Source organism: Paenibacillus sp. J31R30, assembly GCF_059692115.1.
The window spans coordinates 57,672-156,037 of record NZ_JCAUAV010000013.1 but is presented as its reverse complement, the minus strand read 5'-3'; the positions used below and the strand labels follow the sequence as shown (position 1 = coordinate 156,037).

The 98,366-nt window shown below is 41.0% G+C and carries 86 protein-coding genes and 2 pseudogenes (1 of these 88 only partly in view); 12 read left to right on the top strand and 76 right to left on the bottom strand.

Annotated features, from left to right (window positions below; all coding sequences use genetic code 11):
- The 6 genes from AC58QO_RS28565 to AC58QO_RS28540 all read right to left on the bottom strand — a co-directional run.
- A partial coding sequence (locus tag AC58QO_RS28565) for a hypothetical protein (RefSeq protein WP_497271582.1) occupies window positions 1-602 on the bottom strand: 602 nt, incomplete at its 3' end.
- Window positions 603-1,071: 469 nt separating this feature from the next.
- Window positions 1,072-1,293 carry a hypothetical protein gene (locus tag AC58QO_RS28560; RefSeq protein WP_497271580.1) on the bottom strand — a complete coding sequence of 74 codons (222 nt, stop codon included), beginning with the start codon at window positions 1,291-1,293 and terminating at the stop codon, window positions 1,072-1,074.
- A 325-nt stretch (window positions 1,294-1,618) separates the two neighbouring features.
- Complete coding sequence (locus AC58QO_RS28555) at window positions 1,619-1,831, bottom strand: hypothetical protein (protein ID WP_497271578.1); 213 nt, start codon at window positions 1,829-1,831, stop codon at window positions 1,619-1,621.
- Between the two features lie 240 nt (window positions 1,832-2,071).
- Window positions 2,072-2,326 carry a hypothetical protein gene (locus AC58QO_RS28550; protein ID WP_497271576.1) on the bottom strand — a complete coding sequence of 85 codons (255 nt, stop codon included), beginning with the start codon at window positions 2,324-2,326 and terminating at the stop codon, window positions 2,072-2,074.
- 792 nt (window positions 2,327-3,118) lie between these two features.
- On the bottom strand, window positions 3,119-3,226 hold the full coding sequence (locus tag AC58QO_RS28545) for a YjcZ family sporulation protein (protein WP_497271575.1): 108 nt from the start codon (window positions 3,224-3,226) through the stop codon (window positions 3,119-3,121).
- A 214-nt stretch (window positions 3,227-3,440) separates the two neighbouring features.
- Window positions 3,441-3,539, bottom strand: coding sequence for a YjcZ family sporulation protein (locus AC58QO_RS28540; protein ID WP_497271574.1), 99 nt, complete (start codon window positions 3,537-3,539; stop codon window positions 3,441-3,443).
- Window positions 3,540-3,817: 278 nt separating this feature from the next.
- Here AC58QO_RS28540 and AC58QO_RS28535 point away from each other — a divergent pair, with 278 nt between their 5' ends.
- Entirely contained in the window at window positions 3,818-4,588 is a 771-nt protein-coding gene (locus AC58QO_RS28535; protein ID WP_497271588.1) for a TRADD-N-associated membrane domain-containing protein, read from the top strand.
- A 426-nt stretch (window positions 4,589-5,014) separates the two neighbouring features.
- Here AC58QO_RS28535 and AC58QO_RS28530 read toward each other — a convergent pair whose 3' ends face one another.
- The 23 genes from AC58QO_RS28530 to AC58QO_RS28420 all read right to left on the bottom strand — a co-directional run bounded on the left by AC58QO_RS28530 (window position 5,015) and on the right by AC58QO_RS28420 (window position 31,261).
- The gene (locus tag AC58QO_RS28530) at window positions 5,015-5,227 is read right to left on the bottom strand and encodes a hypothetical protein (RefSeq protein ID WP_497271572.1); all 213 of its coding nucleotides are present in this window, start codon (window positions 5,225-5,227) and stop codon (window positions 5,015-5,017) included.
- A gap of 136 nt (window positions 5,228-5,363) precedes the next feature.
- Complete coding sequence (locus tag AC58QO_RS28525) at window positions 5,364-5,834, bottom strand: DNA phosphorothioation-associated 4-like protein (RefSeq protein WP_497271570.1); 471 nt, start codon at window positions 5,832-5,834, stop codon at window positions 5,364-5,366.
- 20 nt (window positions 5,835-5,854) lie between these two features.
- Entirely contained in the window at window positions 5,855-7,894 is a 2,040-nt protein-coding gene (locus AC58QO_RS28520) for an ATP-binding protein (protein WP_497271568.1), read from the bottom strand.
- Window positions 7,891-8,070, bottom strand: a complete 180-nt coding sequence (locus AC58QO_RS28515; protein ID WP_497271566.1) for a hypothetical protein — start codon at window positions 8,068-8,070, stop codon at window positions 7,891-7,893. Before AC58QO_RS28515 ends, AC58QO_RS28520 begins: the two co-directional genes overlap by 4 nt.
- A complete protein-coding gene (locus tag AC58QO_RS28510; protein ID WP_497271564.1) occupies window positions 8,057-10,189 on the bottom strand; it encodes a DEAD/DEAH box helicase family protein in 2,133 nt (710 codons plus the stop codon). The genes AC58QO_RS28515 and AC58QO_RS28510 overlap by 14 nt, the downstream gene beginning before the upstream one ends.
- Window positions 10,190-10,195: 6 nt before the next feature.
- Entirely contained in the window at window positions 10,196-13,564 is a 3,369-nt protein-coding gene (locus AC58QO_RS28505; RefSeq protein WP_497271561.1) for a sigma factor-like helix-turn-helix DNA-binding protein, read from the bottom strand.
- A gap of 266 nt (window positions 13,565-13,830) precedes the next feature.
- Window positions 13,831-14,709, bottom strand: coding sequence for a gamma-glutamylcyclotransferase family protein (locus AC58QO_RS28500; RefSeq protein ID WP_497271560.1), 879 nt, complete (start codon window positions 14,707-14,709; stop codon window positions 13,831-13,833).
- On the bottom strand, window positions 14,696-15,250 hold the full coding sequence (locus AC58QO_RS28495) for a hypothetical protein (protein WP_497271559.1): 555 nt from the start codon (window positions 15,248-15,250) through the stop codon (window positions 14,696-14,698). The genes AC58QO_RS28500 and AC58QO_RS28495 overlap by 14 nt, the downstream gene beginning before the upstream one ends.
- Window positions 15,251-15,411: 161 nt before the next feature.
- On the bottom strand, window positions 15,412-16,425 hold the full coding sequence (locus AC58QO_RS28490) for a tetratricopeptide repeat protein (RefSeq protein WP_497271557.1): 1,014 nt from the start codon (window positions 16,423-16,425) through the stop codon (window positions 15,412-15,414).
- A gap of 265 nt (window positions 16,426-16,690) precedes the next feature.
- Window positions 16,691-18,295 carry a DNA/RNA helicase domain-containing protein gene (locus AC58QO_RS28485; RefSeq protein WP_497271555.1) on the bottom strand — a complete coding sequence of 535 codons (1,605 nt, stop codon included), beginning with the start codon at window positions 18,293-18,295 and terminating at the stop codon, window positions 16,691-16,693.
- Window positions 18,296-18,545: 250 nt separating this feature from the next.
- The gene (locus AC58QO_RS28480; protein WP_497271553.1) at window positions 18,546-18,962 is read right to left on the bottom strand and encodes a (deoxy)nucleoside triphosphate pyrophosphohydrolase; all 417 of its coding nucleotides are present in this window, start codon (window positions 18,960-18,962) and stop codon (window positions 18,546-18,548) included.
- A gap of 215 nt (window positions 18,963-19,177) precedes the next feature.
- Window positions 19,178-19,477 carry a hypothetical protein gene (locus tag AC58QO_RS28475; RefSeq protein ID WP_497271551.1) on the bottom strand — a complete coding sequence of 100 codons (300 nt, stop codon included), beginning with the start codon at window positions 19,475-19,477 and terminating at the stop codon, window positions 19,178-19,180.
- 43 nt (window positions 19,478-19,520) lie between these two features.
- Window positions 19,521-20,267, bottom strand: a complete 747-nt coding sequence (locus tag AC58QO_RS28470) for a hypothetical protein (protein ID WP_497271549.1) — start codon at window positions 20,265-20,267, stop codon at window positions 19,521-19,523.
- Window positions 20,264-20,878: a hypothetical protein gene (locus AC58QO_RS28465; protein ID WP_497271547.1), complete on the bottom strand. Its 615-nt coding sequence runs from the start codon at window positions 20,876-20,878 to the stop codon at window positions 20,264-20,266. Before AC58QO_RS28465 ends, AC58QO_RS28470 begins: the two co-directional genes overlap by 4 nt.
- Window positions 20,879-21,420: 542 nt before the next feature.
- The gene (locus AC58QO_RS28460) at window positions 21,421-22,452 is read right to left on the bottom strand and encodes a phospholipase D family protein (RefSeq protein WP_497271546.1); all 1,032 of its coding nucleotides are present in this window, start codon (window positions 22,450-22,452) and stop codon (window positions 21,421-21,423) included.
- Between the two features lie 81 nt (window positions 22,453-22,533).
- A complete protein-coding gene (locus AC58QO_RS28455; RefSeq protein ID WP_497271544.1) occupies window positions 22,534-23,040 on the bottom strand; it encodes a helix-turn-helix domain-containing protein in 507 nt (168 codons plus the stop codon).
- The gene (locus tag AC58QO_RS28450) at window positions 23,037-23,537 is read right to left on the bottom strand and encodes a helix-turn-helix domain-containing protein (RefSeq protein WP_497271542.1); all 501 of its coding nucleotides are present in this window, start codon (window positions 23,535-23,537) and stop codon (window positions 23,037-23,039) included. The genes AC58QO_RS28455 and AC58QO_RS28450 overlap by 4 nt, the downstream gene beginning before the upstream one ends.
- Window positions 23,538-23,917: 380 nt before the next feature.
- Window positions 23,918-25,198, bottom strand: a complete 1,281-nt coding sequence (locus tag AC58QO_RS28445; RefSeq protein WP_497271541.1) for a protein NO VEIN domain-containing protein — start codon at window positions 25,196-25,198, stop codon at window positions 23,918-23,920.
- A gap of 201 nt (window positions 25,199-25,399) precedes the next feature.
- On the bottom strand, window positions 25,400-25,711 hold the full coding sequence (locus tag AC58QO_RS28440; RefSeq protein ID WP_497271539.1) for a hypothetical protein: 312 nt from the start codon (window positions 25,709-25,711) through the stop codon (window positions 25,400-25,402).
- 144 nt (window positions 25,712-25,855) lie between these two features.
- Window positions 25,856-26,173 carry a pyrophosphohydrolase domain-containing protein gene (locus AC58QO_RS28435; protein WP_497271537.1) on the bottom strand — a complete coding sequence of 106 codons (318 nt, stop codon included), beginning with the start codon at window positions 26,171-26,173 and terminating at the stop codon, window positions 25,856-25,858.
- A gap of 16 nt (window positions 26,174-26,189) precedes the next feature.
- On the bottom strand, window positions 26,190-27,215 hold the full coding sequence (locus AC58QO_RS28430; RefSeq protein WP_497271536.1) for an HNH endonuclease family protein: 1,026 nt from the start codon (window positions 27,213-27,215) through the stop codon (window positions 26,190-26,192).
- Window positions 27,216-27,256: 41 nt separating this feature from the next.
- Window positions 27,257-28,561 (bottom strand): McrC family protein, encoded by a 1,305-nt coding sequence (locus AC58QO_RS28425; RefSeq protein ID WP_497271534.1) that lies wholly within the window; start codon window positions 28,559-28,561, stop codon window positions 27,257-27,259.
- A 15-nt stretch (window positions 28,562-28,576) separates the two neighbouring features.
- Window positions 28,577-31,261: a DUF8426 domain-containing protein gene (locus tag AC58QO_RS28420; RefSeq protein ID WP_497271532.1), complete on the bottom strand. Its 2,685-nt coding sequence runs from the start codon at window positions 31,259-31,261 to the stop codon at window positions 28,577-28,579.
- Window positions 31,262-31,399: 138 nt separating this feature from the next.
- Here AC58QO_RS28420 and AC58QO_RS28415 point away from each other — a divergent pair, with 138 nt between their 5' ends.
- The 4 genes from AC58QO_RS28415 to AC58QO_RS28400 all read left to right on the top strand — a co-directional run bounded on the left by AC58QO_RS28415 (window position 31,400) and on the right by AC58QO_RS28400 (window position 34,980).
- Entirely contained in the window at window positions 31,400-32,386 is a 987-nt protein-coding gene (locus tag AC58QO_RS28415) for a helix-turn-helix transcriptional regulator (RefSeq protein WP_497271530.1), read from the top strand.
- A gap of 106 nt (window positions 32,387-32,492) precedes the next feature.
- Window positions 32,493-33,206, top strand: a complete 714-nt coding sequence (locus tag AC58QO_RS28410; protein WP_497271528.1) for an NAD-dependent deacylase — start codon at window positions 32,493-32,495, stop codon at window positions 33,204-33,206.
- 236 nt (window positions 33,207-33,442) lie between these two features.
- Window positions 33,443-33,664: a hypothetical protein gene (locus tag AC58QO_RS28405; protein WP_497271527.1), complete on the top strand. Its 222-nt coding sequence runs from the start codon at window positions 33,443-33,445 to the stop codon at window positions 33,662-33,664.
- 2 nt (window positions 33,665-33,666) lie between these two features.
- Window positions 33,667-34,980, top strand: a complete 1,314-nt coding sequence (locus AC58QO_RS28400) for a hypothetical protein (RefSeq protein WP_497271525.1) — start codon at window positions 33,667-33,669, stop codon at window positions 34,978-34,980.
- Window positions 34,981-35,225: 245 nt separating this feature from the next.
- Here the strand turns inward: AC58QO_RS28400 and AC58QO_RS28395 are convergent, their stop codons facing one another.
- From AC58QO_RS28395 to AC58QO_RS28330, 14 genes are all read right to left on the bottom strand, one after another.
- Entirely contained in the window at window positions 35,226-35,978 is a 753-nt protein-coding gene (locus tag AC58QO_RS28395) for a hypothetical protein (protein ID WP_497271523.1), read from the bottom strand.
- Window positions 35,979-36,029: 51 nt separating this feature from the next.
- Complete coding sequence (locus tag AC58QO_RS28390) at window positions 36,030-36,650, bottom strand: HNH endonuclease (protein WP_497271521.1); 621 nt, start codon at window positions 36,648-36,650, stop codon at window positions 36,030-36,032.
- A 278-nt stretch (window positions 36,651-36,928) separates the two neighbouring features.
- Window positions 36,929-37,333 carry an LEM-3-like GIY-YIG domain-containing protein gene (locus AC58QO_RS28385; protein WP_497271519.1) on the bottom strand — a complete coding sequence of 135 codons (405 nt, stop codon included), beginning with the start codon at window positions 37,331-37,333 and terminating at the stop codon, window positions 36,929-36,931.
- A 123-nt stretch (window positions 37,334-37,456) separates the two neighbouring features.
- Window positions 37,457-37,999 (bottom strand): HD domain-containing protein, encoded by a 543-nt coding sequence (locus tag AC58QO_RS28380; protein WP_497271517.1) that lies wholly within the window; start codon window positions 37,997-37,999, stop codon window positions 37,457-37,459.
- Window positions 38,000-38,112: 113 nt separating this feature from the next.
- Window positions 38,113-39,354, bottom strand: a complete 1,242-nt coding sequence (locus AC58QO_RS28375; protein ID WP_497271515.1) for a hypothetical protein — start codon at window positions 39,352-39,354, stop codon at window positions 38,113-38,115.
- A 521-nt stretch (window positions 39,355-39,875) separates the two neighbouring features.
- Complete coding sequence (locus AC58QO_RS28370) at window positions 39,876-41,573, bottom strand: hypothetical protein (protein ID WP_497271513.1); 1,698 nt, start codon at window positions 41,571-41,573, stop codon at window positions 39,876-39,878.
- Between the two features lie 536 nt (window positions 41,574-42,109).
- Window positions 42,110-42,346 carry a hypothetical protein gene (locus AC58QO_RS28365; protein WP_497271512.1) on the bottom strand — a complete coding sequence of 79 codons (237 nt, stop codon included), beginning with the start codon at window positions 42,344-42,346 and terminating at the stop codon, window positions 42,110-42,112.
- Between the two features lie 97 nt (window positions 42,347-42,443).
- Window positions 42,444-43,109, bottom strand: coding sequence for an RloB domain-containing protein (locus AC58QO_RS28360; RefSeq protein ID WP_497271510.1), 666 nt, complete (start codon window positions 43,107-43,109; stop codon window positions 42,444-42,446).
- On the bottom strand, window positions 43,087-44,424 hold the full coding sequence (locus AC58QO_RS28355; protein ID WP_497271508.1) for an AAA family ATPase: 1,338 nt from the start codon (window positions 44,422-44,424) through the stop codon (window positions 43,087-43,089). The genes AC58QO_RS28360 and AC58QO_RS28355 overlap by 23 nt, the downstream gene beginning before the upstream one ends.
- 616 nt (window positions 44,425-45,040) lie before the next feature.
- Entirely contained in the window at window positions 45,041-46,291 is a 1,251-nt protein-coding gene (locus tag AC58QO_RS28350; protein WP_497271506.1) for a TIGR02679 family protein, read from the bottom strand.
- Between the two features lie 12 nt (window positions 46,292-46,303).
- On the bottom strand, window positions 46,304-50,356 hold the full coding sequence (locus AC58QO_RS28345) for an SbcC/MukB-like Walker B domain-containing protein (RefSeq protein ID WP_497271504.1): 4,053 nt from the start codon (window positions 50,354-50,356) through the stop codon (window positions 46,304-46,306).
- Window positions 50,337-51,482, bottom strand: coding sequence for a TIGR02678 family protein (locus tag AC58QO_RS28340; protein ID WP_497271502.1), 1,146 nt, complete (start codon window positions 51,480-51,482; stop codon window positions 50,337-50,339). The genes AC58QO_RS28345 and AC58QO_RS28340 overlap by 20 nt, the downstream gene beginning before the upstream one ends.
- The gene (locus AC58QO_RS28335; protein WP_497271500.1) at window positions 51,479-52,966 is read right to left on the bottom strand and encodes a TIGR02677 family protein; all 1,488 of its coding nucleotides are present in this window, start codon (window positions 52,964-52,966) and stop codon (window positions 51,479-51,481) included. Before AC58QO_RS28335 ends, AC58QO_RS28340 begins: the two co-directional genes overlap by 4 nt.
- Window positions 52,967-53,833: 867 nt before the next feature.
- A complete protein-coding gene (locus AC58QO_RS28330) occupies window positions 53,834-55,048 on the bottom strand; it encodes a PDDEXK-like family protein (protein WP_497271498.1) in 1,215 nt (404 codons plus the stop codon).
- A 215-nt stretch (window positions 55,049-55,263) separates the two neighbouring features.
- Between AC58QO_RS28330 and AC58QO_RS28325 the strand changes: the two genes are divergently transcribed.
- Window positions 55,264-55,971 carry a hypothetical protein gene (locus tag AC58QO_RS28325; RefSeq protein ID WP_497271496.1) on the top strand — a complete coding sequence of 236 codons (708 nt, stop codon included), beginning with the start codon at window positions 55,264-55,266 and terminating at the stop codon, window positions 55,969-55,971.
- 645 nt (window positions 55,972-56,616) lie between these two features.
- On the opposite strand, the gene AC58QO_RS28320 is transcribed toward AC58QO_RS28325, so the two are convergent.
- The 3 genes from AC58QO_RS28320 to AC58QO_RS28310 form a co-directional block, all read right to left on the bottom strand.
- On the bottom strand, window positions 56,617-57,411 hold the full coding sequence (locus tag AC58QO_RS28320) for a hypothetical protein (protein ID WP_497271494.1): 795 nt from the start codon (window positions 57,409-57,411) through the stop codon (window positions 56,617-56,619).
- On the bottom strand, window positions 57,408-58,433 hold the full coding sequence (locus AC58QO_RS28315) for an endonuclease/exonuclease/phosphatase family protein (protein WP_497271493.1): 1,026 nt from the start codon (window positions 58,431-58,433) through the stop codon (window positions 57,408-57,410). The genes AC58QO_RS28320 and AC58QO_RS28315 overlap by 4 nt, the downstream gene beginning before the upstream one ends.
- A gap of 336 nt (window positions 58,434-58,769) precedes the next feature.
- Entirely contained in the window at window positions 58,770-58,910 is a 141-nt protein-coding gene (locus AC58QO_RS28310) for a hypothetical protein (RefSeq protein ID WP_497271491.1), read from the bottom strand.
- Between the two features lie 179 nt (window positions 58,911-59,089).
- Between AC58QO_RS28310 and AC58QO_RS28305 the strand changes: the two genes are divergently transcribed.
- Window positions 59,090-59,257 (top strand): hypothetical protein, encoded by a 168-nt coding sequence (locus tag AC58QO_RS28305; protein WP_497271489.1) that lies wholly within the window; start codon window positions 59,090-59,092, stop codon window positions 59,255-59,257.
- Window positions 59,258-59,567: 310 nt separating this feature from the next.
- Here AC58QO_RS28305 and AC58QO_RS28300 read toward each other — a convergent pair whose 3' ends face one another.
- The 4 genes from AC58QO_RS28300 to AC58QO_RS28285 all read right to left on the bottom strand — a co-directional run bounded on the left by AC58QO_RS28300 (window position 59,568) and on the right by AC58QO_RS28285 (window position 61,782).
- Window positions 59,568-59,783: an alpha/beta-type small acid-soluble spore protein gene (locus AC58QO_RS28300; protein ID WP_497271488.1), complete on the bottom strand. Its 216-nt coding sequence runs from the start codon at window positions 59,781-59,783 to the stop codon at window positions 59,568-59,570.
- Window positions 59,784-59,838: 55 nt separating this feature from the next.
- Window positions 59,839-60,363 carry an RsfA family transcriptional regulator gene (locus AC58QO_RS28295; RefSeq protein ID WP_497271486.1) on the bottom strand — a complete coding sequence of 175 codons (525 nt, stop codon included), beginning with the start codon at window positions 60,361-60,363 and terminating at the stop codon, window positions 59,839-59,841.
- 165 nt (window positions 60,364-60,528) lie between these two features.
- Window positions 60,529-60,915, bottom strand: coding sequence for a hypothetical protein (locus AC58QO_RS28290; protein ID WP_497271484.1), 387 nt, complete (start codon window positions 60,913-60,915; stop codon window positions 60,529-60,531).
- A 354-nt stretch (window positions 60,916-61,269) separates the two neighbouring features.
- A complete protein-coding gene (locus AC58QO_RS28285; RefSeq protein WP_497271482.1) occupies window positions 61,270-61,782 on the bottom strand; it encodes a hypothetical protein in 513 nt (170 codons plus the stop codon).
- A 571-nt stretch (window positions 61,783-62,353) separates the two neighbouring features.
- Between AC58QO_RS28285 and AC58QO_RS28280 the strand changes: the two genes are divergently transcribed.
- Window positions 62,354-63,631 (top strand): IS110 family RNA-guided transposase, encoded by a 1,278-nt coding sequence (locus tag AC58QO_RS28280; RefSeq protein ID WP_497271480.1) that lies wholly within the window; start codon window positions 62,354-62,356, stop codon window positions 63,629-63,631.
- Between the two features lie 718 nt (window positions 63,632-64,349).
- On the opposite strand, the gene AC58QO_RS28275 is transcribed toward AC58QO_RS28280, so the two are convergent.
- Window positions 64,350-65,003, bottom strand: coding sequence for a response regulator (locus AC58QO_RS28275; RefSeq protein WP_497271478.1), 654 nt, complete (start codon window positions 65,001-65,003; stop codon window positions 64,350-64,352).
- Window positions 65,000-67,153, bottom strand: a complete 2,154-nt coding sequence (locus AC58QO_RS28270; RefSeq protein WP_497271476.1) for a sensor histidine kinase — start codon at window positions 67,151-67,153, stop codon at window positions 65,000-65,002. Before AC58QO_RS28270 ends, AC58QO_RS28275 begins: the two co-directional genes overlap by 4 nt.
- A gap of 202 nt (window positions 67,154-67,355) precedes the next feature.
- Between AC58QO_RS28270 and AC58QO_RS28265 the strand changes: the two genes are divergently transcribed.
- The 3 genes from AC58QO_RS28265 (at window position 67,356) to AC58QO_RS28255 (ending at window position 68,704) form a co-directional block, all read left to right on the top strand.
- Window positions 67,356-67,916, top strand: a complete 561-nt coding sequence (locus tag AC58QO_RS28265; RefSeq protein ID WP_497271474.1) for a hypothetical protein — start codon at window positions 67,356-67,358, stop codon at window positions 67,914-67,916.
- Between the two features lie 264 nt (window positions 67,917-68,180).
- Window positions 68,181-68,345: a hypothetical protein gene (locus AC58QO_RS28260; protein ID WP_497271472.1), complete on the top strand. Its 165-nt coding sequence runs from the start codon at window positions 68,181-68,183 to the stop codon at window positions 68,343-68,345.
- Window positions 68,342-68,704: a hypothetical protein gene (locus AC58QO_RS28255; protein WP_497271470.1), complete on the top strand. Its 363-nt coding sequence runs from the start codon at window positions 68,342-68,344 to the stop codon at window positions 68,702-68,704. The genes AC58QO_RS28260 and AC58QO_RS28255 overlap by 4 nt, the downstream gene beginning before the upstream one ends.
- A 419-nt stretch (window positions 68,705-69,123) precedes the next feature.
- On the opposite strand, the gene AC58QO_RS28250 is transcribed toward AC58QO_RS28255, so the two are convergent.
- The 13 genes and pseudogenes from AC58QO_RS28250 to AC58QO_RS28190 all read right to left on the bottom strand — a co-directional run bounded on the left by AC58QO_RS28250 (window position 69,124) and on the right by AC58QO_RS28190 (window position 83,350).
- Window positions 69,124-70,911, bottom strand: a complete 1,788-nt coding sequence (locus tag AC58QO_RS28250) for a copper amine oxidase N-terminal domain-containing protein (protein ID WP_497271469.1) — start codon at window positions 70,909-70,911, stop codon at window positions 69,124-69,126.
- A gap of 64 nt (window positions 70,912-70,975) precedes the next feature.
- Window positions 70,976-71,146 (bottom strand): hypothetical protein, encoded by a 171-nt coding sequence (locus AC58QO_RS28245; RefSeq protein WP_497271467.1) that lies wholly within the window; start codon window positions 71,144-71,146, stop codon window positions 70,976-70,978.
- Window positions 71,147-71,753: 607 nt separating this feature from the next.
- Window positions 71,754-72,283, bottom strand: a pseudogene (locus AC58QO_RS28240) (class I SAM-dependent methyltransferase).
- Between the two features lie 354 nt (window positions 72,284-72,637).
- Window positions 72,638-74,023, bottom strand: a complete 1,386-nt coding sequence (locus tag AC58QO_RS28235) for a hypothetical protein (protein ID WP_497271465.1) — start codon at window positions 74,021-74,023, stop codon at window positions 72,638-72,640.
- Window positions 74,024-74,080: 57 nt separating this feature from the next.
- Entirely contained in the window at window positions 74,081-75,448 is a 1,368-nt protein-coding gene (locus tag AC58QO_RS28230; protein WP_497271463.1) for a sensor histidine kinase, read from the bottom strand.
- 4 nt (window positions 75,449-75,452) lie between these two features.
- Entirely contained in the window at window positions 75,453-76,136 is a 684-nt protein-coding gene (locus tag AC58QO_RS28225; protein WP_497271461.1) for a response regulator transcription factor, read from the bottom strand.
- A gap of 317 nt (window positions 76,137-76,453) precedes the next feature.
- Entirely contained in the window at window positions 76,454-77,188 is a 735-nt protein-coding gene (locus AC58QO_RS28220; protein ID WP_497271460.1) for a multidrug resistance efflux transporter family protein, read from the bottom strand.
- Window positions 77,185-77,892: an ABC transporter ATP-binding protein gene (locus AC58QO_RS28215; protein ID WP_497271458.1), complete on the bottom strand. Its 708-nt coding sequence runs from the start codon at window positions 77,890-77,892 to the stop codon at window positions 77,185-77,187. Before AC58QO_RS28215 ends, AC58QO_RS28220 begins: the two co-directional genes overlap by 4 nt.
- Complete coding sequence (locus tag AC58QO_RS28210) at window positions 77,889-78,674, bottom strand: ABC transporter ATP-binding protein (protein ID WP_497271456.1); 786 nt, start codon at window positions 78,672-78,674, stop codon at window positions 77,889-77,891. Before AC58QO_RS28210 ends, AC58QO_RS28215 begins: the two co-directional genes overlap by 4 nt.
- A complete protein-coding gene (locus AC58QO_RS28205) occupies window positions 78,671-79,918 on the bottom strand; it encodes a branched-chain amino acid ABC transporter permease (protein WP_497271586.1) in 1,248 nt (415 codons plus the stop codon). The genes AC58QO_RS28210 and AC58QO_RS28205 overlap by 4 nt, the downstream gene beginning before the upstream one ends.
- 50 nt (window positions 79,919-79,968) lie before the next feature.
- Window positions 79,969-80,955: a branched-chain amino acid ABC transporter permease gene (locus tag AC58QO_RS28200; protein WP_497271454.1), complete on the bottom strand. Its 987-nt coding sequence runs from the start codon at window positions 80,953-80,955 to the stop codon at window positions 79,969-79,971.
- A 93-nt stretch (window positions 80,956-81,048) separates the two neighbouring features.
- A complete protein-coding gene (locus AC58QO_RS28195) occupies window positions 81,049-82,269 on the bottom strand; it encodes a branched-chain amino acid ABC transporter substrate-binding protein (RefSeq protein WP_497271452.1) in 1,221 nt (406 codons plus the stop codon).
- Between the two features lie 739 nt (window positions 82,270-83,008).
- Window positions 83,009-83,350, bottom strand: coding sequence for a hypothetical protein (locus tag AC58QO_RS28190; RefSeq protein WP_497271450.1), 342 nt, complete (start codon window positions 83,348-83,350; stop codon window positions 83,009-83,011).
- A 724-nt stretch (window positions 83,351-84,074) separates the two neighbouring features.
- Between AC58QO_RS28190 and AC58QO_RS28185 the strand changes: the two are divergent.
- A pseudogene (locus AC58QO_RS28185) lies at window positions 84,075-84,515 on the top strand (IS110 family RNA-guided transposase); the annotation flags it as partial.
- A 376-nt stretch (window positions 84,516-84,891) separates the two neighbouring features.
- On the opposite strand, the gene AC58QO_RS28180 reads toward AC58QO_RS28185, so the two are convergent.
- The 11 genes from AC58QO_RS28180 to AC58QO_RS28130 all read right to left on the bottom strand — a co-directional run.
- Window positions 84,892-85,677, bottom strand: coding sequence for an SDR family oxidoreductase (locus AC58QO_RS28180; protein WP_497271584.1), 786 nt, complete (start codon window positions 85,675-85,677; stop codon window positions 84,892-84,894).
- 477 nt (window positions 85,678-86,154) lie between these two features.
- Window positions 86,155-86,517: a YolD-like family protein gene (locus AC58QO_RS28175; protein WP_497271448.1), complete on the bottom strand. Its 363-nt coding sequence runs from the start codon at window positions 86,515-86,517 to the stop codon at window positions 86,155-86,157.
- Complete coding sequence (locus AC58QO_RS28170; protein ID WP_497271446.1) at window positions 86,514-87,785, bottom strand: DNA polymerase IV; 1,272 nt, start codon at window positions 87,783-87,785, stop codon at window positions 86,514-86,516. Before AC58QO_RS28170 ends, AC58QO_RS28175 begins: the two co-directional genes overlap by 4 nt.
- Complete coding sequence (locus AC58QO_RS28165) at window positions 87,786-88,154, bottom strand: YhjD family protein (protein WP_497271444.1); 369 nt, start codon at window positions 88,152-88,154, stop codon at window positions 87,786-87,788.
- A gap of 563 nt (window positions 88,155-88,717) precedes the next feature.
- On the bottom strand, window positions 88,718-90,610 hold the full coding sequence (locus tag AC58QO_RS28160; RefSeq protein WP_497271443.1) for a heparinase II/III domain-containing protein: 1,893 nt from the start codon (window positions 90,608-90,610) through the stop codon (window positions 88,718-88,720).
- Between the two features lie 12 nt (window positions 90,611-90,622).
- A complete protein-coding gene (locus AC58QO_RS28155; protein ID WP_497271441.1) occupies window positions 90,623-91,750 on the bottom strand; it encodes a glycoside hydrolase family 88 protein in 1,128 nt (375 codons plus the stop codon).
- Window positions 91,731-93,029 carry a Gfo/Idh/MocA family protein gene (locus AC58QO_RS28150; RefSeq protein ID WP_497271439.1) on the bottom strand — a complete coding sequence of 433 codons (1,299 nt, stop codon included), beginning with the start codon at window positions 93,027-93,029 and terminating at the stop codon, window positions 91,731-91,733. Before AC58QO_RS28150 ends, AC58QO_RS28155 begins: the two co-directional genes overlap by 20 nt.
- A 58-nt stretch (window positions 93,030-93,087) precedes the next feature.
- Entirely contained in the window at window positions 93,088-95,406 is a 2,319-nt protein-coding gene (locus AC58QO_RS28145) for a helix-turn-helix domain-containing protein (RefSeq protein ID WP_497271437.1), read from the bottom strand.
- A gap of 84 nt (window positions 95,407-95,490) precedes the next feature.
- Window positions 95,491-97,020, bottom strand: coding sequence for an extracellular solute-binding protein (locus tag AC58QO_RS28140; protein WP_497271436.1), 1,530 nt, complete (start codon window positions 97,018-97,020; stop codon window positions 95,491-95,493).
- An 80-nt stretch (window positions 97,021-97,100) separates the two neighbouring features.
- Window positions 97,101-97,982, bottom strand: coding sequence for a carbohydrate ABC transporter permease (locus AC58QO_RS28135; protein WP_497271435.1), 882 nt, complete (start codon window positions 97,980-97,982; stop codon window positions 97,101-97,103).
- 37 nt (window positions 97,983-98,019) lie between these two features.
- Window positions 98,020-98,366, bottom strand: partial view of an ABC transporter permease gene (locus AC58QO_RS28130; RefSeq protein ID WP_497271433.1) — the 3' portion only. 604 nt of this gene lie beyond the right edge of the window; the window shows 347 of its 951 coding nt (coding positions 605-951); the start codon falls outside the window, past its right edge; its stop codon occupies window positions 98,020-98,022.

Below are 98,366 nucleotides of genomic sequence, written 5' to 3'. Positions count from 1 at the left end.
TCTTTAAGTAGAGCAGTCTCTTTAAGCAATTTGTTTTTTAAGAAAGGTAGCTCCATATCATCTTGATCCTGCTGGATCTGATCAAGTTCTTGCAGCTTTTGCTCTTCTTCTGCTATCTTATGTTTTTTTGCTTCAATAGCTTTCCACTCTTCTTGATTTTTGAATTTCAAATGGATCTTATGAAGTTCGTCCTGTTTTTCCTTTTCTTCTTCTATAAGTTCTTTAATTTGATTTTTTTTAAGATCGATATGAGTCCGATATTCCTCACTCTGTTCATTATGAGTAAGATTTTGAACCTCTATAGTTAAAATCTTTATTTTATCTTTAAGTAGAGCAGTCTCTTTAAGAATTTTGTGTTTTAAGAAAGGCAGCTTCATATCATCTTCAACCTGCTTAAACCAATGGTCTAAATCTTCTTCACTTATCTGTTTGATTCGTGACCCGTGGGATTGAAATGGCAAATTCTCATTTTTTATGTCCTGTTGTAATTTAGCATACCAAAAATTCCAATTATCCTTATCCCCTCCAACCCTTTCGCTTAATTTTTTCCCTGCCTCAGCAACAGTTATAAAACCGGGAAGTGTCTGATATTCCCTTTGCATTGTATCCCCTCCTTTAATCCTTAATATCTTTATATGCTTCTATCTTTGGTCAAATTCGTAAAGAACCTAAAGAATTTAAAGAACAAAAATATATGAAATAAAATGTATAACCCAACGACGTTAAAGCCGCTTGAAAAATTTTTTTTAGCGGCTTGTGTAATCAACAAGAAATTAGAAGCCGCTAAAACAAGCAGGGTGTACGAGAAAAATGTAAAAGCGATTTAGAATTTATTCGTCATCCTCGTCTAATCTAAGTAAAACTTCGATTGATTTGCGCCATGATCGCCTGGATGTCGTCCGCTTCTTGTTACTTGCGGAAAAAGCAAAGATAAAACAACTGCCGTGCTTACGATGCAAGACCAAAAACCAAATTTCGATATGCGAGCTAAATACAATTTCTCGGAGTGGTTACCGGCCTTACTAAATTTGTGGGCATATATTTGCGCAAGCAATCGTTTTATATTGGATGTTAGATTATAGGAAATGCTTGGATAAGATGATCACGTAATCGGATAGCTTCTTTGTCCGTCATACTAATGATGTCGCATATAGGTTTGCCCTTGGCACTCATGCGTGGGAAATAAATATTAGTAATGCTTTCGGTTTCCCCAATCGTAGCCGCTACTAATTCCTCAAATTGATCAATCACCGTAGTCAAACGTGCCCTCTTCTGATCATTTTTAGGAATCATGCTTTCACCTCCATATTACTCTCCAACGTGTACTCATTGGATCCGACTATGAACCAAGGGGCAGTGTTTTGCGCCACTCGATACGCTTCGCCTACGTATTGGCATCATCTTCATTGTCGGTGTCAAATCTCTGCTTCTTCCCCTCATTAATTAAATGATCATTACCTTTAACTCCGGCAGGCTAGCAGCCAACTCCCGTATAACCCACAATGTCTTCGGTAAGCGGATGCCTTCTTTCAACAGCGGTCCCAAAAACGATTACTTCAACAATTCGGCCACACTCTGATCATTTTGTGAATCCATATCTAGTTTTGATCATAAGTAATCATACAATTGCCGTTTCGCCGGCAATATCTGGGTCGCGGTTTTCTTCTGGAATGATACGCGCCGCTTGCATTAAAAGGGATATTATCTCATCAATCAACCCATTTGTTACATGTTCATCTTGCGGAGATGCATCTTTGTGGGTACGTAAACGATTTACCGAACGTCTTAAGTCAATGGAAGTTTTACTAATTGGGTGTGTTTTAGGATTCAAGGTTAAAATCTCCTTTCATTTATCGAAATTGGGCGGAGACATGCTCCATATGCGACATGCACTAGAAGTGGTTTTTGTATGCATGCCGCAAAAAGATCCTCCTTGTGATTATTAATTAATAATTTCAAGGTTGGGTTATTATTATTCAATGTAGTAACATACCCGAAGAATTCGATCATCCAACTTCGCCTTCTTACCACTATTTGATGCCAAAACAATCAAGGTCCGTATGCGTCATTTCTATTGAATTTGCTTCGGCTTTTCAATGGATAGGAAAGTTTGCAAATCTTCATATGTTTCTCTCACCTTACCGTAGGACATATTAGCTTTAAGCAAAGGCAACGAGCGGCGTGAGCGATTACTAAATTCATGTGTTCTATACGTCTGTCTAATCTCATTAATTATATTGTTCTTATTGTTCCTATGAATTTGTGATGCTACTGCATACATCGCAACAACCACACCGCCTAACAGAACAGTACCGACTATCATCATTACCTAACACTCTCCTTCTTATAGACTTCCTTGCACCGTAAGTGGCAATCAATTTCATTTCCTGCACAGTGAGTTCACGATCAAACATCCTCTCCGACAATCTGCCCCTTACAGAAGCATAGCCGAATAACTTAAATTCAGTTTCAAGTCTCATGATTGTCAACCTATTTCACTCATCATTCAGCTTAATCCATTCCTCTTTCAGTGCTTGTCGTTCAATAACCATATCCAATCTGGTTAATCACCACCTCCATTTTCCAGGTAACTTCAAAATCTCTCTGGCAATTTACTTAGCATTTCCTCTCCTCTTTAAGTTGCTTTGTTTAATAATACGCTCATTAATAGTTGTCCTATTCGTAAGGAATTTAAAGAAAATAAAGAAATTAAAGAAAGCTTGTCCACATTATTAAAGCCAAAAAAAAGGTTTCTTCAGAAGAAATGGAACAAACATTCTCATATGCACTAGTCCGTCGTTTCCGTAACGCCATGACGTTTTCTTTCTTTAGCGCAACGATAACGTTGATTCCGACTGATAATGGAGAGTTATCAAAGTATCGAAGAAAGCGCTCTGGAACTGGCTAGAAGGTAAGTAAACACGGAAATAGGTATCGAAGTGGGGTTATAGACCTAGTGCGGAACCATCCACTTGACCATATATTGATATTGCCAACCACACACTTAACTCATTTGTCACCCTCGTTAAACAACGAGAAAAAACGGTCTGTATTCGCATCTATTTCGCGATAAGACCGTTTTTTTTCTCGATATTCTTTGTGATGTTGGTTTAAGGAATTACCATACAAAAGCTGATGTGATGATAACCAAAAGAATGAAAAGAACTAAAACAGCTGCTGCGCTGTTACCATAACCTGCACAACTTCCACCATAACCTAATCCCATGTTTACTCATTCCCCTCAAGTGAAATTTCATTACGGTATAATCATACGCTCGTTACAGGGTCCTTGATTGGACATACGTCAAGGGCTTACTTACTGGAAGGAATAAATAGGCAATGTCCTCATTTAAACAACGAGAAAAAAACGATCTGTATTCGCATCTATTTCGCGATAAGACCGTTTTTATTTTTCTTTGTGATGTTGGTTAGGAATTAAATTAGAATGCAAAAGTCATCAGGATAATAACCAAAAGAATAAAAAGAACCAAAATAGCTGCTGCATTGTTACCATAACCTGCACAACTTGCACCACTCATGTTAGTCAGTCCCCTCAAGTTAAATTTCATTACGGTATAAAATATGTTCGTTACATAGTTTTGATTGGACATAAGCCGTTTCTCTAAATTTATCCGGGGGCACTTGTCGCTGGTAAAACAGGGGTACGCTAAGGACGGTGTAACTATTTGGGCCCAATGGGCTGATCAAATTTAACGTTCGGGGCCCTCTACCCTAGCCCCAACAATCTCGGCAAACAGGATCCACGCCCATTCCTGAGCCTGGCAGATTATGGTAGTATGAAGCGGTTAGGTTGGTGATGAAAGGTGTGATTGATTTGGATTTTGACAGAACTTTTAAAATAATGAACTTTTGTATTGAATTGATGCGAGAAAAACCTATTGTTCGAAAAGCGCTTCTACTTGCCTCATCAATAATAAATATTTTACTTATTGTTATATTTTCGTATTTATATTTCTTTCGACAAACGCCTGTGAATCAAGTTGTAGGGTTTTTGCTAATATTTTTTGGTTTTATCTTTCTTTCCCTGTTGTCAATTTCTATTCTGTCATACACAGATATTAAATTTACAAATATTTTTGATCTTGAGCTAGAGAAAATCTTTCAAGAAAGGGATACTCTAGAGAAAAAGATCCAGGAAGCCCCCAAAGATGACGTGCTCAATACTATCCAACTAAGCTTAAACCACATTACAGAGTACTATACCATTAATAGAAGCCAAGCTAGGAAGAGCTTTGGCTTCAGTGTTTTCGCTATTATTGCAGGTTTGGTAACCATATTAGTTGGCATTTGGTTGTATTATTTCAACATAAATCCCCACATAGAAATTACCGTAATCACTTCTATTGCTGGGGTATTAATTGAATTTATTGGTGCGGCGTATTTCCACATGTACAATAAAAGTATCCAGCAACTGAATTTCTTTTATGAAAAGCTTGTCACGACTCAGGATACAATGCTTGCGATAAAGTTGACTGAGACTATTGATGATAAAAATAAACGCACTGAAGTAACCGAAAAAATCATTGAAGCGTTACTTTCTAAAAATAATAATGAACGGATACTATAGTTTCTCTAGATTCTTGCTCGGTGATTTATTGATTCGGGAGGCAGTATCTTATTGCACTCATACCCAGTGCGATTCGGTTAATTATAACCTTAACAAAAATACGTCTGTGTTCTCCCAACTGGACGCTTATTAAATGCTTCCATCCAATTTATCGACATTTGATTATCTCCTTCGTGTGTTTGTTTCCATTTTATCACAGCCCGTACCTTTAATATTTTGTTGGATATTGAAAAACGCACCAGGAATCAGCGCACTGTTCCTCAGTAGCATTGACAGACTCTGGAACAACCTACAAAGAAGGAATAAAATAAGAAACCCGCTCCAGGAAAGGTGCGGGTTTCTTATTGAGGTTGCTCACCTCTTTTTTAAATCACCATTTTTTTCTTCCGAATAATTTCTTGCCTAATGCAAACGCTCCGCCAACCCCTACAAGAATAGTGCAGCGGCTATTGCTGCAGCTCCCGCTACCGTGGCCGCGCCGACTGCTGTACCTGCAGCGGCGGTTGCTGCTCCTGCGACCGCTGTTCCGACTGCTGTTCCTGCCACAGCGGCTGCAGCGCCGGTTGCCGCCGTTGTTACAGCGGTTGCCGCACCAGCAACACCTACTCCAATAGCCGAACCTGCAACGGCACCTGTCACAGCGGTTGTTGCCGCAGTGACCGCTCCTGTAACTACTCCCGCTCCGGCTAACGGTTATGCATATTGTATAAGCCCCTAGTTCTTTGAACAGGGGCTTATATAACTTATTCGGAGGATTAACAAATACTATGTCGCATTAAAATGGATCTGAGCTGATTGCTTCCTCGTGGATAAATACGAGTAAATCCTTCTCAAAATCAAACGAACTGTTCTTGATATCCAACACTAGTCGTCCGTCCGCAGCGGTAACCAGATACGTGCTCAGAAATCGCTCGATAAAGACCTGCATACCGCCCTCAGCATACTCCTCTAGGATCGGTCGGAACTCTTCAATTTGCCCGAGTTTATCCAGCTGCATCCCGGCTTTTGAGAAGGCAATTGTCACGTAAGGAATCAGCTCCTCCTCCGTAAGCGTCACAAAACGAAAATCATTCGTTGGCCCTGAGACTGTCAAGCTGCGGTTGTATTTGTAGCCGAGACTGGCGCAGAACATAAACGTTTGAGCGTTCTGAGGGAAGATCCCTTTATCACGTAGCGTATGGTAAATGTCTTCGTACTTCTTGCTCCAATGTAAACGGGGGTCGCCCGTGTATGATATTGCTCGCATTATCCTGTCTCCTCCCCGTGTTATCGATCCGGCTGAAAGCCAAGTACGCTTTCACGGATCACTTTAGTTTTGCCCGCCTCCGGAATGAGCAGACGGGATACCTCACCCCATCGGCCGGTTTTGCGCAGCTCAGCGCATTCGACGCGCGTAAACTCAGTATCTGTAGCTAGCAGGATCCACTGTGGCGTCATGTCTGGGATCAGCCGGAGCAGGTTGTCTCGATTTTCCCCAGAAATCCGACCAAACGGTGTATCCATGAACAGCGGGATTTCAAGGGTTTTGTCGGTTCCACCAGAAATGCTGAGAAGCGAAATAATAAATGAAAGCGATAATATTTGGCGCTGGCCCGAAGACAGATTCGGTAGAAAGTTGGCGCCGTTCCATGCGAGCACTTGGAGTGAGAAATCTTTCTCGATTTTCACTTCGCGAAGGTTCTGCCGACTGTCCTCATCAATAAATTTGCGGAAGTTTGTGGTGGTCAGTTGCTCCACTTCGCGAGAGATTTCATCCACGAATTTAGTTTGTATCGACTTAAGCGCATCTTTGGTGGCACTTGCTATCTCTTTCATTTTGACCTTGATATCCTTCTGCGTTTCCTTCTTTTCCAACTCTTTGATGAGGAGGTCAATTTCGCGCTTTTCAGTCGCCATACGGTTAACCTCTTCACTGCCGCCGTTTATTTGCAGCCGAAGTTGCTGGATCCGCTGGGACAGGTTGTCGCGCGCAGTCTGCAGATTGCGGAAGTCGGTGTTAGGGCTTTGTCCGATGTCTTCACTGATATCGTCGATCGCTTTTTGCAGCTTCTTGATCTCTCTATTGATCTCGTTGTAGCCTTGCAGTAGCTCACCACTTCTGTCGTTTGATGTCTTGTTGCGTTCAATCATAGAGCGAATCTCTTCCTTAAGGTCGATGAGCTCCCGAGTGTGGTTTTCCTCCTGATGCTGATCAATGAGCATCTTGACGGCCTTATCCTGCTTGCTATCCGGGGTCACGTCGGAGTCGCAAATGGCGCATTTCCGATCCGTCAAAATCTTATGCAGCAATTCCTTGGCAATGTCGTACGGATTGCTGAGGTTGGAACGGATAAGCTCCAGGTCACTGTAAAATCGCGTATACTCATCCTTCATTAACAGGTTGAAGCTGTGTTTCGTGAACTCACGGATTTTGACAAGTTGCTCCGTTTTGCGTGCGGTCAGGTCCTTGTGCTGCCCAGTAAGGTGTTCACGACGGATAACTTTTTCGCTGATCTCTTGGAAACCTTTGAGTTGGCCATCGATCTGTGAGATCTGCATTTCTTTGAGCTCGAGCTCTGCACGCCAGCCATCTGTTTTTTCTTCAAGCTCTGTAATCGCCTGTTCTTTCGCCTGCTGCTCAGCTAGTTTTGTACGGTATTCACCACTAGCAGAGTTTTGGACTTCCTGGTGGTAATTGGTGTAAAGTTTGGATACGGCCTGCAGTGATTCGTCCAGCGCGTCGAGCTTGAGTAGGTTTTTGATTCCTTTTGCTACTTCTTTCTTCTGACTCTGTTCGTCCCTCATCAAGTGCTCGATACGCTCCCCGTCGAACAGGAAATAATCCTTCATTCGTCGGTCAAAAATTTGGTTTACGATCCTAGCAATATCCTCATCCCGATCGTAAGTATTGCTTCGCCCTTCCCGATCAATATGTTTGAGGCTGGCAGAAAGGAAATCCTCCTGAACCTGGTTGTCATCGAACAACTGGGAAACAAGGATCCGCTCCAACTCAAAATATTCCCCCTGATGAGAAAAAAACACTTTCACTCGTACCATGCCGGACCCATCCACTGACTCCCTCAACACATTGAGGTTACATATATAGTAGATGTCGCCTTTTTTACCTAAATCCTTGTCTTTTGCAAGTTCGGACACACCGAACAAAGATACCATCAAGGCACGGTAAATGGTTGTTTTGCCCTTGCCGTTCGCACCGTACACGACAGTGACATTTTGACTACTATCCGCAGGAAAACCCGCAAAATGTATCGTTTGCTCTCCGTAATACTGTTTGAAATTATAGAGTTCGAGCTTTTCGATTTTCACGCGTGGCCCTCCTCTTGCAAAATCTTACGCATTTTATTTTCCAGTTTTCGCAGCACTTCCTGCTGGTTCAGTCCTTGGGTGAAGCTCTGTAGTGCCTCGATGACCATCTCCTGTACTTCACTCGGGTACTTCTTTAGCTCATCCATAATTTTCGGATGTACATCAGTTGTATTCATGTTCTTCCAACTCCCCTGTTAGTGTCGCGTAAATCTCTTCCGGTTTCAAGCTGAGCAAGTACCCAAGAGAGTATCGCTCCAGCACCTCGAACGCTTGATTATGAATGGCTACATGGTTAGTTGCACAGAGGTAGAACTCCACAAAACGTGCAAATTCTCGCTTCAAGATTGTCTCCGGCGCGCTACTCTCGTCACCAACCGTGCTAGGTGGGATCATGATAAAGTCGTGGATGTATGCGCGTTTCTTAGTGAGTGTAGTACGCAAAATGCGCCCACGACGCTGGATAAATTGCCTCGGATTCGATGTACTAGCTAAAAAATATGCCCGCTTCGTCTCTGGTACATTGACCCCTTCGTCCAGGCATTTCATTGCAACAATCACCTGGATGTCTCCTCGGTCAAACGCCTGTAAAATCAATTTCCGCTCCGCATTGCCCGTTTCCGCCACTATTTCCTGCACGCGTAGACCGCAGTTGGCGATCCGCCGCAGGATCTCTCGGTGCTTGCCTTCGGGGCAATAGACGATTGTATGCTTAAAGTTTTCCAGGCCAATCTCGGCCACATGACGTTGAAGTACTGAAAAAAAGCTTTCTATTTTCGCCTCAGCCCGGTTTAGCAAGTTGGCCCTCTGTGCAGCGAGAATACTCGCAGCCTGGCGACGGGATGGGTCTTTTTTAGCAGCCTGCAAATGGTGCATAATGCGGAGCGATAGTCTTTTGTACTCGCGATAATCATCTTCCCCAATCTCTACATAGTGGGGGGTAAATTCGTAAGGGGTAAGGAAACCATTTTCAATTGCCTTTTCCAGCCCGAACGATATGACCTCACGCGAAAAATAATTGGTCACCACTTGAGTACCCCCCGGGTCACGCCACCGCTCTGGTGTGGCCGACAGGCCAATCCGCATTTGGATATCCGTGTGAAGGGAGTTACGTAGATAAGCTGCCCCGAGGTAATGAGCCTCATCACCGATGAACAAAATGCTATTTTTATCCCGAACCTTCGACACCAACTTAAGAAATTTATCCTCATCCGCATTGGATTGGTGGGTCACGATGAAGCATACCGCCTTTTCAAATCCGAGGTTATAATCGTCAATGAGCGAATTCGCTTCGAACAGCCAGTTGCGTGATGTGGACAGCACTGGTAAGAAACCAAAAGTCTGAACCTCATCATTCCACTGCTCTACCAAATGCTTGAACGGGACGGAGACGATGAGAGCAATTTTGCGACGTGCTTTGAAGATAACTGCTGCTGCGGCGAGTGAAGTGATCGTTTTGCCCGTGCCCGTCGCCATCGAAAAGAGCCCGCGGTGATTGTTTTTTTCCCATTCTTGGATCGCTTCTTTTTGATAGCCATGCAAGCGGATGTGCGAAGGAAGCCGAATTAGTAGTTCTTCTTCCTCTGGTTGGGATTGGGTTAACTTTACATCGTACGGCCGATTAGTATGCTCAGAGATCTGTACCAGCTTTTCACGGACCAGTCCCGGCATATCGTACATCCGGAAAAAATCATTCTCCCCCGCCCACATCCTGCAAAACCGATCCTCATGCTTTTCTACATATGGCGCCTGCCCCTCGATCCACGAACAATAGACCGAAAAACTTTCGCCATTATAGTTCGCATGTACCGAATCGTTGTAGCTGCCGTGAATCGCCACACTGTCGCCTGACTCATCTGTAAATACTGCAAATTTGTCGTGAAAGTCGCCTTTGTTGTTCCGGGGGATCGCGAACTTTACGTCCAATAGTCCATCTGCAACTAGCCAGGCGAGCAACGTCAACGTTTCGCGCGCATTCTTCGTGCCTTCCTGCTGTAGGCTATCCAACTCGTGTACGAGCGCCTTGTACAGCAGCTGGTCCTCTTTTGCCTCTTCGCCGCGCTGTATTGCTTCATAATCTTCCTTCGAAAGATGCGGAGAGGTGATGAGTTCCGCTTTTCCTTTTCGTTCTATGAGGCTTTGAATACCCCCCATGTTCAGCCGCAACCATCCCGACGTAAAATAGCCAACGCCCCGCCGATAAAGTACCGAATGGTCCAACAGGGGCAAAAACAGTTTATCCACGATACTGTTTTCTGAAGAGTCGTAGACATAATCAAGCTTAAGCTCACGCAACACCGCTTCTCACCCTTTCCTCTGCAGGCTATAAAGTTCCTGCGTCATGATCTCCAGTGATGGTGTCGTAACGTATGGCACGTCTTCGTCTGCCCCGTCGTTGTAGTACAGTTTGCTCAGGTATCGGGTAATGAGATTCAGCTCCTGCAGGCGCTTCTCCATTTTGCCTATGGAAGTGGCTCCACCGAACTCTTTGATCAGCACGTGGTTAATAAGGTCTAATTCGTTTGCTAGGACCGCCGGATTGTCTTCCCGAATGACGACCCGGCCTGTGATACCCAGGATTTCAAACCGTTCTTCCTCTTTCAAAAGCGAAATCATGAGCGCCGACGTCCAGGAAATGTCGTGGTCCAGCTTCGGAAGAAGCGACTCTATTCCGGCCACATGGATAAAAGCGTCCATATCGAACCACGACTGCCCTTGTCTGTGAAGCTCATCGAACGCATCGTCGATGAGTGCAATGAATATGGCCTGATTGTCCCCGTTCCAGCCGATCGTGTCCCGGTGCACGAAGGCGATTGCCATGTCATTTTTGAATTCATAGGTGATGAGGTTATCCGAGTTGTAGAGTAAATTGTTCCACCCGATGCTCTGAAAATAGCTTTCCAGCTCGCTCCGGTAAAACACCCGTTCTCCGCTCAGCATATGCGTTTCGAGCAGTGCCATTCGCGAACGTCTGTTTGACGATGCTTCTTCCTCTGTAGGATCGAACAGCCCAAGCTTAGGATAAATGTAAAAGCTGAACACATCCGGATACTCCCGGTCTAACAGGTAATATAGGATATGGTAAGAGTCGACACCTGCCAGCTTCATGACTGCGCGATTAATAATTTTGATCGACACGACGGATTCGACTGACTCTAGCTTACGGACGAGCCAGTTTTTGACGGCTTCTAGTCCTTTCTCATTCACCTTCAGGTTGTCGATATGGATATACTCCTCGTAGCCGGCCCGAATAATCTGGTCGCCCATCCGCTGCTCAATATGGTATGTCTGCCAACCCATCTGATCCTTAAATAGATCGAGCACCTCTCTACGGCCCACTTTTCGCTTCTGGGATTTTATGTACTCTTGGAACATTTGGGACAGGGGCTGTCTAGCCGCTTCCAATCCGCCTTTCAGGCAGAGGCGTGGCGCTTTGACGAAGTCGAAGTGTTCCTGCCCGTACAGCCGAAAGCATGTGTAGAGCGAGTATGCGTTTGTGATACCGATCTTCGCGAGTTCTTTTTGAAAATGCCATAGCGTGCGCGTGAGGCGGATCTGCGGAGCCTGGCTGTCTTTCAGCAACTGCACCGTCCAGGCCATCATGGGCTCGATGTCTTCGGATTTTACTCCAATGGAAGAATATGGGATGTAAAAGCCGTTGTCCCAGATGAGCACTTCCTCCTCATTTCGCAGCAAGCTCATATAAATGCTACGGTCGTCATTGCCGGCAAACTTGTCCGGATATATCTCTAGGACCTTGTCGGTGAACCGCTGCGAATCCTTGATGATGGCCAATCCATCAGGAAAAAATGCCTCAAATACTACCCACGTCAAGTCTTTTTTGGTTCCGTCTGTGACAAAATACATTGACTCGTACATAAAAAAACGGTTTGGAATGACCGTCTCCTCCACAAGTGCTGGGCTAAGATGAGAGGTCGGATTTTTTTTGAAATAATCATTGATTTTCTCTTGGAGTCTGATAGGATGGTACCACTGCCGCCGCTCACTGAACAACAAATAGGTGATGAATTCCTCTATCTCTTCTTGCAGTCGCGTCTGCTCTTCAGCCAAAAACGCATGATACTCCGTGCTGAATGTGATGCCCTTGATGTCGCATTTTTTAATTATGCTCGCCAGCACTGCTTCTTCCGCTTGGCTCAGCTCAACAGGGCTATCAACAATCTCCTTAATTGGCACTAAATTGTGCTTAGTTCTAACTGATTCGTAAAGCATAAACACCAAGGGCATGTGGCGGAACATAAGTAGTTGAAAGCCTTTAATCTCGATTTGGCGGATGCGCTCGCGTGTGACACCTTTTTCGTCCGCAATTTCCTGCAGAGTCATTTCTCTACCGAAGGGTCCTTTATTAACACGTTTATTGAGTACGTCCCATACGCTCGCATCCAGCATTTCAGGGTGGCAGTTACGGTTCTCGGCAATGGCGGATAGGTCGAAACAAAACCGTTCCCACAATACGGGTAGCGGTGTGTCGTTTTCTTGCCCATCCAGGTTTATTTCTAACACCTTGAACACTTGGAGCTGAAGGTTTATACGGGTGCTTTTTCTCCAGAGAATTTCGAGAAGTTCACTTTTTGTGAATCTGGTGAGCTCTCCCCATGTCCGGATGCCTTGTTGAAGGAGCCGTTTGGCGACTTCTGGGTACGATGTGTGCTTGGTGATGACGGTCACGAAGATATCGACAGGTTTGTCGAAAAGTAGTGCGGGCACGTAGATATGCTTCTCTTTTTGGACGGTGTTTGTCAGGTTATCGTTGGTCATCGCTTGTGGGCTGGTGTTGCTGTTCTCTTTTATATCCGTCAGCAGCTCTTGCATGAATTTTTCGATTTTGCCTATACCAATCTGGGGCAATGTGAGAAAATACTCTAGCCGTTCAGGTAGCTGTCCGTACGTCGTCACGCCGTCCGCAAGTAGGAAGTTGATGATGCGCAGTACAGAATTGGAAAATGCTTGATCCATTTTGCGAGATAGCATACTGCTAGGAATCGTGATCGACTTGTCTCCGAAGCAGACTGTTTTGGTAAGGACTTCAGTCTCAAGGGCTGATTTGACGGGTGAGACAGAGACCGTTTCGCTGTAAAAACCCGGTGTCTGAGGTTCTCTTGAATTGCTGGCTCCGGTGGATACCGGAACAGAGACAGTCACCGCACCATTCTCCTCTGTGATATCGCCGAACTTATTGAAAATACGAAAATGCTGCAATTGCAGCTCGTCAATTAATGACTCATACCAAGAAGAAAGGTTAAGCTTATCCATTTGATGCTCAAGCGTAGGAAGATGCAGGAAAGAAAAGTCCGCTGCAGTTCGCAGGCCGAAGCTGGTCAAAAACGATGAAAGATACTGTTCAGTTTTGTATGTTAATGCCACTTTCGTATCGTGTGGTTCTGTTCCGTAGTAAGTGAGAAACTGGCCTTGGTTGAGATTGCGCGTCGAATAAGGTTCCAATTTCCCTGTGTACTGAATGCCGAGAAAACCCAAGATTCGCACGACATTGTAAAACATCTCAGAATTTTCCCTATGGAGTAATCGTAGATTCTCCTCAGTTATTTGACCGAAGGTCATACAATCGTATTTTTTAATAAAGTAGCACAGGTCCGGGCTGGAGCTCCGAATGATGCGCTTCTCAAGCCAAGGATGGATGCTGATTGTGCTCATGGTACACCTCGTGTTTCGCAAACAAGTTAGATTCTAGTATGAAATTCGATATATAGTGACAAGAATCCTTTATTTTCTCCGACAGGAATTATTATCCATAAATTATCTGAAAGAAGCACACATACAAGAGGGCTCTTGACCCAAATCTATGCGTGCTTTTGCAATCGATACTGGACCTCCCATTTACCAGAGTATGCGAATACGAGGCCGTGCCCGAAATTGGCTCCTTTCGCCTTTAGCGGCTGTTTCTTTACTTAACATACTTGTTACATTTGAATCTTAGCGATAAATTTTTGTTCAATATCTTCTTCGAATTGTTTCTCATACTCTGCCGACCATACCGTCTTTCCACCGCGTCGAATTTCTTCAAGATATTTTTCTGGAGGAGCTACTTCCTTTTCCGCTTTATTAATGACAAGGAAAGTAAGTACATCTTTTAACATTTTGTTTGCCACACTAATATCGACAAAGGCCGGTCGATATATATTGTTATTTACTCCTTCTCTTTCAAGCAAATATTCTAGTGCCTCATTTCCGATGCGATATGTCTTTCCTTCAACGACTCCGCCGATTTCAACCATATCTGCTCTCCCACCGTCAGTCGCCTTTCGTGTGAATTTTAGAGAATATCCTTCAATAATCCCCCTTCCAATTACTTCTTGAAATAAGTGCCCTTTATTCCTTTGCTTGAACCTTTCATCGTCCATGCAAGATCCATAGGCAAAGTAGACACTATCCACATCGTGTTTTTGGAGTTGATGGAACTTCCAATCACCAAATTCAATGTACTTCAATTCATTGACTTTACTATCTGGATATACATAGACATAGGCTTCTTCATTACCATTGTCCGTATAAATTGTTTGAAGCACTCGTTCGTAGTGGTTGTTCCTGCCTTTTCCGTAAAAGCCTTCAAATGCATCGAGTCGATTTAATATAACGGAAGTTACTCGATACAGTTCTCCGCATACCCGCTCCCCGCGAGCTTGAATCATCGCGGGGAAACCATATCCTGTATCATAAAGTCGACCATCGGTAGAGCATTGTTTGCAGACGAGTTCAGAGGAAGCGAGAAGACGGTGATTTCCTTCATGAACTCTTAAGCTGCCGTAAACAAATACGAAAAATGTGTTAGTTTGTTGCATCGAAATCCCCCCCTCCTAGTTCACCCGTTTTATTGTTCGCGTTCATGGTGTTGGTCCAGACATTAAACTTGCGTGCATAGCCTGTTTTACATACTTCAACCTCCATACCGTATTTGAGAAGTATATTCAGTTGTTTCCAAATCGTAGACCCCTCAAATACGCTAATGATGGTTTTGTATCTATACGTCAAGCCCTGGCACAACGCATACAAACGTTCGCGGTTCACTAGATCGATATCATATACCTCGAAATAGGCATCCTTGTTCCAATTGAACAATTGTTTCGCCGCATCCTGAACCTCTTTGTCCTGCAGGACGTAAAGGGCAATCATCAATAACCCGTCTTCCAACATGTTTTCCATTGTAGGAATCCAAACTATTTTTTCGAGTTTTTCTTCTGGGTTGTGATTAAAGATATTATGCTGTACTAATATCCAAGCCGGACGACTATTCTCGGATAAGAATACGTAATGCGTCGGGTTGATCCCCCCATCGTACATATGACTATTACCCACCAAAATTTGTGCTGTCATCGTTGCCATTTACATCATTCCTCCTCATTTGATTTGCTTTTATTTTAGCAGGGGTATAATTACACCATATCATTGGAGCTTCTGCTGTTTTCTTGCGACACCCCTTGCTCATGAATCAATAATAAAAAAAACGCAATTACATGGTGTAATTGCGCTACATTCGTTATGTATTAATTATCGTTTCTTTTAAAAAGCCGAAACTCCCCGTTCCAATTCCACTGATATTTACTCCGTGTGTCCGTCACAATAGTTTCTAAAATTCGATCCATATACGGGGTATCCTCGACATGCGATATTTTAACACCAACTAATTCGGGGTTAAAACATAGCTCGAGACTTCGACGGACTTTCAGGACTCTAGCCGCGATTAGATTATAGTTATCTGAATCTTCAAATACATCCCTTAGAATGGCTTCTTGGCTAATAGCTCCTTCGTTTGTCAAAAGATACGCAACCAAATCTGCTTGTTTTGGACCTATGGTTATTCCTGTTATGGGACCTCGGAAAAATGGACTATTAATAAGATTTAAAATAACTACATCTTTTGGTAATGTGTTGCCGAAGCCTTCACATTCCTCCAATTCCTCATCCGTAAGGTATTGAGGATCACCATGACTTGATATCATCAGGTACGGCTTTTTAACAGTAGTTATAGCTGTCTCGAGATGCATTTCTAGAATCTCTAGCATATTGTCCTCATCTTGATTAGATGATAAGTGTTTTGCTTCTTCCAGAAATTTTAAAGCTTCCTTTGAAGAACCACTGGAATGTAAAGAGTTGGCCAGATAACATAACGTTTTGAATCGATAGTCACGTGGCAAAGCGGCAGAACGTATTGCTTTCTTAAAATGTTCAATCGCCTGGACATATTTTTTTTCAACTTTCATAGCAATAAATCCTTGATGATAATTCGCGTAAGTATTATCTGGTTGAAGCTCAAGTAGCTTCTCAAATAATTCCCGTGCTTTTTTGGGCTTCTTTTGTTCCATCTTGATATCTTTCGCTTGATCTAACAACAATTTGCAAAATGTAGCTTGATAACGTCGATTGCTAGGATCTTGTTTCATTAACTTTTCAAAAAGCTCCGAACCTTCTTCCCACCATATTATATTGGGTAATGTCCCTTCTTTATCCCACCATAATTCTTCTTCTTTTAATAGGATTTCCAAGCTTTGCTCCGACATATAAAACTCCTCCTGTTGAAATGTAGGTGATATAGCAAGGATCTCATAGCTCCAAAAAATTTAGATTATTTCAAATGTATGATACCGCGATGTGAAGGTTATCAAGCGAAGGATACTCTTTATGTGGATTACTAATGTGAATTGAAGATGAAACTGGGATAAAACCTTCTCCACGTGCAGTTAACTTATATTAGCTCGCTTTAATATTACTTGATATTTTTCGGTATTGTTCCATAGCTCTGTAAAGACCTAATCTTCATTTTTCTCAAATCTCATCTACACCGATTTTCAAAAACATTTCATACGTCTCATGCAACTCCGCTGGTACATACAGAACCATCCCCATCCTAGCCCTGGATAGTAGCACTCGATAAATATTTTTAAGAATTGTTGGGAAATCCTCAAATTTTGAAGTGTTCTTCCTATATACATTGTCTTCTACTTGCCATCTACCATTACGAATAAAATAGTCTCCCCCCATGCATACCAGCGGGAAGTCGAGCTCTAGGCCTTGGCACACGAATTCAGTGGCACCTTGTTGCCATGTTTTACTGTCACGCTGAAACCATTTCCCAGCATCAATATCTTTCATATAACTTCTGTAGGATGGAGTATTTGTGATCGATTGAACTTTTCTTTCATCAACTTTAGAAGAGACCAACATTCCGTACATCATATCTGGGTAGTCTGATCTTTTTTGTTCGATGAATTTTTTACAAGTTTCGTAGTCGCGTGAAATCCTGAGAATATATCCCTTCTCTTTCATCTTTAATAACTCTTGTGTTGCACCTTCAAGATTGACATCTAAAATAGACTCAATCCACTTACTCGTGTCAATAAAGTTGCTTCTAATACTTGTATTCAAGAACAATTCATTGAATTCTCGAACGTATAATCCTTTAAAAATATCTGTATATTTAGGTGGTACAAGGATCTGCCAAGATGGATGTTTTATAAGCGCTTGGTTCCAGAGTGGCATCCCCTTTTCTTCTCCTATATGGATGGCCTGCCCATCACCAATAAAGCATATAATCGTTACAGAGTCGTATTGTTTATATATTTTTTCTCCAACTTGGAGTAATCCTTCTGGTTCACTTGATGCCCCGCCCATTTTCTCTGTATCCCAAGCACGTTGAGCTTCGTCGAAAAAAATGCAATGAAACGGTGGAACACTGCTTGAGTTTAAGTAGGCTTTTTTGAAGGCATATACACCTCTAATATAGGTTCTGCCATCGGAATTATTTAACTCCACATCTTCAAGTTGAGTCTGTAATACATTCACAAGCGGACCATTGCCGGAGAGATAGATCGATGCCATTGGATTATTAAAACCCCTAAATTGATAGGAGTTATAATCATAAAGTGTTTTTAGTGCGACCAATGTTTTACCCGCTCCTGGTACACCAGAAACAAAGATAATTTGTTTCTTTTTTTCTTTGGTTTCATTTTTATAAATTCTATTCTTTATTAAATTAACCGTCTTACTAATCTCACCTTCTTCAATATTTTTGATATTGGGAAGAGTTCCATTCTTAAATAAGTCTAGAGTTGCCTTAATGATGGATGGTATAGGCTGATAGGATGATTGGGTCCATTCGGTTACTTCGTTATCATTTTGAAATAATTCGCCTTCCATATGTAAATCATCAAGGAAGCCATTTTTAACGAGTATGCTTAGCCCAAGAACTGGTTCTTGTTTAGTAGTTGCCTTTGTTAGTACTAAATAACTTTCTACATTTAAGTTCCGTGTGGATGTCTCATGGTGGAATTTAAGTATATCTTCTCGATAGCCTATTGCTTGTTCTACATCTTCAAGTAGAGCGCAGTCCTTTCCCTTAAATTCTAATATGATAACACGTTCCTTTAACATAAGTAGAACATCTGGTCTCCTACCTTTTTCAAGCGGGAGCATATATTCAAATACGATATACAGATCTCTAATTCTATCTAGATGCGGGAGGAATGTACTCTTTAAAAAAGTGTATGTATCCATCCATGAATACTTAAGTGAGGCATTTACAGTTAGATCGTACCTAACTAAAAAATCAGTTAAGCAAGTCACCAATGTTTCTTGGTTTAGATTACAAAAATCGGCAATACTCCCTTTCCAACCATAAGACTCATTCAGAGTTCTCACCTCTTCCAAACTCATTAGAACAAAGAATGTCTACTGTCGGAATGTCCGCAGGTGCCCAATGAAGAGATCTAATCTCGTCAAGTGCCATCCACACAATTTTCTCGTGTTCACTTGGCACCGGTTCTCCGGAAATGATTTTTGCAGTATATGTAATCAATTTAACATTAATATTTGGGTACTTATGTACTATATCAGTGATAAACTCACCAACTTCAATTTCACAAAGCAACTCTTCTTTGATTTCTCTTACTAATGCAGCTTTGTGATTTTCACCTGGCTCGATTTTCCCTCCCGGGAACTCCCAATAACCTGGAAGTGACATTTCTTTCGATCGTAGTGCACAAAGAATCTCCTCATTGTCATTAATAATTACTGCCCCTACAACGTTAACTTGCTTCATAGAACATTCCTTTCTGTTGCAATTAGAGTAAAGATAGCTACATGAGCTGTTAAACAAATTATATGCATTTTATGATGAGTTGTAATGTTCAGAACTACGCTATTTTCGATGCTATTTTACCGTAATCAATTGTAGCGGCTATTCCCCTTGGGATTTATAAATAATAGCTCCTGCATGAGCTGAACGTTCCACCTACTAACCCAAATTGATATCAATTAGTAGATAGGACCATCAACAAATACGGCTTTAAAATAAATATTAATGACCCCTTCTACATCTGTTTGCAACAGCCTCTTCTTTGTGTCAGAAAGCCATTTGTATACTTCTTTACCCCGCATTTTTTTATCAATTAAATTAATCTTTAGACGCTGATCACCAGTTGCGGGAAACTGCTCCAGCGAGATGGTAACAGAGTATGTATTCAAAGGATCAAAGTAACGTTTGAATGGTTTTGCTATCCAATCTAAATCTTTGTAATGTAGAGATGTCTTTATCTCAAATATTTCGTCTCTCATCCTTATCCTGCGAATTATTTGCGTGTTAATACCTATAGTTTTTCTAACTCAACATGTTATCGTTAGCTAGTTCTTTCGAAGATGAGAAAATAAGCATTTCAACAAATCTAACTAAAGTAACTCTTTCTTTCTGAGCTTCCATTTGTAATAGTGGAAGCAGATCCGATGTTCGAAGAAACTGATGTAGGGCTAAAATGTAAGCATGATAATGTCTGAAACTTTTCGTTTTCCCGCCAAAAAGTACAGTATGTATCTTCGCATCATAGATGGGAAACAATCCGGGGAAAGTAAAATGTAATAACTTTGTAGTGGTTGAGAGGGTGCTATTCCATGATTCATTCACATGTATTATTTTATCTGCAAATATAACAAAATCCTTAATAAATGCAGGGTTATACTCATTAGATGAAACAAACATGGACTCTTCATTATTTGCTGAATGTATATCTCCCTTAAGGGAATTTAACTCAACGCTTTCAAGCCGCGCATCTCCGAATTGCTTTTCTAATAAAGATAAGGCATTCATTGCATCTATATCAAAGCCTCCTGCGGGTATTGCGGCAACCCAAGAGAACACCCAAGAGATTCTTTCCGCCCAGCATTCCAGCAAGGGTGATTTTCTGCTTTCCTCATACCTCCTTATGATAACTGGATACGTCGTCTGATACCAACGATTCTTATCTTTATATTCTCTTTTCCCACTGATGGCAGTTCGCTTCTTCATATGAGCATACAGCTTCTTTTCATCCGGAAAAATATCGTTCAATCTAGCAACTGCTTTTGCGATCATGATTTCCTCCGAAGGCATATTTCAAATTGCTCATTAACGGTAAATTCCCGAATGTCGTGTCCTTCACCATCGTCCCACTCCATCCAATCACCTTCATTTTGATTCCACACACTTAATCCTAAGGCGTTTGGTGAACATAATGTTTCATGAATATATGTATCGACAACGATAACTGCAGTTAGGAGATCAGGAACAGGATAGCGAGTAAACACACGCTCATTACCAACTTTTTTAGTAAACCATACAACATATTTTGCTGGAGAGGCGGCCACTTCGGTATGCTCATCTGTATATACTTCAATGGCATGCCATGAGTTATAGAATTTTGTCCTCAGACCTTCCTTCTGATGGACAACAATGCTCCGTTTATCTCTTAACTCTGAGATCGGTACACAAGCAAAACTAGCATCCTTAAAATTATATCCTGCCACGAATTGCAAAACTTCTTTTCCCTTTCGACTTTCTTCATCGTTATCAAAAGCCACAATTTTGTAAACTTGATATGGAAGCGTTGAATCGTTATACGCTCCGTCAAACTCTAAGTGTCTCACTAGTATACGAACTTTTTTCTCGCCTTTTAAAAGCTTGAATGCTATACTTTGGCAAATCACTAGAATCTCGTGAGACTAGGTAACCTTGTTCGGTTAGCATTTCAGATACTAATCGCTCACATTGTTTCTGATCATATTTCACCATCTATTTTACACATCCCTATATTACTTTATATCCATATTGTACCATACACTCAAATATTGGTAAGCTAACATCATTAGATATATTGTCTACTTATCTATTACGGATAAGCAGATTTTTTCGTTTGAGTTTATTGGGATCAAGCATATGAAGATGAAATGTAAAATAAAGAAGAATACGTGGATCTAAGCGTTTATTAGCAACTATGCCACCTATAATTATTGAATCAAACCTCTCTCGGGATCATTAAGCGTCCACTTCCATAAAAAAAGCTGCCGATTTTCGCGGCAGCTGCAGAACCTCTGATTAATATATATCTTTATTTGCATAATACAAAAAGAACCATCTGTGCCCTATGGCTGTGAATTATCAGAACTTGGGATAGACATCGAATACCTCAGGCTAAACTATTCCTCTGGCATATTAAAATCACCATTGATAATTTTTTAAACAATTTTTATTATACGCTACTTTCTATTATGTCGATTACATGTTGAGCAAACTCATTTGTAAGTCGAATCTTATCCACTCCGCGTTGTAACGCTCCAAGAGTTCTACCTCCAACAAAAGTAATAGGCGAATTAAGATCAAACGAAGCTTGAATACTAGCGATTGTGTTCTGATGCTTAATCCACGACTCACTATATTTCGGACAAATATTTTTAGCCCTTATCTCCCAAGGCCATCTGCTGCTCTCATCCCAGATGTTGGGCTCACCTACAACTTCAAAATAACCCAGCAGTTTAGTAGTCCCTACGCCATAACAGATTAATATATCACCGATCCGTACCGGATTCGGTCTCTTAGCAAAGTGTAGTTTTTCTATATCAACTGATAATCTTCTTGTTTCTGAAAAATGTTGATCTGACCAACCAACAGGCTTAATGAAATATCGTATATCTATCTTGCTTTCAGGAATCTTATGCTTAATGAAGTTATTTACTTCAAGATCAATCTTAGTTTTTTTGGGTAAGCCAGCATTATTAGAAAAATTATCGATCTTGACTATAATGTTATGTAGTTCCTCTTGGGAGAGTGCATGGCTACTAACGCTGCTGATATCAGTAAGCACTTTCCTTAATTGAAGGGAGTCATCAATATGAATGCCCCACTCGTGATTGTGATTTAACCCTGCTTCAGTAAAGTTTGCCGAAGTAATAATACCACGTAATGGGTTACCACCTTTTGAAACAATATAGATCTTTCCATGAAGTTTATTATCTATGTGTATACGGAAGGCAACCTTATGGGTCAAACAATTCAAGTAAAATGAATAAAGAGAATTTGCCTTTTTGAATAAATCAGGGTCATTATCTTTTAAAGTTGTTGTAAGAACAATGCGTTTAATTCTAGACGGTGATATTGCCTCATCAAAGAAAACATCAAATGACTCCATAAGAAACGGACTGACAATATGTACCTCATCAGCATCATTTAGCAGATTTTTAATTTCATCGAAGTGACTTGAATCCATGTTATTTAAAACTCTCATACAAACCCCTCTTTCTTCAGTCGTTCTTCTGCACTTCTGAATGATTATTGATCTTTTATTATTATTTATGCAAAAATCACTCTATGACAAAGACTCTCCTGACCGATACTTTTGCACAACGGTAATAAGTTCATCTATCGCAGAATGGGCCAAGAAAAGTCTTTGGACGATACTGGAATCAATAGACTCAATAATCAGGTGAACTCCCTTACTATTGACATCATATCGGCATTCCGAATTAAAGATGGGTTTTGATACTAACTCTTTCTCATTTGCCACTGACTCCAAGTGAGGATACTTTTGGTAATGCTCACGAAGTGCATCCCGATGTTCATAATCAATAGTTTCTGCGTCAAGAATAAGCTCCACTCTACCGGGAATAAATTCGCTGCGCATCCAAGCATCAAGAATTATTTTATGAAATGATACATCACTATAGATCCTAGTGTAAGGAATTTTATCCTCTCTCACCAATTTACGAAGCATATACCTTGAAATACCAAGATATGCAGCGGCTTCTTTAGCATTCATGTGGCCGTTATACCACTTCTTCGCTTCCTCCTCACCCCTGATAACTGCACCAATCATTTTAATTCCCTTCGTTGTGCTTTAATATATTCTCGATCAATCTCATCTAGAGCAAGAATGAGAGCATGATATCTACGTTGTACGTACATTCTGCGTTTCTCCAAGTCTTCTGGGCGATCTTTATAAAACATGCTTTTTGTAGCACTTTCCTCGAATGCTTCGTCAAGATGTTTTTTGATATCTGCTTCCTGAATCTCCAAAACTGTCTGAATGAAACGGATGGTTTCACTTGTTAAATGCATCTCAAAACGTGTTCCCACTAGACCTTCATCAGAATCATTCTTATCAGATGGTAACGGAGTTAGCAATGGTCCCCGTGGTGTAACACTCGCCGCGCCCATCCATTCTCGTAGTACATCTTCGTGGAATATTACTCGACTTCCTACTCTTATGTAGGGAATCTGACTAGTTCTTACCATCTCATAAATCTTTCCGTTTGATATTCCTAGGATCTCAGATACTTCTTTCACAGTAAGCGTAACCTTCTTCTTGCTCAAAATATCAACCCCATCCTTATGAATACGAATAATTAATACCATTTGATTTCAAATATAAATCCCGTTCGACATATCCATCAAAACTCCTGCAATACGCATACTGTATAGCCTAATCACAAAAAAAAGAGAGTAAACAACTCACATTACGTGTTGTTTACTTCCCTTTTTTTTGAATATTACTCAGTTTCTGAGAATTAGTGAAACTCTGGATTCACATCTGAGCTAAAGAATTCATCAATCATTCTTTTATCATCTGCTCTTTTTTTGGAAATTGACGCAATATATCTATGCCGAACCATAAAAGACGGCTCAACTTCAACTTATTTACTTCCCAGTCATCAAGGACTTCTAAATTCCTAACGTATGGATTTTCTATTAAATTAACTACCTGTTTCTAACTGAATTGATGCGCGATATTGAACGGGCTGTATATTAAATCTTGAAAGGAACTCGCTACCTGAATATTTATGAATGGTTGGCTCGCTGTTTGCGTTAGTTACCACACAAAGCACAAAATTCTTATTTGTTTTGGCTTGCTCAAGTTCACCGTAAGTTAGGATAAAGTTACAACTTGAACCTGATATTCCTTTTACTTCTACTGCGTTACGCTCATGATTTCTTATGCATATTAGATCAAAACCACACCGATCAAGTTCGACTGATTGAACTTCCCAGCCATCCTGTTGATACATATTAGTTACCGCTTGAATGGCTGCTAGTTCTACGAGTTTGTTATTCTCATAATTTCCATAACCAGCACCTCTATCTATTTCAATGCTATTTTTGGACGAATCCTCATTAGTTTGATTCATGAAACTACTCCAGAGGTCCTCAAGCTTAACTGCTATCTCATGAGGGAGATTTATACCAGAGCCTTGAGTTCTCCATAAATGGGAAGGTAAGAGCTCTGATACTGGTAATATTGATTCAGAGTTGGGATCAATTAATGTATCGAATTTCACTCCGATATAAGAAATTAATTTATCTTGCTTTTCAGAATTGTAATGCTTTCCTTTAAATGATTCTTTCACGCAGATACCAGATGCAAAAATTCCCCGTGGTTCGCTTCCTTGTTTTATAAAGAAAACTCGGTCACCCAGAGTGACCTGTGTTGAGCGACAACTCCATTGTCTCTCCACTCGTATCCCTGAATTTACTTGTACACTCTGTTCAGCAAGATCTTTCCACATCCAAAGTTCTGGATTCCAAGTAAGTAAATACGTGCTAACAGCGTCGTGGACATCTGTCTGATCTAAATCTCCCTCATAATCCTCACCGATAAAAGTCCCAACACTACCGACGTCTAAATATGGCATCCAATTAAATGCTAGTGATGCATCAATTTGCTCTTTCCACCACTGGAAGTCGGAATCTCTGTTCTTTTTATAAACATCAAAATATCCTTTAGATGGCATATTGGACCCTATATCAACGATTAGTCCTGTAATAGCAGGTAACTTATTCTGTTCTATCCATTCGGCCAGTTCCCTGAGACCTTGTATTTCAAGACTGCGTCCGTATGTATCTGCTATATGCTTTAAACCGAGCCCTTGTAAAACTTCCTTATATCCTAAGTATGTTTCAGGATTACCTGCAATGATATTTCCTTCCTTGGCTTTCTCTACTAAATAGTAGAGCAGTTTTTGAGCATTATCTTTCATTTTCTATTCACTCCTTCTGCATTAAGGACGTACTCTGTAAAGACTTCACTAGCCAACCCGATAAGGAGGTATTCTAAAAATGTTAGAGAAGTTGGACCAAACTCCTTCCAAATACCAGTCCATTGATTCGACCATGGAGAAAACCAAAAATATGTTAATTGGTTTAGCTCAGGACTTTCTGTGTTGGAGAATTTAAAAAGCTTACTTGCCCACTTTTTGATATTTATATGCTTTCTTTGACTCTAAATGTCCGGGGCATACTACAGAACTTAACTCACCCATATGATAAGCATAGCTATATCCCCATCTGCTGAACTTACTACTCTCATCTTTAAGATTTACAGATAGATTCCCATCCTTTTTACCGTATTTCTCTGCTTTGCCGATGTAAAGTGGGATAACTTTCTGATGCTCTTTCCAGAACATTATATAGATTACTCCGTCATAGTACGATTCATTATTGTTGAAGTCGTTAATTACCTTTTGAACTTGAGAAGTTATAAGGGCTTCCATTCCTCGCTTCTCTTGAGTAACAGTCTTCCATCTTGACCAAAAGGAAACGTAGTAACAAGTCCATACTTCCCTTCAAACAAAGGAACACCATCATCATAGATCCGGTGTTCCTTGCAGAAATCATTCCATATATTTTTTTGTTATTCATTCCGTCGATATTAGCAGCAGCTTTTCTTTAAAGCCACCACGTTCTTCTCTCTTCTGCAATCTTACTTTTTCAAAGTCATTTATGGATACGCCTTTATTCTCGAGAACCGCGTATACCAGCTCCACCAAGTCAGCCAGCTCCTCTACCTGGCTCTCATCACTTGCAGCAAAATATTCATTAAGCTCTTCTTGAAGCTTCTCGTTTAGCTTCTCAACGTATTCTTGCTCGTTTAAATCGCGAATGGAATAAGTAACACCCTTCTTATCCATCACTTGTGGAATCTTATCGCGAATAAGCTTGTTATAAACTATCATAGTTATCTCTTCTCCTTTAGAATACTGGAGCCAACTCAAACATCGGCTGCCAACGGTGTATTAATGCGTTAATGGCGAGCTTGTCCATGTTTACCAAAAACGCATGTCTGTCTTTTTCAGTCTTGCCGGTTTGAAGAATTAAAGTCTCACGTAAAGGATGGTGACTTTCAATAAAGAAGTTATTTCGCTTATGAAGTCGTCCTAAGTATTTGATTCCGGGGACATTCGCAAATTTGCCCGCAGTCCCGCGGTTACAAGATTGACAGGCCAGAACAAGATTCCAGACACCATCAAGATTTAATAAAGTATTTTGCTTCAATGAATGTGCAAAAAAGTGATCAACGTCGGCTAAATTATCCGATGCAGGATCTACACTAATATCATTGAAGCAGTAAAAACACTTACCTTTCTGGTATCCGTTTAATGCATCCCTGGCAGATGTTATGTCTATTCTTTTGAATCTTTCTTCTTCAACGAAAAAACGTGCGTTGTCTTCATCATACTGTACAGCGAGCAATGATGTCTTTACTCCAAGTTTCCAGGCTGTCTCGACAAGATTCCATCTTGCCTCTACCTCAAATCCAAAATTAGTTTGCTGGTTTGATTCAAGCAGTTTGAACAGCTCGTCCGTTAGTACAATTCCTTTTTTTCTGCCCTCTGTTACCTTCTCAAAGAACTTAATCGGAAGTTCATTTCTATTCACAATATGGAATGCATCTAGGACATTCGTGTAGCCATATTTTACTGTTATGTCGATGAGTTCGTCTAAGGACATTTCGCCATTATTGTAGCTTTTGCAAGCATCTAAGAACTTACTTGAACTCAAGGTTATTTGCTTTTCATTGTGCTTAAGATGCTCCAGGATGTGCTTTGAGAACGATTCAGATAGCTCCTCCAAAGGTACGAATGTGTTCGCCTTTGGAGAAACCTCTAGAAGTGTTTTAGCTAGAGAAAACTTATATGATGCTACGTTCTGACCGAAGAGAATAACGGACCGCCAATATGATTCTAAAGAGGGATATTCTTCTGTAAATATGTTCACGTGATGTTGCCTCCCGCATCTTCTACGATAAGTAGCACTGTTTACTGATTCATAATAATTGTTAAGCTTTCAGAAATATGTTTTATTGAACTTGTTATATCTTGTAAATCGATAAAAATCACATCAACCTCAACTCCATCATTACTTGAAAATGATAAACCTAGAGGTTCTTGAGCGGAGATGCCGTCATGCCAAGGGTATAACAGATGAATTCTTCGAGCATTATACTTCTTTGAATAAGCATACATTTGATACATATCAGCTTGAGAAATTCCGTAATTCGGGTATACAGGACTAAGCAACTTCCATTTCGTATCCATTATCACTACGGACTCGACGCTTTGTAGAACTATATCTGGTTGTAGGTTAAATTGTTTTGGCTTATCGAATAAGTAATATTTTCTATCTTGAAGTGTAACTTTATGGCTAACTCCGAAGTGTTTACTTATTACATTTCCTACATAGGATTCAAAGACTTTGTCCATTGGAAACAGGAGAGCAAATGCCACATTCGAACCTGCAAATGTTGTAAAGCTCTTGTTCATTAAGAAGAGCTTGCACCAGGCGAGTGGTAACTCATAACCGTTCATACTTCTATCTGTCTTTATACTAGAAAAATCCTTTTCGTAATTAGAAGAAACGTCCACTACTTCGAAAGCATTAAGCAGTTGCTCAATATCTTTAATATTTCGAGAATCGTTTGATACCTTTAGAAGCTTTATTAGAGTCACTTTTATCAGTTTGTTCTCTGGCCTGTTTACATTAAATACATCATAAGCTACAAAGAACCGCTCCTTGTGAACAATATTTTTCTTAATGTGTTCACTAAAGAGTAATTTCCCTTTATAAAACTTTTCATTTTCTTCGTGTTCTATATAACTAGAGCGTAAACCCCTCTTTGTTAACTCACGTGTCTCGTCGATAAACATTTTGATGAAGATCTCATATAAAGTGTTTTTGGTTACTCCAAGACTCGAGTTATTAAAGGTTTTAAAAGGGAAATCTTTTAAAGACCTAAGCATCTTCAAGAAAATTTTACGTGTTTCAGTATCAGATTGCGTCTTATCTTTAAAATAAATCTTTGGAAGTATTTCAATTTGGGTACCATCATTCATTTGAATAAGTCCAACATAATTTTTGGCACTAATAACCTTACCAATACCTCTTTTACTTGAGATAGACATGAGCTCCAGGGCATCTGCCCTGGAGTCATCTTTTTGGGAAATAATAAAATTCTCGAGCTCATCGAACGCTTTTTCAGGAATTGGAATATAATTTGAAGAAAGCCCAGTCAGCATCCCTCTCACAAAGGAGTCGTATTCTTTGATAACATAGTAGTTTTTCAATGTGATCACCAATTCTTAAAAGTCATAGACTTGCCTATAAGCATCAATATTATAAAATGCACTTTGGTTGATCTGGAATATATCTTTGTCGTCTATTTCCGTATCCAAACTAGTACCAAAAAGGCTTGGATCAATTTGGATACTTCTAATGAACCTTAATTCATCTTTCTTATATACATCTCCAAGAACGAGCTGAATTTTTTTGTAGTCTTCATAAAAATATTCTTGTAGTAAGGGAATAATCGAATTTTTAAATATACTTGCAAGCCGTTCGATCGATGAATCCTCTTTTAGTTCAATAAAGTAGGCGTGCCCGATCATATGCTCTCTGTCGTAGAGTACTTCTATTCTCTTATTCATTGTTTCAAGTAGTTTGCTTATTTCAATATCTTGAACAAATACATCCTCAAGCACGAGACTCTGTGGCATCATTTCAATGAACTTAAACCGTCTTCGAAGTGCAGTATCTAATAATGCGATTGATCTGTCCGCGGTGTTCATCGTTCCAAGAATATAAACATTATCCGGAACACCGAATTTTTTCTTAGAGTAGGGTAGGATTGCTGTTAATTCTTCGTCCTTGCCTAGTCGCTTCGAGGTCTCAATCAGTGTGATTAGCTCACCAAAAATCTTCGAAATATTGCCCCTGTTGATTTCATCAATAATAAAAACATAGTTATTTAATTCCCTCTCCACACTGAAAGATGTTGAACGATTTTCTGTGTATAAATCACGCTCAGCACTGATGGAATTTGAACTATTGCCTGTATACTTGTCAAATATCTCTATGAGATCCGAAGAATTAATTCTGTTTAATTTATACAATGTTCTAAGAGTTAAGTTTTTATTTCCATTAAGAGCGTAGATATCTTCCCTTATATTGACCGCAAGCCATTTCACAGCTCTTTTTCTCTTGTACTCAACTAAACTTTGGTCATAGACGTAGTCCCCGGTAACAATTCCAATTGCATCAATAGTAGTCTGATTGAACAGCGAAAGTACAACATCCCCTATATTCATGGTATCTTGGAAGTCTATCAGTATATCTCGAACAGTACTAGAATCACATTTTGTATCGTATTCTATGTGCTTAGGCAGATGATCCCAACCAATTCTAATACAGTTGTCTCTGAAGCACTCTCTTTTCGTAGAAGTATCGCCTGCTCCTTCTAAGGAAATCTTCCAGACCGTAGGGTTACCAGATATCAAATTAGTATTATTGCTTGTCACAACTTTTAGTTTTGAAGCGGCTTCACAGAAAGCTTTAAACACACCAGGCTCCAAAGCGTATTTGATAGCACCAGTATTTTCATCGTCAATAACTGGCTTGATTCCTTCAATAAATTCCTCATATCCAAAGGATTGATGAAAAGTGGTAAATGCAATCTGACCCATTTCTTTGTACTCTTTATATCTCAAAAAGACTTGCTCATAACCTTCCACTTCAACTTCTTCTTCAATCTGCTCCAAACTTTTATTCTCAATAATAGCCAAAGCATACTTCACTGTATTATATGTTTTCCCTGTGCCTGGAGGCCCGTACAAAATTATATTCTTATCATGCATCACATTACCTCCAATTAAAGAAGCTCTATTAGGGTTCATTACTTGATCTTCCGTACCGTTTTCTACAGCCTTGTTATAGTAGGGCACTATCTCTTCAACGGCATCTTTAATTGCGCTTAATAAGTGGTCGCTACTCATATCTCGGACGTCATTGTAACTAAAACTCCTACCTATTTGTAGTTTGTGGTATTCTCTTTTCTTCGCTTTTTCTATAGTAGATATAATCTCATTTTTTTTAACTTCTTCGACATCTGATTTTCCTGTCACGGATACAAAATATTCAAAGTTTGTATTGGCTGGGTTTAGTATATCCATAAACTTATTATGTCTATTAAATGCTTCAATCTCACTGTTACTGTCTTTAATTTCAAGTGAAACTCTAAATCTAACTTGACTATTTTCTTTCTCAGCGAAGATGGAAATACTTGTTGAATATAATTTCTTCGTTGGATTCTTTAGCTCTATCCAAAAATAAGTGCGAATCCCATTCCCACTGCCATCTAACCACTTTGAAGCAGTCTTTTCATACATATATCCGTTAGAGCTAAAGTAACTTGCTACCTTTAAAAACTCTTTAACTTTTTCTCTACCAAGTTCTTTAAGTGCTATCATTTCTTGTTTTTGAACTTCATCTTCTATTTTATTCGAATCCTTATAGTACTTCCCGCCGTAATCTCGAAGAAAGTCTAGGATTTCTATAAATTTAATCTCAGGCTTCATATCTACAATTGATCCTTTCTTAATAAGTTCAGCATACTCTTTATTAACAAATTGAATCAGTTCGTATATGGTTATGGATCCATTGTCTGTTTGTACGACAACGTCATGATCTAATGTATCAGGTATTTCCTTTACTCCATTAAACTCATTCCCATACGTTAACCTTCTGAGTGGCCCTTGAGAACCCAAAAAGTTATATGTACTCTCTTCATGGTTAGCATTGTACCATTGGGATGTTCTTGCGTTCTGTACATCATTGTTACATATTTTTTTTGCTTCTTTTAGAATGTCAGGTTGTTTAAAATAAAAATTGGTGGCAGTTAACGATTTGCTACGGATGCCACGATAATACTCGTTATAAGCCATAGTTGCCGTTGCGGTCCATACCGCATCCGTAACATTTTCGAATTTCATTTTGAACCTCCGTTACATCACTTTTGTCTTAGCTTCATAGGGAATTTTACCTACTCTCTACTCCATATTAACTTGTCTTATGAAAAAGGAAAGCATTTCTTTTTGAAGAAGTATTTACTAAAGGTGGAGTGATGTTGGATGAAGGAAATTAGCAATGTAAAACGGACCATGAAGATCAGAGAAATCCTCCTTAACAATACAGATGATACCCATGAATTATCTCTAAAGGAGATTGTAGATCAGCTTAAATTACATTTCGGAAATGAATATCAAGTTTCGAAAAACACAGTGAAAAGCACAATTAATGAGTTGAAGGAATGTGGGTTTCATATTGAGGAAAATGTACGCGAAAATGAAACGGTATATTATAGCCACCAGTACAGAAAGTTTGAAATACATGAACTTAGAATGCTTATCGATGCAGTTTCCTCTGCCAGATTCATTACATCCAAGGAATCTAATAAATTAATTAAAAAAATAAAAACATTAACAAGTAACTTCTTAGCTAAAAAGCTCCATCATCAGATTTCGATTGATCCAACGGTTAAGGCTCAGAATCAAGAAGTGATATATCACATTGATAAAATCCATACTTCCATAAACGAACATAAAACAATCACTTTTCAATACGGTAATTACAATGTAAAAAAGGAATTTGTGCTTCGACATCATGGCCAGGAATATACAGTTGTTCCATTGGGGCTAGTTTGGAACCAAGACTACTACTATCTTGTGGCAAAGAAACCCCAAGATACAGAAGTTAAACATTATCGTGTGGATCGCATGAAGAATGTATCCGTCTCTGAAGAATCCTTTATTGTTTCGGAATTTAATATAACTGAACACATGAAGCAAGCATTTAATATGTATCCGGGACATGTGGAATACGTCGAAATTCAGTTTCAAAATGAGCTAATTAATGTTGTGATAGATCGTTTTGGTAAGAACGTAAACATCCGAGTTATAGATGAACATACTTTTTCAATTAGGATCAAAGCAGCTATTAGCGAAGGATTACTTCGTTGGTTGCTCATGTGGGGAAGCGATGCGAGAGTGATCTTTCCCCAAGCTTTAGTAGAAAAAATACAAGATGAGTCCATAAAAATGAGCAATCTTTATCCATGAGGTATCACTTTTGATGCCTCTTTTTTAGTACCAACGAGTGCTCAAATATTTGAGCACTAAAAATGGTGTAATCAAACCATAAGGAAATGAATTGGAGGGGTAACCATTGATAGCTAAGTGGCTGAAGCATTCGAAACATACTGTTGTTTTTACGGGGGCTGGAATGAGCACCGAAAGTGGGGTTCCTGATTTTCGATCAAAGAATGGTTTATGGCAGGGTAAAGACCCACAATCATTAGCAAGTACAGAAGCCATGAAGTATAACCAGAAGGAGTTTGTTGATTTCTACCGCAAGCGTGTTGAAGCTCTAGAAAATATCCGTCCACACATTGGCTATTACATCCTTACAAAATGGGCAGAATCGCTTCAATTGAAAGCAGTCATTACGCAGAACACAGATGGGCTACACGAACAAGCTGGAAACAGCAATGTTATTCCATTACACGGAACGATTAGGCAATTGCATTGTCACACATGTGGAGTGGTTTATTCAACAGATAGATACTTCCATGATCTTATATATTGCAGTTGCGGAGGGTTCATTCGTCCTTCCGTAGTATTATTTGGAGAATCTTTAGACTCTCAAAAATTAGCAGCCGCGGAGAAAGAAGCTCAGCAGGCAGATTTGTTTATAGTTCTTGGAACCTCTCTTGTTGTGTCCCCTGCGAATACTTTTCCTCTTATCGCGAAAGAACATGGTGCTAAGTTAGTCATAGTAAATCAAGATCCAACACCTTTAGACTCCATCGCTGATGCTGTCATTAACAACCAGAAAATTGGAGATGTTCTTCAAAACATTTCGAGGGAGTTATTCCTGTGAAGTAAGCATATATCGGGGTGCTTAAATAATTGATCTTGTTGGATAGTACACTTGAAAGAAGACATGTAAGGGAAAGGTGCGTGCTCACTTTGATGTGGTTCCTATTCCTCTTTATCCCATTTCTCATATGTATGTTAAACCAAGGTAAGCAAACAGATGATGATTCCTCCTCGATTCCAGAACCAAACGGACATTGGGTTAATAAAGGAACGTACTTTGACGAGGAGTGGGAATGGTTGGAGCCAAATAAAAATAACATATTGCTGTATGTGAATGTCTTTGCTATAGAAGGAGGGTTTAGCATTGTCATTGACGATCTTCATCCTTCTTCAGAATTAGAATATGTGTATTGCGAAGACAAAAGAGAAGTGGAAATAGCTGTTACCCCCGTCTTAGGTCGTGTAACCGTTACTGACCTTGTTGGGATAAACCTTAATTTTAACAGGAGTGGAGGATGAGTATGAATCAACCTAAAGCATTTGGAACGTTTACTAAACGAGGTAATCATACGTTACGAACATCAGCTTATATCCAGTGGGGGAACTCAATGAAGTCTATTGGAGCTGGATTGCTATTGAACCCTGGATCAGCCAATTTCGATATGATGAGTTCTAAGTTAACTACTGCTCTCCATACGTTGGGCAATGCAGAGGGCCAAATTTACACCGACCCGACAATGAATCAACTAATCAAAGTAATTGAAGGTATCTATGGAACTGATACTCTTGAGGGTAGATTCCATATCTACAACCTCTTTAATTTACAAAATACCAATAACATACATGCAATTGATCAGTTTGAAAACTTAGTAGAGTCCGGAGAGTATGACATCACGGAATCTTTAGTCACTCATAATGAATTAATAACTCATCCGTGGATCTATCTTGGGTGGGGTGTCGAACAGAAAAAGAACTGGAAGAACCTCGAAGTTGTCAAGGAACGCTGGCGGAACCTAATATCCACTTCGAAAATACCTACGTTTGGCAAAAAACATAGTAAAACAAATGATTACTATCATCCCTCTTATGCTATTTACCGTCCTAACCTGATAAATGAACTCGTCAATTTGTATAATCAGAAATTTAGAGTTAGAATACAACGATTTTCACACCACGCCACCAAACCAAATATGCTTATCGATCATAAACCAGTAGAACAATCGGATGAATTTATTTTAGGTTGGTTCAGATCCCCGGGCAATCCTGAATCAATAGTAGCGGGTTTTTCACACCTGCATATCAAAGACGGTTACAAACTACGGGCTTATCAATACTCTGATGGAGCAAATGGTAATGGTATTGTTTGGGCCATACCTAAAGAAGCATACTTACCAGACCCGAACGAATGCCTTCAACTAAACGAACAATTCTTATCGGCGCCAAAACCAGCATTTGCGTTAGACGATTTCATGCAGGTCGTAGACGGGGATAAGACTCCCATGTCTTATCTACAAGCAGCAATCACATTTCACGATCTACACGAATTTGGAGCTGTTTGGCATGGTACCCAATGGGGACGGGATGTCATCCTACCCCTTAATGATGATTACAACTTAGGCAATCACGATTGGGAAATGATTGAGGATAAACCTGAAGTAATCGAACCTCATTTCTATTACAGCGATGAAGGCAATCCTACTGTTGTATTCCATACGATAAATGACATTGGAACTGTTACGATGAATCGTTATGTCCATACGTTTAGTAAATCAGACTATACCCTAGTATTTGAACGTTTCATTATAGCAACCGCTGGTGGAGGAATCATCTTTTAAGATAGTTACATGTACTTTGATTATTCTAGTGGAATAAGTATCGCGGAGCACAGGGAACTGAAGCTACAGTCATAATCATAGCTTGGATGAGGATCTATCCTCTCTTCTACAGCTCTGATTGGGGACTAGCGAGTGCATTGCTAGGTCGATCATGGCTTAAATTAAGGCCTTGTTTTTAAAATAACAGGTATGGAGTGATGTAGCGTCGAGAGGTGAGAAAATGCATATATAGGAAATAGCTTGTTTCAATGTTTAATAAATTTGTGAACTTTTAAATCCGTTAAATCCTCTAATCTAACGATATCCGTCTTATCTGATTCATAATAAAAGATGTGTACTTCTAGTTCATTTAATATTTTTTTCAAAAATGGCCTTTTATCTTTTTGAATATCTATCATTTCCTTATATTGTGTAGAGTCCTTCCCAATAAGTATTGCTTTCTTTATATCCTTCTCGGATAATTGGTCAATTTTTTTTGAATAACTAGAGATAAATTTGGATTTTGATAACACTTCATAATACGTAGCAATTTCAAGAATACATCGCAACAAAGTTTCCGTATTTTCTTTAATTTTCAACTCGATCAAATAAATACTATCCTCTGTTCGTGAAAATAAATCAATCTTGCCTACTTTATCGTCGTTGGTATTTTTAAGGGGGATTTGATAATTGATAACGCTACCAATCCCCTCTATTGTTTTTCCAATTAGTTCCTTCGCAAAATTTTCTTCGTTTCGATTTGATTCATTATTAATAACAAGTTCACCTCGAGTTTCTACTCCATAGCCTTTTTCACGGTGAATTTCCTCTAAATCATCCAGCTTACATTTGATATTTTGATCAAGTAATTCTCGAGAAATGACCTCCGTGTATAATTCTTTAGGATCATCCTTTGTTTTCCCCCTATAATTAATAACTTTGCAATTGTAAAGTTGATCTATCTTGTTGAGACAAGCACGCAACTCATTCAAAATTTCATCCCGTGTATAGCTGTACATAGATTCTCTCCTATTCCTTGGATAAATATAAACGAGGTTATTATACACATTTTATACAGAATCACTTTTTCCTAAATTACATCTTGAACAAAGCGATTGTAGGTTATTAATTTCAGTTTCTCCACCTTTTGACCATGGTATAATATGGTCCAGATGCAATTCTATCGAGGGGTCTTTTGCAGGAGATGCACCGCATATGCTACATTTAAACATGTCTCGTTTTAATACATCAAACCTAAGTTTTATGCCTGGCGTACGACTAGTCTTATGAGTGATAGATTTTTCAATTCTTTTTACTATCGCACTTGTTGTGTCTATAACATCGAGATTACGAATTGGGGCTATGATACGATCACCGTTAACACATTTACCTACAGGAAATTCCGCTTTTTCTCCCTTAGGTCTATGCCATATTACACCATTGTATGGATAATTTAGCCCAACACATTCATATTCACCTTTACCAATATAGATAAATACCGTGGGTTTATTAGGTTTTATTCCATTATTAATAATGTTATAGCAGTAATCAGACGGAATAATACTCCCTACCGTTCGCCCGTACTTCAAATTAACTTCTCTAATAATTTCACTCGTTTTAACAACCTTACCAATACCGAACGTCTTAATTACATCAATAGCGTACGCAATGATTTCTTCATCAGTTGTCACTAAATATTCCTACCTTTCTAAATAAAAAAATCAATTAAAATACCATTTATATATATGTTTCTTCTGGTTTTTTTATATTTGATAGTAAGGGCTTTGTCTTTTAACATTTAAGTACATAATAGGATTCTGCGAGTTCTTAGGGAAGTAGTACTCAACAGATTTCACTATATATTTATTAATAATATCCGCATCAGCAATCTTCCCTACAAATTCAAATCTACCAGGGTCATTTAGTGCTCCTCTAGTAGAGAAAGTTGTCCCCGCAGGAAACCATTTTTCTATCTTATAAACTTGTTGAATAATTCCATCGAATATCGAAAATGCATAATTAACCTTTTGCTTAATTCTATGCGGCCATAAAGGGCACTTTGCCAGCCTCTAACTTTATTTGTTAATCGGTCTTTCCCTAATAAATCAATAACAGAAGCTTCTACCTTAAGAGCTGTGATTTCATCATCAATCCCATGAAGGAGTATTTCTATTTTAGGTTCTTTACCATTCCCTCTAATTGCGTTTATTTTTTTAATCTTTTCGGATTCAGTCTGTTCACTAAGGTGTGAGAAGACTCTGTTACCTTTTCCCTTACCAACATAAAAAATTTCCTCAGTATCTGGGTCAGAATAGATGTATACATAATATTTTAATTCGTCGATTACTTGTTTTGAAAATTGTGTAACCATCATTAGTACATCTATCTCCCATTCGCTATATTATTAAATTAGTCTTTTAATACATAAATGCAAGAAGTCTTTCAAAGAAACCGCACGAGACAATTCCTTTGTTAGATGACATTGCCACTCTGCAGACTAAACTTCATCAAACAACTGCTGTATTTCTAATTGCAAAAGTTCTAATAATGGAAAACTTACGTTGTTCCCGAGGCTTTGTACGATGCCGGTGTAGTACCATTTTTGACTATCCCTGCCTCTTTTAAATTTCTCCCAAGCTGCTTCCCCCATAGTTGCCAAGTCACGCTTGATCGAACGGAGATTATGGAGCTTGTCGGCGCAGGCAACGAGGCGAATTGGCAAAGGAGCATACTTTAATTCGTCCAAAGTGTGCTGCTTCCGCTCCTCCCAACTAGCTCCTTTGTCTGACTCAGAGCACCCCTTCACTATTTCGAGCACTCTTAGCCCAAAAAGTTCTAGTATCTCTTCTTCCTTCGTGTCCGTATCTTCAAGGGTATCGTGGAGGAGTCCCGATACAACCACTTCCTCTTCGCATCCTGCATTCAAGAGGATCATTCCTACGGCATATGGATGACTAATGTACGGAATATCCGTCCCTTTACGTTTCTGTGACTGATGTGCCGTTGCGGCAAATTCAATAGCAAGATCGATCATGCTCATTTAGCATCACGCCCTCTTTTTGTATTATCTATCCATATTCAGCGGCACTCTCCCCACCGCCTAGTAACAATAATTTACCTTTATTATAAATGTTTACTATTGTATCGCTTTGATTAGCATGGTTTAGAAACGATCTTACTTAAAAGCCCCCACGCTACCTCAAAATCCATTCGTTCGTCATCTCTACCTAGATAATCTCTATTCTCTTTATCAATTCTCCGGTACATTTCCCAGTCCCATGAATCTAATTCAGTTTCTGATAAATCTCTATGTTGAATATTTAAGCCCTTGCCACGTCCATTATAACGAGCCTCTTTTGCCAATTTTCTCGCCAATTCGTATCCAGTATTATAGTTGCTTTTTTCTCCACAATTTTTAAAATGCCTAAAATCTATGTTAAACTTCAGACCCAGCTCACCAGGCAACCTGTTCGCAATTGTAAATGCCCCATCAAAGTCAACCCAACCCAAATGAATTCTGATGGCAGGACCATATTGGGTCGGCAAATCAATTACATAAGCCTTTAGGTTTGAATGGAACTGTCCATCCCAACCAAGTTCTCTTAATCGACTCAAACATTGCTGATAGTACCAAACCACTTGATTCGTTAAGTACAATTCGACTGTCTCTGGTGTCGGTTTTACTTTCTTTTTTTCACGTACTAGTTCTTCCCAGTTAACAACAGTACTACTGTAATCAAAAGTATCAATACTCCCATTGCCCACTTCATCCAATACAATAGTCAAATCGAAGTTTTTACCGACGCCCTTGGATACTATATAAGCATACGACTTTTTATCTTTTGGCCTAGCATCCCACACCTCTGTTTTAAATACATCAGCAAGTACTGTAGATATTACATTCTCTTCTTTTATGTTTCCAAGTGTTTTATTGTAAATGTCCCTTGCAAAGTCGTCATTTTTACCCAAGTGTTTAGCCCAACTTTTAAAAGCATGAAACAAACTCTCACAATCAGAATTAATAAATTCTGATGTTTTAAGTCTAGTTCCGCCTTTAAATAAATACCTTCGTGTCTTCAAGGATATTTCTTCATGGGACCTACGGGAAAGTGCCCATCTATAATTCAGTATTTGGTTCATCCAAAGGTCTGCTTTCAACTCAGGATTAGCACTCTGTTTTGCTTCAATCAACCATACACTTCCCTCTTCATCAGTACAGACGAGATCAATCGCCCCGTGATAACCTGATTTACCACCTTCCGGTAACCAAAACTCTTTTCCCCATACAAATAAGTACAACTCTTTCCCATTTGTAAGTCTTATCTTGTTGTAACAAGTGTATTTAATAAACTCATCAACAATATGCTGCTCATTGGCATATTCGTACAAAATCATCTCGAGTAACCCCTTTTTTTATGTCCAACAAATTATATATAGAAACATACTCAACCCGATACATATTGTATCACACTAAACTCTATGAATCATTAGAATCTTCGTTTCTGCAATTCTTATTTTTTGCTAGACTCTTCGAATATAGCACTTTTCAAGTTATGAATCAGATATTCTGACGGTTTGCGTTTCTCGGTTGAGTACAATACAAGACAGTGTTTTCTCCAATTTATCTCCCTTATTCATGGAACCCCAATCTTCAGAATGCTTCACTCCGCTAGCATATTCCCGATTAATTTGATATTTCCTTCAATTATGATTACAATTGTGAACAAATAAGACTGAGAACTGATTGTTGATCACAACAATCAGTTCCCAGTCTTTGGTGGTTTCGTGGGCAGTTTTTTAGAGTTCTGTAAACTTATTCTCAATAAATCTAATGTATGCTTACGTGAAGCACAGTATAGGCATAAAATAGCTCTAACTGGTGTATCTAGCACTATTTTAACAAGTGTACCAACCACTTATAGCTCAAATACATCGACAAGATGCTGACTTACAATGAATAACTTCCTAAGTAATTCACGAGATTCCTCAAGTGTTATTTTAACTTGGCTCTGTTCATCTTTCGAATAATGAATAATCTTATTAGCTGTTATCCTTATGTCATTCATGTGAGTATTAATATAGCTTTTATTATTGTAAAGATTGATTCCTTGAATCATAGAATTCAGATTTTCTTTTAAATTTTTCCTACCTAGTTTGAAATATGATTCTCTCACGACAATTTCCAATGCTCTTCGCATATGAAATAAAGAAGCATCAGTTTTTTTATAAGTAAAAGATAAAGAAATTATCTCCTCAAATTCAGATTTAATAAGATCAGTAACCTCTTTGCTTTTTATCTTATCGATCAATAATGATAGTCTTTCTTTATATTTATCTGAAGGACTTTTTATTAATGGGTACTCAACAAATATTTCAGGGAAAAAACTCTGGAATTTCCTTTGGCCTTCTGCATAAGTTTCAGTATCTAGATTAGCAAAGGGATTTTTTTGTCCATTTTCACTTTGAAATAAGCAAGCATAAATAAGAGAATAGCAATGTTCAATATCCGCAAAGCGACTGTAATAATATTGTTGTAATTCCCATCTATTATCTGGTTGATAATCTTCCCATTCTTTCATTCTTTCAAGTTCAAGCACCACCTCCATCTCTTCTTCACTCAGAGGCGATGGGAAATAAGGTTTCAAATAGTGTTGAAAAAGTTCAGTAAAGTCTCTTTCATTTATTTTTGGTACTGATACTCTTAACAACGATACCTTAGTATAATTACGGTCCTGTGCTTCTTCTGGCAGTTTTAAATTTTCTAATTCTAAGAGAAAAATTTTCTCAAATGGAATAAGTGGAATATATGTTGCTTCTAATTGCAACAATGTTTCATCATTGAAAAATTCAAAAATTTTTCTCCAGTTTTTGAGGGGGACCCTTACCTCAAAATCAATTGTCTTGTCGTTGTTTATATCCAACTTCCATAAATACTCGTAATCCTGTAGAGTAATAATATCTTTGTCTTTACCTTCAAGTTCCAAGAATACTGGATGCTTATATGGAATATCAATATGGACATGTTCCATCTCAGGTTCAGTCGTGATTGAAGATATTTTCTGACTATCAATTAATTCAATTTCGAACTTAAAATTAAAAAGGTAGCCTCGTACCTTGTCATTTTCAAAGCTAAAATTAAAATCACACTTAAGTTTTTCAACTGAATAATCGATATAATCTTTTTGTGAGTGGAAATAAATTATTAGAAATACTATACCTGCCTTATCACCATTCTCTAACAAACATTTTGCTTGGTTAAGCAGAATAGCAGAATTATTTACATTACTTCCCTCATTGAAATGTTTATTTGCTTGCTCGAACATCCCATATGCTTTTTGTGAATTCCCATTTTTAGCGAACAGTATTCCTTGTTCATTTAACTCAAGTCCTTTTTGTGCTGGACCAAAATAAAAATTTTCATTAAATTGTAATCTCCACTCTTTCTCTTTTTCCCTTTTTTTGATAAGTGGTTTATACTCGGATAAAGTAAACAAAGAGGTATCAATTAAATTCTCCCAACCATCTAATGGCGAAGCAGTTTTATACTTTTTTGCATACTCTTCCAAATCAGATAACTTTTCCTTCAATATTGTATTAAACGACTTCTCTCCCAAATCCGTATCACTCCTTATAATTGAGAGTATATACCAAGACTTGCTTTACAACTACAACTTATTTGAATTCCAGCAATCTTTTTCGAAGAGCTAAATCTATCGAGGTGCAACTTGACATCAAAATGCAGTTAAGGCTTATGGATGAATGCTCACTAATCCATATGCCTTTTATTAATTTTATTTTGTGTAATACAGTTACCTTTCATCGGGTGTTTATTTACTTTTATTCTAAACCCTCTATGCACGAAATCGGCCATTTTCTCGATTTACATTCCGATTTTTGTAGCATGCCTATTTTAATAATCTGAATTATGTCGTGACATGGATCAGGGAAAGATTAGGAATACATAAAGAATATTAGAGGATTGATTGAGTAAAACATTTGAGGAGAATCAGTTGGGATCAGGCTTGGAAATAGATTTGAAGAGGATGTTTAATTGGATTGAGGTTGTGAACACGAAGCAATGCAAGTTCCTCTAGAGCGCAATAAAGAGCTGCCAATTTGCTCATTTAACCGCTCGAATATATAGGCCTGATTATCTGGACTCAGTTACCTTACAAACACCATGGTAAGCTAGCTGATGATAATATTGACCATTTATATCACTACTTAATCGCCATTTGATGTCGCTAATTAACGCATAGGCATGTTTAGCCTGTACCTGATCATGTGTCTGAAGCAGCGTGACTTCCTGCTCACATCGTTTCATAGAATCCGAATCGATGGATAAATTTTTACCGCCGAGCTGATATTGACTAGAACAAATTATCATCCTGCATTCCATAAGTGAAAGTTTTCAAGTAGTCTGCAGCTACCCAAGAAGCACGAAAGGCGACCTAAGCAGGTCGCCTTCTAGAATAAGTATGATGCTATAGAAGTCCGCAATCCTTCAAGATCTTTTCTACTGATTCGTGGATAGTTAGTGAAGGATTTTCTTTAAAATATTTGAACCCCTTGTACTCGAAAGGTCGTAAACCGTTTCCTTCGTGACGCTGCATGATGCTCTTGGATCTTCTTACAGCTACCTTTACATCATTAAGCGTTAACTTCTTAAGCATTCGCTTAAAGTTACTCTCTTGCTTATACGTGGCAAGTTCAGAGAACGTCTCTTCGAAGGCGCTATTGATGTGATGAAGATAATGGGATCGATGTTCAGTATGAGCGTTGTAGTCTCCCTTATGCAATGCCATCCAGAGCTCGAAAGTCAGGTTGCTATACCCCAACAGATACTTGATTTGCTTACCTTTAAGGCTGTTAGTTGATTTTAACAGATCCAAGGTTTCGAGGAACTGCTTAACATGCACTGGATCGTGACTTTCGTAGTCAAACCAATGAGTGACCTCGACTTTAGAGATAATTGTAAGACCCTTTGCAAAGGATAGCGGATTCTTTTCTACCTTACTTTTAATTACTGCTGTTTTCTTAGCCGCGGGATCTGCGTTGATTGTGTCTTGAAGCCAGTCTAGATACCACTTCTCTGTTTCTCCCTCTACGCTGAAAAAGTGCTGCGTCTTATCCTTCATTCCTGGTGGCATCTTCTTTCAATTCACCTCTACTTTCCAATATTTCTTTGATTACAGAGGTGAAATCAATGTCTTTGATAGCTCCATACTGGTTGACGAAGTAATTTTTCATGTAGTCGCCGCCATTTCTCACTCCCTCTCTACCGGAGGTGCCAAAGTCTGATAAAGAGTAATGGGTACTGCAGAAGGAATTTTCATTACGCTCTACGAATTTGATTTCGTCTCGTCTGAATAGGTTGGAGTTTAAAAATATTGGATTGTGTGTGTTGAAGATCAGCTGCGCTTTTTTCTTATTTAACTCATCGTTATGAAAAATGTTCACGATGGACATCAATGCCATAGGATGAAGGGAAGCATCGTATTCGTCGATTACAAGTGTGCCTCCAGTGATCAAAGCTCTAAGTATTAATGGGAAACTGTAGACAAAACGAATCGTGCCGTAAGATTCGAACATTTCTGCAGGAATTGCAGCCTTCTCATTAATAAGAGAAAGCAGTTTTGGCTCAGAATCATCATCAGATGAATGATAACCCAATGCATTCGAGTTTACCCCAAATAGACGAGCTGCATCATTGACCGTTCTATCGATCAGGATCGTGTCCTTCTTAGAATTTGAAGGCATTACCATTAAGGCATCGGCACGACAAAAGACCATGAACTTATCTTCAAACCAATTGCTTATGATACTTACCAATTTTGAACCAAACATTGCCTTGAACCCATTCATTAAGAACAGATCATCATCCTCTAGATTACCCTTCGCTAGTTTCAATGCGGTTTTGATCTCACTTTTCTCAAAGGCACTTGCTGAATATTTATTGATAACATCTATGTTTAGATCATCTATGGACTTACTTCGAGAAAAGACCACATTGTCGTTTACATGTAGGATCTCCGACACAATGCGGCGAGTGTACTCCTCATCTAGAAACTTACCAAGATCGATGGATAGTTTGTACTCAAATACAACACCGCTATCGATGAACTTAATTGAAAAATCTACTGGAGTCCCATTTGTATCAGATTTGTTCGGAATCAACTCCAACTGGCTAGCGGCAGGGTTCGACTTGGATTTGATATCTGAGTTCCTAATATGTCCTCTTAAAACGATGTGTTGTAAAACATCCATTGCAGAAATAATGTTGGTCTTCCCACTAGCGTTTGGTCCGTAAATTACAGCGGAACTTAGTCCCTTATAGACCTTAGTGCCGATCTTTTCATTAAGGATACTGTAGTCCAACCCCTTTTGCTTAGGTGCCGGTGTCATTGAGAAAACTAACTCATCTTGAAAGGATTTAAAGCTTTTTACCCTAAATTCTAGAAGCATAAAATTACCCCCATTTTGCAGTATTTTAGCAAAATCATAATTATACTATATGCTTTATCTTTGACTTTAGTCAATAAAATTATACGATTTTGCAGATAAAATGCAAAATAAATATATTTTCGGCTAAATACCCCTGACCAACCGTTAATGGCTTCCTGTTTCGCTACGACCACCAAGCGTTTCGTTGTTCCTGCTGCACCGTAACAGGTCGAAAAGATTAGAAACTTATCGAAGGTCGAAAGATCGCTTCTACTGCATATCTTTACCGTTCTTCTTTTCCAAACGATCAATGAACTGCTGACAATCAGCATCGTTGGCGAATACCTGCTTGGTGTAGAGCGTGTCGGTCTCTTCAGTGATGAAAACTGAGCAGATCCAATAGCATTTGGCGGGTTTGCTTAATGAGAATCCTATAATGATATATTTAAAAATGATATAAAAAATCCGGCTATCACTAACAATAGCCGGAATCAAATTTCCTATAACTTGCACATATCTCTTTGTATCTTTAGAAACACATCAATTTAGGGATATAATTCTCTACTTGTTTACATAACATACATTATGTAATTTAGTATTTTACATGCAAATTAAAAACTGTTCATTCCAACATTAATCACGTTATCTCCACTCTATACTTAGAAATATCTTGAATCAAATAACGCAATAATTTTTCCTGGTAACCTGCCTTCTCACTAAATAGGACTCCCTCTTTAACCTCAGTTAACAGGGGATGCTGGATGTTTTTCAGCATCGATAGTCTGCGAGGTGAAAGCATAACATGCGTTTTGCAAAACTCATAATCCTCTATGCTCAAACGCCATGGTATGAGCTGATCTCCATACCTCTTCCCAAGACGATCGCAGATCAGGAGTCCCTCTGGATCAAAATCTCCTGAGTAATACAGAGTAGAACCGCCTTTAACCAGTTTATCAAGAAGCATAAGCGAACTGAGCTTAGGCTGACCATGCAGGCAAATCAAAGGTGGCAATGAATCTGTAAATTGATCAAGCAACGCAGAAAATACTCCGGAATTCTCAACCACAAACACACAGCTTCCTAATATAGGAGATACTGAATCCAATTTTAATATTTCGCGAAGTGGTACGTTCAGAATCGCCCCTTCAGCATGTGCATGCTCCCAATAAGAAAAATTCGATGCGGTTAATCCCGAAGCGCTTACGAAATTATGAACATCATCTTTCAGCAGTCCGGCTGCAGCGTAAAGCTCTACTTCTTCTTCGAGCGTTACCGCGTCCTGCACCTCAAACAGAACTTTCAGCCCGTCTGTCAACATCCTTCCGTATCGATCGCCGTCGAACGCGTGAGGGTCGCCGGCTACCCGTTCGGAAAAAAAGGGCAACCTTTCATAACCCTCAACCGGAAGCTGGGAAAAAGCAATAAATATTGTCTCAAACTCCTGCAGCGCATCTTCCCTTTTTTCTTCGTACATGCGAATGAAAGATCCCGGCAAACTCTCCAGGATCGCTTTGGAGTTCGCGTCATCAAATCGCATCGAAAGCCGATGGAAAAATTCAACGCGATCGTTCCGTTTGTTCTCTCTAGCACTTTTATTTGAAATGATCTCTTCTCCTGCATATTCATCTAACAATTCTTTCAAAGAAACGTCACCGAAAGCGGATCTCTGCAGCATCACTTCGAATTTGAGAAGCGGTACGCGAAAGGAGTCGCTTGGAACAACGCATCGAAAGAAAGAACCAATAGCTGAAACTTCTTCATCAGAAAGTTCCTTTAGTATGACTTCGCCGCCAATTCTGCCGTGTTTTTTCACCTTCCGAATCATTTCTTTAAAAAGCTGGTTATAACCGGGATCCTGTTGAAAATAAGCTGCCGCTTCTTTTTTCAATCTAACCGCTCCTTATATACTGAGTTCGAGCTGCTCATCAAAACTAACTTCTACCTCTTTAGGCATTAACGGAACCCGCTCAACTCCGTTCCAATAAAACTGCGCGACACTAGCATAGTTGGCATGCTGCGGTCTTAAGATATGGGAAATGGATAAGCTTTTTACGGTCGGATAATCTCCCCAGAGCGCCTGAGAAGTAAGTACATAGGAGATGTCCATTTCCTCAATCAAATCGAACATTTCCGTAATGTTCCTGTCATCAACACCGGCAAAAGCTTCATCCAATGTAACAAGCCTTGCCGCGTCATCATTGGCTCCTTCGTAACATGCATGAAGTGCAGAGAACAGCGGCACATATACGGAAAGAGCCCGTTGACCCCCGGAGGCCGTATTTAAGAACGTTTTGTTCACTTCTGCCCACTTGTTATCTTTAAAGCACTCCAGTTTGAAATCATACCATTCGCGATAATCCAAGAGAATACGTAGTGCGTCTTGAATGGTTATGCTTGCTGTCTCGTCGCTCGCCCATTCCCGTGCGCGATCTATTTGCGCCCTGAAGTGCTTGGCTATCTTATCTTGATCGCTTTCATTTAAAAGCTCGGGTCTTGCCATCAAAAGTTCAACGAGTTCAGTTGTATGCAGTTCTTCCAGACTTTCCGCCCTTTTCCCTTTCCACTCCAGTCGGAAAGAAATGGAAGCATTTCGTTTTTGCATTACTCGGTTCAAATTAGCAATCCAGCGCTTAGTCTTAGTTATTTTTTCGCGAATCGTCTGACCCAACGTATTTAAAATGATATCCTCGAACAATCGCTGATGCTCTTCGCTAAGCGACATCTGTAACTGCTCAAGCTTCTCGGATACCTCTTTAACTGCTTCACTCGGATTCAACCTTCCGATTCCCGTCGCAACATCTAGTACCCGCCGTTGGGCAATCAAGCCACTGCGGTTTTCAAACATCAATTTTAATTCAAATGGATAGTCAAGCAAACGTTCCTGCAGTAGCACGTTGTTGAGTTCAATCGCTGCATTTTCACTGCTTGTTCCAGGACGGCTCCCAACCGATTTCGCAAACGAAAGGAGATCCGTTTGAATGTCTTCGTGAATCGGGAGTGTAAGTTCTTCTTTTAAAATTTGCTCTGCAGTAACCGTCATCTGAACGCACCGAGCATGTTCATTTTGAGCATCTATGACTTCACCAGCAATCTTCTCTTCGCTCAGTTGCAATATACCTGATTGTTTTAAAGCATCTCGGAGAATGTTTGTGATTTCCTTCAACCTAGAAACGATGGCCTTGATACGATCTTGAATTTGATCGGCGCCGACTTCATTTAACCGCTTTTCAAGTGCTTGAAGGTTACCTGTAATTGCTGCGATGTCAGCGTCGATTTCAATCTGTTCACCGCGTACCCCAATGATACGTTCTTCAATTTCATCAATGCGTTCTTGTTCAGCGATCAAATTAGAATGGAAATTCGCTTGGCGGATCGTTTTGTTTTGGATATCATGCACGGCATTTACATATTCCTGAGTCGCCAGGATAGCATTTTTGCACCCAGACACAGTTAGTTCGATAGTAAGCTTTAAGTTCTGAAGATCTTTTCGAATGTCCCTACATTCATCGTATACGCGGCTGTGCTGCCGGTGAGTGTTATCGAGTGATTCTTGTAGACTGTCCAATTTACTGCGAAGCTTTGCGATTGCTTGCAGCCCTTTTAGAATGTCTGAAGGGACAGGCAATTGTTTTTCGTCCTCGGCAATTTGAAATAGTTCCCGTTGAAGCCGATCCTGTTCGCTGCGCAATAACGTATAGCTTTCATCTAGCTCCTGAAGTAGCTTTTGCTGCATTTCAATCATTTTGCTTCTCAGTTTATCGCGAGCAGCCTTTCCCACATAACACTGATCGACCGTTTGAGCATGTCCGACTAAGTCACCGATGCGGTACCGTTTATCAGGAAGGATGATTGTGTGTCCCTCTCCACCTTCTCTCACGGATATAGATGACACATATCTTGATATTTGTTCATCGCTAATCCCTGACTTACCCGTCGTGATCACGACATAATCGAGCAGTGACCCTTGATGTGAAATTTTATCTGAACTTTGCAGAACGCAGTCTTCAAGAACTTCCTTCCCTTGTAGTGATGGTGCGATGAGTGCATCAAGCAGCCCTGAGGCGAAAAGGGCAGATTCCAAATCTAGACGCGATTGAGAACCTATGTTCTCTTTCCAATCAATCAGGGCAAAAAGCGGTGCATGTGGAACACCTGCATGGAGAAGCGACTTGCGAAATGCTTCAGCGCCTGCGCTTCTAGCCGGTTCTGGATCGATCATTTGCTGCCACCTGGTGAGTTCTGCTTTAACCTCGATGCGCTTCTTATCGCAATCGTTCAGCGCTTGCTTGTTCTCGGACCTCTTTTGCACGATTGCCTTCTCTTGTTTACGGGCGACGCTTGTAATGAGCGATTTGACGGAATCAAAGCCACGTTCCTCCGCAATCATCGAAGCCAAAGTAAATAACTCCTTCTTTTGGTCATCATCTAGAGAAAGTGATCGTACGCTCGCCCTCCACGATGAAAGTTCTTGCATGTATCTCTCTTGCATTCCAATCAATTCTTCTTTTAACTTGCGTGAATCATCGGTGACAGTATCAAAATCTTTTTGATACTCTGCACGTTCATCCAAAATCTCTGTAAGTCGTAGCTCTTTTGCTTTCAGCGCACTTAATTTCTCAAGTGCAGCATTCAGCTCGCCCTGGTAGTTTTGAACGCTCTGGATCCAAGTCTTGTAGTCCGGTGACTGCTGCTGGGCGTAATAGTTATGCTCCAAGTAGCCGCCTTCATCTGCCACCTCTGCCGCTTCTTTTTGGGTCCCCTCTATATCTCTGAGAACTGCATACAGCTCGGATTGGGTTTGATCCAGAGCATCAATTCCGCTTTTTTTCTTTTTAAGTTCAGTATGATATTGGTTCGTTTTCTCCTGCGCCTGTTGGCTTTTTAGCTTCAGCTCTTTCTCAAGCCTTTCTTGTTTTTCGAGGAGTCCGAGTGCTTCATGGTCGTCATAGATTTCTTTTTCGGCTATGATGACCGTTTCCTCATTGCTTAACTCGATAATTTTTTGATCCATTTCTTGTTTCTCGCGAATGATGTTAATCTGATCTGCTTTTAATTTCTCGAGTTTCTTGTTGCTTTCGATCTCACGGCTAAAGACTTCCGTGTATTGCTTCGCTTTTTCTCTGATCACCGCTGAATTGTATTTAGTATAGGACTCTGCAATGATTTGCAGCGATTTCAAGATCACTGTGCTTGCCTGAACATCGTCATGAATGTTATCGATATGCTGAATGGAATCAATCAACACGCGAAGCTCGTCATCGGTTAGCCCCGGCATGGATTTCTTCAATATCTCATATACGGCTTTAAAATTCATGTCTTTGGCGTTCGACAATTTCGGTGTTCGTAGCTGTACCAGCAGTTCGATCCAGTTTTGAAATACCTCCATGGACGGAAAGCCAAACAACAACTTATTGACAGTCGTCGCATACTGCTCCTTGTCCTTTTCGTCAAAGTGCATGACCCCGTCTCCGAGTGTTTTCCGGAGCTCCGCTTTTTGATAGGTGACCATCTCGGGTTCGCCTTCCAGATTAGTCCGGGTGCGGATCACATCAAAATCTTGACGGTACCGGGTATTGTTGTTGACGATAAAATACCAGACATCGAGTTTATTTTTACCCTTTCTTCCGTTGATTCCCATCCCGAGCGTTATGTACCGATCTTCACCTGGCTTCTCAAACTCGAGCAGGATATAGCTTGTGCGCTCCGTCCTGTCTTCCATTTTATTTTCAAAAAGTACGTAGTAGTCCATTTTACGATCTCTGCTACCAAACGGATCAAGTCGCTTTGGCGAGATATTTCCATCAAGCATGACAGGAAACAAGCTCTGCATCGTTACCGATTTCCCCGAACCGTTCTCGCCTCGAAGCAGCATTTTGCCATCACTGAAATGAAATTCTTGGTAGTCAAACACCCAAAAATCAATTAACGCCGCTCTACTCGGTCTCCACTTCATTCACTTGTTCTCCTTTAAGATAAATTTTCCCGGTGATACGAACGACATGCGGGGCGATACCCACTGTATGCGCATCAGGTCTTTCGATCATTCCCCAGCTCATCAAGTACCTCGTAATTTCCTTATCTAAGGATTCGAGCTTCAAATCGGCGTAATCCGTTTTCCAGTAAGAGCTGTTTTCGTTTTTCAATTGGAGCAGCATTTCTTCCCAGTCGAAACGTTTCATGGTGATCCTGCCTGCATCATCCGGCTGAATGTCACCGTTCAAATACTTTAACTTAAGACACTCAGCAAGTTGCAGCGCCAGATCGGAAATGGATGAGTCCGCTGGAAAATCACGCATAGTACTTCCCTCCGGATCGCGTCGCACACATATGACGCCCTCGGTATAAAACTCGGCTTGGAATGGCGTGTGTATGAACAGATCTTTCTCAAGCACCGGGAACTGCTTTTTAATGTACTGGATATCTTCCGGCTCAAGACGCGAGAACAACAGCGCAGGTTCAAGTAGCAGGGTGCGGTAGATGCGCTGCCTTCTCTCTTCAGGAGGAAGCCCGGTGAAAAGATCTGGGTTTTTAAGACCATCCCTGACCGCGCAAGGAAATTGCCGGATGAAGAATCGGGCAATCGGCGGAATTTTAAACAACACTTCTTTTTCGAATGCATCAATATCACCGTCACGATGAATTAAGATTCCCATTCGCATTGTATATTTAAACACGCGGATCAAGCTGAGCCGATTTCGGTGCTTTTCTAAAAATTTCTCATCCTGCTCCCCCAGATTGGCCCGGAGCTCCTCGCAAAAATCGCTGATCAAGAACGTTTCATCGTAGCGCCCTTCAAAAAAGGCAAAGAGTGAAAAGAGAATCGTATAGTCCATCGAGCTTTTGAATACATCTGCTTCCCACACCATATGTTCACTTGCCACAGCTGGAATTTTCTCAAGGCGAGCAAACATTTTACGGTGCACCACTAATTCAAATCCGAGTTTTTCTCGAAACCAGATTTTCAACTGCGGCTCAAACTTTTTCACCAGATCAAACTCTTCCTGCTGTTCTTCACGGACAATCCAGTACTGTTCTAGCAATAGCCTAGATGCCTTCTTTAATCCATCCTCGGTCTTCATACGGCACTAGCTCCCTTGCTTAGGTTTTGTAAAAGTAGTGATCCGCTTGGCATGACTAGCTCCCCATCAAGGCACTGCACTTTTACGCTACCGTCACCTGGAGACCATTTAAACGTATGCCCCCATTCGGTACGTCCGATGTGTTCTGCCGCATGCAGGCACTGGTTTACGAGTTCTAAAATTTTCTGACGCTGGGGTCTTGTTAGAACCGGTAGCTTTGCCAGCTCGATCTTGTCGTTTTGAATGAGCATCAAAAAGTTTTGCTTAATTTCTTCTTGTTGCCGCATGTATTCTTCTAGCATTTGATTTTGCTGCGCTTTGTTGTTTGCGATACCGCTAATTTTTCCCTTGGAGCGAAAACCTGGTTTTCGCGAGCCGAGTTCGATTGGCTCCTGATCAACGTCCCAGAAACTCTCAATTCTTCCCGAGTTATCATTTTCATCACAGGCAAAATGCTTGGTATGGGAGACGCCGATTACTATCGATGCGAGTTCATGCGCTTTTTCATCATTGCCAAGCTCATAAAAATGTCGAGCTAAATCCCAGAATTCCTGTTTACGGCTGCGTAAATATTGTTTACTTTCCATAAGACGGCTTGCGAAGCGCAACATTTTCCGGATAATTTCTCCGGTCTGTGTCATAACACTTTTGGCATCACTCTCTACGCCACAAAACCACATAAACATGGAAGTCCACTCATCGTGCAGCCTTTTTTTCACTGCTTCGGGAGATACTTTTTCGCCAAAACGGAAAATCGTTAACTGGTATGTTGCCACCTTTTCGATGATTTCTCCGATCCATTCTTCATGAAATTTTTCTTCTAGCATGTGCTGTAGCTGGGGTGTTTTTTTTTGCAGAACAAGCACGAAATCTCGCAAATAATTCAATAGATCCTGTCGGCGAACCAAGAAGGCTTCGCTGAGCATTTCGTCTTCCGCCTGAAACGAAGAAATGTGAGCGAGGTAGTCGCTTGTCTTTCTGTCGAGCCTTCGGAAATATTCCATCAGGTCTTCCCATCTGCGGTAAACCTCTTCCGGCTCTATGGAGGCCTCTATCGCATGTAAGTGCCGTAGTGCCTCAATAATCCGATCGAATAACGTTTTATCCAGGGATCCACCGCCAAAGTCTGCTTTACTTGTCTCCAAGGTTTCTAAAAAACGTTCGATTTGAATCGTGTAATGCGTTGCTTGATATTTAAACCGTTTGGATTTAAATTCCTCAATGGTGTAATAGTCATTTGCTTCTTGCCGGGTGGTGATATTTTTCCAACTTTCAAGAACATCTAAATCTTTCTTTAATTCATCAATCGTGTAGGAATCAAAGTCATCAAACTGTTTTAGATGCTGGAGAATGTCCTCGGCTTTTAACTGTGTCCTGTAGCCATGCTGCTCATAAAAATAACGCAGGATGGGACGGTATCTCAAGGTATTTCCCGTATTTAAATAATTCATTTCGGCAATTTTGGACGCGTACATGTTTTCCATCGTGGGACCTTCCTTTGCAAGAATCTCAGTCTATTAAAAATAATTTTATAGACTACTTCTGGCCTAGCCTATGCCAATAATGCCAAATATCTTATTCATGTGGGTGCTGATTTTTGAAGGGAAGTAAAACGGAAAAAAACGACTGAAAAGAATGGCGGTAATGGCTGTAGTGATAGCTAAAGTTGTAATTGAGTTATTTCTACAATCGAGTACTGAGTTATCAAAGTAACTTATACCACGCTCTCTAATATGCCTCTCAGAAGACACCGGTATCGAATGATAAAAGAAGTTTAACCTTGCTTAATTTTTTCGTGCTGATAAAAACCTGCCGCGGAATGCTCTGAAAAGACGAAAAACGTCAATCTAAGGCTTATACAATTTCTTAATAATCCCTGCTATACCAAAGAATTTTGTATTTTTAACGAGGAGTGGGAGAATTGTTTTAAGGAGTACCAACCTATACTACCATCATGCCGCCCACAGGGCTAGCGGCAGTACATTATCAAAGACAATTCACTTTAATAAACTCCAAACTTATTTGATCAGTTGTGGGCTGGGCGTAAGGGACATTGCATTAGGAACTGCGGATTGACGCTATAAAAGAACTAGAATTGAATTAAGATCAACGTATAGAAAAGTCAAACAAGGGGTCCCTTCATCGGGATCCCTTGTTCATGTTGCAGCTATGCGCCTCTTACTCAAAACAACCACATGTGAACGCCAACGGTATTGAATCTATCCATATCATATACCCTGCATAACGGCTAATTTTGAGCTTTTATCAGCTCATCGAATATCAGATGAAATAACAAATAATCGAATCCCCTTGAGACGTTTGAATGCGAGTTTATTTTGTAACTAAAACTTTCAAATTTTCTCCAGTTGGTCCCTCTTTGAAACTAAGAAATCTGCTATGATCGTGTTGCGTATATTCTCATAATCATTTGCCATGAAATGATCGAATTCTTTTTTTAACTTGGTCTTAATCCATTCAAAATCATATTGATCCATATAATTTTTTGGCAAGATCTCTGTTGAAAATAATTGAGAATATTTATCACTTAGAGTTTTAAGTCTTCCTTTAAATAGATTGCTATGTTTTTCGGAAATATCAAAGAGTTTTCTTCGAATTTCTTGATTTCCGGGGCCAATAATGATTTTCAAAATCAATTTATCGCTCCTATTTTGTAACTCGACTAGTAAAATTCTATTGCTACTGGTCCAACCGCCGCCTTCCCTGGGAATGATATTGTCTAGGTCACTCGTAATAAAACGAATGTAGGTTTTATTTGAGGTATCAATGATGACGTCTTTTTGTGCGGATAACAATTCAGTAATATAATTTTTGATATCCAAGTATGTGTCTGGCTTGAAATCAAATATAAGATCCAAGGCTTTCTGATGCTTAAAGTAGATCTCACGACAGATCTTTTCAATGTCCTTCTCTCCCACAAAATACCTCCTCAATATCTCGATGTATTGGTCTAAAAATTGTCTGACCCTTTCATTGATTCCCCCTGATTTTAGCTCAATGGATTTCAATAAATTAGAATATACTAACCCATAGTTAATACTAATCCAATTCTCCTCATCACTTGGCGGATCACCCTCTGGGGTAAGGAAAAGATAAACTTTATGATAATTTTTGTAATGTGTATCTATTATTAACCTGTATTTATTTAATTGATGATCGGATTCCTTGCTTAATACTTTATTTTCTATTACAACAACAAATTGATTTTCTTCTGAGAGCAACATAATATCGATATTATTCCATTCTCGTCTTACCTCAAAATCGTAATAATTCATCATGGTAAGGTCCAACATTGACAGGTTCATATTACTTAATGATTCTTTATTGTTAAAATAAATTGTCTGGATAAATTTCTTAATGAATGTATCACCTAATCCATGATTCTCAGTAGGGTTGAACAACCAAACCAGGACGTTACTATGACGGATCTCGGTTTGGTGAATATTCAACGTCTGAAAAACGTTGAATTCAGCAATCCTCGCTTCTAGTTGATCCAATACTTCGAGATCCATAAGAAATTTCTCTATTGCCGATATTTGATCGTCCATACCTGCTCCTCCGAGTTACCAATTTGTACACGGTAAATAATCTTTACTGATAATTTCTCTTTAACCTTCCGATCATTATCAAGACCATTATTCGATTATGGACAAGAAAATTGTCCGATTCCTTGCCGATGTGGTCACCTATCTTAAAGGTATATATAGGTATATTTTAATCTTAGTTGCATAATTTATCCCATAAACATTTTGGGGGAGACCAAATGGCTAACTTAAACGATATTATTTTAAAACTAAACGCTATTAGTGCTCAGCAAGATCATATACAAAATGAGCTACAAGTATTAGATGCTATGCTAGCTGCACAGCTAAATGAGACACATGCTCAATCCCGATCATTAGCTAACCTTAACAATGTGCAAGATCTGCTAAACTCGATAGTAATAAAATTAGGCATTGGTCCCCGAATTTCTACGTTTGCAAATCCTTTACCTATTAATCTTCCTAACAATGATGTTTCTTCATCTTATCCATCTGTAATAGCTGTATCAGGCTTGACTGGAACAATCACAAAAATAACAGCTACACTTTATGACTTCGAAGATACAGCTCTAAATAATACCCATATTCTACTTATAGGCCCGCAAAATCAAAGCTCATATCTTATGGGTAATGTATCACAAGGTAATGCTAATCATGTGAGAATTACATTCGACGATAATGCTGACGAGAATATTAATCTTAATGGTCCATTAATATCTGGAACTTACATACCAACAGTTATTACTAATATCGATCCTGGTGTAGAATTTCTACAAATCAGTCCACCATACGGTGAAACCTTAAGTGAGTTTAATAGTTGGGATCCAAATGGCATATGGAGTCTATTTGTTTTGAAAACGTCAATTCACGGCTCTTCTTTTGGAATTATTAAAGGTGGATGGTCGTTAACAATAACGACAACTTTATAAGTCCCCTTTCTTTAGTATTCGAGTACTTTAAGGAGATATTGTGCATTTTCTGGTATTTACTTCGCAGAACCCTTAACAGTGAAGTTATCATTAAATCTCCGGTAATGCTTGGATGACTTCCAGCACAAGCCGAAAATAATAAGTCGGACAAGACCAAGTAGCGGTCAACTAATCAAAAAGAGAAGCTTGAGTGTCTCTTTTGAAGGTTTAATACTATGAGGAAGATTTCTGTTCCTAATTTGATGCATGGTCTGGAGATGAATCGAATACAATCTGAAAGTCATTGTCTCCTTTTTTTCCATCTCAATTTTCCACATGTTCTCCAGTTTTCAGAGATGAAACCAATACTCGATGATTTTTTTGTAAATTATATTGAAGGCTTTGGAAATCGTTCAGCTTATTTCGATCTACTCTGGTCATTTAGCCGTCGTTGAAGGATCAATTCAATTTCACATGCATGATTTTTGTTAATATTAAGTTCATTTAGATGTAATCTAAACATTTTAGACTGGTATATCTTTTCCTCCTCATCAAAAAGCGAATTGATGTTCATTGTGTTATCACTCGTTAACCATGATGGAAATTCTGGTAAGTCGGGGAGGTTACATGCGTCAATCACTACATCGACCCTATCAGCCACCTGTTTCAAGCTTGTTTTTGTCTGTCTGGATCCACGCAGTAATCTATTATTTCTTCATTGTCTCCTAAGAAGATAGATCCATTGCTGTTTTGTTCTATGTATTGCTGTATCCATCGTCGACTTGCCTGAATGCCTTTCCCATTCTCCAATAATAACTTTAAACTTTCCCCAGGAAGCATTACATCGACTCTATAAGACTTTAATCGTTTATTCCCCGTTATTACAAAATATGGTTCATGTGCTTGCGCCCGGCGCCTGCTAATTACTTGCTTGGGCATCCCTGAAGCGGGCCTAGGTGACTCCAGATCACAAATGACGTCGTAGAATTGTTTAAGTAGCCACAGAGTGCTTATATCTCCTTCTAATCCCCTAAGTATCTCACCTATTTCCTTCCAGGTAATCTTTAATTCTCTACTTGTAGCGGACAGTTTTTGTTGATGAGCCGCAAATTGTGCATCATTAATGTAACTGGAAACTTTGAATTCGAAAAGAAGAGTAAAGTTTTTACCGACTATCCATGCATCAGGAATGGAAGATGGGTTTGGAGTGATATTTTCATCCAACTCTGTTCGTGAAAATGGTGCTATTCCTATGGAGAATTCATACGATTTAATTTCTGCAGGGGGATGCTCGCCGAAAAGTATATAATCGATGGCAGAATAGTCGAACATAACCGCATCAGGGAGTAAGCGTTCCAAAAACAACCTAAGCAGATGTGAATCATTCATCGCTAGTAGATTCATTAAAATATTCGTGCAGTGGTTCTCCCTCTGTTTATAGTGCTTAAAAACGTTCATCATATATTACCCTCATTTTTGTAATCTCGATAAATCTCACAAATCAAGACTGAATGATCTGAAAACTTCTCAAATCTTTCCAAGTGAGAAAACTTACTATTATACAATTTTCCGGACACCATCGGTGATAGAAATGCATAATCCAACCTAAATCCATTATTAGCAGAGCTATACCATGAATACTCATTCACATTGTGGTTCAGAATTCTCCAAGAATCTACCCATCCAATTTGAGTCAATTTCTCCATGTATTCACCTAATTTAAATGGTGTCCCCTCCGCATCTTGTGCTAGCCCTGTGTTAAAATCACCCAATATTATACATCTTGAGTCACTAGTTATCCGCGCAAAGCGAAGCACGGATTCCCAAAAATCTTCCTTATCCCATTGTTCGCCATAGTTTGGAATATGTATGCCAACCACTGTCAAATCTAAACCTGGCACAAAGATTTCAATCCATCTATGACTTGCTTTCGGTAATTGATATTGATAAGGGGATATTTCAAATGAGTGCTTCGATAAAATCAATATTCCGTTTTGGTTCCTTGGAGGACTTGACGAGTGTGTGTATTCCCAGCCTGCTTCTGATAATTTCAACTTGATCTTCTCACCATTAATATTATCTCTGAACTCTGTAATGACAATGATATCTGCATCATGCTGAATCAAAGCGTGGATAATAGAATCAATTTTCGCCTTGGCTCCTCCTTGTCGAATATTCCATGTGAGCACTTTCATGGTAGAATCTTGCGACTTCGAGCGCACTCCCCATTGACGTTTAGAAAAATCAGACAAATCTCCATACTGAATGTTTTCAGCAAATTCTTTGATTTTTTCAACATCATCGGCTGACCAGAAACGATAGTTATTTTCGGTTCGTATCGATTCTGGGATAAGACGATCTTTATTTTGCTCAGATAATTCATTGCTCCATTTGTCCCATAAATTTATTGTTTGAGGACTTCGGTTTACAAGTTGGGCTACTTCGTTTTTATTGTAGTAAGTAACCCCATTAATTAGTTTCATATTAAAAGTCCTTTCTTACATTGTTCTCTCTATATATAATAAACAACTGCTATGACAACAGTATGTCAAGGTTTAAAAAAAATCTATTATTTTACTGCATTTCAGCGCTTATGGCCCGACTGAAAGAAATTCCCCTCATAACAATGGTATAGCAATAATCAGCACGAAAAGATCAAAGGTAGCTTTAATTCTATTTTGTCGCGCGCACCATTTTTCAACGGATATGTAAATGGTATGTATAGAAGGGCTTTTTTAAGCATCTGTTCATTCACTTTCAAATTTCCCTGTCTATTAAACTTCCTTATTGAAGACCAGGATATAGTACCATTTTTCTATTTATATCGTTAAACGAATCGACCGACCACCTTCCGTCACCAAACAGCTTGCGGTCTGTTTTTTAATCAAATTCTTATCAACTTCATTAAATTCTTTGAACTCCACCTGCAATGAATATGTTGCGACCCGCTTTTTCCCCATGTTTTTTCTCCTCCTCTATTCTAATAGCTACATTTGTATTAACTCCTCTATAACTCTTCATGAATTTTTTGCAGAACTCCGAACCTTGTGTCTTGTAAAGAAAACAAATACCACCGTGACTAGCCGTTCTTGTTCAGAATGGCACTGCATATCCTCTAGAATTGGAGGCGAAGTGTTAAATGTATATGTTACTGGCGGTATCAATCGTTATTGCTGCAAGCGCTTATATCTGTATGGATAACGAGTTGGATGTAGCTGAGACCGTGCAAAAGATCGTGTTTAACGGGAGTATTGCATCGACTCTGTATATCAGTATTAGCGTAGTGATTCCAGACCTCATTTTCTGATCCCCTATGAGGAGCGTTCCGCAAACTTCCCCTACTATTTCTGTTCTACACATTATTTTTATATTGGTTATAGCGGCTCCAAAAGAAACTGATTAACATGATTAATAACTGCTGATTTTCTCATCTTTAAGAACCACTCCAGTAGTTATTACGTGGATTAATATGTTTACAGTTGAAAAAAGACGGTTACCCCTGTGTAGGGGTGGATACTAATTTTAATTTTGCATTCTTAGATAAAAAAAAGACTGCATTCACCCATTGAGGAATAGGTGCTTGTAGTCTTCTGGGGTTACCTGCAAATATCATCAAATTAGCGTCTGAAGCTTCCCGTAGCGCCTGAAAGTTGTTGTTCTGCGATTTGTACCAACCTCTTAGTGATGTTACCACCAATGGATCCAGCATCGCGTGAAGCGAGGTCTCCATTGTATGCTTGAAGCTGAATTCCTAACTCTTGAGCGACCTCATACTTTAGTTGATCCATTGCCGCTTTCGCTTGCGGAACTGCCAATGTGTTGTTGTTAGCCATGATGTAATTCACTCCTTTTCTTGGTGTGTTATTATAATGTGGAGTTTAAGGAATATTATGCATACGTTATACTTTTTGCCCTTTTCATTATTTGAAGGAATGCATCAAGATCCTCTTGGGCTAAAACTTCAGGGGACGCTTGTTGTTTTTGTGATTTTAATTCATTGTTTTCTTCCCTAAGCTTAATGTTTTCTTGAAGCAACTCATCATACTTTTGCAATTGTTCATTGGCTAATTTAATAATCTTTTGTAAGGCCTCATTATAAGAAATAGACTGTTCAATTGGAAAATCCGCGGATAAAGCACTAGATACAGTAACTACTTGTTTTATTTCTTTTTGTCTTGACTTCTGATTAGACGAACGATTTTGTTTTGCTATTTGTATTTCACTTTCATACTTTTTCCTAATATCTTTATTCCACCTAAATCCACACGCTGCTGCTGTACGATTAATTATAGAAGCGGCTTCTTCAAACGCAGCCAATTGTGTGCTACCAGTCCTAATATGAGATAATACTGTTTTAGCTAGTAATTGATCATGTTCGTCATTCCATGAGTCCTCACGTTTTTTTTCACCCAAACTCTGGTCACCTCTTTCTATTAGTATTTATTAAGAATTCTTGCCTGTAATATTAAATTTATTCAAAGTTAATGCATAAAAGACCCACATATAGATATGTAGGTCTTTTATCAATCAGTATTATATTTATAGGCCTTGAGACGCGATTAGATCCACGCTTATAATCTACTCTTTGGAATTGATAATCACTAGTATCTTTTGATTTGTATTTTGTGCTTTTATTACTGCATCCCGTATTTTGAAAGATGCGTTCACCCTAATTTGCTTATCATCTGATTTGTTTAGGGTGATTTGCCATGTGTATACATCTAAAACTGCTTCTACGAATTCAGTTTCTAATCGTCCAAGGGTATAGTCTTTACTAGACCAATGAGAGGACGCATTTTCTAGATCAAGTTCAATTTGATTAATATCAATGTCTGAAAACACTGCATTTATTTCCTCGGTATTTGAAGAATCCTCGCTTATGACCTCAAGTAATTTCTTATATCGATTGAAAATATTATTCCTTAATGCTATCAATTCATCACGAGCGGCATATTTTTGTGGCATCTCCACTCTCTTTATTGAAGAACTGGATTTCTTAATATCGGTTTTTTTAATCGTTTCTTTTTCTTTGTATTTGTTAAAAAACGTTAGTTTAATCAGAACACAGGTTTCAGTTCTCCCACTCTTTCCAGAAATACCATTCACCACTGTTATTTAGTGCAAAAAATGATTTGCATTGCTTACATCTTAAAATTGCACCAGAAGGATATTTGGGGTTATCTATATATAATTTAGGTAGACATTTCTCGTATCCACATTTAGGACAAACCTGGCGCATATCTTTTCGGGCTTTCATAATAACTCCTTGTCGTAGGTATCGTTCTTTCGTTAGTGCAACGAGCATTATGATATTCAAAATTAATGATGCTGTCGAGTCATTTGCATTTCCCAGACACGGCTTCTGGTATCGGCAGGTTTGTACTTTTTTAAGAACCCGTGGTCAAATGTAAAAAAGGCGTAACCATCTTTGTTACCTATTTCAATGAAATGCTTCCCCTCCTCCCCAAAAAGGGATGAATAAAATATTTCTTCTATAGGCGCATCAGGGAAGAGACTTCTATCCCATTGAATAACTGTCGATTCAAAACGATCATATTCTGCGACCCAACGATGGATCTCCACAGCAGGCGGCACCCAATCCGTCATATTTCCGACCCATTCAGGGACACCGTCATTGTCGAGATCCATCGGAATGGCGGTATGTCCTTGAAAATCTGTTATCTTCCATGATTCGGTTTTAGGATGATAAATCAGCAATCCATTCTGTGCACCTATTTCACCAAAAGGGATTTCAATAGCCGCGCCAGACACATCCCCAGTTATGAAATTCATCGGATTAATCCAAGCTTGATTTTCATTAAAATTAGGCAAGTTACCCAACTTCCATTCCGAGTTCTTACCCTTGAGATACCCCGTATATATTGGGGAGGCATCACCACCGCTTTTATAAATATGTACTTCCGCCTCAGAGCGAGTTAGAGCAAAGCTTTTGATAAGCTTCGCCTCAGAAGGAGGAGTCCCTGACTCTAGTGGTTGTCCCCCAAACCTTCACCGAAGGGAAAAGCTATATTCTCAAGAAACATGTCAGGTCTATAGACCGATTGCTGGTCACTATGTCGAAAGTTTACTGTTGGCATACTAGAATGATGAACCTCATCATTACTGCAAGCGAGAATACTAAGTAATATCGGTATCATTATACCGATAAACCGCACTATGTTCGTCAATATAAATCCCTCACTCTCCTATTTGTCTTTATCATTAAATACTATCCTTTAATTACAAAAAAAGGATGAACTAAAAGGACCATCTTATTCCACTATTCTGCCCGTTAACATTCCTGTAGGTGATAGTAGATTGAATTTGCAGAAAAAAGAACGCCTCGCTACGATGAGTATGTACTGGGTTGCAGCCCTCAGAACTCACCTTAGGAGGCGTTATCATGAAGTCTAATCCAATTAAGTCTCAAAATCAACGTGTAGAACGAATCTGCACTACTACTCTGGTCATAGGCATCGACATTGCCAAGGAGAAACACGCAGCTCAAGCCATTAATTTTCGAGGTGTTGTCCTCACCAAGCGCCCTATTCTATTTTCAAATGACCTTGCCGGATATGAGCATTTAGAACAAAACATTCGGAAATTACAGAAGATGCACAGCATGAATGACGTGGTTGTGGGAATGGAAAGCACCGGTCACTACTGGTTCAATATTGCCAACTGGTTGGTGGATCGGGGCATTGATGTGGCTCTTGTCAATCCAATGACAACAAAACGCAATAAGGAAAACAGAGATAACTCACCTTCCAAGAATGATCCAAACGATGCTCTGGTCATCGCCGATGCGGTGAGCCGTGGGTTCTACACGCCCTTCTCCCCAAAGGATGAAGCATTCCGTCGCATACGGGTTATGGTTACAAACAGAGAGCACTGGGTGGTTAAATCAGGAAGGACTAAGAATAGAATCCACCGCTGGCTAGATATCCGATTTCCAGAATACAGACAAGCATTTGATGATATTTTTAGCGATCGCTCGTTAGCCACTTTGCGCCGGTTTCCAGCCCCTTCTGACCTATTGCAGCTAACTCCGGAGCAAATGGTACAGTTCTGGGGTGAATATATGGCCAGACCAGGCGGAGTGCGAGGCAAGAACAAGGCCTTGGAACTTCAATCACTCGCTAGAAATAGCGTGGGAGACACTACTGCCCTTGAAGAAGACAAATGGGAGCTAAGGCACCTCATCGAAGAGTATGATAGGATCTGCCGAATTATTGACGAAGTGGACGAAATGATTGAAAAGATACTGCCTGAAATTCCTTGTTCTGATCTCGTTCGATCTGTCGGTACTTCTGTTCCAGCAACGGCTGCCATATTGGCATTTGGCGGGGACTTACGTAAGCTGTCTCACGGAAATCAATTACTACGCAAGGCAGGATTGAACTTAGCAGAACGAAGTTCTGGCAAATATAAGGGGCAAATTAAGCTCACCAAGCGAGGCAACTCACTACTGCGCAAATATCTCTACTTCACTGTGTTTCACCTGCTATCTTTCAATGAAGCGTTCCAAGCCATGCATGCGCACAATACCGAAGTGAAAAGAATGACGAAAATGCAGTCTATGATGAAGCTGATTGGGAAACTGGCTCGGATGCTTGTAGCCATGGCAAAAGAAGGACAAACATTCTCCATAGATAAAGCACAACTACCGTTAGCAGCATAAAAAGTAAATCGTAACCCTGACACGTAAATTGGCTCATTCGCAGGATCTCACAAAGAAAGCACGGAGTACCGAGATTTTTACGCTTTAGGGCATAGACCCGTTCCGTTAACGTTGATCGGACTCCACACCTTGGATAGATAGGACGAAGGAATGTGAGGGCAAAGACCCGTCGAGATTTGGGAGAGTGAATCCCCAAGGACCTTGTGGAGAGAAGCGTGCAGCAAACCATTTTTATGGAAGATGTTGTAAAGAAGTTCATCACCTTCTGTTCCCGCATGCGCTCTAACGGAACTACCTGCCCCACAAGACCCAAACAACTGAACTCCTAATTACCATGCATATTGAAATCCTGCGAATGAGCGAGCATTCGTGAGAAAATCCTTATTCTATGAGGGAGCTTAATCCACCCTCTGCTGTTAATCATTTGCTCTAACTCATTAAAAAAACGTTCACCACCCAGTGATGAGTGAAGTGAACGTTTTTTATTTCAAATCTTATTTGTCATTTCAAAACCAATTTGTCATCCAACATCAGGGTGTTGGGTGACAAATAAGTTTTGAAGTGCAAGAAACCAGCAAACTCAAGGGTTTGCTGGTTTTTCTTATAATATCAATTTACAAATTAAGTTTTGAAGTGGTGTTTTCATGTGAAAAACCTGAAATACAAATAAGTTTACAATTATTTCTTCTTGCCGATTAAACACAACTTTGTAGTGACATTACTTTTCTAGGTCTGCTGCTTCATGAGAATTCCTAAGCACCTTTTTGGCTTCGTGACGGTCTTGAACTTGAAGCTTATTTAATATATTCGTGACATGGTTGGCGATCGTTTTCGCGCTCAAATGCAGACGGGATGCAATTTGTCCATTCGAGTATCCGTCCGCGATCAGCTCAAGCACCTCCGTCTCTCTGCCCGTCAGTTCGGAGAGCGCCGGATTTAACGGCTGTGACTGCTTAGGCATCGTAAAATAATGCATCATGCGTGCTGCGATATCGGAGCTGAATACAGCACCACCGCCACCAACTATTCGAATGGACTGCAGCAGCTCCATTTCCCCGGCATCTTTAAGCACATAACCTCGTGCTCCCATTTGCATGGCCATAAAAACGGACTTGTCGTCTTTTAGCATCGTTACGATGAGTATTTTTTGTTCAGGCTGCTTTTCCCTGATCATTCTCGTCGCTTCGATACCGTTAATGCCCGGCATCCGAATGTCCATGACAATGACATCAGGCCGCAGGGAAAAGGCCAACTGCACCGCTTCTTCCCCGTTTGAGGCTTCTCCTACTACCTGCAAATCTTCTGTAGTTCCAATTAAGTTGCGCACGCCTCCCCGAAATAGCGGATGATCGTCTGCGAGCAAAATTCTCATTTTATTTCCTCCCCACGCAGTAGCGGAAGCAGCGCCATTATACGCGTACCACCAGTTTCCAATCTTTCAAATATGCATTGACCGCCAAGCTCTCCCGCTCTCTCGCGGATTGAGGTCAGTCCGATGCCACCATTTCCTGATGGCTTCATGGGAACAGGAATGCCTTTCCCGTTATCGATGACTTCGACTTGCAGCTCCTGCGCCGGCGTTAACCGTATATATACATCACAAGTCGTTGCCTCTGCATGTCTTATGACATTAACTAATGACTCTGTTACGATGCGATACACCGCTACCTCCACCGCTGCTGGCAAAGCTGGAAGCGCCTCCAACACGTGTAATTTCACACATATCGGGTCATTATGCAGTGTAGCTGACATTTGACCGGACGTCTTCAAGATCTCGTCAATGCGTGCCTCGATTGAGCCTAACAGCCCAAACTCGTCTAGCGTCGGCGGGCGCAAATCGTGTACCATTGTGCGGATTTCGTTTACAGTCGTTCGGATGACCTGCCTCAGTTCTCCCAGTAGCTCAATCGCCGTATCTGGGCTTTTTCGAATATACTGTTCCGCAGCTGCTACGTTAAACGCGAGCGACATCAGACGCGGCGCAAGATCATCGTGAAGATTTCTTCGGATTTGCCTTCTCTCTTCCTCACGAGCAAGCACCAGACGTTCACGTGATTCCTGCAAATCTTTGGCCAGTAGTTCCATACCGGCAGTCATATTTATATTTTTGGCGATCGGCACGGCCTGGTGAAGCAATATATCCAGCAGCTTGCTATCTTCCGTGCTGAATGCCTCTCCTGGCGAACGACTCGACAGCCAGAGCGTTCCGAGCTCTTCGCCACCATGGATAAGAGGAAACACATGCATATCATATTTTTTTTCACCGACGGATACCGCCATCGTTTCCTGACCGTTCATTCCGATCGAGATAGCGACATACGGAAGCCGAAGTGCATCTTGAATCGTTCGAGCGACGACACTTAACACACGTCCTGGTGCCATAGGTTTTATCAGGCTGTCTCCCAACTCGACCAACACGGCAAACGGGTCATCATGCCTGCCTTTCATCAGCCGATTCACGATACGCTGAAGCCACTGCTTGAGCGGTGCGAATAGAATTGCAACGATGGAGGTCGCGATCAGGGAGATGATATAGCTTTTCTCCGTCTGGAACACGCTGCTTAAATAAATTACAGATGCGGAGTAGACAAGTACGATGGCAACGGACAACGTACCGTAGACAATCGTCCGGTTGACGAGTGGATCGATATCCCATAGGCGATGACGCAGGATGGCAAATGCAAGCGTCAAAGGAATAATGGATACAAATACATGCAAAGCGACGGTTAAATAAATGTAAGAGATCGGGCTGAACGCTGCATCCGAAACAAAAAAGGCACTTATTCCGAAGAAACCGAGAAACGAAATTGTGACGCCGTAGACGACCCATTTCGTCTGCTGCCGTTGCTCGGCATTGGAAATCTTCCTGTATCTATAAATTTGCGAATAAATGATACTGCCGATGGCAGTCAAGTAGTAAATGATTCTCGCTGTTCCGGACCATTGATGCAGATTGATACTGGTATCCGGGAAAAGGAAGCTGGTAAGCTGGACCACGCTAAACGGGATCCATACGAAGAATGTCCAGGAAGGTGCTAGCTTTCCGCTCGGAAACAATAAGAAAAACAAAAACAACGTCATCCAGCCGACAGTGCTGATTCCATCCGGCCACCTCTGCAGCACCTGACTTCCTTCCGAAGCGAGATAGACGAGCGAGGGAAATGTAGTCCCATACGCAACGAGGGCGAGCACGGCAAGCTTCCCCATCCGCTCCAGCCCGCTCTTCCAAAGGATGATGCCCGCGCCCGTATAAAAGAGGAAAGCAAGCCCGCAATCAATCGCGACAATAACAGCAGCATACGAATCTACCGTTAAGTTGTACTGATTCAGAACTTCAGTAGTGGTCGGCGGTGGAGCCAATGAACCGCATGACTGCAGGAAGATGCAATAATTTCGCAGCTTTTCATAATAGTCTGAAATACTGCTAATGAAAAAAACAACGATTATGGCACTAATTGCAACCATAAGCGCCTGCAATAGCCACTCCGTTTGACTACTTAATTTCCTGCTTAATTGTCTCATATTTCCTCCTAATCGGCCAAGGAAAGCTATATGAAAATTATAAACCCTGACCCAGAATCTGTATATGACTTGCGGATTTCTTCCCGGATCTACCCATAAATCTTCCTGTCTTCGCTAGGTAGGGTATACTCTCGTTGACGGGAACGATGATTTGGTACAATTCATTACAAGGAAGTCAATAAACAGTTGGAGGTTGGTCAAAATGACAGTAGAAAAAGTAGTAAAGTCGCTCGGATTTATCTGTTTCTTAGCTGGTATCGTACGAATCGGAATGACCCCGTCGTCGCTCATCTGGGGAGACGACAGCACACCGGAAGTGATTTGCGGGTTTATCGCTTGTATCCTCATGGCCGTCAGTTCCATTGCGCTGTATATGGCACAGTCTAAGGGGACTGGCGTATTGGGGTTCATTTCCACAATTCTGATCATGGTCGGCAATTTGCTTGTTGCATCTAACTTTTACGGTCTGTTCGCATACGGCGAATATGCCGAAAAGGGGCAGTTGTTCGTTGATCTTACCGGAGCTGTCTCCGGTATGGGGATGCTGCTCGGAACTATCATTCTGATGATCGTTACTTTCAGAGCAAAGGTATTTCCGCGTTGGACGATTATCCTTTTTATACTCATGCTCGTATCGTTCGGAATGCCGGGGCTTGAGAAATGGTTCGCCTTCTTCTGGGGCTTGGTGTATGTAGGAATGGGCTTCATGGTATGGACAGGAAATTATTTCCCGAAGGTGAATACAAAGGAAATAACTGCTTAATTTCAAGCAAGGAACTCTGGCCGTGTGGTCAGAGTTTTTTTGGTTCTCTGTTATTACTAATTGTTGATTTTCGAGCAAAAGAAAACCACCTCCTAAAAGGCGATGAAGAATTTAGAGTATTTAGAATTCAAAACAAAGACAACCTCACCAACCTTTGTGCCCAATTTCGATTATCACAAGTTATTCGAGGGAGATTGACCGAAATTTAGTGTGGCTAATTAAAAAATACATATGAATAAAAAAAGGACGAAAGGAGGAATGAGTGTGGCTGCACCGTTTACAATTGACCAAGCAAGGTATGGAGTTATGTATGTGAATGCCGAAGCCCAAAGACAAGGTTACGTAGGAGGTTTTCCTACGTACTTCATCGGGAGCCCTGCACACATGACAAGTGATGTATTAGCCGTATTTTTAAAAAGACAACTATGACAGAATGGAAAGAAATAAAGGTTTTGGGCAAAACGATGAAACTCCCTTTATTGGCACCACAAATTGTGCATAAATTCGTTCATTTGGATTTACCGGACCCAACGAATTTTTGGCAATTACTTAGGGCGATTCAAAGCTATGCTATTGTTAATCATTATGCAGGCGGCTTTCCAACGTTATTGGGCACGGAAAGCCCCGATAATAAGGGAAGATGGGGCGTTGTTTTGATAAAAAAGACATGTGCGGATGTAAAGTATGTTGCTACTCAGGAGATTGGAAGCCCGGATTTAGATGATGTGCCTTCTCGATTTAGAGGCGCCCATAACATAACAAAGCAACTCAGGAATCTACGTATATAAGCGCGTGTCCGAATGGCATTTTTCGGCAGCACTTTATTGGTAGTCATGAGTTTGGGCTTCAAAATATTAATTGAAGTGTCGGGAAACTGGGGCGTGTGGTGTTTGCGGTACCACTGCCTTGAAGCAGAGTCAAGCGTCTAATAAAAACAAGAGGCGACCCTAACGGTCGGTTCTTGTTTTTGTCTTCATGCGTGGTTTGTTAATTGATCCAAAGCATGTCTTTGAACTTAATATGGATTTGTGTAGGTGTATGGACATGGATATTGGTAAGTCCTGAGACAGCCAAGGGTATGAGTAGTCCTTGAATAGCTAGGAAATGGAGTAGGAATTGGAACATCTAGATCACGTATGCCTCTAGGCACGTCAGCATACAAAAAGGCTGCCTTTCGGCAGCCCCTGGCGCTTGTATACACCACTTTTTAAGGTATCTTTACGACGAGTTCACAGAGATAATTGGTTGTGGATACTCCTTTAGGAGGACCGAATTCGAATTCTACAGACTCTGCATATTTATCGGAAGAGTCGCTAATCTGCAAGGAAATCGGCGCATGCCCATCTGGCACCCATCTGGCAGTAGCCTTGTAGCGGCCAATCGGTATTTGATCAATGCCTGCTCCATTTGAAATCGGACCTCCGCGCTTCGTTATGGTATGACCTGCACTGCCATCAAGCAGTGGACCGACGGGTGTCAGCGTTACTTCTAGGTCACTCATATCGAACTCCGGCAGCGAATCGTCCGATGATGTAAAATACGGATAAATATAAATCTGTCCATCAAATTTGCTCCAAGTAAAATCACGGACGGCTCCAGTACTTCCCGAAAGAGGAATATCCTTGTCAGCGTCTAAATGGAAGGTGTAATTCATTCCTTGAAATGATTTAGTTACATCGGCGCCCATATGCCATGAAGTAGCTAGGTGAGGCAGCTCGATCCGATAGTGCCCCGATTCATCGGTAACTCCAAGGACATTGCTGTCATAAAGCAATGTGTTATCGGCAAAAACGACGATATCAGGGATGGGATGACCTTTTGCATCGCGTACATAGCCCTTAACGACAAAGGGCTCAGCCACCTCTTTCACGGGATCGGGGATTGGAGCAGGAGAAGGGACCGGTGTTGGTGTTGGTGTTGGTGTTGGCGCCACATCTACTTCATCAATCCGAACTGTTGCCTCGTTGCCACTCCTGGAGTAAGTCACCTGGTACCCGCTATTTTCCGCTACAAAGCGAAGCGGAACTAAGGTGCTGCCATTCAAGATTTGGGCAGGAATATCCAAGCTCACGTTTTTTCCATTCACGATTGCGGTGGTGCTATTAATTATCAATTCAATCGTGAGACCATCTTTGATTCCAATCGCCTTTTGGGACCATTCAGTCTCCTTCCACTGAACCTCGAAGCCAAGCGTTTCGAATAATTTACGGAACGGGACGAGTGTTGAACCATCTTTCAGTATCGGTCTGACTTGATCAAACTGAAGCTCTTGGCCATTGAAAAGCACATGAATCAGCGGACTTTCAGAAGTTGGAGCTGGGGTTGGTGTCTGAGGTGTTGGCACAGGCTGCGGAGTCGGCGTTGGTGTCGGTGTTGGTGTTGGTGTCGGGCTAGACGAGCCAGTAGTTTCCCCTGTTGTCATCGGACTTTTATATTTTATCGGCTTGGAAACAACGGTACCTTGCGGGGTCAAAACTTCTAAGACATAATATTGCGTTTCCTTGATTGTTCCGTTATCGCTAGCGTACAGGTCCAAGTTAAGCTCACCCTCGAATTCACCGACAGGTTCTTTTATATCTTTACGAAAACCTGGGTTGATGATGATGCTTTCATGTGTTGTACCACTTGACGATGTAACAGTTTTATCTTGTACAATGCCGAGCAGCCACCCCGTCGTTACATGGTTGGTTCTCCATACCCCTTGGTAATTATCCTTACCATAAGCATCCGTGGAACGAAGTACGACGGAATTGATAACCGTATGCTGAGCTAGGCTCAGCCGCAGCTTGAAGTGACCGTCCATGTTGCCCTCAGGCGTAAAATCAGCTGCACCTACAATATCAAATGACGTATCAAGAAGGCTGAACTCCTTGATCTGCACGCCTGCAGGAGGCGTTTCGCCAAAAGCGTTGGCGACACTGCCGAACGCCAAACAGCCCGCCAACAAAAGTGTGATTGCTGAAGTTTGTTTTCGTTTGCTGAATTTCAATGTCATAGGTTCAATTCTCTCCTTTTGAAAATACATTGTATTTATTCAAATAAGTCCAGTTAACTGCTACTTACGCTTCCGGTTTGGCTTCTGGCTTGGCAGCTATTATCACCCCCGGTTTTGTGGTTTTCATCGCCTCTGGCTTCGCTTCAGGCTTTGCACTAACCGTTGCAGGAACGGCCATTGACGCAAGCAATGCAATCCCTAAAATCCATTTCAATGCTTTGTTCAATCTGATCATCGTTATTACCTCCAACTATTGAGTTTGCTTTCTGGATTTATCATACAACACGTGAAATTCACTTTTCTTGAGGCATAGCTGGGAAATGTTTAGGAAATACTCGGGAAACAACTGGGAAGATTTTCGGGAATATAGATTCATTCATCTTGCATGATTACCTCCTCCTCCAACCTGCTAAAAAAAGCGTTCACCCGGTTGAGTGAACGCCTAATTAAAAGTTCCATTTTTCCTGATCCCCAGTTGTCACGATGATCCCCCACCGTTCACTTGATCGATGAGCCATCGGAAAGGAATGAGTCCTTCCTCATGCTTCACCGCCATCATCTCCGGATGCCACTGCACCGCCAACCGAAGGACTTTAATGCTTCGTACACATCCACAATTATTTCCTTGTAAATCTGGTTGACTTCACTACTAGTAAGTGTATTTTCACTCATATAACTTCCACCAATCTATATATACGTACTTCCCAGGGAGAACCTACAGAGTTTCTTCAGTAATCTGTTTCTTTATTTTAATATTCACCTTAACTTTGTCAGTATCCTGCACGTTACTTGAATGAAACAGGGAGCATCAAAGACAGTCTGCTCCCTGTTTATTGTTGTCGTTAGTTGAAACACTCAGTAGGCTTTACAGCGTCAATTATTAGAGAAACAAAGCCCAGGTTACCATTTTGATTTCGTTGGTCGAAACGTTTGGAACGGTAGATAAAACCACCATTTCATTCCAAAAGTTATAATGAAAGCGACCATTCTCGTCGCAGAATCCCAACAGACTTACTTGAAATCCTGCTTGTTCGAACATGGAAGTAATGCTCATATAGTTATGGACAATCTTATGACTCGCAGCTGGGTGGTCTTTTGGTCCTGGCCCCCCAACCTTTACGATGTTTTGATACCACTCGTTTTGAAAAAATGCATCAGGAACCGCACAACGAATGTAACCACCTTTTTTCAAGAAATCCCAACATATCTTTGCAGCCTCAATGCCGTCTTCGTAATCGAGATGCTCCCAAACATGCTCAGCAAGGATTGCTGTTATTGAGTTCGGCCTGAACTTCACTTCCCAATCAGATAGTTTTAGTAAATTAAGTTCTTCTTCCTGGGTATGGAGCCATCCTTGATTATAGTAATCCATCTCCCTTTGAGCTTTGACAACAGTGTAGCTTATCAGGGGTTGGTTACAAATGGAAATTTATTTCCTTCGTATGGAATTTTGTGATAAAAGCATAACTCACCAATACTTCAAAGAGGTTGCCAATTGATGCCCGACACCCTCATCCTAGTTTTATTAAACAAACGTTTTCCGTTAGCTCAATGAGTCATTTGTGTCCATAAAAATTATTTTATTTTGAGATTTTGTTGTGTACGCGGCGGATCAACAGACACGAGGGAATCAATTATTAATTTCCTTATTGTCCTATGGAATGGTGCATACCTGGTATACAAAAATAAGAAGGGCCACCGTCACCGCTAGCCTTTAATCCTAACCTTATTTCTTCTCTTTCATCTCAAACATTGTCTGTGTATGATTCACGAAATCTTCAACTTCCTTAAGCATTGCTTGCTTCTTCTGATCTACTTGTTCCTGTGTAATGTCACCTTTTGCTTTTACAGCATCGATTTTGGTAGTGAAGTCCGACATAAGCGTATCGATTAGCTTCTGACGGGATATGTCATGATCCTTTGCGATCTCTGCGAATGATTTTCCCGCTTGGACCTGTTCGGCGAAAGCAGCTTTGTCAATCCCGAGCAATGCGAAAGCGGCTTGCATATTAAAATTACCAATGCCCTGCTCCTTTTCTTGCTCCTTGTTAAGCGGAGTAGTGAAGATGCGCTCCGCTTCCATCGCGGCCTTTTTCTTCACGTTCTCCTTCTCCTCGTCTGTAAGTACCTTAGGACTGAGCTTCGACAGAATTTCGTCACTAATTTCCTTAGTTACCTCATCAATCAGCGGTTGAAGCTCTTTGCCTTTCTCTTTCGCGATATCAGCTAGCGACTTGCCATCCTTCACAGCTTGTTGGAAGTCTGCTTTGTTCAGACCAAGTTTAGAAGTTGCGATTTGTTGAAAATCAAGCTTAATCCCTTTGTCTGGGTTCCCTTTAGCATCCTTTGCCTGTGTAGCCACTAAGCTCTCCTTCTTCATAAACAGCGTCTGTGTATGGTCGACGAAATCTTCGACATCTTTAAGTACAGCCTGTTTTTTCTCATCTGCTTGCTCTTGTGAAATACCACCGTTTGACTTAACTTCATCGATTTTATTGTTTACATTGGACAACAACGCATCAATTAACTGCTCACGGGATACACCGTGATCCTTCGCAATGTCAACCAACGATTTGCCCGTGTGTACCTGTTCAGCGAAAGCAGCCTTGTCGATCCCGATTAATTCAAGAGCCGCTATTAAATCCCAGTCGTTACCCTGCTGCTTCTCAATCTCCTTATTGAGCGGCATTGTAAAGACGCGTTCTGACTCCATCGCAGCCTTCTTCTTCACATTCTCCTTCTCCTCCGCTGGAAGATCCTTAGGGTCAAGATTCGCCTGAATCTTATCACTAATTTCCTTAGTTAGCTCATCAATCAGAGGTTGAAGCTCATTACCTTTTTCTTTCGCGATGTCTGCGAGCGATTTGCCGTCTTTCTGTGCTTGTTCGAACGTTGCTTGATCCAAACCGAGTTTTGAAGATGCGATTGTTTGTAAATCCAATTTTAGCTTCTCACCTTGCTTACCCGCTGGCATTGTCTTTTGAGCATCTGTATAGCTTGCCTTCTTATCCTCCCGCGATTTACCATTCAGGTTGTCTGCCGCATAAGCGGTTACCGGAACAGCAATCGCAATCAGCAAAGCTGCACCTGCAAGCTTCCATTTTTTCTTCATAGTTTAATTCCTTCCTTATTTGAGTTTGCCTTCTTTAAGCTTCGGAGGCTACATGGTTTAAGATAAAGGAACATTCTGAAAAGAATCTGAAACGTTCGGAAGAGATACACGAAAAGTAGTACCGTTCTGTGGCTCACTCCACACTTCAATCTTTGCACGGTGCGCATCAACAATTTGTTTAGCAATCGCAAGTCCGAGGCCATTGCCTTCCGACCGCCGAGTCCGCGCTTTATCCATCCGATAGAAGCGTTCGAATATCCGCGGCAGATGCTCTTGTTCGATGCCGATACCTGTATCACTTACGGTGAAGGACGTCTTCTGCGGATTTACTTCCAACGAGACGGTAACTTTGCCGCCTTCCCGGTTGTACTGAATCGCGTTCTCGATCAAAATCAGGATGAGCTGCCGAATACGTACCTCATCAGCCTGAATCATTGCTTCATCCTCACATAATGTACCTTGTTGATTGTTCTCCCATTCCAGCCTCGCTTGCTTAGATGCTGCAATTGGCTCTAATTGCTCAATCACTTGGCGAATCGTATAACGCAACGAGAATCGGGAGATGACCAGGTCAAGTCTTCCACTATCACTTCGCGCAAGCACGAGCAAATTATCGACTAACCGACTCATATGATGAATCTCCCGGCCTGACTTTACCAGTACATTGCGGTGAAAATCCGGTAGCTTATCGCTTTGTTCATTCAGCACCTCATAGGCGGATTTCAAAATACTAAGCGGTGTTCGAAGTTCATGCGACGCATCGGACGTGAACTGCTCCTGCCTGCGGAAGGCTTGCGCAATCGGTCCCATCGCTCTTCCTGCCAGGATGAATCCTGCTCCCCCACCTGCGGCAAGCATGAGTAAAGCAAACCCTGCGAACGCCCAACGCAACTGTGTAATAAGTGCGGTATCGCTCGTCACCTCTTGTGCTACGATAATCCGGAAATCTTTAATTTCTCCCGTTTGGATGACAATCCCACCAACTCGAAAGGTTCTGCCATTAGCGCGTATATTATGATACTCATTGTCGACCGGCTCCGCGAGAAGACTAGGCAAGAGCGCCGTCAGAGGAAAGTTCACTCCTGTTGGCGCAAGTTTACTTACCGGTGCTGATTGAAAAATAATATCCCCATTTGGATCGAACAGCCATGCCATTTGGTTCAGCTGTAAACCGCTCGGTGCAAATGTCGGATTGAGCTTCTCCTTGCCCAACGCGGGGTCTAAAAAGATTTTCCCTTTTGGAGATTCTACCAGCTTCTGCAGCTCCGCTTCATATTGTTTGCTTAGCGATTTGAGCTGATTGTCCTGAGTCGTCGTCAGCATTTGCTGCACCATCCATAAGGAGAATACTGCGGAAACCATAAGAATAATACCAATGGTAAGCGAAAATTCTCGCGTCAACCGAATTCTAGTCCGTTTAAACATGGTTTCATTCCCCATCCATCGTGAGCCGGTAGCCTGCCCCATAGACGCTTTGGATAGATTTTACCTTATACGGTCCGTCCACTTTTTTGCGAAGTAATTTGATCGTAGCATCAACAACATTCAGCGTCACATCCGACCCGAGCCCCCACACCTGATCGAGCAATTGCTCTCTGGAGAGCACTTGTCCTGCATGACGCATCAAACAGACGAGCAATTGAAACTCTCGCCGTTTCAATGCGATTATATGGCCTTCTCTCGTCACCTCAAACCGGTTTAGATGCGCCGTAATTTCTCCTAAGTTGATTGTATCCGACGACTGGTAGCTCCGATCTTGACGCCTGAACAAAGCAAACAATCGCGCTTCCAGTTCTTCGAATGCGAACGGCTTAATCATATAATCATCCGCCCCAGCGCGAAGCCCTTCTACCCGGTCTTGAACGGCATCTCTTGCCGTTAGTAATAGAATGGGGGTATGATCTTCCTTGCTACGGATCTCCCGAATGAGCTCCAAACCAGTCAATTCAGGCATCATCCAATCAAGTACATATACATCATAACGACCTGCTGCAATAACTTCTTTTGCCTGCTGACCATCCTTCATCCAATCAACAACATGATATTGCCGTTTCAGTTGATGCTCGGTGAGCTCACCAAGCGTCTCGTCGTCCTCAGCCAGCAAAATACGCATAATCCCCTTACCTCCTGTGACGCGTGCATAGAACTTAAATATACCATTGAAATCTGAAATAAATATGAAATGTAAAACCAGTTAATACTTGTAAGTATTTCGTAAACATAACCTATATAACCAACATACCCGTTTCGTCCAGGCTGTTCAGAACGGAGGATCTACTACTATCCCAGTAAATATTGAGCTTAGAAATATGAAGATAGTTGTAGCAGTAAAACGATCTGCACGTCTAAACACTTTTTTAAATGTAAAATGAAATGGTGTTGACTAACGACCAAATTAATGCAAATAGGGATCGTCTAACTGCATTGCAGTCAGCAATCCCTAAAACAGATAGCTACAATGGCGGATTCCTCGACTTGTCCTGCGTTCGGTGCCCCGACATGAACAAGTGCATAAAGTGAAAGCACTATCCAAAGAGGAAGGCTCGCTATTGTCATACCTAATACACGCTGATAGGTATCCAATCGCTCATTGCAAACCGCCATCATCTTCCGATTGCCAAGAGGATAAGCAAAAGCAGCTAGTAGAACTGGTAACACGCCTAACTGCGAGTCTTTGACGGAAAGATGGCCGCTAAGATCCCACTGTATGACCATTACTCCAAGTAAGATAAAAAGAGAAATCAACAGACTTTTTAACGATAAGGTTCCCTTCACCCTAATTGGTCCATCCTTTGTAACTTTTACCTCGCTGAATAATGGAGCAAGTAAGGAACCTGCGATTATGGTGACCTGCCAAGTAGCCGCAATTAACCAACCAGGTGCGTATGCAGCGGAAAAACACAGGGGCACATAGAATAATCCGAACCCGACCATGCTCCAGTACATCCACACACCTATCTGCTTTCTCATTTCCAAAAGTAATTCTCGAAGGTTTCCCCTGATAAACACAATCAACCATAAAATAGGAAGCATAAAGAGATAACGAAGTGAAGCGCTCCATACCCAATATCCACCTGACAACTCCATGGAGCGATTCATGATGAAAGAAACGGAGAAGAAAAGTGATGCCATCATACCGTAAAACATCGGAAGAACTGATTTCATCCTGCCAGATAAGCGTCTTTTACCTGATCATTGACAAGCAAGGTATGTGCATCATCCTCCAGAATAATTTCACCCGTCTGTATAACGTAACCTCGATTGGCGATTTGTAGCGCCTGGTATGCATTCTGTTCTACGAGCAGAATCGTCATTCCTGTACGGTTCAACTCCTGAATGATCTCAAAGATTTGATCTACGATGACAGGAGCCAATCCCATCGAGGGTTCGTCTAGCAGTAGCAACTTAGGTTTCATCATCAGCGCACGCGCTATAGCAAGCATTTGTTGTTCGCCGCCACTCATGGTGCCGCCCGCCTGGTTCAAGCGTTCTTTCAAACGTGGAAAGTATTCGAAGGACTGTTCCATACGTTCCTTCACCACTTTTTTATCTTTAACTGAAAATGCACCCATCTCCAGATTTTCCTTCACAGTTAGCCTAGGGAATATCCGTCTGCCTTCAGGGACATGAGCAATGCCTCCCATGGCCGTTTGGTGAGGCAGCCAAGTCGAAATATCACGCGACTTAAATAGGATGGACCCTTTCGTTTTCACCTGACCGCAAATGGACTTAAGTGTTGTGGATTTCCCTGCCCCGTTACTACCGATCAAAGTAACAATTTCCCCTTCTTTCACATGAAGAGATATTCCCTTTAAAGCCTGAGTTCCCCCATAGTATGCCTGAACCTCATGTAGCTGCAGTATGTTCATATTTTCACCTCCTTACCTAGGGCACTTTTACCTAAGTAGGCTTCAATCACACGCGGATTCGAACGTATCTCAAACGGCGATCCTTCTGCAATCTTTTCACCGTGATCTAGAACAAGAATATGATCGGATAGTTCCATGACGAGTTTCATATCATGTTCAATCAATATAATGGATATATCCAACTCCTGTTGAATGCTTCGAATTAGCTTAGTCAGTTCCTTGGTTTCACTTGGGTTCATGCCAGCTGCAGGTTCATCCAACAGTAGTACTTTGGGTTTAGCCGCAAGTGCTCTCGCGATTTCAAGCCGTCTTTGTGCTCCGTACGAAAGACTATTCGCATTTTCATTAAGATGTGATTCCAGACCGACATATTGCAATAATCGATAGGCTTCATCCACCGCATTTTGTTCCTCTATTCGCGTTCTAGTAAAGCCGAGTAAAGTACTTAATATTCCACCTTTTAAATGAATATGCATTCCGACCATTACATTTTCAAGTACGGTCATATTCCCAAAAAGTCTAATATTTTGAAAGGTTCGGGCTATGCCCTTTTCCGTAATCTGATCAGGCTTAACTTTCACAATCGATTTGCCTTCTAATTCGATATCTCCCTCATCCGGCGTATATATCCCTGTAATCATATTAAAAAATGTTGTTTTACCGGCGCCGTTCGGACCAATAACAGCGGAAATTTTACCTTTTTGAAATTCAAAATGAACACCGTTAACAGCAACCAGTCCACCAAATCGTTTAACCAAGTTTTGAACACGCAGGATGTTCATTGCGCGATCCCCCCAGTTTTGGGGTTTACTTGCTGCATTGCAACTGATGTTATACGTTCTTGAATCAGCTTTTCGTTCACACGGCGATTTTTCACTGAAATTAACCCGTTTGGTCTAAAGACTGCGAAAAGGATGAGAATAGCTCCAAAAATAAACCGCTGCATCTTCGAGGGTGATAAGGCAAGAGGAATGTGGACAACGCCTTGTAGTGATAATTGATTTAACCAATTGGTAAATTCCGTAAGCACTTGTAGGTTGAGAATCGTAATGAGTGCAGCTCCAAGTATGACGCCGGGCACGCTTCCCATTCCGCCTAATACCACCATGACCAAAATCGTAATGGACTCCAGCAATGTAAAGCTGGATGGATCAATAAACGTTTGCTTGGCTGCAAAGACGACTCCCATCATCCCTGAGAAGGACGCTCCCACAGCGAACGCTGTCAACTTCGTATGAATTAATGGAACGCCCATGGATTGTGCAGCAATTTCATTTTCTCGAACCGCCTTCCAGGAACGCCCCATGCGCGAATGTTCAAATCTCTTTACCCCAAATATGACAAACGCTAAGATCCCAATGACTATGAAATAAAATTGATGAGGATGCGTGAATTCATAACCCAACAAGTTCGGAGGCTTGATCGAAGATATGCCTTTTGCACCGTTTGTAATATTAATCGGCTTCTCAAGGTTATTGAAAATAATTCGGATCATTTCACCGAAGCCCAAAGTTACGATAGCGAGATAGTCCCCTTTCACCCTAAGTACAGGTAAACCAAGAAGGACACCGAATAATGCAGCTATAAAGCCGCCAACAAATATAAATAGCCAAAATGTAGCGCCTGATAAAGGAAACAAATCGCCTGGAATAAATTGATTAGCCTGAGCTGTGGAGAAGATTCCATAGGTATAAGCGCCTATTGCGAAAAAAGCGACAAAACCCAGATCCAAAAGCCCCGCAAAACCGACCACGATATTCAGCCCTAGCGCCATCGCGATATAAATCCCACTCTGAGTTGCAACCTCCATATAAGAACCATAGGCAGGTCCTCCGGATGAAGCAAACGGAATAATGAGAATTAGCATGACCCCGCCAATTATCCATTTGACCTTATTCGAGAATGAAGTGTAGTAAAGCAATAGCAAGGAGGCCAGCAATAGTAAAAAAGCGATCACTGATTTAGCCATCAGATAAACGTTTAGCGCTGAAACCATGACTAGCAGAACAAATATCAAGGCTTGCATTTTCGAATTCTGTGCGAATGCCTGTTTCAATTTATCCATCTTGTATTCACCTACACTTTCTCTTTGACGACTCTACCAAACAAACCTTCAGGTTTAAATATCAATACGATGACTAGAATCATAAAGGCAAACACATCTTTATATTCCGAGCCAAAATTACCATTCGTCAGTAACCCAAGATTAGAAGAAGCAAACATCTCTAACATTCCGATGACAAGTCCACCAAACATGGCCCCCCTTATATTCCCAATGCCTCCAAGCACAGCAGCCGTGAACGCTTTCAAACCCAATATGTAACCGATAAAAGGATCAATAGTACCGTATTGTTGAGCAAATAATACCCCTGTTGCACCCCCTAAAGATGACCCTATGAAAAAGGTTAAAATAATAATTTTATTCACGTTGATTGACATCAATGAAGCCGTTTCTCGGTCTTGCGCTACCGCACGCATGGCCACTCCCCATTTTGTACGATTAATAAATAGATCTAAACTGATCATCAATAGAACAGCTACGACGATAATAATAATCGTGTTTGTTTTCAAAGAAGCATCTCCAAACCATGAGCCTAGTGAAGATGTACCAATTGTCATATTTTTGTTAAACAATGTAATACCACTAATGATATAATTTCCTGTTTTCAATTCAGAAACAAAGCGAACGAGATCTTGCACTACGAAGGAAACGCCAATCGCGGAGATGAGCGAAATCAACTTTGGGGCTTTTCGAAGAGGCCTATATGCAATTCGTTCAATTCCTATCCCCATCAATCCAGTACATAGCATGGCAATTGCGAGGATTAGAACGTATGAGACCCAGCCTGGCATGCCACCGAGCCACCCTGTTGACTGGAATACGAAAAGTACCGCAGTACCAATGAAAGCCCCAGTCATAAAAATTTCGCCATGCGCAAAATTAATCAATTCAAGAATACCGTATACCATCGTATAGCCTAAGGCTACGACCGCATAAATAGCCCCCAAAGCAAGTCCATCGATCAATACTTGGGGCAATGAGTGCAGGATGTTAAGAAACATGAAGCTACTCCTTTCGCAGGTGAATAAACCGTAAAGAGGTACATCCCTATCGTACATACCTCTTTACTTAGTAAATTGAGATTACAATTCGGTTTACTTCCCTACTTCGGAAATCATGGTACCCGGATATTTGGGACCTTCAAATTTGTAAATAAATACTTTGGCGTATGTATTGTCGCCTTTCCCATCGAAGGAAACCTTCGTTGCAACGCCTTGGAAATCTTTCGTGGCTCGCACAGCATCACGAACTTTTTCGCGTACAGGTATTTTCCCACCGTCTGCACTGCTTGCAGTTTTAATGGCATTAAGGATGATAGTCATGCAATCATAGGCGTATGCGGAATACCCATCCGGCGCTTTGCCGAATTTGGCTTTGTATTGTTCCGCCCATTTCATGCCTTCTGGCGATTTGGTAATATCCGTTGAGATGGAAGCGTACAAAGCTTCTTTCACTTTATCGCCGGCAACATCAACAAGTCCTTGCGTATCCCATCCATCAGCGCCCATAAAAGGAGACGTAATTCCTTTGTCACGTGCTTGTTTAATAAGCAGTCCACCTTCGGCATATAATCCGCCAAAGAAGATAAAGTCCGGCTTCTTCGTAAGCGCAATGTTAAGCACACCGTTGAAATCCTTCTCACCTACTGTAATCCCCTCATAGCCGACTATGGTCGCCCCTTGCTTCGTCGCCGCATCTTTAAATGCTTCCGCCAAACCTTGCCCGTAAGCCGTTTTGTCTTGAATGACGAGAATGTTTTTGGCTTTCGCTGTTTTTATCGCATAATCCGCAGCCGCAGGACCTTGGAAATCATCCCTTGCAACAATTCGATTCACAACCTTCAGATTACGGTCGGTTACTTCCGTTGCTGTATTAGACGGCGAAACCATAACGATATTGTTCTTCTCATATACGACTGAGGAAGGTATAGCTACGCCCGAGTTCATATGACCGACAATCCCAAGGATCGATTGATCAGCGCTGATGATCTCAGCATTGGCCACGCCTTTCTTGGGATCACCTTGGTCGTCATAAGGAACAAGTTGCAATTCAAATCCTAGCTTATCAAATTCCGCTTTATGATCATCCAATGACATCTGAGCACCTAACTTAATCGCTTCCCCTTGAACAGCGCTGCCTCCTGACAAAGGGGATTGGGTCGCAATTTTGATGATAGTTTTAGCGCCTCCACTACTAGATTTAGTCGTTTCTGTAGTAGTACTTGTAGTTGTGTTTGTGCTGGTTCCGCACCCCGCCAACAAACCTAGGGCAAGCGTTGAAACTGAGATGATAAGAGCCGTTTTCTTCAAAATCATGAAACAACCTCCTCAGATAGTTTAATACGCAAAAATACCGATATCGCAGCATTCAGAACTTCGGTAAAGATACGAAATTCATACAAAACTACTCAATCGGCACTTTTAGTAACATGAACCTTACACAACTATAATATAGAAATCGGAAATTTATGTCAATATATCTAACGTAAAATTAATAATTCCAATCATTTCAATGAATTAATGTAATGTTTTATAACATAATATTAACACAATAACAACACCTGTGATATGAGATTACTCTTGGTTAAGAGTAATAACAATCAGAAAGTAAAATAATAAATATCCCTTTAGTTAAATATTTATCCAATCGAACCTCTGGCGGATTTGGTTGTACCAATATTATTTGACTATCGGTTAATTAAGACGAAAAGTGGTTCCTATACTAGCTCCACTTCCCTTCTCCCCGATATACACTCTTTGGTAGTTGAACGACAAACAGCTGAAAGGAATGTCTTTGGAAGCTCAAGACAATGCTGTTTTATATTTTCAGTTCTACTTCTGTTAGAGGATAAATCTACTTCTTAATGGCTTATTCATTGCAATCCACCATGCTCTACTGCCCTTTCGTTGAATGAAATCCATGTTTTATGCTAAATAAACTACTAAAATATCTATTCTCTCTTTATTTCCAAACCAAAAAAACCTGCTTATGATTGAATATGACCATAAACAGGCGAAAGGAATTATCAATAACACATCTGTTAATTCTTATTAACTACCTTAACTTATCTATAAGGTAAGGTGTGACAATTTGAAAATCTGGTGTATTATTCCAGACAGTAATAATCCATACCCTACTAGTTTTTGGATAAGATTCTGTTGAGAATACGTCTTTGGTTTTTGGATCACCGCTTCTAATTGCCCAACCACCAGAAATAACCCTCCTAGTTGCCCCTGAATCTAAAACAAGTTCTAACGATCCATTAGGTGGGATAACTCTGTTAGTAAATACGGTACGTCGAAAGCCATTACCAAGGATCTGTGTAATCCGTGCATCTGCAGCATGTAATCTGGCAACTGTCTTTCTTCTAGTCTTCGAATTGATTTTGATTGTCATAATTTAACCTCCTATTAATAGCTTACAATCTAGTAGATGTAAAATTAAGGGAGGATGCTTGTATATATTACCTTACTAGTTCGTCTATCTTTTACTCGCTTTGATATTGATCTTTGATCAAATTAAGGCTTACATTTAAAGCAAATCGCTATGAAATGGCATTACATACTCTGTCATTTACTATACCTAATACACCGCATCCAAGCATAAACAGAATGAAAAAAATAATGAACTTAAACCAACTTATCTTTTGAGTATATTGCGCTCCGCAATGAGGACATGAAGCAGCAGAACATAGCCACTTCTTTATGACAAACAGTACATTCACCTAATTGTTGATTCATATACTAGCCCCTCTTTTCGAATAGTTTTAGAATTAAAGAGTCTATTGTGTCCTTCGCCTTAGCGCTTTGTTTAGAATTGAATTGTAAACCATTTGTTATGTACTCCATGATGTTGTGGTTTCTATAGAAGTTGTCTCTTTCTTTTCCAGTACTTAATCCAAAGATTATCATCATCATCACGAAAAAGACGTATACCAATCAATTTTAGAGGTGTCCATAATTCTCTGAAATAATAGTTCGGCATAGTAGTATTCTCCTAGTATATATAGTTTGTAATACCTATCATACTAGAATTCCCATATTAAATTTGTATAATAATGTCGAAAAATATATAAAGAATACTTTATAATGTCGGAATTACTTACTAACCGTTCGTAGGGCAATACAAACACCTAGAAAAGCAAATAGATGCACTGCTAATGAAGTTGAAAAATATGAAATTATCCAATCCATCCCCGGCATCGGTGAGAAAATCGCGGCAACGATTATCTCTGAAGTTGGTGAGATTGATCGGTTTAATCATCCTAAAAAGCTCGTTGCCTTTGTTGGCGTAGATCCCCAGTGTTCACATCTCGGGAAAGTTTACGGCTACGATTAATCGGATCACAAAACGTGGCTCCAGCAGACTCAGGCACGCCTTGTACATGGCTGTGCAATGCGGGCTGAGGCGTACTGGGAGTAAGAAGCTCAAAGCTTTTTACGACAAAAAAATGGCCGAAGGAAAACCTCACAAAGTAGCGATGATCGCATGTGTGAACAAGTTACTACATTGGATATTTGCCATGCTTAAACGAAAAGAAGCATACCTTGAGTTGAATTGATTGGAAATCAAACGAAATCGATGAAAAACTTTCCAAAGCAATTTTGGAGGGTTATTTGGCATGCTCAGTAATTAGTATAGCACCATCTTCTCGATATTCTATTGAAAAATCTTGACAAGTTATTAGCTGGTTTAGCTTAATCGCCCCCCGGGTTGACTGACTTGCTTCCATACGGCGAAGAACTTCATCCATATAAGAAATTAAATAGGCGTTCACTCAATAGAGTGAACGCCTATTTAACATCAAAACATATTTGTAACCAATAAAACTATCGGGTGACAAATATGTTTTGATGTGCAAGAAACCAGCAAACTCAAGTGTATTCGGCTTTTCTTGTTAATCCAGTTTACAAATTGCACCTCAACAAAAGGGATAGTTACAATAGCGATTCGGCGCCGTCAATGAACAGTTCCGTGCCGGTGATATGGCTAGAAACTTCTGAGGCAAGGAAAGCTACCAGATCAGCAATTTGCTCAGGCTGCCCAGGCGCGTGTTCCAATGGCTGGTTACCCTGTGGGTACTTGATTGGAATTTTAATTTTCTCAAGCTCCGCCGTCGGCTGCGTATTTTCTCCAATATTGGTCTTAATTGACCCTGGGCAGATGGCGTTGACGCGTATTTTGTACCGGGCCAATTCTAACGCGGCCATTTTTGCAAATGCAACTTGCCCTGCCTTTGATGTGCTATAGGCTGTCATCCCGAACCCTGAGAAGGAGCGACTTCCGTTAATGGAGCTCGTGATGACTATGCTCCCACCAATTTCTTTCATGTGAGGAATCGCATGTTTAACGCAAAGAAACGTCCCCTTTAGATTGACGAAAAGCGTACGATCCCAATCCTCTGGCTTCATGTCTTCGATTGGCGCCAAAACCCCGTTGATGCCAGCATTGGCAAAGACAAAATTTAGCCGTCCCCAGGTCATTACCGTGTGCTCGAAAGCCTGTTCAACTCGGTTCGGATCGGAGATGTCGATGTCTACCGTTATAGCCTGTCCTCCTGCTAATTCTATATCTTTTTTCGTCTGCTCTAGTCGTTCGTCTTTCAAATCCACAAGGCATACTTTCATTCCTTGCTGCGCCAGCAGCAAGGAGGCAGCCCGTCCAATACCGGATCCTGCTCCGGTAACCAATGCAACCTTGTCCTTTAAATCCGGCAGCACCATCATAGATTTCTGTAATGTTTGCACGCTTGTAGGGTTCCACTCCTAACCTGTATTGGTAATATTATGAAATAAATCCTTCTTGGTTTACCCATTCAGCACAAAAAACATGTAAAAATAAGTAATTATCCTAATTAAAGTATTTGTTTTGAATGCCTTGGTGTAAGTCACGAAGATCTCAAAATCTAGACAAGCACAAGTGCGTGCGTCTAATGACTTGCGGCTTTTCTGTCTATCACCTATCTTCACACGAATCGAATGATTTCCAGAACTACTGCGAAATAAAAAAAAACAAGCCAAAGGGATACTTTCCCTCGGGCTTGTTTATCAGTGCTTCTGGATTCAACGATAAATAATAATTAACCTTTAACTGCAAATAACTAAGTTATCTTATTTTTAGATGTGATTGAATAATCCCAAGCGCTTGGTAACTTGGTTGAGTTGAGAATTATTAATTGATTACTCTACGGATTAATCATTTCATCTTGTACATTCTTTACTTAGCTCCGCCTTCAATACATCTTGAAATCTGATCCATTCCCAATTCTCTGCCCCGCTGAACGGATCAACGGTATCCAAACGAAATTCTCCATGCTTGCTGCGCGTCACTATACCCGAAACAGTTCGAGATTGGTATTTGTCATATATCGTGAGATGTATAGTATTTTTGTATATTTGGGATTGGCTAAGTGTAGCAGAGATGAAATGGACTTCTTGCTCATCGAGTGCTTGTCGTTGAATGTATTGCTTTTCTTTCTGACCTCTGATTGCGGACTCTTTGTGTTGAGGAAGCATTATCCGACTTGATTCCCATAGACCATTCATTTCTAGTTTTTTGCTCATCTATAATGCCCCCCAATTTTACCGGCCCTGTCCGTTGCCAATCCTGCTTTCATTAGACTCGAAGCGCGAATGATTGCTGTATTACCGAAACGGTCCTTAATGCCATCCACAACACGATCCAGCTCACGTAATTTCGTCACATCTTCGAACAGATCAAGTTGAGCAACTTCTTCCACTGCAAGTGTTCCCAGCGTAACACCTACCTTCCGCACGGGCAATCCGTTCCAATTGCGACGAAATATTTCACGCACAGAGTCGTAAACTTTCAACGTATGATTCGTATTCAATGGCATCTTTCGTTGTTGACTAAAGCCTGTTGGAGAGTCATATGGCGAACACATACAGAAAACGTGGACTGTCCCGCTTGTAAACCCCTTTGATCTAGCATCGCGGCACACTTCTTCCGTTAACTCCAACAGCACTATGTCAACCTCTTCAACCGTCAAATAATCGCGAGGAAGCGTCATAGCGTGGCCAATCGATTTTGGTGCGACATCAAACGTTCCAGGCGTAACAGGACTATCGTCTAGTCCATTTGCCGTTCTCCACATTACTTCCGCTTGAATATCCGATTGCTTTCCGAATCTTGCACGGAATTTCTGTTTTAGTGTAGCTAGTGGGGTCTTAGCTACATGACCTATCGTGGTCATACCAAGTGCGACAAAGTGGCGCGTCATTCGTGAACCAACTCCATACATCTTATCGATGGATAACGGCCACAGGAATCGCTCAACGTCATCCTTGCCTAGCGTAAAAATTCCACTGGCATTCTTCTTTGCGAAATTATCAGTTGCCTGCTTTGCAAGTATTTTAGTCGGTCCAATTCCTACTCGAATTCGAACGTTCATTGATGCAGCAACTTTCTGTTGAATCATTACTGCCAATTCATCTGGCGTACAACCGAAATGATTGAGCGAACCGGTCACATCCAGGAACTGCTCATCGATTGAAAATATCTCTACGAGATCAGTATATTTTTCGTATATATTTGTTATTGCGAGCGATACGTCAATATAGCGCTGCATGTGCGGACGCATTACTATAGCATTTGGGCATAGTTGCAACGCCTCACCAAGACGCTGGGCTGTGGTAATGCCAAAGCTTTTAGCGATAGGACATGCCGCCAAAATAATTCCTGACCTTCTGGCTGGATCTCCAGCCACAACCACCGGCAAATTATCAAGGCCTGGATGTGTAGCCTTTTCTACACTTGCATAAAATGACTGACAATCAGATAGGAATATTGTTCTTTCACATTTTTTGCTCATTTAAACGCGCCTCCGCATGTTCATCAGCGTAGTCATTAGTTCTGCTTTAACTAAGCTTCGAAGCATCGTGAAATAATAGATATAACCTCGGACTTTATATTCTACGTTAATACCAACTGCATTCGTAGTTGTGTTGAGCACTTTGATATCGCGCTTCTTCATGCTGTTCTTAATACTTTGTATTTGGGGGTAAATAGCGGTCTCGACCTCTTTCAGATAAAAGAGAATATGGTTATAAACAATTTTATCCTTATATATCTTCAGCTCCTCCATGTCTCTGGTTAACATATCGAGCAAAATGGGTAATAGCGTATATTCTTTAATAATTTGAACATCCTCTTCATTCTCAATTCTTGAAACAACACTCATATTTCTCACCGCCATTAGAAAACGTATGTTCGCATTAATTATTATATACCGAACACGTATTCGCTATGCAAGTACCAAAAACAAAAAAAACCACCACAGGCCATTTACTGCCAATGAGGGTTTGCTATCTATACTTCAACAAGTATTATTTCATCGATCATATTCAATGAGCAGGTTGCCACGGCACCTGCACGACATCTTAAAAGTGAAAATGTGAATGTTCACAAAAGTAAACATTCAATAACGAACTTTATTTTCCTTGATCACTTTCACCTGATGCAGGAAAATAAAGTTTGTTAGTCAAAGTCATTAATTCCGTGGTTTTTAAAAATAATTAAAAGCATAATAAGTTTGTTAGTTAAGAGCCTTTCCAAAGTTAGTAAACGTAAAAGTGGAAAATAAAGTTTGTTAGCAATGTTTCCTTTTGTAAAAACCATCATATCATCAACTACAATTTCAAACGAAAAAATGACCAAGACAGCTTCTTACTTTAGTCCGGTAATTTATTAAATTATACTATCAGTCCTTGAGGATAAGCCTTTATTTTAAAATAGAAATCCAATCTAGTTCTTAGTTGTTTTGCTATTAGTATTTATAATAATCAAACTCCATTTGGATTCAGATACAGGAAGCTTGCTTTTAAGGATAATTCGATAAAGAGTGGGACCCCATACCGCTTGCAATTTGGGATCGGACACGACAATTTCTTCTTTAGATGCAATTAGTAAACTTTTATCATAATCCACCTGCATCTGACTGTCTTCTGCACTCTTAAAGACAATAATACCATTCTCTTCTATTTGAGGATCCCATGGGGTTATTAAGTGAAGCTTGATATCATCTGTAGCAGAGTTAAGCTGAAAATCTTCCTCAATCAAAATTTGAGCAGTCTTCTGACGCGAAAAGGTAAATGTACGCTTCCAAGAGACTATTCCCGATGATTCAGGGTATGCGGAAGCTATGTTCAAAGAGAACTGGGCTGAGTCCGGAGTCGTATTGTAATGTACATCGCTCGCCTTGAAGTTATTTCCTGGCAGTTGCTGCATGCCATTTACCATTGGTACGTTGTGGTACGCCGACTGCATCGTCCAAATGTCATAGCGATCCTTGCTAAACGTTTTAGCACTGTATGTTTCTACACCGACATCAATCAGATAAGGGATGCCGTCGGAATAGACCATAAAGTGACCGAGGTCATTATGATTGTGACTCTCTGCATTATGTCCGCCTTTCGCTGCCAAGTAGAGCCCGCAGCTCGAGCCTTCTTGCTCCCTTGCTGCCATGACCTCGATTTCGTTCAACCAAACGTCTTTTAAATATGGAGCCGAAGCGTCATCCTTCAGCTTGTCTCCTACCTGGAAAAGCGCAGGCAGTACGCGATGCATCGTAAGCCAGCCTGACAGCTGTTTGGCATTAGTCGAAAATGCGCTTCTTGCCAAGCTAACCAGACGCTGATCCCCGATCCGAACCCCGTACCGATAAACGAGGTCTGATTCTATTTGCAGCATAGCGCTTCCATCTGCGAAATTGATGTAATAATTTTCATCAATATGGACTCTGTACAGGTATCGCCCTAACTCTTGAATGAGTGGTTCATTGTATAAATTTATTTGCCCTCCTGAGGCTCCGTATAGTAACTCCAAGCAATCGAATAACGATCCGGCGGCACGATGCCAGTAAACTGGACCCTCTTCACATCCGCCATCCCTTTCGGAGTCATTAATAAATCGATCCAAGCTGGTTATCATCTTTGCGATTCCCATAATGCGCTTCTCCTCATCCTCTTCCAATAATAAGAGGCAGAGAAGCACATTCGAATTTACCCACGGATTCCAATTGTTCATTTTTCGATTCGCATCAAAACCCATCCACCATAAATCGGTACGTTCCAAGTACGGTTCAAGAATGCGACGATTTATTTCATGTTGAATTCGCGCGCAAATGCTTGTGCTGACTTCATCAAACGACTCTTTTAAAAGGTAATATGTCGTAGCAAGTACGTTCGCCGTCTCGCCTGCGCATAAATCAATAAACACATCCGTTACATCAGGTAGCGATAATTTGGCGCTAGCCTTGGATAACACCATATGGGAAGGGATGATCCATGTGGTTTCTTCACAGATGCTCCATATTCCGTTAATGATTATATCCAGAAAACGGCCGCGCCCCTCGAAACACTCTGCCAAAACTAACGTAGATAGCACTACTCTACGTTCTTTTAATTTATTTTCATACTGTACAACGTTGCCATTCCGAGTGTATGCCAAAAAGTCGGTAGCGGAAAGCGGTAGCCAAGAATATGACAGGAATTCCTCTCCTTTAGTAACCCATTCCTGCTTTACGGATTCATCGAGGGATTGCCACATGTTCCTATCGCTAAATTTAGGGTATGGAAGATAATCCGCCTGCGGAAGTAACAGATTCTTTAAATTATCCAAATAACGTTCTTTTAGCATATTCGTACTCCTCTACTTTACCTCTGACCAGTACCCTTTCAAACCTTTTTCGATTCGCACAAGAGCTTCCAGATAAAAATAATCGCCCCAAATCATATAATCGTCTGGGCCACTGTTTCCGCGTACGTGGTATGAGCCATGCTGCAATAAGCCTTCGGCATCTGGTAGCGTCATCGTCGAGTAGTTATTAACCATTGATGCCATGGATCGCTGAAGTTCAGACTCGAGCGACGGTCGGTCGGGGTCATCTCCCTCGAGTAAATCCAAAAGTTCGAGCAAGCCCGCAGCAACAATAGCCGATGCTGAGCTGTCTCTCGGTGTTTTCTCATCAATTGGAACGTCGAAATCCCAATAGGCAACGCGGTCTTCCGGCAAGTACTCCAAAAAGAATTTAGCCATTTCTTTTGATGTGTGTAAGAACGCTTTATCTTTCGTGTAACGATAGCAAAGGGCAAAACCATAAATGCCCCAGGCTTGCCCCCTTGTCCATGTCGATCCGTCTTCGTAGCCCTGATGCGTTCCCCCGTGCAAAGCATTGCCATTTGTCTGATCAAAATAAAACGTATGATAAGAAGAATAATCCCCTCGAACCAGAAACCGACGGCTTTTATGCGCATGATGGTAGGCTATATTATAAAAATCTTTCTCGTCTGTTTGTTCATAAGCCCAAAATAATAGCGGGAGGTTCATTAAACAGTCAATGATAATTCGTCCTCCATTTTTGGGATCTCCTTCTTTTCCCCATGCTTGAATAGCGCCAATCGCAGGGCGCCAACGATCTTTAAGCTCGCGGGCTGCTTTCAAGGCTACAGCCCGAGCCTTTTCATCTCCGGTAATCATCCACTGCGCGGTAGCAGAAAGTGAATATAGAAATCCCAAATCATGATGGTCGAGATGGTAATGTTGATCCAAGCGCTGACTAAAGTTTTCCAGAAAAGACTCTGCGCTTTGTTTAAACTCCTCATCTCCGCTGTATTCATAAGACAACCACATCATACCGATATAAAAGCCTTCTATCCAACCACCGTTTTCACCCCATTTGTATCTTTGATTTTCCGTAATATGTGGGAGCAGTCCAGGATGGTTATGGATATTATTTTTTATTTTTTTCATTGCATCTTCAATTGCCGAGCGCCACATGAACTCCACTTCCTTTTTGTTGAGTATCATTCAACAGTAGTTGATAGTAGTCGTGCAATGAAATAGACTGGCCATGATTCAGACGAGATTGCTCCGCTGCAAAAGCCATTAAGTGACTACGAACAGATGCGGAAGCGGAGGTCAGGCTGTCTCCGCCGTTGTAATTGCGAACTTCATTTAGAAAGCGCTTCATAATACCGCTATCTCCCCCTCCATGTCCGCTTGTCTGCTTAGCAATTTTTATTTCAGTTTCCTCATGAGTCAAGAAATCCATCAGCATGACTCTTCCCTCTTCACCGCGGATTTCACCTCTTGTTCCCATGATCTGAATACGGCGCTCCTGGTGTCTTGTGAACCCGGACATGCTGAATATCGCAGTGGCGCCATTGGCGAAGTTCATATTGACTACTTGATGGTCAACCACGTTATTATCAGATTGATAAACACAGCGGCCATAGTCGTTTTCCTTCAAACAATTAATAATACTTTCTCGCGTTTTTTCTGTTGTAAAATGTCCTGACCACCCTAACCCTTCGCCTAAATAAAATCTAGGCGCCGAGTAAGGACATTGCGATTCCACGGCGCAGCCGTCCAAACAGCGCGAAGTAGAACCCTTCGGAGCATTCCCTTTATGAAAATGCATGAGGGATCCGAAAGAGCTCACGTGCGTACAAGGCTGGTCCATCAGCCAAGAGATCACATCCATATCGTGGCAGGATTTAGCCAAAATCATCGGACTTGATTTCTCAGAATTGTTCCAGTTTCCCCGAACAAAGCTGTGCGCGATATGCCAATAGCCAACGTTCTCATTTAGCTGAATGGAAACAATTTCGCCTATTCTTTTTTCAGTTATCAGCCTCTTAATCGTTTGCCAGAACGGAGTATACCGAAGCACATGGCAAATCGTCAGCAGCTTTCCTGCTTCTTTCGCTGCTTGTTCCATTCTCACGCATTCAGCTGGCTCCGGAGACATCGGCTTCTCAAGCAGTACATGATAATCCTTCTGGAGCGCCTGCAAAGTCGGCTCAAAGTGCATGCGATCCTGTGTACAAATCAATGCAAAATCTGCAAGCTTTGGCTGGTCCAAAATCTCTTCCCACGAGGAGTAACAATTCTCTTGTAGAATGCCGTGCTCCCGAGCAAATGTCTCAAGCCGCTCCTGATCGGGTTCCGCGACGGCGACAAATTTCAATTCATTAGGGAAATCGAGTGCATATGGCGCATAGCTGCGTGCTCCACGCGCTCCGGCACCAATCAATATAGCTTTCACTTGCTGCATATCAGTCTCTCCTCTATATAAATATATGTTAACGATAGAGTTGGCTCACTACATGTGGTCATTGTTGCAAAGTCTTTACATGTTTCACCCTGTATTCCCCTGGTGTTACTCCTGTCAGACGCTTAAATGCGCGTATAAAATTTTGCGAGTTGTTATAACAAAGCCGGTCGGCAATATCCGTCACTTTTAAATCCGTTTGCGTTAGTAATTCCTTCGCTTTATCAATTCGATAGGCGATCACGTAATCGGTAAACGTTACGCCAACCTCCTGCTTGAATAAGCTGCTGAAATGTGAAACCGGCATCATGACCATTTCTGCGAGAAACGGCTGTGATAAGTCTTCATCATAATGTTCGTGAATGTAGCGCAGAACTTTATCCGCGATTAACGAGTTCCGTTCACTTCGCAGATGGCGAATATGAGTAATAATCGTTGGGAACATGTCCTTCTTGAGCCATTGAACAATGTGTTCCATCGTTTTAAAACCATTTACAGTCTGGTAGACATTTTCTTCAAACAGCGTTGGCCCTTCCGTGGGGTCAAGTTCATATAACGTACGCATTGCCGCTGCAACAAGCTGAACGAAAGATTGACGGACATAGTCTGTCGTTAACGAACCTTTCATTTTTAACGATACAGCGAAATCATCGACCGCACTGCTTGCTTGTTCAAGATTTCCAAGTCTTAGATTTGTTAATACCGATTGTTCTTGCTCCACCGGATACGTTAACGTAGTTGCTTCCGGATTAACCTGTTCAATAAATAGAACCGTACCCGTTCCTTCTAACAACTGGTACTTAAGCGCTTCAACCGCTTCTTTATATGATCGTTGGATGTTCTCAAATCCCAAAAAGCTGTGGCCGACACCAATGGTCGCCGTTACTCGCAGCACTTGCTCGATTAAGGTTCGTATTTCTTCAGAAATACGAAATATTTCTGCTTGCAGTAGACTCGGCTCATCGCTCTCCAAGCCGTGATTGATAACAACAGCAATTTGATCGGATTGCATTCTAACGACCATGCCGTCTGTATAGTGGCTGATAATCTCTTTGACAATATTAATCGCCCCATAAAAAAACAAGTTAACGTCTTGCTCAGATTGGCAGCGCAGATTATCCAGCTCGATACATAATACGGTATAAAAAGGGCATTTTACCGAAATTTGATAATAATTGAGCTTTTCATTAAACTCATCGGAACGAAATGGCTCCGTAAGCAGGCGCTGAATAAAGTTGGCGCGCAAGAGCGGCATCGATTGTTTAATTTGATTTTCAAGTTCGTCATTCTCTGAACGTATCGTTTCCACGTAATAATGAATGAGACCGAACTCGTCCATTTTTCGCTGTGACGTCGGATTAAACTTTCCAATAACACGAATCGACTCCGTAATCCCCGAAATAATCTGAAACAACCGCTTTGATAGCAGAATAGAGGCGAATAAGCTAATCAAGATAAGAGCCAGACAAATAATAGTAGTCGTATATTTTATAGATTGAATTGGTCTTGTCAGCTCTCTTAGCGACAGACTCGATACATATTGCCATCCATTGTAGTCCGATTTCAGCGTGCTTACCAACATCCAATCTCCGTTAATCTTGATCTTATCGGAGGATTCCGGAATGTCGGACGCCATCATCACGTGGATGGAGTGATCGCTGAGTAACTCCCGATTGAGCGGCTTGTGCCAATCCGACAGAACATTCCCTGACGGTGTAAGAATCAGCATCTCACCGTTGGTGCCGGCATACATACTGCCAAACACATTGAAGATTGCCTGTTCGTTCAAATTGATGATCAAATAGCCGAGCGCCTGATCGGACGAAACTGGCAAACGACGTACCAAAGTAACGACATGAGACCCGACATTCAATTCTGATCGAGTCGTATTGTGTTCATACCAAAAAAAAGGCTCTTTGCTTTCATTAATGTGTTGAAGTAGCTCCGCTCCGAGCTTGGGTGCTTCTACAATGCCCTGACTTGGATTAATAGCTAGCTGCTGGCGATTCATGTATAAATAAACGGAATCCACATTGTCGATTAGCATTTCCATAGTATTTAATATGGTCGTTACATTTTTTAACGATTGAATATTATCTAGAGGATCCGGCTCTTTTAAAAAATCAGTTAACGTCGGATTGAACGCTTGCTGCAAGACAATCTTGTCATTCGTCACCAGCAGTTTGTCAATTCGCTCTTGGACTTGCCGCATCGTTTCTTTGTTCGTCTTGCTGATTCCCTGCATGATACTGGAACTAGCGATCATGTACGTTATGAAGCCAAGTACAATGACTGGTATGATAGAAATAAGCGAAGCAGCAAGCAGTACCTTTAACCGCGTACGATAAGTTGACTGTCTATTCCATATTGTACGTAGCACTTTGCACCACCTTTCGAGGAAACAACCGGAAGACCATCTCCCATGAGAAAATGATCTTCCTTTGCTGATGATTATTGATTGCCTTTATTTTTTGTTTGCTTTATACCAGTCATTTACTTCCTTCGTGAGTTGACGGCCACCTTTATCCTGCCATTCATTCGCGAACTTGTCGAAATCCTCGATCTGTCTCTTGCCCATCACTACGTTGACGAAGAATTCATCACGCAGCTTGTTCAGATCGGCACCCTTTTCGATCTGTGTAGGCGCCAGGTAACTGATTCCCGGGTTTTTTACGCCTTTATCTGCATCATAGTCAAACATATCATGCTGCTTTTTTTGGATTTCAGGCGCAGCTGTTTTCGAAACATTAAAATAAGGATCGAATTTGTTTTGGGAGATCAAATTTACAACGGCATCTGCCTTCAGCTTGTCGGTATTTACCTTTAAGGTTCCATCAGCATTCTTCGTATAATGGACGCCTTCTAATCCATAATCCTTGAACACTGCTCCTTCATCGCTCATTTGCCAATCTAGGATGCTGATAATTCGTTTTACTTTTTCCGGATCCTTCTCAAGCTTGGCTGGGACCGCTTGCAAACCATAAAAACCGATTTGTTCGTTCACACCCGATTTACCGGTTGGTCCAGTAACAAGCGGGATCAATTCGAATTTTGCATTCGGGTTTATTTTTGTTGTATCCGGCACAAAATGAGCATAATCACTGATGTTACCAATGTAAATACCCGCATTTCCGTTGTTGATTTTATCCCAAACCTGTGTTGTTTTTAACACAGCAAAATCTTTATCAATGGCGCCTTCCTTATACAGGTCTCTAATAAAGGTGAGTGCTTGTTTGCGCCCTGGAGTAATGGCGCTGTTCATTAAAGTACCGTCTTCCATCACTCGCCAGGTGTTTCCGGTATCGAATGCGTGCCAAACCGTTTCGAGGAACGCAAGGTTTTCACCGACGGCAAAGCCGAACGTATCCGCTTTCCCATTTTTGTCAGGGTCATTCTTGGTAAATGCTACCGCTGTCTTAAACAGATCATCCGTCGTTTTGGGAACTGGCATTCCTAGATTATCGAGCCAATCTTTGCGAATCATGATCGCGGTAGTCGTTAATGGGCGCGGACGAGGAATACCATAGATTTTTCCGTTAATTTTTACGTTGTCCCAAACTGACTTAGGCAACTTCATAATATTTGGCGAATTTTTGATATAGTCGTCAAGCGCGAGGAATGCGCCTTGTTGTGTATAATTGTAAAAATCGGCTGAAGGGAACGATTCCCATACCATGAAATCCGCCATATCGCCTGATGCAACGGCGAGTTTTTCTTTTTCCTCCGAGCTATTGTTCGGGATGGCTAGTGGCTCATAATCAATGTTGAATTTATCTTCAATAAATTTCCATGCCTCTGTCTTTTGCGCCGGATCACCGTAAAGCGGGAACATCGAGCTGATCTTGATACGCTTGCTGGTGTCTGCCTTAGCAGAAGACGAAGGCTGGGTCGAGCTGGCCGTATCTTTCTTTGCGCAGCCGATTGTGGAGCCCCCAAGTATCACTACCACCATTGAAAGGTAAAGAACGTTTTTCAATTTGCGTTTGTTGTTCATGTACTGACCTCCTGAATATAGTATGATATGGTAAAGTGAGCGATGTAAAGGATTGGCTCCCTCTAAACCCAAAGGTAAATTTAACCTTTTACCGATCCCAGCAAAACTCCCTTAGCAAAATGCTTTTGTAGAAACGGATAAACGATCAGGATCGGCACGGTTGCAACGATCGTTGCCGCCATTTTGATGCTTTTGGGCAACACTTGCGCACTGGCTTCGAGCGCAGCATTTTGAAATTGCTCGACTGAACCCTCGATGATCATTTGACGCAGCAGTACCTGAATTGGCCAGAGGTCGGACTTGTTTATATACATAACCGCCGAAAAATAGTTGTTCCAGTGACCGACCGCATAAAACAGTGTAAATGTAGCTAAGGCTGGCATTGATAGCGGGAGTACAACTCGAAACAGGACACCAAAATTGCGACAGCCGTCAATCCGGGCGGCCTCCTCCAGCTCTTCTGGAATACTCATAAAGAAGTTTCGCATAATAATCAGATTAAATGCGCTGATTGCGCCTGGCAAAATAACGGACCAGACTGTGTTGAGCAAATGTACGTTTTTGACAACAAGGTAAGTTGGAATCAGACCGCCACTGAACAACATGGTTACGACGACTAAAAACAGAATTACACTGCGGCCTTTCAGTCTTTTTTTCGAAAGCGGATAAGCCATTAAGGTTGTAAACAAGAGATTGATGAATGTACCCGTTACCGTAATAAAAATGCTTACCAATAACGAATGGACAAAATGCGTATTGGAAAAAATCGTATAGTAGGCGCCCCAATCGATTGTTTCCGGCCACAGGATAAGTCCGCCTTGCAGCACCTGTTTCATTGGAGCGAGTGAGGTCGCAATAACATATAGAAACGGAAATAGTGTGATGATCGAGAAAAGAAGAAGAATGCACACATTGCCTATATCAAAAGCTCTGCTGCCAATAGATGGTTTATAATGTAACAAATCGGTGCCTCCTATCGGAATCAGGGGCTCTACTTGATTAGTAGACGCCTTCTTCGCCGAATTTTTTAGTCAGCCAGTTAGCTCCCATAATGAGAATCAAACCCACAAAGGATTTAAATAAGCCGATAGCCGTTGTATAGCTGAACTTTCCGCCAATGAGACCTTCACGGTACACATACGTCTCGAACACATCGCCTACGTCATTTACCGTCGAATTAAGCATGAGGAAAATATGCTCGAATCCGATATCAAGAACGCTGCCCATGCGCAGTATGAGCAGTATGAGTATCGTACTGCGAATCGCCGGAAGAGTAATGTGCCAGAGCTGTCTCCACCGTCCAGCTCCGTCAACGATAGCCGCTTCATAAAGCTGCGAATCGACAC

What these genes read in the sequence shown, in the direction of transcription:
- AC58QO_RS28560 (WP_497271580.1), bottom strand. Translation starts at nt 1,293, where the DNA reads ATGATTCCTAAAAATGATCAGAAGAGGGCACGTTTGACTACGGTGATT.
- AC58QO_RS28550 (WP_497271576.1), bottom strand. Translation starts at nt 2,326, where the DNA reads ATGATGATAGTCGGTACTGTTCTGTTAGGCGGTGTGGTTGTTGCGATG.
- AC58QO_RS28545 (WP_497271575.1), bottom strand. Translation starts at nt 3,226, where the DNA reads ATGGGATTAGGTTATGGTGGAAGTTGTGCAGGTTATGGTAACAGCGCA.
- AC58QO_RS28540 (WP_497271574.1), bottom strand. Translation starts at nt 3,539, where the DNA reads ATGAGTGGTGCAAGTTGTGCAGGTTATGGTAACAATGCAGCAGCTATT.
- AC58QO_RS28535 (WP_497271588.1), top strand. Translation starts at nt 3,818, where the DNA reads ATGAAAGGTGTGATTGATTTGGATTTTGACAGAACTTTTAAAATAATG.
- AC58QO_RS28525 (WP_497271570.1), bottom strand. Translation starts at nt 5,834, where the DNA reads ATGCGAGCAATATCATACACGGGCGACCCCCGTTTACATTGGAGCAAG.
- AC58QO_RS28515 (WP_497271566.1), bottom strand. Translation starts at nt 8,070, where the DNA reads ATGAATACAACTGATGTACATCCGAAAATTATGGATGAGCTAAAGAAG.
- AC58QO_RS28505 (WP_497271561.1), bottom strand. Translation starts at nt 13,564, where the DNA reads ATGAGCACAATCAGCATCCATCCTTGGCTTGAGAAGCGCATCATTCGG.
- AC58QO_RS28500 (WP_497271560.1), bottom strand. Translation starts at nt 14,709, where the DNA reads ATGCAACAAACTAACACATTTTTCGTATTTGTTTACGGCAGCTTAAGA.
- AC58QO_RS28495 (WP_497271559.1), bottom strand. Translation starts at nt 15,250, where the DNA reads ATGGCAACGATGACAGCACAAATTTTGGTGGGTAATAGTCATATGTAC.
- AC58QO_RS28490 (WP_497271557.1), bottom strand. Translation starts at nt 16,425, where the DNA reads ATGTCGGAGCAAAGCTTGGAAATCCTATTAAAAGAAGAAGAATTATGG.
- AC58QO_RS28485 (WP_497271555.1), bottom strand. Translation starts at nt 18,295, where the DNA reads ATGTTAAAGGAACGTGTTATCATATTAGAATTTAAGGGAAAGGACTGC.
- AC58QO_RS28480 (WP_497271553.1), bottom strand. Translation starts at nt 18,962, where the DNA reads ATGAAGCAAGTTAACGTTGTAGGGGCAGTAATTATTAATGACAATGAG.
- AC58QO_RS28475 (WP_497271551.1), bottom strand. Translation starts at nt 19,477, where the DNA reads ATGAGAGACGAAATATTTGAGATAAAGACATCTCTACATTACAAAGAT.
- AC58QO_RS28470 (WP_497271549.1), bottom strand. Translation starts at nt 20,267, where the DNA reads ATGATCGCAAAAGCAGTTGCTAGATTGAACGATATTTTTCCGGATGAA.
- AC58QO_RS28460 (WP_497271546.1), bottom strand. Translation starts at nt 22,452, where the DNA reads ATGAGAGTTTTAAATAACATGGATTCAAGTCACTTCGATGAAATTAAA.
- AC58QO_RS28455 (WP_497271544.1), bottom strand. Translation starts at nt 23,040, where the DNA reads ATGATTGGTGCAGTTATCAGGGGTGAGGAGGAAGCGAAGAAGTGGTAT.
- AC58QO_RS28445 (WP_497271541.1), bottom strand. Translation starts at nt 25,198, where the DNA reads ATGAAAGATAATGCTCAAAAACTGCTCTACTATTTAGTAGAGAAAGCC.
- AC58QO_RS28440 (WP_497271539.1), bottom strand. Translation starts at nt 25,711, where the DNA reads ATGGAAGCCCTTATAACTTCTCAAGTTCAAAAGGTAATTAACGACTTC.
- AC58QO_RS28435 (WP_497271537.1), bottom strand. Translation starts at nt 26,173, where the DNA reads ATGATAGTTTATAACAAGCTTATTCGCGATAAGATTCCACAAGTGATG.
- AC58QO_RS28420 (WP_497271532.1), bottom strand. Translation starts at nt 31,261, where the DNA reads ATGAAATTCGAAAATGTTACGGATGCGGTATGGACCGCAACGGCAACT.
- AC58QO_RS28415 (WP_497271530.1), top strand. Translation starts at nt 31,400, where the DNA reads ATGAAGGAAATTAGCAATGTAAAACGGACCATGAAGATCAGAGAAATC.
- AC58QO_RS28400 (WP_497271525.1), top strand. Translation starts at nt 33,667, where the DNA reads ATGAATCAACCTAAAGCATTTGGAACGTTTACTAAACGAGGTAATCAT.
- AC58QO_RS28395 (WP_497271523.1), bottom strand. Translation starts at nt 35,978, where the DNA reads ATGTACAGCTATACACGGGATGAAATTTTGAATGAGTTGCGTGCTTGT.
- AC58QO_RS28385 (WP_497271519.1), bottom strand. Translation starts at nt 37,333, where the DNA reads ATGATGGTTACACAATTTTCAAAACAAGTAATCGACGAATTAAAATAT.
- AC58QO_RS28380 (WP_497271517.1), bottom strand. Translation starts at nt 37,999, where the DNA reads ATGAGCATGATCGATCTTGCTATTGAATTTGCCGCAACGGCACATCAG.
- AC58QO_RS28375 (WP_497271515.1), bottom strand. Translation starts at nt 39,354, where the DNA reads ATGATTTTGTACGAATATGCCAATGAGCAGCATATTGTTGATGAGTTT.
- AC58QO_RS28365 (WP_497271512.1), bottom strand. Translation starts at nt 42,346, where the DNA reads ATGATAATTTGTTCTAGTCAATATCAGCTCGGCGGTAAAAATTTATCC.
- AC58QO_RS28360 (WP_497271510.1), bottom strand. Translation starts at nt 43,109, where the DNA reads ATGCCACCAGGAATGAAGGATAAGACGCAGCACTTTTTCAGCGTAGAG.
- AC58QO_RS28355 (WP_497271508.1), bottom strand. Translation starts at nt 44,424, where the DNA reads ATGCTTCTAGAATTTAGGGTAAAAAGCTTTAAATCCTTTCAAGATGAG.
- AC58QO_RS28345 (WP_497271504.1), bottom strand. Translation starts at nt 50,356, where the DNA reads ATGAAGTGGAGACCGAGTAGAGCGGCGTTAATTGATTTTTGGGTGTTT.
- AC58QO_RS28340 (WP_497271502.1), bottom strand. Translation starts at nt 51,482, where the DNA reads ATGAAGACCGAGGATGGATTAAAGAAGGCATCTAGGCTATTGCTAGAA.
- AC58QO_RS28335 (WP_497271500.1), bottom strand. Translation starts at nt 52,966, where the DNA reads ATGGAAAACATGTACGCGTCCAAAATTGCCGAAATGAATTATTTAAAT.
- AC58QO_RS28330 (WP_497271498.1), bottom strand. Translation starts at nt 55,048, where the DNA reads ATGGACGATCAAATATCGGCAATAGAGAAATTTCTTATGGATCTCGAA.
- AC58QO_RS28325 (WP_497271496.1), top strand. Translation starts at nt 55,264, where the DNA reads ATGGCTAACTTAAACGATATTATTTTAAAACTAAACGCTATTAGTGCT.
- AC58QO_RS28320 (WP_497271494.1), bottom strand. Translation starts at nt 57,411, where the DNA reads ATGATGAACGTTTTTAAGCACTATAAACAGAGGGAGAACCACTGCACG.
- AC58QO_RS28315 (WP_497271493.1), bottom strand. Translation starts at nt 58,433, where the DNA reads ATGAAACTAATTAATGGGGTTACTTACTACAATAAAAACGAAGTAGCC.
- AC58QO_RS28310 (WP_497271491.1), bottom strand. Translation starts at nt 58,910, where the DNA reads ATGGGGAAAAAGCGGGTCGCAACATATTCATTGCAGGTGGAGTTCAAA.
- AC58QO_RS28305 (WP_497271489.1), top strand. Translation starts at nt 59,090, where the DNA reads ATGTATATGTTACTGGCGGTATCAATCGTTATTGCTGCAAGCGCTTAT.
- AC58QO_RS28300 (WP_497271488.1), bottom strand. Translation starts at nt 59,783, where the DNA reads ATGGCTAACAACAACACATTGGCAGTTCCGCAAGCGAAAGCGGCAATG.
- AC58QO_RS28290 (WP_497271484.1), bottom strand. Translation starts at nt 60,915, where the DNA reads ATGCCACAAAAATATGCCGCTCGTGATGAATTGATAGCATTAAGGAAT.
- AC58QO_RS28280 (WP_497271480.1), top strand. Translation starts at nt 62,354, where the DNA reads ATGAAGTCTAATCCAATTAAGTCTCAAAATCAACGTGTAGAACGAATC.
- AC58QO_RS28275 (WP_497271478.1), bottom strand. Translation starts at nt 65,003, where the DNA reads ATGAGAATTTTGCTCGCAGACGATCATCCGCTATTTCGGGGAGGCGTG.
- AC58QO_RS28270 (WP_497271476.1), bottom strand. Translation starts at nt 67,153, where the DNA reads ATGAGACAATTAAGCAGGAAATTAAGTAGTCAAACGGAGTGGCTATTG.
- AC58QO_RS28265 (WP_497271474.1), top strand. Translation starts at nt 67,356, where the DNA reads ATGACAGTAGAAAAAGTAGTAAAGTCGCTCGGATTTATCTGTTTCTTA.
- AC58QO_RS28255 (WP_497271470.1), top strand. Translation starts at nt 68,342, where the DNA reads ATGACAGAATGGAAAGAAATAAAGGTTTTGGGCAAAACGATGAAACTC.
- AC58QO_RS28250 (WP_497271469.1), bottom strand. Translation starts at nt 70,911, where the DNA reads ATGACATTGAAATTCAGCAAACGAAAACAAACTTCAGCAATCACACTT.
- AC58QO_RS28245 (WP_497271467.1), bottom strand. Translation starts at nt 71,146, where the DNA reads ATGATCAGATTGAACAAAGCATTGAAATGGATTTTAGGGATTGCATTG.
- AC58QO_RS28235 (WP_497271465.1), bottom strand. Translation starts at nt 74,023, where the DNA reads ATGAAGAAAAAATGGAAGCTTGCAGGTGCAGCTTTGCTGATTGCGATT.
- AC58QO_RS28230 (WP_497271463.1), bottom strand. Translation starts at nt 75,448, where the DNA reads ATGTTTAAACGGACTAGAATTCGGTTGACGCGAGAATTTTCGCTTACC.
- AC58QO_RS28225 (WP_497271461.1), bottom strand. Translation starts at nt 76,136, where the DNA reads ATGCGTATTTTGCTGGCTGAGGACGACGAGACGCTTGGTGAGCTCACC.
- AC58QO_RS28220 (WP_497271460.1), bottom strand. Translation starts at nt 77,188, where the DNA reads ATGAAATCAGTTCTTCCGATGTTTTACGGTATGATGGCATCACTTTTC.
- AC58QO_RS28215 (WP_497271458.1), bottom strand. Translation starts at nt 77,892, where the DNA reads ATGAACATACTGCAGCTACATGAGGTTCAGGCATACTATGGGGGAACT.
- AC58QO_RS28210 (WP_497271456.1), bottom strand. Translation starts at nt 78,674, where the DNA reads ATGAACATCCTGCGTGTTCAAAACTTGGTTAAACGATTTGGTGGACTG.
- AC58QO_RS28205 (WP_497271586.1), bottom strand. Translation starts at nt 79,918, where the DNA reads ATGCAAGCCTTGATATTTGTTCTGCTAGTCATGGTTTCAGCGCTAAAC.
- AC58QO_RS28200 (WP_497271454.1), bottom strand. Translation starts at nt 80,955, where the DNA reads ATGTTTCTTAACATCCTGCACTCATTGCCCCAAGTATTGATCGATGGA.
- AC58QO_RS28195 (WP_497271452.1), bottom strand. Translation starts at nt 82,269, where the DNA reads ATGATTTTGAAGAAAACGGCTCTTATCATCTCAGTTTCAACGCTTGCC.
- AC58QO_RS28190 (WP_497271450.1), bottom strand. Translation starts at nt 83,350, where the DNA reads ATGACAATCAAAATCAATTCGAAGACTAGAAGAAAGACAGTTGCCAGA.
- AC58QO_RS28180 (WP_497271584.1), bottom strand. Translation starts at nt 85,677, where the DNA reads ATGGTGCTGCCGGATTTAAAGGACAAGGTTGCATTGGTTACCGGAGCA.
- AC58QO_RS28175 (WP_497271448.1), bottom strand. Translation starts at nt 86,517, where the DNA reads ATGAGCAAAAAACTAGAAATGAATGGTCTATGGGAATCAAGTCGGATA.
- AC58QO_RS28170 (WP_497271446.1), bottom strand. Translation starts at nt 87,785, where the DNA reads ATGAGCAAAAAATGTGAAAGAACAATATTCCTATCTGATTGTCAGTCA.
- AC58QO_RS28165 (WP_497271444.1), bottom strand. Translation starts at nt 88,154, where the DNA reads ATGAGTGTTGTTTCAAGAATTGAGAATGAAGAGGATGTTCAAATTATT.
- AC58QO_RS28160 (WP_497271443.1), bottom strand. Translation starts at nt 90,610, where the DNA reads ATGCTAAAAGAACGTTATTTGGATAATTTAAAGAATCTGTTACTTCCG.
- AC58QO_RS28155 (WP_497271441.1), bottom strand. Translation starts at nt 91,750, where the DNA reads ATGTGGCGCTCGGCAATTGAAGATGCAATGAAAAAAATAAAAAATAAT.
- AC58QO_RS28150 (WP_497271439.1), bottom strand. Translation starts at nt 93,029, where the DNA reads ATGCAGCAAGTGAAAGCTATATTGATTGGTGCCGGAGCGCGTGGAGCA.
- AC58QO_RS28140 (WP_497271436.1), bottom strand. Translation starts at nt 97,020, where the DNA reads ATGAACAACAAACGCAAATTGAAAAACGTTCTTTACCTTTCAATGGTG.